Below are 115,343 nucleotides of genomic sequence, written 5' to 3'. Positions count from 1 at the left end.
GTAGAATTTAAAGGCGTTTCGAATGCTGATCTTTTCAGTATTATGGAGCATTTATTTGATGTACATATTGCAGTAGAGAATCCGGAAATTGAAAGGGGCAATTTTACTGGTAAATTATATCAAGATGATAATTTAGAGGATTTGTTAGAGATATTCTGTCAAATAAATGGATGTAGATATACCATTAAAGACAACATAATAAAAATAAAATAATTTTTAACTAACCATCATTATAAACAAATTTTACTGATATGAGAAGTAAGGTAATTTACCCAATGCTAATTTATGGGCTATTCTCACTTTTTCAAGAAGCTCATTCACAGAACAACATTCGTGTTACTGGAAAAGTGATGTCAACAGAAGGTGCGGCAATCTCTAGCGTAACAATCGAAGTCCAAAATGTGACTACCAAGAAAAAGGAAATCTTTCATTCAAATGAAGAAGGCGTTTTTAATTTAAGTAATTTAGTCGTGAATGGAGTGTACAATATTTACACGCATCATATTGGCTTTCAGGTTGATTCTGTCGTTAATTTTACACCCAAAGTCAATCAGACCAACAGTATTCTAGTTCGCTTGCGTCCGGATAATACAAGTCTTGACGAGGTTGTTGTCATCGGTTATGGTACTATTCAAAAGAAAGATTTGACAGGTGCAATTTCGACTTTGGACGGAAAAGATATTGCTTCTAGAAAGACGACACAATTATCTCAGGCTATACAAGGTGCAATTCCAGGGGTAATGGCAACAAGAAATAATAGTGCTCCAGGTGCCGCAGCTACTATAAGAGTGCGTGGTATTACGACGATAACTGACGGTGGATTAAATCCACTGATTATTTTAGATGGAGTCCCTATAAGTGGTTTAGATCAGGTCAATCCGAATGATGTAGAAAATGTAACAGTGTTAAAAGACGCTGCTTCAGCTTCAATTTATGGTTCACGAGCTGCTGCAGGAGTGATTTTAATAACATCAAAAAGAGGAAAAGAAGGAGTCCTATCATTAGACTATAACACTGACCTTGGATTTGAAACACCAACGCAACTTCCTGAATATGTAGGGGCACAAAGATATCTTCAATTGGTTAATGAGCTACGTTGGAACGACAATAACAATAATCAAAATGAGTATCCCATTTACGCAAAGGATTTAGTTGAAAATTACAATAACTTAAATTCAGAAAATCGGAATCTTTATCCAATTACAGACTGGCAAAGCATTCTATTAAAAAAGCGAGCAAGCCGCCAATCGCATCAGTTGTCTGTGGCCGGATCAGGTAAAAATCTAAGAACACGATTCTCCTTAGGTTATGATGATACAGATGCATTATATGTGCACAGGAACTATGAAAGACTTACCTCAAGACTTAATAATAATATAGACGTAACGGATTATCTTTCAGCTGTCGTCGATTTGAGTTTCAAACGGACAACGGACAATCGACCTTCAATAGATCCAATGTATAGAATGGGTATAACAGCTCCAATATATGCAGGAATGTGGGATGATGGCCGAGTGGCCGCGGGTAAGGACGGCGAGAATATTTATGGCATGCTGACCGAAGGTGGTCAAACGAAGTATCAGTATACACAGTTTGGTGGAAAAGTAGGGATGGATCTTAAGCCGCTGGATGGTTTAACTTTAACAGGTGTTATAGCGCCGATGTTTAACTTTGATCGCACAAAGGCTTTTCGAAAAAAAATACCTTATACAGCTTGGAATAATCCCGAACAAAGACTTGGTTATATAAACGGTTACGAAACCACCAAGCTTACGGAGAGCAGAGTCGAGAGTTATCAATATACGACGCAATTTCTGGCGAATTACATGAAAGGGTTTGGTAAGCATAATTTAAATTTACTTGGCGGGTATGAGTTTTTTTATTATTACAATGAGGATTTATCAGCATCCCGTGATCAATACCTGCTTAGTAGTTACCCTTATTTAGATTTAGGACCATTAGAATTTCGCGATAACTCAGGATCAGCGTATGAAAATGCTTATCGTTCTTATTTTGGACGAGCGATGTACAACTTTGCAAATAAGTATTTTATTCAAGCTAATGTCCGTTACGATGGATCATCTCGGTTTGCTAAAGAATACCGTTGGGGGATGTTTCCATCGGTATCAGCCGGATGGTCGATATCGGAAGAAAATTTCATGAAGGATATATCGTGGCTGGATTTCTTAAAAGCTCGTGCTTCCTACGGTACATTGGGCAATGAACGTATTGGCAACTATCCTTATCAATCCTTAATTGAATTTTCTAACGGAGCACTATTTTATAACGGAAATACCGCTGTGTCTGCTCAATCCGCCTCACAATGGCAGTATGCTATTCGAGACATCACGTGGGAGAAAACAGAGTCTTACGATCTAGGCTTAGATTTCACGGGATTCAGTAATCGGTTTAATGCAACATTCGATGTGTATAAAAAGATAACGAGCGATATGTTGTTGGCTTTACAGATACCAAGCTATATTGGTTTTAATAATCCCAATCAAAATACCGGAAAAATGAATACCAAAGGATGGGAATTAGCATTGGGCTGGAAGGATAAAGTCAAAAAGTTAAAATATGCAGTTTCCTTTAATATTTCCAATTTTAAATCGGTAATGGGTGATTTGGGAGGAACAGAATTTTTAGGGGATCAGGTGAAAAAGGAGGGAAGTGAGTTCAATGAATGGTACGGTTATCTTTCAGATGGATTATTTCAAACTATGGACGAGGTTACCAATTCACCTGTTTTAAATGCTAACGTTAAGCCCGGAGATATAAAATACAAAGATATCTCAGGACCAGACGGTGTTCCAGACGGTAAAATTTCCCCCGAATATGATAGAGTCTTTTTAGGAGGCTCTTTGCCACAATATTTGTATGGTGGCCAGGTAAGCTTAGGTTATGGTGGTTTAGCGTTAAATGTTGTTGTGCAAGGAGTCGGAAAACAGAAGACCCGCCAAACAGTAGACATGATCCAGCCTTATCAACAGAATTGGGGAAATTTTCTTTCGATACTTGATGGGAATACTTGGAGCAGATACAATTCGGATGAAGAAAATCAGAATGCCAAATACCCACGTTATTCCAACACCTCTTCATCGAATAACTATGCAATGTCCGATTTTTGGATGATCAATGGAAAGTACTTTCGCCTAAAGTCGGTTAATCTTTCTTATCAGATTCCAGAGGTATTTCTCGCAAAATATGCTATAAAAGGATTAGGGTTATCATTTACTGCAAATGATATATTAACTGTCAATAAATTTCCGAAGGGCTGGGATCCCGAAATGACTTCATTTACTTATCCTATTACAGCTTCGTATCTATTTGGGATTAATGTCAAATTTTAATTTAATGATCATGAAAAGTAAATTTTTATATCTATGGTTATCTATGTTTCTGTTTTCATGTCAGAAACTAGATTTAAATCCATTGTCTCAAGGTTCTAGCGAAACATGGAATTCTGATGCTGACGAAATTGTTATGTCATTAAATGATTTATATCGCGAAGCTCTCTGGAAGAAGGACGCCGATGAATGGACTGATGATTGGATCAATCGGGATGGTTTGACTGATATTACAAATGCTACAATAAACGGGCAGACTAATTTTGTCATTACAAATTGGAATGATACTTACAAGGCTATTGCTCGCGCAAATATAGTTTTAGAGAGTATGGAAAGAGCAGTTGGCAAGATGACTGAAAATCAGCTCAGCATGTATAGAGCTGAAGCGAGATTTGTTCGTGCATGTATGTATTCTTATTTGTTGAGTCATTTTAGAAATGTTGTATATACAGACAAAACACTTACCATAGAAGAAGCGCTACAAAAAAAGCAAATCAGTCCAGATGAATTGTTAGTTAAGATTTATGAAGATTTTGATTATGCCATTAGTAATTTGAGAGAATCTTTTAGTTCTAGTGAACTAAAAAGAGCAACCAAAGGAGCGGCCATGGCTATGAAAGCCCGAATAGCCCTTTATATGGGCGATCACAGTACGGCTAAGACAGCTGCCAAAGCATGCATGGATTTAGGTTTGTACAAATTGCATAGTGATTTTGAAAATTTGTTTTTATCTAGGACGAAGCAATCCCCAGAATCTGTATTCTTATTACCACGATCCATTGCCCTAGGTGTTACGGTAAGTGGTCGACAATCCTACGTGTCTAGAAATGCCGGTGGTTGGGCTCAGTTTGACCCTTCTTGGGATTTATTATTCTCTTTTTTAGGATCAGATGGACTTCCTATAGATCAGTCTCCTTTGTTTGATCCAAAGGATCCATTTGTCAATAGGGACCCGCGCTGTGCTGAAACAATTGTACCTTTCGGTACCGCGCATCTAGATTATATTTTTGATCCACATCCATTATCTCTAAAGACGAAAAAAGTGTCAACAGGTTTGGATGTGACTAATAATGATAATAGAGCCGTTGCGACATACGCTTCATTCAATGGGTTAGTTTGGAAAAAGGGCGTTGATTCAGATTGGTTGTTGAACTCTTGGCGAATCGAACCTGATAATATTATAATTCGTTTTGCAGATGTATTACTGATTTATGCAGAGGCAAAAATCGAACTTAATGAAATTGATGATTCCGTTCTGGATGCTATAAATCAGGTGAGGGCGAGAGCCTATAAGGTGGATCAATCGTCTACGGGTTATCCAAGGGTGACCACGACAGTTCAATCTGAACTTCGAAAAACACTTCGCATCGAAAGAAGAATGGAATTTGCATTCGAAGGCCTACGTTATATGGATATAATTCGGTGGAAAATAGCAGATAAAGTACTGAATAAGCCCAATTACGGATTGTTAGATCCGGTGGATTTAGTCACAAAGGTAGTTAATACGGGCAAGTGGTTCGTCCCAGCAGCTCCGACTATCGATTCCGATGGCGTAGCTGATATAGAACCTTTTTATACACAGGGGCTGGTTAAGCAGATTGCATTAAGAAAATTTGACGCCAAAAAACAATATCTATGGCCGATTCCATCAACTGAGGTTTTAACAAGTGGGCTTCAGCAAAATCCAAACTATTAAATAAGGGGGCAACGTGTCAAAATTATCTTGAGTTAAATAGTTCATTGTAATTATGCAGAAGATCTGTGTCATATGAAGTTTAATATAGGTTATGGTTAAAACAGGATTTGTCTATTTGATGCTGAGTTTAAATAGTTTCCTGCTATTTTCTCAATCTTGGGATTCATTAAAGAAAGAAAAAGATCCCCTATTTTCTTTCACTGTCAATGATACCCTTAGCTTTCCGATTTATCTTATAGATAACGTATCTGATAAGGGAAGATATTACGCAGCAAAACTGCAGACCAATGTATGTAATGATCAAATTTGTCTACCTATTGAGGTCAATTTGTTTTGGGATCTCTTAGGAAATTTTCATCATTTCAGTAGAGAGTCAGGTTTCAATTTTACCAAGTTTGATCATCAATATTTTGATGAACCTGATTATGATAAGTTGAATCAGATTCTATTGGATAGTTTATCCCCACTACGAGACTATGCTGTAGAAGATTTACTAGATAAGAATGAGGAAAAGTTTTCCGTTCAGGTCGACGCGGTTACGAGACCTACTTCCAAGCTTTTTTCTGCTGCAACAGTACCTGGTGCCCTTTACACGGTGTACACACTTTGGCATATCGTTAATGGTCCGATAAAGCTTAAGTTGAATGATTACACAAACCAAGCATACACTAATAGAAAGTGGCAGCATTATTTCGCCACCTCCCAAGTGCCCATATATCAAGAGTATTTTTTAAAAAATATCACCATTCAAGATTTAGAATATCTTAAGAAGGATGTAATTAATTTGCTTTTTGCCGAGGATGAATTCATTCCTCATTATGCTCTTGATATACTAGCGCCAAGTACATTTAATACTCCAAAGGAGTACAATACGATATTAAGTCGCTTGGAACAATTGAAAGGACACGTCGTCACAGAGATATTGAATTCAATCACCGCACTTGATAGTGAGTCTAAAGAGTTAATTACAAAGTATAAAGACAGTTCGAAAGCGTCTCCAAAGCAGAAAGAAATAATTAAAAGAATTTTAAATAATGAAGTATCCAAATAATGATTTTACGAAGTCATTAAAACCTTCCATGCATGAGAAATATCATTTACCCTAAGGTGGGAGATAGTGTATATAGTAGGCGAATGTAATGGCGTATAAGTTAATAACAGTTAATAATCAAATCTTAAAAATATGAAAAATAACAGAAGAGACTTTTTAAAGGTGATCGGTATTGGATCCGGAGCACTATTGGCCGATCCAGTTATTGCTAAAACTTTGTCGAAAAAGGATATTGAAGAAATTCAATTAAAAGGGCCAGAATCAGTTTTTGCTATCAGAAAAATGGAGACGGACTATGTTGTAGTAGGAGGGGGGATGGCTGGTTATTGTAATGCTTTGGCAGCCGCTAGGAATGGATTGAAAGTCGTGTTTATACAGAATAGGTCTCGGTTAGGAGGCAATGCGAGTTCCGAAATCCGTATGCATATTTGTGGAGCAACCCAACTTGGACAAGTGTGGCGCGAGACAGGATTACTTGAGGAAGTGATGCTTACCGAGTCTTATACCAATCCACAAAGATGTTGGGAAATGTTTGACTACGTAATGTATGATAAGATCGTGTCAAACCCCAATATCACTTTGCTTTTTGATACGATGTTATATAATGCCACTACAAAGGGGAGCAAAATAACCGAAATACAAGCTTATTGTTCTCAAACAGAAGAAATATATCATGTGAAAGCTAAGTATTTTGCAGATTGTACAGGCGATGGTACTTTGGCAGCAGTTGCTGGTGCTGAGTTTATGAGGGGTCGAGAAGCCAAATCAGAGTTCAATGAACCTTTGGGACTTGAAACTAGAGATGATATTACGATGGGCAATAGTTTGCTGTTTCAATCACAAGAGCATGATAAACCGATGCCTTTCACTGCACCAAGTTGGGCTAGAAAATATAAGTTTTCTGATTTCAAACACCGAAAAATTCATTCTTGGGAATACGGTTATTGGTGGATAGAATTAGGGGGATTAGAAAATATTGTACATGATGGTCAAAAAATAAGACATGATCTGATGGCCGTTGTCTTCGGCGTTTGGGACTATATTAAAAATTCAGGAAACCATCCAGAATCTGCGAATTGGGCTCTGTCATGGTTTGGGTCCATCCCCGGAAAGAGAGAAAGCCGTAGGATTACAGGAGATTACATTATGACACAAAATGATATTCTCAAGTTAGAAAATTTTGAAGACAGAGTAGCTTATGGCGGTTGGCCGTTAGATGATCATCTTCCGGCAGGCATGGATGATACTTCACTTAGTCCATTCAGGGCGATTGCGCTCAAGGGTCCCTATTCTATACCATTAAGAAGTCTTTATAGTAAAACGTATGAAAATCTAGTAATGGCCGGTCGAAATATATCCGTGACACACGTGGCTTTATCTACAACGCGTGTTATGGCCACTTGCGCAACTATGGGACAAGCTATCGGTACGGCAGTAGCATTATGCGTCAAAGATGGCTTGACACCACGGCAGCTAGCAAGTAATAAATCCAAGCTTAAAGCCTATCAACAGCTATTATTGCGACAGGATCAAGCTATTCTAAATATTAAGAATGAAGACCCTTTAGATTTGGCGAGACAAGCAAAAGTTTCTGCATCTGCCTTTATACAAGGATATGAAGCCCAAAAAGTAATAGATGGATATAATCGGGATGTACAGGATGGAGATAGTCATCAGTGGAGAGCCAATATAGCTAATAGCGAACAATATATTGAGTTGAGCTGGGGCAAATTACAAAAGATCAGAGATGTTGAGATTACTTTTGATTCTGGATTGAACAGGCACCTACGTCTTTCTGGAGAGTATGGAACGATGCGAAATCAAAAAAGAGGGGCTCAACCTGAGATGTTGAAAGAATATGTCGTAGAACTTTATAACGGAAACTCGTTGGTGAAAAAAGAAGAGATTACGAATAATATTCTTAGGAAAGTAGTCCATAGTTTTGAAGGGCTGAATGTCGATAGAGTTCGCTTGGTAGCGCAGAAGGCACATCAAGACGAAAATGCTCGAGTATTCGAAATCCGATGTTATGCCTAGAAATGCAATAAGAACAATCAAAAGTAATTATAATGATTGACTTAAATGGAATAAATGCACTGACATTAATATTTTCTGCGCTTCTGATTTTTGCCATTGCTTATCGGTTTTACGCTGTTTTTATTGCCAATAAGATACTAAGGCTAAATGCAAAGAATGTGACACCGGCTGTCGAATTTGCCGATGGTCAGGATTATATAAAGACAGATAAGAGAGTGCTATTTGGTCATCACTTTGCAGCTATTGCTGCCGCAGGTCCACTAGTTGGACCTGTTTTAGCAGCTCAGTTTGGATATTTGCCGGGCACTTTATGGATATTGATCGGTTGTGTTTTAGGCGGCGGCGTACACGATATGGTTGTACTTTTTGCTTCGGTAAGGCATAAAGGTGAAAGCTTAGCAACTATTGCCTCTAAAGAGGTCTCAAAACCTATAGGAGCTATTGCAGGGATCGCAGTACTTTTTATTTTGGTTTTGACCTTGGCAGGATTATCATTAGCCTGTATCTCGGCAATGCATGAGGCACCTTGGTCTTTGTTTACTATAATTTTAACGATGCCAATAGCCATTATTATGGGCTTGATAATGCGTTATAAACAAGGTGCAGTAACTTTTGCGAGTTTTCTAGGAGGAGCATTACTTATAATTGGTATTATTTCTGGACAGCACCTTATGTCCATACCTGGTGTTGCCAATCTTTTTAATTGGAGTAGTGGTACGATTTCCATTGCCATAGCGTTCTACGGCTTTTTGGCATCCGTTCTCCCAGTCTGGTTATTACTCGTCCCGAGAGACTATCTTTCAACATACCTTAAGATTGGTACCATCCTTATGCTGGCCATTGGGATCATTTTTGTAGCTCCTACTATTCAGATGCCAGCTTTGACCGATTTTGTAGATGGGGGCGGTCCAGTTATAGGCGGACCTGTACTACCATTTATATTTATCGTTATTGCTTGTGGTGCCATTTCAGGTTTTCATGCCATCATTGCCACAGGTACAACACCTAAAATGATCGGCAACGAACGAGAAATTCTATTTGTCGGTTATGGTGCCATGCTTGTAGAGGGATTTGTAGCACTTATGGCTTTGATTGCGGCCTGTACCTTGATGCCAGGAGATTATTTTGCCATCAATACCCCCACAGCTTACTATCAAGATTTCCTGGCAGAATACCCAGAGCTTCATACCGTAGATCTGCCGTATTTTATAGACAAAATAGGCTTGGATCTACATGGACGTACCGGTGGAGCAGTTTCACTTGCAGTTGGGATGGCACATATATTTGATAAAGTACCATTTATGAATGATGTATTGGCCTACTGGTATAATTTTGCTATTATGTTTGAAGCCGTATTTATACTGACTGCCATTGACGCTGGTACACGGGTAGGACGTTTCTTTTTGCAGGAAATGTTAGGGGCAGTATTACCTCAATTTAAGAATAAAAATTGGTGGCCGGGTGTTATTTTATGCAGTGCTGCGTTTACTTTCTCTTGGGGATATCTAGTGTATACTGGCAATGTAAGTAGTATCTGGCCTTTATTTGGCATTTCTAATCAACTTTTAGCCGCATGCGGATTGATCGTATGCACTACCATGCTTATCCGCATGAATAGGAAATTTTATGCTCTCTGTGCGGCGGTTCCAGGCATATTCATGGTGATTGTCACATTTTGGGCTGGTTACATCCAAGTGATTCATATGTATCTTCCCAAAGAACAGTATCTTTTGGCGGGTTTAGCTACCATTGCTATGTCATTAATGGCCATTGTCTTTACAGGTGCATTCGTAAAGTGGTTTTATTTGTTAAGATCACCAGGGACCACAATAGATGCATACGGTGATGAGGTCAAGTGTCTAGTGGATCGGTAATCCATAAAATGTTATTGTTCATGCAAGATATAAGGCCGTTTAGTTTGGTAGACTGTGTCCTCATTCTGAACTGTCGCAAAATCTGCGACAGTTCAATTTTTTTCCAACTTCCCTTCTTTGAAAACATCGCCTTATCTCCACTTTTACATTTCAGCCAAAGAAGGATTCAACATCTTTAAGCAGAGGTAGCAAATCCCATCGTTAACATGAGCTGCTGAGAACTTTCTTTACAAATTGAGTTAATTCCTCAATACCCCAAATATTTTGTGTTATAAAACATTTTTTTTAGTTTTATTTCGGGCTTTTTTGTGTAAAATAACTATAAATTGTATTTTTACGGTACTTAATGAAAAGAACTGTACACATATCATCCCAAGTTACGCCGCCTTGATCTTAGGCTAATTGTTATATTTTCCAATTTTAATTTATTGGCTTCTCTATCGTACCCGAAGGTTTTGCTTTCGTATACATGTTTTTCTATTTACGTCCTGAAAACATAATGTTTATGCAGAAAATTATCAATTTGTTTGATTTCAAGCAGAAAATTAATTACAAAAACGAAATTTTAGGGGGATTAACTGTCGCAATGACAATGATCCCCGAATCGTTATCTTTTGCTATCCTTGCGGGGCTTTCACCATTAATGGGGTTGTATGCTGCATTTTTAATGGGTTTGGTTACTGCGATTTTGGGCGGAAGACCCGGTATGGTTTCCGGTGGAGCTGGGGCGACCGTAGTTGTATTGATCGCCCTTGCGGCATCGCATGGTGTGGAGTATCTTTTTGCGACGGTAGTATTGGCCGGTATTTTACAATTGCTGGTCGGCATTCTTAAACTGGGTAAATTCGTCAGGTTGATACCGCAACCAGTAATGTATGGTTTTTTAAACGGCCTTGCCGTAATCATTTTTATGGCTCAGGTAGCACAGTTCAGAGTTTTTGAAAACGGTGTTGAAAGCTGGATGACTGGTTCGTCATTATACATTATGCTTGGACTAACCCTCCTCACAATTTCTATTGTTTTTTTACTTCCCAAGCTTACCAAAGCCATTCCTGCTTCTTTGGTGGCCATACTGATTGTATTTGGTCTGGTTTATTTTTTTAATATAGATACCAAAAAAATAATAGACATAGCATCTGTCAGCGGTACATTTCCTTCGTTCCACATTCCTCAAATTCCTTTTAGTTTAGAAACGCTGATAATTATTTTTCCTTATGCCTTAGTTATGGCGGGTGTTGGCTTAATCGAAAGCCTGCTAACCCTAAATATGGTAGACGAAATAACTAACACGAGAGGTGAGTCAAACAGGGAAGCCGCTGCACAAGGTATTGCAAATATTACCAATGGCTTTTTTGGCGGTATGGGCGGATGTGCAATGGTTGCCCAAACTTTGGTAAATATGAATGCTGGAGCAAGAGCAAGGCTATCCGCTATTATTGGAGCCTTCACAATCTTGTTAATTATTTTGGTAGGAGGTCCTATTATAGAGCAGATTCCGATGGCGGCCTTAGTTGGTGTGATGATGATGGTTGCCATTGGAACGTTTGAATGGGTTAGCTTTCGGATTATTAATAAAATGCCTCGACACGATGTATTTATTGGTGTTTTAGTAGCGGCTATAACCGTAATATTGCACAACTTAGCCTTAGCGGTTCTGGTAGGTGTGATTATTTCGGCACTTGTATTTGCCTGGGAAAGTGCTAAGCGTATACGTGCAAGAAAATATGTAGATAAGGATGGGATAAAACACTACGAAATTTTTGGTCCGCTATTCTTCGGTTCTACTACGGCATTTATGGAAAAATTTGATGTAGTAAACGACCCAAAAGAAGTTATAATAGATTTTAGGGAAAGTAAAGTAGTTGATATGTCAGCTATTGAAGCCTTAAATAAAATTACCTATAAATATCACCAAGAAGGTAAAACACTACATTTACGTTATTTAAGCCACGACTGTCGACAATTATTGAGAAATGCAGAAGCAGTTATTGAAGTGAATATTATCGAAGACCCAACCTACAAAGTAATGACAAATAAGTAATATTAACCTATAATGACTTTAGAAATAGCCAATTTTTAAAAGGTTGGTTCGTATGCGATGACAGTACTATCCCTGGTAAATATCAAGACCTGATTCAAAGAATAGGTAGATCAACCCCCAATTTGATTGGAAAGACATTAGTCGGTGCACAGACTAATGTCTTTCCAAAAGAGATCAATAGTGATGAGTCTAAGATATTACTTATATCAAAGACACGAGCAGCACCAGCTTCTTTCAATTTTAAAGCTACGAATTGCATGCTGATCCCAGAACTATATCGGGTATTCTTAAAGTTGATACCCGATCCCGAAAGAAAATGTTCTATTTGATAATTTTCTATCGGAGTCATTACTCGGTGATAGATTACTTAAACCTAAACCGTAACCTACATTGACTAATAACCCATTGTTCAACTTATAGCCACCCATAAAATTCAAACCTGCATCTATAAGGTTCATATCTCTTTCACTACCAGTGAATTTTAGGTTTTTACTACCATTGCTCACCCAATTGTCAATATTACCTGTAGCTTTTTGTTTTCCACTGACATTAAAGCCTATATAAGGACCTGCTCCCAGAAAAAAAGATCCCGATACACCAGTAGGAATATAATAAACTGCATTGACAGGGATTTCTATGGACATAGTGCTCCAAGTGACACTGCCATCCAAATTATTTTTATCAAACTTGTATTTATCACCTTTACCTTGCAAGGATATCCCAGGTTGTATAAATGTATTTTTTGCTATACCAAACTCGCTATATCCTGTAATGTAAAAAGATACGTTATTTGTCTGATAGTCTTTAAAATTAGCTTCAGAATAACTGGATTTACCCAGATTTACTCCTCCTTTAACACCATAATTTATCTGAGCTATAGCTGCAGTGCTTAGGGAACATAATACTAGGAATGTGGTTATTTTTTTTTTTTTTTCATTTCTTTTTTTTAACGAAAATAAGTTATTTTAATTGTTTTTTTATATTTTTTATTAAAAATTATGTATATCAATTTATGATCCTGATATAGTTTTATCTAAAAGAGAGAATGAGGGCTACCCGATGCAATTCATCACTGAAAGTGTATATTACACCCCGTTCGCGCAATATATTTTCCTTCCTTTCGATTTCTACTTCCAGTTCTTCCTCAGAGGAGAGGTAGGGGAGATACTTACTGGCAAATAATTGCTTGCTTTCGTTCGGTATATCGTTATTTAAGGACAGTGCGGTCTATTTCCGTACAGAGCAGCAGACCTATAGTCGGATTATCGTCTTGTTTTCTTTTTATCTCGTCAAAGATACGGACATATATATTCAATTGTCCTATATCCTGATGCAAATGTTGGAATGAATATCAAAAATATTTTTAAGAGATGGTGAGAAAAAATCAAAATTGATATCCAAGGCAAATTTTATCCCCGTATTGTCAGAATGAATAAAGAATGATGATAGAGAAGATACGCATCTACCCACGGAAGTTCAGGTATTCGTTACGGACACATACTCGCAGCTTGAAAACAAAAAGAGTTGTCTCATACAGTTACAGAAAAAAATAGTCGTCTGGCAAACAGAGCAATTGATGGAACAACGTTATGGCCATTCGCTTTGTTACTATTATCCATCTACAAATTGGTTTATAACTTCTTTGCAAAAAGACAGTATATGGACAATCCACTTTTACTCAGATGGTCTATTACTAATGTATGTTTAGCGTGTTTTTTTAAGTAGTCCTATTCAATTCATTATTTCCTATCATCCCACTTATAGCCTCAAAAACTTCATTTTGATGCTGTTTATCCGACCAACCCAACGATGATAATTCAGATCTGACTTGATGTTCATCTTTATCTTTTAAGAAATGAAAAAATGCAAAATCAATAACCTCTGTCGGAATTCTTTTTATAACGTATGAAATTAAAAATCTGGTTAAAGAGACGTATCCAAAAGCAAATGAAAATCCTAACTGTATTATCCAGCTGACAATTAAACCTATACTCCCAACATTTATGTTTTTTATGATTAGCCCTTTTTCGAGTCTGAGTTTAAGAAATTCAAAAAAGCCGATTCTCTCCAAATTATTTTCAGTTAAGGAAATATTATATTGAAAAATCTGATCTCCAATGAAAACTACACATATAGAAGCTATCAAAATGTTTTTTAATTTATTGAAATCCGTAAAATTTCCTAATTTGATTCCTGTTTTTATAGAAAAAGCTAAAGCAATACCGACAAAATATTCAAACAAAATCATTACGTAGTTCCCCGTTAATGCAATTTTAGCTATAACAAATGCCAATAATATAGAAGCTACAGATGCCGTGAGGATAGGAAAGACAATGTTCGATTTTCGTATAGGTTTTGGTGCTGGTAATCCAGTCGGGATTTGATAGTCATCCCAATTTTCTTTCGATTCTTGTTCTTTTTCAAGTTTCTTTAGTTCTTCGCGATCGTATTTCTTTTCAATATCTTGAAATACGTGTATAAAAAGCTGAACTCGTTTTGAATTTCGTCCATTATCCCAAAATTCGTTCCCTAATGATTCACTTTTCACGGTTACAGTTCCGTAATTATAAGTTGCAGTTATGGATTCTGTATATTGAGCTATTCCTAAACTTTTAACTTTTCGTTTAGCCTCAATCGAGTATTCATCAATAAAGATTACATCCCATTCTAACCTTTCAAAAGTTTGATTAGTAATTGCAAAAAAAGCACCTTTAGAAAGTTGAGTAGCAAATTCAAATTTATATTTGGGGGTAAAAGCAAACTTATGTACCTTCCTGATTTGCTTTTGTATTTCTTTAAGTTTCTGATTCATAGCTGGTTGTTGGCTTGCTAACGTTTCTTCCTCCTTAATTCCTTTCAGTATCCATCTTAAGGAATTTTGGTCAAATATAACATAGTTTGTTTAGAAAATGCGAGTTGTTTGTATTGATTACAAGGAAGATCAGTTTACTCGTCTATATGTATTCGTAGTAGATAATTGACCTGCACCAATAGGGAACAGCACAAGAATCCTACTGCCTACAGATTCATTTGGCACAACTAAGTCGCCATTTCGATCTATGGCGAAGTAAGATGTTTGTGTGCTAAGCCTATTGAATAAAAAATAATATATCCTTTAATAGCTTAGAAGTTCTGAAAGAGCTTGGTATAGCACCTGAAAGGAAATCTGTTTGATAAATAGGCTTTTTTATCATTATCTTAATCAGTTATGAATTGAACTAAGTATAACGGCTTTAAAAATCTGATTATGATTCGAGACACTTATACCTGCGTCAAAATCGTATTTCAAAACAAAAAATTAGGCATCTAGAAAGCTCACTAGATCAAGGCTGAAGACTCTGTCAAGAAGAAATGCTACAAGTTCTGGGCTTATCGTTGCGGAACTTACACACTTAGCGGGATGGTGCCAATCCCGTTTACATGAATGCACTTTGCTTCCGCATGCCTGCAAATCACGTTTACATGCATGCAATTCTGGTTTACATGCATGTATTTTGCATTTACATGAATGTAGTTCACTTCTACCTGCCTGTAAATCACGTTTACATGCCTGCAGCTCTGGTTTACATCAATGTATTTTGGGTTTACATGTATGTAGTTCACTTCTACCTGCATGTAAATCACGTTTACATGTATGCAGCTCTGGTTTACATCAATGTATTTTGGGTTTACATGTATGCAGTTCACTTCTACCTGCATGTAAATCCCGTTTACATGTATGCAGCTTTGGTTTACATCAATGTATTTTGGGTTTACATGTATGTAGTTCACTTTTACCTGCATGTAAATCCCGTTTACATGTATGCAACTCTGTTTTACATGCATGCATTTTGCATTTACATGAATGTAGTTCACTTTTACCTGCATGTAAATCACGTTTACATACATGCAATTCTATTTTACATCAATGTATTTTGGGTTTACATGGATGTAGCTCACTTCTACCTGCATGTAAATCACTTTTACATCAATGTAAGAGTTATCCCTTTTTTCTCCTATTTCGTGTTGTAAGTGACAGTTTGTTAGTATGTTGCGTTGTTTTAAAAAAAGTGAGACAAAAATATTTTCTTAATAGGGCGAATTATGTCCAATCTTTTTTCGCTTAGTGACGGCTTCTCTGTACATCTTTGTCCTTAATATATCAAGATAATATAACCCATAAAGCTCCAGCTTTCAGCTTTACTATCATCGGTTTATAGCGACTTTTCTATGTGTAGTCTTGCTTCGGGAAATAGATTAAGTCTCATCGACAGGAGCTTTTCAAGTTTAAAGCCTTTCAATTATTACTTTGAAGTTGTATCCTGTTATACTTTATAGATATATAAGAGCTATATTTAGATATTCATAAAAGGATTCGCTTCATTTAGAAGTATACCTTGGGATCTAGCCAATCTATCAAAAAGGAGCCTTCCCCATCCATCCATCGGGTAAGCTATCACTAAATACGCCAGCTAATCCTTAGAATGGTCGAGTAGGTAGGTTAAGTACTCCGCCCCGCAAAGGTAGGCGAAAGGGAGAAATTTCTAATCCATGTTGTATAAATGTATTGTCGTATTCAAAATATACAATCTGATCGCGCATAGCTAGGCGTCCAATAGGCTGTATATTCCTGTCGAAGCATAAGCTAACTTTAATTTCTCTTACTGTTTTCATTATTTCCTCCGTCCTGTTTTGCGATAAGCTGTATTGCCTTCCTTCAGAACATCGTCAATCGATGTAAAGATGGGCTTGTCAGGCTCTAGCGCCACTATAATATCCTCTGGGCCACCAACGACTAAAAGTAGTTTCAGTAACGATTCGAGTGATATTATTCCTTTCTGTTCGAATTTACGTAATGTAGCCAACGGTACACCCGAGCGCTGTGACAATCCATCTTGAGTAAGCTCCAACACAAGCCGTCTATCGCGTACATAATCAGCTATTTTCTGTTGTGGTCGGTGACAGGGATAGACCACACAATGTGTGCGCGCTAGGGATTAAAATTCACAAGAAATATTTACAAAAAAAAATTACGCTTGCATTTTATTTATTATTAATTATATTTGTAGTACATAACAACATTAAGTTATTTTGCGACGGTTGGTTATGAATCAATTATAGAGTTGTTAAGCAAGAATTGTGGACCTAAAATGGCAGTTATGCAAGCTAATTATTTACGTTACCTTACAGTTATTTTGTTTTTTGGTATGTGCTGTATGCAGTCATGCAACAAGCATTTTAATGAATATTACCATCCGAAGAGTACTTTGGGAAATAGCATACTGGGTATTTTGGAGGAAAAAGGAGAGTATGGTTTGTTCCTCTCCCTTATAGATAAAGCCGACCTGCGGAAGTCCTTAAGTGAATCCGCTATTTATACCTGTCTGGCTCCCAAGGACGATTTTGTTAAGGCTTATTTCTTTGATAAGCTGAAGTATTCGTCGTTGGAGCAGGTGCCCCTCACCGAAGTACGTGCTTATATAAATTACCATTTTATCAATGGTATGTACTATACCTATGATCTGGAGAAACGGTATACAGCGACACAGAGTGCGATCAGTAAGAGTAGAATCACTAACTATAAAACGAGGAGTGAGGGCAAAAACGTGGGTAAAAACCTCCGTATTCTCACTCCGTCTTTCTTTACCGCACAGGCCAGTGACTTTGAATATATGTACGGGGAGCACGATGGAGCAGGATATTTTGTAGAAGGGGTAAGGATCTCAAAATCTGAATATGATATCGATGCGCGGAATGGGGTGGTACATGTACTGGATGCGCCTTTGTATCCGGCCCTGCGTACGGATATGGCCCTGGCGAATGACCCTGATCTTTCTATTTTTAGCCAATGGGTAGAACGCCATGCCCAATACGTGCTGGGCGATGTCGATGAAAACGGTAATGTGGATACCACATTATATAAAAACTTTTCTTTTGGTCGGAATCTAGCCGATGAGAATATATTGTCAACTTTGTTTGCCCCGACAAATGAAGCTATAGCGGCTTACTTTGCGCCTTATATGAATCTGCTGGATAACACCCTCGATTCGGTGCCTCCGCATGTCATGTATTCGTTTATCCGGTCCAGTGTGCATGCTAATCTCTGGTATCATTCTGATCTGGTCAGAAATGATCCGCAGTGGAATGCATTGACGGGTTTTATACGCTTCGGTAATCCGGTGCTGGAATCAATCCAAGGCGTGACACCGGCGAGCAACTCGTTTATTTATAAAACGAACCGACTTATGGAATCTCCGGAGATGAGCAGTGTCCGCTCTGGAATCATGATGAAATACAAGGAATATAGCCAATGGTTCTGGATGATGACCAATAGGGGATTGGGGTCGGGCCTGGTGGATGTCTTGTTCTATCAGCATAGCCCTAAGACGCTCCTGGTACAGTCGGATGAGGTATGGGGTTCGCCTTTTGCGCAGGATATGGACGCTATCGGACTCGAAGCTAGATTAAAGGAGTGTAAAACCGGAATATTCCATTTTGATGCACATGCTGACGGTGGTTTCAAGAAACGGTTTTATCCAACTGATGAGGGATACATCCTCTATGATAATAATAAGTTTTATGATTATACGGGGCACGCTGTAAACCTGCTGACTCCTACCCCGGTATGGTCTAAGCCGACAGGAGCTATCTATGAAATTGATGGGTTCTTGCAACCGTTGGACCGGCTGGATACGGAAAATACGGTATGGAAGGAAATTCAATCCAATGCCAGTCTTTCTAGTTTTAAGTCGCTCGTGGATAAAGCGCTGATGGCGGGAGAGCTGCAGCTGACGGGTTTCTTTACGTATTCGGTTTTTGCACCGTCGAATGCCGCTATCAGTGCTGCTGGGATAAACGTGGCTACAATTAGTGCAGATGCTGCTAAAACTATTGTCAATAGGCATATCGTTACCAATAGACATTTATTTACGGATGGGGTGTTCAATGGGCAGTTGACAAATAAAAGAGGCGAATACCTCACCTTTTCGGGTGCATGGGATACATTCCGGATACAATATCAGGCCAATGTAGCTGCACCATTGTCCAATGCGAGCAATATGCAGGGAAGCAACGGTGTAGTGCATATAATCAACAAAGTATTATAACCTAAATAGCCTAGAAATATGTATAAGCATATTAATTTGAAAAGTATTATTTGCCTATTGGTACAGTTGGCTTGTCTTTCGGCTTTTGCCCAGGAGAAACAGCTGACTGGAAAAGTGTACGAACAGACCCGGTCTAACCCATTTGCACAGGTGTCGATTCTTTTTGTAAGTAGTTCTGATCTTATACTGACGGCTTACAAAAGTGAAAAAGACGGCAGTTTTCAAGTGGTTGTTCCTGCAAATGCCACTAAGGTGGTGTTTTCGACTGTGGGGTATGTCAAGCAGGAATTTCATCTCGCCACGGTGTTGGGACGGCTGGATGTCGTTATGAAGCCGGATGATAGACAGATTGAGGAAGTAGAAATCGTGGCAAAGATAAAACCAGATGCTGATCTGGGATTTGTCAATATTAATAAAAGGGAGCTTTCTAGTTCGATCGCATCGGTCGATATGAAGGGGATTGAAAACCTTCCTGTGGTATCTGTCGATCAGTTTCTGCAGGGGATGGCTCCGGGGCTGCAGGTGGTGTCGAATAGTGGAGACCCAGGAGCTGCCGCCTCCATCCGCATTCGGGGGATATCGAGTATCTCAGGGATCAATGACCCGTTGTGGATCATCGATGGTGCTGAGGTAATCGGTAATAACTATTCGGTACAGAGTATTTCGGATTTTGGATTCAGCCCTATAGGTGATCTTGACCCTTCAGATATTGCCTCCATAGATATTCTGAAAGATGCATCAGCGACTGCACTGTACGGATCGAAAGGGGCAAATGGAGTAATCGTGATACGTACAAAACGTGGCAAAAGGGGCAAGCCGGTCTTTAATTTCAACGGACGGTTTACCCTGTCGGAAGTACCGCGTACTATCCCCATGCTGAACGGGAATGAGCACCGGATATATTCGATCGAACGTTGGACAGGAGGGAGTGACAATGGGTCGGCCCTGCCAGAGCTGCGTGGCGATATGACACGTGCAGATGCCTGGAAATTTAATAATAACACCGATTGGCTGAAAGCAATAAGCCGTACCGGTATCTACCAGCAGTATAATACCTCGCTGAGCGGTGGAGGTGACCGTATTAACTATTATTGGGGACTGGGATATACGAATCAATACGGTACCACCAAAGGTACGGGGTATGATCGCTTCAACACCCGGTTTAATATGAACTATCGCGTGTCTGATAAACTGTCGATCACAGCTGATCTGACATATACCAACTCGCTGACGGATAAGCGTGGTACCCGGCATCCCTACGATATCAATGCGGGTAATGAAATGAATCCGCTGCGGCTAGCCCGGCAAATCCCGGCTTACTTTCCTATTTATTCTAAAAACGGACTGGATTATTTCGTAGATCGGAACGCGGGCGTTTCTTTTTACTCGCGTTACAACCCGCTGGCACTGATTGACTATTCGCAGTTTCTGTCCAAAGCGAACCGACTAATGGCCTCGACAAGTATCAATTATAAGATCTTATCTAATCTGGAATTCACGACGCAGGTGTCTACTGATTTTAGGGAGGCTTCGGACGATTATTTCCTGCCGAGCTATGCAACAGATGCGATCGCCGGAGAAAGTACTTACAATGCCGGAATGCAGTCCGAGGGGTATCAGCTGCTGGTCAATAACGTCAATAAGCTGATGTGGAAGCCGATTGATAAAGAAAAACACCGTCTTACCGTGACTGGTGTAGCGAACCTGAGTATCGATAAGAGCAATAATATGGAGATACGCTATTTTAACGGAGCATCTCCGCACCTGCGTGCAGCGGATGCCTCGGCGCGTATAAGTGGCATCACGGGGGGATACAGCGACCAGCGGTATATCGGGATGTTTGTACAGGGACACTATGCTTTACTGGATCGATACTTTCTGACCGCCACGGGCAAGACAGAAGGTGATTCGAGGTATGGTAATGACAATGCTTATACGATATTCCCTGCCATAGGTGCAGCATGGGATATGACACGCGAGAGAGGAATCCGGAATCTGGAATGGATATCGACCTTAAAACCGCGATTTGCTTTTGGTATAACGGGTAATCTACCTAAAATCGCAAATATATACGATATCGCGTATGCTACGAAAATTGGTTATATGGGACAGACCTATATCTACCCTGAAAAATTTGCCTATGAAAATATTAAAGAGGAAAGGACGACGGAGTATAATCTGGGACTTGATTTTGGTTTTCTAAAAGACCGGGTAACAGGGCAGTTTGATATCTATAAGCGCACGACAAACGACCTGTTGTTAAAGGAGTCGTTGTCCAGTACGCTGGGCTACGCCAATCAGTACGTCAACTTTGGTACGGTAGAGAACTCGGGGATAGAACTCGGGCTTACGGTAGATGTGCTACGGGGGGGGAAGGATAAGCCTCGGTTGAAATCTTTCTTTAATATTGCGCTTAATAGAAATAAATTGATCAAGCTTCCTGATAATTTTGATGCGGGGTCCTTTGCTGCTACCCGCAATGGCTTCGCTTCTAAACTGCAGGAGGGTGATGTGATCGGAGGATTTTATGGGTATAGGGCACTGGGAGTGTATGCCCGCGATGAAGATGCCTATCTCAGGGATGCACAGGGTGATCTTATCTATGAAGCGGATGGTCTTACACCAAAGATAATGCGGTATGGCTCAGTAACGGGGCACCAGTTCAAAGGGGGAGATATGATCTATGCCGATATTAACGGCGACGGGGTCATTAATCAGCTGGATCGTGTACAGATCGGAAATGCTAACCCTACTTTTTTCGGTGGCTGGAACAATACGTTAAGCTACAATAAGTATACACTGGCTATCAACCTCCAATATCAGTTTGGGAATGACATCATCAACGGTACGCGGATGATTATGGAGGAGATGTCGGATTCGAAGAATCAAGCGCAGTCGATCCTGTCGCGTTGGAGAAGACAAGGGGATGTAACCGATATGCCTAAAGCACAGCCGAGCAGCGATTGGAACCGTGTTGCTTCCACCAGATGGGTAGAAGACGGGTCGTATGTGCGTCTCAAGTCGGTATCCTTTACCTATGAGGCAGGAGATCTCCTGAAGCGATGGGGGCTCAAACAGTTGAGCTTTTTTGTAACTGGTTATAATCTGCTGACATGGACAAACTATCTGGGAGTGGATCCGGAGGTGCCTATCAAAGGGTCGGTGTATCTGTTCGGAATAGACGATAGCTATACAGCGCCTCCGAAACAGTATACTTTTGGTTTTAGGTTTAATTTATAGCGTTTTTAGAGATAAGAAAATGAATCGTATTACAGGATGTTTTATGGTATTGTCGGCCCTGTTTTTTATGGGATGTGATAAGTTCCTAAATGTAGAGGTCCCCGACAATCTGGTACATGAGGAGTATTGGCAGAATAGGGAACAGGTATTGGCTTCTAGAAATGGTATGTACGCTGCGCTGCATAATAATGTAAATATTTTTCAGGTGTGGGGCGATATCCGCTCGAGCCTGTATACGCCAGGACCGGGCGAGTCTTTTACGGGCGATTATAGGCAGTTCATGGTGCATGATATTTATCCCACCAACGGATTGGTGCGCTGGGCATCTGTCTATACGGGGATCACATGGATCAATTCGTTTATAAAGAATGCGCCGGCAGCATTGCAGCGAGACCATACTTTTAAGGAAAGTGAGCTGCAGATGATGATGGGCGAGGCGTATGCCCTGCGTGCGCTGAATTATTTCTACCTGGTGCGTGCATTTAAAGAAGTGCCGATTATTAAGGAACCCTACGAATCGGATGCGCAAAAATTCAATACGGCGGCAAATAGTGAGGAGGAAGTGTTGAATTTTATTGAACAGGATCTGGAACGCGCTCTCGCTACGACTGCTGCGGATTTTGAAAATGTAAACGACCGCTATGGCCGAATAACGAAGAATGGGGTGCGTGCGATATGGGCTGATGTGAAATTGTGGCGTAACCAATATCAGGCTTGTCTAGATCTGTGTGCTCAACTGGACGGGTATCGTAACCGGATGGTCGAACCGCAAGACTGGTTTACGCTATTCAATCCTGGAAACTCTAGTGAAAGTATTTTCGAGTACCAATATATGCAGACGGGTTTTTCCTCTCCGGTATACGGCTGGTTTGGACACTTTCAGGGTACTAGCACGGGGGCCAAATACTTGGCTAATCCAACTAATATAGGTATCAATGGCTTAGAGTTGTATCCGCCTACAGATCTGCTGAATTGGAGTGCAGATACCGTACGACTCAAGGATTTTTCAGCTTTTCGTCAGTCTCCTGTGAGCTATGCAGGTGGTTCTGGTTTTGAGGTTTATAAAATGGTAGGACAGACGCCTTACGTAGTGAGTTACAGACCTACTACGGGGCGCAATATGAATTACATCTTCTATCGCTATCGAGAAGTGCTATTTATGGAAGCGGAGGCGCTGGCGATGCTCAATAGATATCAGGAAGCTGAACAACGGATCAACCTGATCCGCGTAAAATGCGATATCCCAGAGCTTAGCCCAGGGACGATGGGGGCAGGTGAGGAATTTATGCGCTATCTCCTGATGGAGCGGGAATTTGAACTGGGTTTTGAGGGGAAAGAGTGGTTTGCGGCGACCCGTGTAGCGAGAAGGCAGGGAATGGAAGGCGTGCTGCTCGAAAAGTCGTCGGAGAATAATCCACTGGGTGTCCAGTATCAGGTCGTACGTGCACGCTTAATGAATCCAGAAAGCTGGTTCTTGCCCTATCATGAGACGGAACTGGAAAATAACAAGTCCTTGTTTCAGAAGGATTATTATAAAAATAAATAGACTGGAATTAAAACGAAAGGATATGGCTAAGTATAATACACTTTTTATAGGCGGATTTTTAGCATGCTTGATGTTCCTGTGCATCCAAGCCTGTAAAGAAAAGTTTTCGGATGCACGTTATGATTCGACAGACGAAATACAGATCATGGACTATCTCGATACGAGAGAGGACCTACGCTTATTCAGGGAAATGATTGATTATGTAGGGCAACGCAACTTGTTGAAGACTGCGGGATCGTATACCGTATTTGCGCCAACAAATGCTGCTTTTGAAAAGCTGTTTGAGACATTAACAGTGGAAGGTAAACCTGTTAAAAAGGTGAGCGACGCTCCCGCGGACTATTGGCAGCGTTTTTTTAGGTATCATTTATTGAATAAAAAGATCAATACCAATGTATTTATCCATGGCCCGCTGCCGTCGCCAACAGCGTATGAAGAGAAGTACCTCATCGCAGATATCAGTGGTTCTTATGAATCGATACGACTGAATAACGTAGCGACGATTAAAGAAAGCAATATTAATTTTAATAACGGTTTTGTGAATATACTGGATGCGGTATTGCCCCCTCCTACACAATCGGTGTATGAGATGATGGTCCAATCGGGCAAATACAATACGATGCTTTCAATCTTTGAAGAGACTGACCTGATCGATTATCTGAAAGATAGTGTGGTTACGGTTCTTGTGGAAAGTGATGAAGCATTGAATAGGAGCAAATTCAATAAAGATGATATCGAAAATCTGAAGGATTGGGCGTCTTATCATATTATCCCGGATTCTGGATATTATCTCAATTTGCTCACCGCACAACGTTTCTATCCGTTGTACAAAAAGGAAGCACTGTCTTTCTCTGTGGATACTTATGGGCAGTACCGGGTGAACGGGAAGTACAAATTTAATCAATCAGCAAGCTACGGTATCGACAAGATCGGTCAGAATGGTATATACCATAGTCTGGATACGGTACTGGAGATCGTCGCTGCGGTACCTTCGAAGATACGTCTCAATCTGTATCCTCCGGGGAGTAGCTATGGCGCGCAGAATGTATTTACTCAGGCTCCGGCATCTATACGGCTTAATAATGGTACGCAAAGCTACCACCAGGATAAAAAGCTAATGATCGTACAGTTTGATGCGACGCAGGCGGGGGACTATTTCTGGATGACGGTGCCTGATGTGCCCGCTGGTAAGTATAGGATACGATTGACACAGCGTCTAGCGGCCATGCGGGGGAAATTTATGACGATCTATAATGACAAGATTGTGAAAGAGCTTATTGATTTTTCTAAAAAAGACGGTGATTTTGAAGAGTATAGTTATTTCGCCTTCAATTATTGTGGTGACATCGAAGTGGAAGAGCGGTCGGATGTCAAAATAAATTTTGTATTTCTGGATTTTGGTTCAAACAAATCACCAAGCTATTGTTGCGACCTGTTGCTAGATATTCTTGAACTGATCCCTATTAACTAAAAGTCTGAGCTCTGATTTATGAATAAGATAAAAAAAATAGTATCGTCTTGTGTGGTGGCTTTGCTGGGAAGTCATACTCTGTATGCCCAGCAGATAGACCATCCTGATAGCATAAGGATATCGAATCTTAATCTCTCTACGGTGTCTGTAGCAGGCAAACTATATGGCCTATCCAAGGTCGCCGTCATGGACAATGGAAATGTAGGTGCGAGCCCGGTGCTGGTGTTGCGTGGGGTAAACAGTATAAATCTGTCGAGTAGTCCATTGGTGTATGTGGATGGAATTCCGCTACGTTATACGGGGACCAATCCTACTTTTTTGTCGACTTATGAACCTGATAGGCTTAGTTTCTTAAACCCATACGAGGTCGCTGGAATCGGTGTATTACCATCGGGTGTCTATCTGCCCAAAGTGGGGGGACGTGGTGCCAACGGTGTATTGGATATCCGCACAGAGAGAGGTGAGTTTGGGGGTACTAAGGTGGACTTTAGCGCTAACTACGGGATTAATAAGGCCGGATATAATATCCCGCGTTTGGATGCAGGTAGTATGAAAGCTTATCTGTGGTCGAGATTTAGGGAAGAAGGAGCGACGGATCAACAGCTGGACCAAAATCCGATATTCTCGCCGACAAACCTGTTGTATAACAACGAGACCGACTGGTTAGATATGATCCGTAAACAGGGGGTATTTCAGGATTATCACGTCAAGCTGAAGGGAGGGGATGGCGATGCCAATTACTTGTTTGCGGTGGGATATACAAATAAAGAGGGAACGGTTAAAAATACGGATTTTGAACGTATAGGGATCCGTTTCAATCTGGATTATCAGTTATCTACGAAGGTAAGTATTTACAATAACCTGTCATATACGAATACCAGTGGACATTATAAAGAATTTGGTGCGGATTATAGTACGCATCCGATATATGTGGCAAGTGCCAAAGCACCGTTTTTGGGAACGCATTATCTCAATGATAATGGAGAGCTAAGCCGGATATTGGCAGGCGTAGATACTCTCGGATTGAGTAATCCACTGGCATTGGTGGATAATCTGACAAATAAGAATCAGTTTAACCGGATTGACGGTGTGATGGGCGTAAACTGGAAACTTACGGAATCCTGGAATCTGAATTCTGATCTTTCGGTTTCTTACTTTAACCTGTCCGAAAAACAGTATAGACCCGCACTGGGGATTGTACCTGATTTTTACCGTGTGCGCCAGAATTCGCAGCGAAGTTCCAGTGAATTTTACCTGAACTGGAATTCTAGACTGTCTAGGAAAGGGAAGGTAGCGGATGCGGTCACCTATGAAGCGGCATTGCAGGCTGCGGTAGAAACTTATGAAGAGAAAGCTATCTATGGACGGAAAGTAAACGCCGGTACCGACGATTTTGAAACCTTGGCACAAGGGATAGTGGATAGTGCTTCTAATACCCGTTATCGTTCGAATCTGATGACCTATCTCGCGCAGGGATCTATTGTGTGGAATGACCGTATCAGAGTCAATGCGTCTGTGAATGTGCAGGGCTCCTCCAATTTTGGAGCTACGGCCCGATGGAATATTTATCCGGCAGTACAGGCTACTGCTTACATCTGGGGAAAGAAAATGCAAAACAAACTGGATCTGGCGCTGGGGTATGATCGTACGGGTAACCATGAAGTAAGGGGATTTTATCATTACAATCAATACTACCCGGTCAATTACTTTGGGTCTGGCGGTGTTTACCTTGGAAATGTCGGAAACCCGGATTTACGGCCTGAAATAACAGATACCTATGAGATTAAAGCGAATATCCGTCCTTTTGGGAATCGTGTATACATAGGTGTTGGTTATTATTACAAACAGACAAAGGATCTCATCACGCATAGGGCGATACGAAAGGAACTCGGAATGGGAGGGTTATTTGAAAATGCGGGCAAGGTGGAAAACAAGGGGCTGGAGCTCAGCATGTCTGCCCAACTTGTGCAGAATAGTGACGTGAAATGGAATATGTCGGCTACGCTGTCGACCTTAACGAACAAAGTCACTGCATTGCCTAACGGAGATATCGAACAGTATCTGGGTAATAATGTAGGCTTGGCCCGTGAAGGAGAGGCTTTGGGATCTTTTTATGGGTACAAGGTAACGGGGGTGTTTCAGCGGGAAGAGCAGGTAAACTTGAATAAATCTGACGGTACTCCTTATCATGCAGGTGACTATATCGTAGAGGATGTCAATAAGGATGGCAAAATCAATACGTTGGACAGGCAGGTAATAGGTTCGCCACTACCGCGTTTCTTTGGACATGTAGCTACAGATTTTAGTTATAAAAACTGGGGTCTCTCTGCATTGATCAATTTTGTACAGGGAGCCGATATCTATAATAGTTTTAAACAGCAGATGCATCTGATGAGCGACTATGCCAATCAGAATCCTACGGTGATGAACAGATGGCGTTCGGAAAATGAACCAGGAGACGGTTTGAGCAGAGCTGTAGTCGGAGATCGGTCTTCTAATGGGGCTGCTTCGTCACTATGGGTAGAAGATGGAAGTTATCTGAAATTGAAGAGTGTGACGCTGCATCATGAGATTGTAGCTGGTGCGGGGCAACTGTTTTTTAAACGGATACGCATCTATTTGAGTGGCGACAATTTATGGACATGGACCAAATACACAGGGTTCGATCCGGAAGTAAATGGTCTTAATAGCCCTATGCTGCGTAATATTGATTTTGGCGCGCCACCACTGGGACGCACGTATAGATTAGGGGTAAAGGCTTCGTTTTAATAGGATTTTATAGGATAATGATAATTATATACACATGGAATATAGAAAAATAATAGGACGTTTGGTGCTCTGTTTGTCACTATCGGGCTTTTTTAGTGCTTGTTCTGATTTCTTTGAGGTGGAACCTTATGAGTCTGTTGTCGAAGATGATTTCTATAAGAGTCAAAAGGATTTAAATGCTTCGGCATTAGGTATGTATACACCATTGAGTAAAGATGTTCATAAGTTTTTGCTCTGGGGCGATGCGCGCGCTGATATGGTCACAACGGGACAGAATGAGCCTGCCCCTTATGTGAATGAGTTTGTCATAAATAATGTGAGTGCTCAAAACCCATATGCTGATTATGCTGGTATTTATGAAACGATAGCCCGATGCAACCGGCAATTGGAGCGTGTGTACGATGTCATCGGTAAGGACGATAGGTTATTGCCTAAAAGTGTCAATGCTTATTATGCAGAAGCATTGCTGCTGCGCGCAATCTGTTACTATTACCTGGTACGGACTTTTGAGCGTTTTCCCATAATCCGTTCGGATTATGCAGAGGAAATTTCTTACGTGGATCAACAGGGAAAAACGGTGAGCCGTAAGACCGCTGACCTATCTGCTGGTGAAATTGAAGACTTGTTGCAGTTTCCTAAAGATAAACAGGAGGTATGGCGGATGATCTATAACGATGCTATTGCAGTATTGGGAATGCTGCCGCTGAACTTTCAATGGAATAATGAGACACTGCCTGCTGAGGAACGATATGGTCGGGTATCACAGCCTACGGCAGCCACATTTGCGGCAGAGCTGGCTATATGGCTTGGAGAGTTTCAGACGGCTTCGGCTTTTTGTAATTCGCCCATCGTTAATAACCAACATTCATTAGGTACTGCCGGTGCATGGCCTAATCAGTTTACCGGGAGCTATGCCGCGCAGCACAGTATGTTTTTACTTGGATATAGGTTTGATAATAGTTTTGAAACAAATAGGTTACAGGAGTTTACCTCCAATATCGCAGCAGAAGGGGGTAAATATTATCTGAAGCCTGCATCGCAGACCATAAACACTATTTTTTCTTACGAAAGTAGTGACGTGAGAACCAATTTTAGCTTTAAGGTGTTCGGCCAGGATACCGTCATATGGAAGTATATCGGACTGGATAATGTTTCTTCCAGACGCCCTGCATACCGCAGTATTGCAAGTTGGCAGATATATAGGTCGGCAGATGCCTGGCTTTTAAAGGCATTGGCAGATTTATATCTGAATGATTTTGCATCCGCTTTTAACTTTGTCAATATGGTCCGCGAAGCCCGTGGATTAGTAAAGTATCTGCCGACCGATATCGATTATACGGATAAGGACCTGATGCTACAGGTGATATTTACCGAACGTGCCAGAGAGTTTGCTTTTGAAGGCAAGAGATGGTATGACCTGATGTTGTGGTCTAAGCTGTCGGGACGGAATATGCTGGCGGAAAAGGTGGCATCAAAATATGATGGAACGCTGAGGAATGAAATTTTCCAAAAACTACAGGATGAAAAAAATTGGTATTTACCTGTTAATTGATACGACCATGATCAGAACGAAGCTAACGAAATTAAATATGAAGAGAGTATCACCGCAGGTGATGTATTGTTGTTTGTGGCTGCTGCTGCTGAGTGCTTGTTATAAAGAACAGCATTGGGGTTTTCCCGGTCCCTTTGAAGAGGAAGTAAAAGTGCCGGATAGTCTACCTTTTCCGTTTGACCCTAACCGGGAGGCGGGTGTCTGGTTGATGAAAGAGGGGCTGCCTTTTCACGACAAGATCCTGTTTAAAGGATTTACAGACTATTATGCCGGTGGTGATACCATCTCGTGGCTGTCGCAACCAGATGGTATGCGCCTTATCCAACATCGGAACCCTTACCCGGTGAGTAATGCTGATCATGTGGGCGGACGCGAAAATAGCTACCGAAACAACTATGTGGTTTCTAAATACTTCGTGCCTGTAGGCAAAGGAAAGCGTTTCTACATGTATTTTAAGGCTACCATCGGTACATTCAATGGCACTGCAGCCGGAATCGTACTGGGGAGCAGTTGGGAAAACGGTAAAGAGTTTATTTTTGGATTTGATGGTTTTTCAAATGTCGCACCTCAGTTCTTTCTGGATCTTTATGAAAAGACCTTTAGTGTGAATCCGGCCGCAGGATGGCCTACGGTAAATGAAGTAATAACACCGGGGATGCCGGCAGAATTTGAAACTGTAATCGTCGATAATCTGTTCTATATCAAAGTCAATGGGGTGCTTTGTTTTAAGATGCAGCTACCCGAACAGCAACTGTTTTTCTATACACCGAGTATACGTCCGTGGCGGAACTTTATGACGGTGCACGATTTCTATATCGAAGCACCGGAGTCTCATACGGTAGATTACGCTTTTCACCATAAGGAGGCTGACTATAACTTTATCCAGCGCCCTGCACTTGCAGCGGCAGATAATGGTGATGTTCTCTTATTTGCCGAAGGTAGGGGCGAGTATATGGATGCGTACCAACGTGTCGCGCAAAATACAAGAGCAATAGGCAATACCGATATCGTCTTAAGGAAATCGAGCGATGGCGGTGATACATGGAGTAAAGATATTGTGGTACTGGCCGGAGAGAATTCGACAGACAGTTATGCAAATCCTCAGGTGGTAAAAGCAAGTAACGGTACGTTGGTTCTGCAGTACAGTAAGCTGTTCTATACGAGATCGGCCAATAATTATGTGATAGATCCCGCCCGGCAGATTATATATCAGCGTAGTTCGGTAGATAATGGAGCAACCTGGTCTCCGGAAGTCGATATCACGGCGCAATTGAGAAGTACCGTTGTAGATGTGCAGCATGCTGCAGGACATGGTATTGCACTACGAAATCCTGCGCGAAAGGATAGACTGATCATGCCTCTTAATGTGGCAACGAATCAAGTCCGTGTGGTGTACTCTGATGATATGGGGGCTACCTGGCAGGTAGCAGGTGCAGTAGCTGGTACCAATCTACGTAATCCTTCTATTGTAGAGCTTAACGATGGGCGATTAATGATGCTATTGTCACACAGCAGTGTGACACCGAGGAATAAGATGGTCAGTTACAGCGCTGATGGTGGGGCTACCTGGACTGCAGCAGCGTCTTATGCGAATGGGTTGGCAACGGGAGATTTTGGACATACATTTCCTGCTGTGCTGCTGGGGGATGATCAGGGCAAATTGTACTGTGCAACGCCTTTAAGCAGGGCAACCGATTCGCGGACTTATGGTATGAGCCCTGTGTATGCCAATTCGCCTACGCTTTATCGTAGTGAGAATCAGGGGCAGTCATTTAATAGTTTAGGCGCTTTATTTAATAAAATGACATACAACACGTATCTCGTACCTGTCGGCCATATGGATGCTGTAGTGTTACCGTCCGGCAAAATACTGATCGCGACGGAAGGGGGAATAAATACCCCGTTTGAAGGAATAGTAACCTATAAAAAGTAAGATTTAAAAGCTATGAAGGATAGGTGTCTTTTGAAGAGCAGAATTGCTCCAATTATAACAGGACTGCTGGTGGTCTTGAATGTATCTTGTACAGATAAGGATACAGGAATGGTGGCTGTGAGGCATTTTGAAAAACCGGAATACCAACCCGGTGAAAATGGAAATAATACGGTTATCAAAGAAACAGTCCGGGTATTCGAGCAGGGAAGAGAAGGGTATCACTCGTATCGGATCCCAAGTATTACAACGACGCCAAACGGATCATTGATTGCAATGGCCGAGGGGCGAAAGCTCACGAGTCTGGATTATGGTGATATCGACATCGTAGCGAAGACATCTACCGATAAAGGAAAAACCTGGAGTACTTTAAGGGTGCTGGTCGATGAGGGAGCGGGGACCTGGGGAAACCCGACGGTAGTGACAGATTATATCAAGGGTCGTATTTGGGTTTTTATGTCCTGGAATTCGGATGTACATAGTCAGAATGGGGGCAGCTTTAATGGAAAAGAATATCCGCCAGTTACAGCATGGGGAGATCGTAGGGTATTTAGTATATTCAGTGATGATAATGGGGCTACCTGGTCGGAAGCTGTCGATCGTACAGAGGAATTGGTGCCAAAGGATTTTGTATGGGATGCTGTAGGGCCGGGGACTGGTATACAGATAGAAAATGGTCCCAATAAGGGGCGTCTGATCATACCTGCAGGCGAAAGGAATATCTACAGTGACGATCATGGGATGACATGGAGATACCAGCGTATTCCAAAAAATACATTTGAAGGATCTATTGTAGAGTTGAGCAGCGGTTTATTGTTGCGTAATGATAGGGCGGTAGCAGGTGCTTGGAATAGAGGACGGTATAGGTATATATCTAAAGGATCAATAGAAGGTGGATTTGGCAATTTTAGTGCGGACGCTAATCTGATTGATCCCAGATGTCAGGGGGCGATATTGCGTATGTCGTACACACCGAACCTGATTGCCTTTGTAAATCCGGCTCGAAATGAGGGGGAGACTATGTCCTATCGATGTAATATGACGTTGAGATTGAGCGCCGATGATGGAAAGTCTTGGTTTGCATCTAAAGCGCTAACTTATCCAGGGATAGCACAAGGACAACTATGTGCATTAGGCTATGGAGGGTATACGAGTATGTCGCGTATTAATAACGATGAAATAGCGCTGTTGGTGGAGCAGGTCATTGATCCATCAGCAGGAGCTGCCATAAACAGAAAGCATTCTATCGACTACCATCATGTTAATTTAAATTGGATCCGGTCTATTGATTAACTATTGTTAACTCTTTTAATACGTTAATGATTTGTTTATATTAGCTATTCGAATATCAATACTTTTATGTTATTTTGTAGAACATAAAGAAATATAAAACAAGGACCATGTCAACAAAGGATTTGATGAACGATCTAAAACCAATCGCTGTAAATACAAGGGCTGATTTGGTGGAGATACAATTGAGAGAATATCTTGATAAAAAAGGGCTAAAAGCGGGAGATGTATTGCCGACAGAGATGGATTTGTCGGAGGCTTTGGGGGTAAGCCGAAATGTACTGCGGGAAGGACTCAGTAGATTGCGGATGCTGGGACTGATAGAATCTAAGAAGAAGAGGGGAATGGTGCTGACTAGTCCTGATATACTCGGTTCTTTTGAACGGGTGCTGAATCCACAGTTAATGGATACATCGACGTTGAAGAATCTTTTTGAATTGCGGCTGGTACTGGAGTCGGGATTGGCTGACCTCTTGTTTCTTCGGAAGACTGATGCTGATATTAAAGAATTGGAAGCAATTATAAAGAAGGATAAATCTGGGGATAACGATGTGTTTCGAGTAAATAGCGAGATTGCTTTCCATGGCAAACTATATGAAATAACTGGAAATGAAACCTTGAAAAGATTTCAGATTATGCTGATGCCGGTATTTGATTATGTGCTCAAAAACGAGAATAGAAGTATTAAATCTAATGTATCACATGCGGACCTGGTGAAAATACTGAAAGAAGGTACGAAAGAAGATTTTGTACTGGCCATGCGGGAGCATTTGAGACCGCATTATGAAAATCTGAGTAAATAGAGAAAAATATAAGATATTCCTTGATATCTTATATTTTTTTGTTAATTTTATTTGTAGTACATAAGTACTATATAATTATAATACCTAAATGCTGTTTTTATGATGATTCGATTGATTGTATGGAGTTTGTTGTTTTTAAATGCTTCTATTGTTTTTGCAGAGCCTATTGATATTACCTCTAAATTATATGTGCTGCCGGTTTTGGTAGATCAATCTATTAATGTTGTAAAACGTTATAAGATAAATAGTGATGTGGCAAGAGCAGAACAGGCAATTGTGTTGGAGATGGGATTAGATGGACGCGCTTCGCAGATCGTAGAGGCGATCGAAGTGTGGTATTCGGCTGGAGATACTTCCTTATTAAAGGACAGTAATAAGTCGAAATATATGCTAGCGAAACATGTGAAGGCCAAAAAGGGGAGGAACAAACTATCGTTTAAATCAGACTTGAAGGAAGGAGATAATTACTATTGGGTCAGCTTGAGGGTAAGACCTGTAAAAAATATGTTATCACCGTTTGTACTGTCCTATAAAAACCTATCCGTTAACAAAAAAAGGCACTTGATAAATGATATCTCAAAAAGTACGCATAGACTGGCTGTTGCTGTAAGAAGACACAAACAAGAGGGGGTACATACGAGCAGGATACCCGGAATCGTAACGGCGAAAGACGGGAGTCTTGTCGCGGTCTATGATGCCCGATATGAATCGGGAAGGGATCTGCAAGGACATATGGATATCGGTGTATCGAGAAGTCTGGATAGGGGTGTCTCCTGGCTGCCTATGGAGGTCGCTATAGATATGGGGGAATATGGCGGGCTAGGACAAAAATGGAACGGGGTGTCTGATGCCAATATCCTATTGGACGACAATACAGGTGATATTTACGTGGCAGGTCTTTGGATGTATGGGGTTATCGATGAAACAGGGACTTGGTATCCGGGAGTAAAAGATGGGAAGGAAATATGGAATCATCAATGGAAAACTAAAGGATCCCAACCTGGATTCGGTATAAAAGAAACTTCTCAGTTTTTACTGGTAAAGAGTACGGACCATGGCAAATCGTGGTCAGCTCCGATAAATCTTACGCAGATGTGTAAAAAGGAAGAATGGTGGTTATGGGCGCCGGCACCCGGACATGGCCTGACCTTGAAGGACGGGACATTAGTGATGCCTACGCAGGGTCGGGACAGGACAGGCAAGGCGTTTTCTAATATCACTTATAGTAAGGACGGAGGTGAAAGCTGGACGACATCCGATGCAGCGCTGCCGAGATCGACCACAGAATGTATGGCTGTCGAACTGGAGGGTGGCCGTATCATGCTGAATATGCGCTCTAACCTGAACGCTACACGTAAGGGAGATGATAATGGACGGGCTATCGCAATAACTACAGATCTGGGAAAGACATGGGTAGAGCATCCTACTTCACATAGCGCTTTAATAGAGCCCACCTGTATGGCGAGCATACATAAACACTGTTATAAGGAAAATGGAGAAGTGAAGTCTGTTCTTATTTTCTGTAATCCGGACTCGAAGTATGAACGTATCAATATCACCCTTAAAGTCAGTAAGGATAATGGAGAAACCTGGCAAACAAAGACATTACTGGATGAAGGTAAGGGAAGGGGGTACTCCTGTATCACCTCTATCGACGAAGACACGATAGGTGTTCTATATGAGAGCAGCCAGGCCGATCTGGTATTTCAACAAGTTGCGCTTAAAGATTTAATATAGATAAACTAGTTATAAAATGAGTAAAATTAATGGATTGGTGGCAGCGACATTTGCTGCTTTTAAAGCGGATGGAGAAGTCAATTTGGATATTATACCGCAGTACGTGGAATTATTACTGGAACAGAATGTGGCAGGGGTATTTGTGTGTGGTACCAATGGAGAAGGTCCTAGTCTGAGCACTGAAGAGCGCATGGCTATCACAGAACGGTACCTGGAATGTGTCGCTGGCCGGATGTTGGTATTCGTACATGTAGGGCATAGTGCCATTGAAGAAGCCCGACGATTGGCAGCTCATGCTGAAAAGCATGGTGCAGATTATATTTCTTCGGTATCTGCGTTTTATTTTAAACCGGTTTCCGTGCAGAATCTGGTCGATTGCATGGCTCATATTGCTGCTGCCGCTCCGAAGACTCCATTTTTCTATTATCATATACCGGCGGTGACGGGAATACAGATTGACCTGGTCGAATTTTTGACGTTGGCCGAAGATCAGATCCCTAATCTTGCGGGGATAAAATATACAGCAGCAACGATACATGAATATCAGGCTTGTCTGCATTATAAAAATGGTAAGTATGATATCTTATTTGGCTATGATGAACTATTATTGCCTGCACTCGCTGTGGGGGCTAAGGGCGCAATAGGTAGTACTTACAATTATGGAGCAAAGCTCTATAATAAGGTGGTGAAACTTTTTGGAGAAGGAAACCTTGAAGAAGCAGAAGAACTTCATTTTAAGGCGGTAGAAATGGTCAGACTGTTGGTTAAATATGGGCCTATTCCCACCCAACGTGCTATCATGACACAAATAGGCTTGGATCTTGGCAATCCGCGGCTTCCTCTGGCAAGTCTTTCTGAGGCAAACCGCAGTAAGCTGTATAAAGATCTGGCTGATTCGGTTTTTTTGGAGGTCGCAGCATCCTGTTGATATGATTATTAATGTACTTAAACTTTTTATTTATATGGTGATTCCTAGCGTTGTGACGGCACAGCATCTGACCGCTAAATGGGAATGGCAATTTCTAGCTTCTATTCCGGATACTATGGGATATGCAGGGGCTTATGTGGGGACTGTTAATAATTATCTGCTGGTAGCCGGTGGAGCCAATTTTCCGGATGGAATTGCTCCGTGGGATGGAGGAAAAAAGATCTGGACCGATCGCACATTTGTGTTGAAAGAAAAAGAAGGGAAATGGCAGGAATGCAGCCCACTCCCCCGACGTATGGGCTATGGAGCAACGGTCTCTTATGAGGGCAAGATGTATGTGGCAGGAGGAAGTGATCATGAACAGCATCTGGATGTATTATACGAGATATCTTGGAATAACAGTACACAAGATTTGGGGTATAGGTTAATAGGTAAACTTCCTGTTCCCCTAGCTAACTGTGCGTCGGTACGGATAGGTCACTATTGGTATATATTGGGAGGAATCCGGAAAGCAGATGCCAAGACCGCTGAAAATAGCTGCTGGAAACTGGATCTGAGAACACCGGAAAGTGATTGGATACCTGTGGCTGTTATACCAGGCAAAGGGAGGATGTTGGCTGTGAGCGCCGATATGGATAATCAGCTGGCTGTATTTTCGGGTGTGGCACTGGAAAACGGACAAAGGGAATATTTACAGGATGCCTATCTGTTAGGATCGGATGGAAGGTGGGAGGCGTTGCCCCATGTTCCAGTAGCAGTAGCTGCCGGAACTGGACCGGCATACTATGATCGCGGATTAAGATCAGTTTTTGTTTTTGGAGGGGATGACGGTAGCTTGGCAAATTCGAATCTGAAAGACGCGCATCCGGGGTTTTCTAATCGTATCTTGCAGTTTGATTGTACACAAAGGGAATGGTTCTGCTATTCGGATATGGCTGTGCCGGGACAAGATAAAATATGGGTGCCCGTGACGACAGGGAGTGTGTATTGGAAAGGTTCTGTAGTACTGCCTACTGGTGAAGTTCGCCCTGGAATCCGTAGTCCACAGGTATTGATGGGAAATCTGATACTGGATAATTATGAAAACTGAATCTAAAGGATATGCTTGGCTACTGGTAGGTTTGCTCTGGGTAGTTGCATTTTTGAATTATTTTGATCGCATACTCATCACCTCGATGCGTGATCCGATCGTTGCTGACTTTAATCTGAGCGACGCTCAATTTGGGCTATTGACATCGGTGTTTTTGTGGTCTTATGGGGTTGTCAGCCCTTTTGGAGGTTTTCTGGCGGATCGATATTCGCGTAAAATAGTGATTATCGTATCCGTATTTATCTGGTCTGCTGTCACACTTTGGACGGGATATGTCAAGTCATTTGAGGAGATGCTTGTGACGCGCGTATTAATGGGGATCAGTGAGGCCTGTTATATACCTGCAGCGCTGGCTCTGATAACAGATTATCACACCGGTAAAACACGGTCCCTCGCGACTGGACTGCATATGTGTGGATTGTATACGGGCCTGGCACTGGGTGGCTTGGGTGGTTTTATAGCAGAATATTGGGGATGGCGCTATGGTTTTCATGTTTTTGGGCTTTTTGGGGTATTGTATGCCTTGGTACTTGTATACTTTATAAAAGATAAAAAGGTGCCAGAAGGGGGGAAAGAAGAAGTTAAAATCAGAAATGAAGAGAGATTTTCTGTACAGGAAATATTAAAGTCCCTATTCAGATTGCCTTCGTTTTATATTATTCTGGTGTATTTTGCAGTATTGGGTATGGCAAACTGGTTTGTAAACGGCTGGTTGCCTACTTTCCTCAAAGAACAGTTTCAACTGGATCTGGGAACTGCGGGAATATCGGCTACAGGATATATGCAGGTCGGTTCTTTTCTAGGTGTGATCCTCGGTGGAATTATCGCCGATCGATGGGTGCAGCGTAATCCCAAAGGACGGGTGAATGTTATGATTATTGGATTTTGTGTAGGAGCACCATTTTTATTTGTCATGGCTTCGACCGAGGTATTTGGGTTGGCTATTGTAGCGATGCTTGTCTTTGGGCTAGCAAGAGGTTTTAATGACGCTAATCTAATGCCTTTACTGCGACAGGTGGTTGATCAACGTTATATCGCGACGGCGTATGGATTTTTAAACTTTTTAAGTACGATTGTTGGCGGCTTGATGGTGTATATGGGAGGTGCTTTAAAAGATGCAGAGGTTAGTCTCTCCATTATATACCAGATTATAGCGGTAGTGCTATTGGTCGTATCGCTTTCTTTAATTGGAATCCGTCTAAAACAAAAAAGTTGATTTATGAAAAACTTGTTCTTTCTGCTGATTATAGGTATTTGTAGTTTAGGTATAGCACATGCCCAGAAGCTGAGGATGCCTTCTTTCTTCTCTGATAACATGGTGCTTCAGCAGAATGCCAATGTGAAATTCTGGGGGTGGGCTAAGGCAGGCCAAAAGGTGAATATTATTCCATCTTGGAGTAAAGATACTATTACTGCTGTAACCAGTGGGGATGCCGAATGGAAAACAACAATCGCTACACCGCATGCGGGTGGTCCATATAGCATTACAATCGAATCGCAGCAGCAGCAGGTGCTGTTAGAAAATGTATTGGTGGGCGAAGTGTGGCTTTGTTCGGGGCAGTCCAATATGCAATGGTCTGCACTGAATAACGTTAAAGAGATGAAGGCCGCTTTGCCGACGATTACTAATGTGGGGATTCGCTTTTTACAGATAAGTAATATTGCTGCTCAAAGTCCTCAGAATGACGTGTATGATCAATGGACGGAATGTAATCCACAGACAGCAGCCGGTTTTTCGGCAATAGGTTATTTTTTTGCAGAAAAGCTGCATAAAGAACTGGGGGTTCCAATCGGTATCATAAATACGAGCTGGGGAGGGACGTCGGCCGAATATTGGACTCCAAAAGAAACTATTGAAGCGGATAAAGAACTTTTGGATAATGCAGGCTTACAGAAGGTGGCGCCGCGTAAGCCCTATCAACCTGGGGTATTATGGAATAGTATGGTATATCCTTTTGTGGGCTATGAAATAGCCGGTGCATTATGGTACCAAGGGGAAGATAACACCGTGTCTTATTGGGGATATGATAAATTAATGAAAGCTTTGGTTTCTTCCTGGCGGGAAGCCTGGGGCAAAGAGTTTCCGTTTTATTTTGTACAGATAGCTCCCTTTTCTTACAAATATGAAATACCCAATGCTGCGCTGCTGAGGGAACAACAAGCGATCACAGCATTAACACTGCCTAAATCGGGGATGGTGGTTACTACTGATCTGGTAGATAATATCAAAGATATACATCCCCAACAAAAAAAGGCTGTAGCCTCTAGGCTGGCCGATATTGCACTGGTCAGGGATTATGGGAAGATAAAGTCTGATTTTTTGTCTCCGATCTATAAGGAGCATATCGTAGAGGGAAATAAAATAAGGATCAGATTTGCTCATTTGAAAGGACGCCTTCGTGTTAATGGAAAATCTATTACTGATTTACTGATTGCCGGAGAAGATAAAGTGTTTGTACCTGCCGTAGGTAAGATAGAAGGCAATGAACTGTTGGTTTTTGCCCCTGGGGTAAGTAAGCCTGTTGCAGTCAGATTTGGCTTTTCCAATACGGCTATGCCTAATCTATTTACCGAAAGTGGATTGCCAGTGTCGCCGTTTCGGACTGATCGTTGGGATAATTTTTAATTAGACGATTATAAATACTTCTAAAAATGTAGAAAAATAGCTGCGAGCTATTCGAATAAAATGCTACATTAGCTTATGTAAAACAATACAACGGTAATTACCATTGAAAAAACAAGCGATCCGCTGTTTAGTGGATCACCAAAACAATTTACATATGAAAAAAGTATTTGCATCACTATTGACTGCTTGCGCTTTATTGGGGGCACAGGCATGGGCTTGTACACGCGTGGTCTACAAAGGTCCTAACGGTAATATCATTACGGCACGCAGTATGGACTGGAAGGATGATATCGCTGCTAATCTATGGGTTTTCCCGCGCGGATTGGAGCGTAATGGCGAGGTGGGAGCGCAGTCTGTCAAATGGAAATCTAAGTATGGTTCGGTCATCGCGTCGGCATGGGATATTGCGACTACGGATGGCATGAATGAAAAAGGACTGGTGGCGAATGTGCTGTGGCTGGTGGAATCTCAATACGCGGAGTATAACCCGACGGGAAGTAAACAAGGACTGACCATTTCAGCTTGGGCGCAGTATGTATTAGATAATTACGCTACGGTACAAGAAGCAGTACTTGACCTGGGGAAAGAGTCTTTTGTCGTGGTGAGTGACTACATACCGGGCACGCAGAAATTCACGACATTGCACTTGTCGATCTCGGATGCAAGGGGCGATAATGCGATCTTGGAATATATCAATGGCAAATTGGTGATACACCACAGCCCGACCTATACGGTGATGACCAACTCGCCCATCTTTGAAGAGCAGCTGGCGTTGAACAAGTACTGGAAGGGTATCCCAGGTACGGTGATGTTGCCAGGTACCAACCGTGCGGCTGACCGCTTCGTCCGTGCTTCGTATTATATCAATGCGATCCCACAGACGGAGGATACACGTACCTCGGTAGCGAGTGTGTTTTCGGTGATACGCAACTGTTCAGTTCCTTTTGGTATCAGTTCTGAAACAGAGCCTAATATATCGTCTACACGTTGGAGATCGGTAGCGGATCAGCGCAATAAGGTGTACTATTTTGAAACGGTGCTGACGCCAAATACGTTTTGGGTGGATCTGAAGAAATTCAACCTGGCGGAAGGGTCTAAGACGATGATGTTGGATCTGAAGGAATTTTCGACGTTCAATGGATTGTCCAATGCCAATTTTAAAGCGGCAAAGCCTTTCCAATTTGTGGGTATCTAATCGGTAATCGTTTTAATCTTCAACACTATAAAATATCAGTACAGTCAGATGATAGTAAAGTCATTTTCTCGTCTGCTTCTTGTTTTTTGCTGCCTGTCCTTGGGTATGCTGCCCGCACTGTTTACGGGCTGTATCAAAAAGGCGCTGCCGAATATTGAAGCGGATATACTATCCGTGGTGTCTCGTGAGGGGGACTTTTTTGCGGATCCCGTGGTCACCAATAAGGAGGTGAAGCTTTTTGTAGATGATCAAAAGGTGGATGTCAAGGCGTATGCATTTGCCTTTACGCTGAGTCGTGGTGCCTCCAGTGTGCCGCAAAGTGGATCGGTGCAGGATTTTACCGAACCGGTGGTCTATACGGTGACTTCCGAGAATGGGGAGTTCAGCAAGAAATATACGGTGACGATGACGGATGAAAGGGTGACCTTCATGCCGCTGGAATATGATTTTGAGAATTATGTCATCCATGACAAGAATAAGTATACCGAATTCTTCAACCTGCGTGACGGTCGTCGGCAGGATACCTGGGACTCGGGCAATGCGGGTTTTGTGTTCAGTATATCGCCGATCACCAAGAAGCAGCCTGCGCTGTACCCGATGCAGTTCAGCACGACGGCACACAGCGGAGAGACTGCGGTCAAGTTGGAGACCAAGTCGACGGGTACCTTTGGTGCGGGGGCGAAGAAACCGATTGCCGCAGGAAATATCTTTATGGGCGAGTTTGATGCCGGAAATGTGATGGGGGATCCCTTGCAGTCGACGCATTTTGGACGCCCTATAGAGGGGGCTCCGCTCTCGTTCTCGGGCTTCTATCACTATACACCGGGCAAGCAGGTGATCGATCACAACAGCAGACCGATGGCCAATGCCAAGGATACCTGCTCGATCGTGGCGGTCTTGTTTGACGCAGACGAACTTAAATCACGTACCAAGGTGGATTATCTCGATGGTACCAATCTGCTCACGGACAAGAGTATTGTAGCGACTGCATTGTTGTACGATGGGGAAGCAGCGGCAGCGAAGGACTTTAAGGCTTTTGACATTCCGTTTAAGTACGTCAAAGCGCCAGAAGTGGAAGGCTTTGCAGGGGGTAAGTATAAGTTGGCTATCGTGCTCAGTGCCAGTAAAAATGGAGATATCTTTCAGGGAGCGGTAGGTAGTGTATTATTAGTGGATGATATAAAGATTACGATCAAATGATAAGGTGTTTTGTAGTATTGGTGGTTGCTTGTGCGACTACGTGGGGGGCCTATGCGCAGGTCGGTGTGGATCGTATGATCTTTCATGCCGGTGTGCATATCGGGGGCGTGACGCCTGCTTCTATTCCGCAGGAGATCCGTGAGGTGGAAAGTTATAAGCCGGTCAATCCGTTTTCCATAGGGGTAGAGGTGCCGTTTTATAAAGCCAATGATAAGCTGACGGTTTCGTCGGGGCTGAACCTGGTCAATAAGGGCATGAAGACCAGGGCTTTTGCGGAGAATTTTAAAGCGATGATCGAGTTTGAGAATCAGCCTATACCGGGATTTATCGGTTATTTTACCGGTTCGGTGGGCTCGTCGTTCAACAACTTGTACCTGGAGCTGCCGGTATCGGCGCATTATGAGCTCAACTCGAGGTGGTCGCTGCTCGGTGGATTTTCTATCGCCCGTGCGCTGCACCGCTCTTTTGAGGGCAGTGTGCATAATGCCTATGTGCGCTTGGGAGATCCGACAACACCGAAGATAGAGATCGAAAGTGCAACCTTCGACGTGTCCAAGTTGGTGAATAAAACAGATATCGGGGTGCATGTAGGGGGTGTGTATGCGCTTACACCAGTGTGGCAGATCCGGGGGGTATTCAGTTATGGGGTCAATAATGTGATTGACGCACCGACGGATCACCTGCCGATCAAATTGCACAATACGTTCTTTACGATCGGTGCGGGATATGTACTTCCCTTTCAATAGACCAAACCAAATGATTATATAATGATACGAGGGCGCCGATAGGTGCCTTCGTTGTTTTTAGGTAAAAATATGCGAAATGAAAAGTGTTAAAGCGCTTTTGTATTACCTTTGCAGCTTGATTAAAAAAAGAATTGTATAGATGGTGAATAAAGGGAAGAACAGTTTCCTGTTTTTGGTGTACCTGGCCGGATTGAGTGTGATCGGTTTTTTGGCAACGGATATGTACCTGCCGGCGTTTGATAAGATGCGTATCGACCTCGATACGAGCAAAAATAGTATCAGTGCCAGTCTGACCTTGTTTTTGGCGGGCTATGCTATCGGGCAGCTGTTGTGGGGGCCATTGGCGGATCGCATCGGAAAGCCCCGTTCGATCTTGATGGGATTGGGAATTTTTACGGCCGCATCGGTTTCTATTTATTTTACGGACAGTGTGACGGCACTGTTGGTGCTGCGCCTGATACAGGCGGTGGGGGTATGTGCCGCTGCGGTGAGCTGGCAGGCGCTGGTGATCGAACGTTATCCTGCGGAGCAGACGAATAAGGTGTTCGCTTCGATCATGCCACTGGTCGCGCTGTCTCCAGCATTGGCGCCTCTACTGGGGGTGTTTTTATTGGATCACTTCAGTTGGAGGGCTATTTTTATCGTGTTGGCACTGATTACGTTGCCCCTGATTGCTTATACATTTACCTTAAATCGGAATAAGGCGACGGTGCAGGACGGTACACCTGTGAAGGGGGAGTCTTACCTGCAATTGTTACGGTCTAGAACCTATATCGGCAATGTGATGATCTATGCGGTCTGCTCGGGTGCTTTTTTTGCCTGGCTGACGGGATCACCCTTCTTTTTGAAAGAGCTGGGTTACAGCGAAGCGCAGATCGGTTTTAGCTTTGTGCCGCAGACGATCGCTTTTATGCTGGGGGGCTATGGCTACCGAGCGCTGTCGGATCGGATTGCGGGCAAGCGTATCTTACCTTATTTGCTGGCTCTTTATTCGGTAGCGGTGATCGGGGTATTGGTGATCACGCTGGTCACGACGCCAACACTGGTGATGCTGTTGGTTCCTTTTTGTTTGATGGCATTGGCCAATGGTGCGTGCTACCCGATTGTGGTAGCAGAGGCCATGAAGCTCTTTCCCAACAGCTTGGGTAAAGCAGCCGCGATGCAGAATGCCCTGCAACTGGGGACCTGTTTCTTGGCGAGTGGGATTGTGTCTCTGTTTTCGGGTACGGCCCTGCTGACGACAGCCCTGGTGATGGTGGGGACGATTCCTTTTGTATTGATTGGATTTCGGATGTCCAAGTAGGGCGTCTGTGCTATATTGCGGTAAAAAGGCCATCTTAAAGAAAGATGGCCTTTTTTGTTAACCTAACATGCTGTTCCGTTATTTTTTCTCCGCTACCAAGGCGTATACCATGGGTATCTTGTCATCGAGATGGGCTATACGGTATTTGTTCGGTTCGAACTCGATGGTCTTGTTAAAACAATTGTAGGGCGAATAATCGAATTCGTCCAGGGACTTGAGTTCAAGACCATTGCGGAGAAGGCTGTTGACCACCTCGCTCAATCCATGATTCCAACAGACGTAGTCTTGACTGATGTCGGCGTCTTTGTCGGCATAGGTTCCGTTTTCACTTTCGATAATAGCTCCCGAGTTGAAATAGCGGTAGCCGATCTTTTCGAAATCATCATCAAACATCCATACGACGGGATGGAATTCTACAAAAACGAGCTTCCCTCCAGATTTTAGAAATCTGGCTATCACCTTGGCCCATTTGTCCAGATCGGGCAGCCAGCCTATGACGCCGTAGCTGGTGTAGACGATGTCGAAGGTCTTGTCTAGGTGTGCCGGAAGGTCGTAGACATCGCAGCAGATGAAGGTGGTGTCGGTCTGGATCTGATGTGTAATCTCACGGGCGCTGGCGATGGCTTTGTCCGAGAGGTCGACCCCGGTGACGCTGGCACCAAGCCTGCTGAGGGAGATGCTGTCCTGTCCAAAATGACATTGCAGGTGGAGGATGGACTTGCCCTGTATGTCTCCCAATAGATCAAGTTCGATCGCATTAAGGGAACTGTCTCCCTGAAGGAAACCTTCTAGGTTATAAAAATCGGACTTGAGGTGTGTTTCGGTTCGGTTGTTCCAAGATTGGCGGTTTATCGCCACATAGTCGTGTTCTGTGCTCATTTTTACCCTTTTATTGTTGTTCATTATGACCCCTATTGGCCATAACAGCACAGCAATTTACAATTTTCTGTGGAAGAAAATAAAAACTTGTTTTTAAAAGGGTGGCGCTGGGCTATGGCCTGCCGATGAATGCTTCGTCACTCAAGGTATGCAGGAAGGAGACAATGGCCTCTTTTTCGCTGGGGGTCATCGGGATTCGATTGCCGGCCTGCTGTAGAATAGGATCCAGGTTGTCGGCATGGAGCACGCCTTTGTCAAAATAGTCGAGCACTTCTTCCAGGGTCTTGAACTGCCCAAAACTGCCGTAAGGTGCGGTGTAGGCGATATTGCGCAACGAGGGGACACGGAAGCGCATATAATCTTCGCGGATACCGGTGACACGGGCACGGCCGGCTTCTTCGCTGCTGGGGTTCAGCGGGAATCCGATGTTGCGGAAGCTCTGGTCGGTAAACAGTTCGCCGCTGTGGCAACTGGCGCATTTGGCCTGAAACAGTTGGTGGCCTCGAGCCTCGATCGCACTGAAATGTACGCCTTCTTGGCGTCGCACCTTATCGTATTTGCTGTTGGCGGAGATGAGGCTGTATTCGTACTGAGCGATGCTGTTGTATATGCGCTCGGGCGTGATTTCGCTGTCGCCAAAGGCTTGTCTGAACAGCGTCTGGTACGCCTGGTCGCTCTGGAGCTTGCTCATGACCTGTACAATGGAGGAGGCCATCTCTTCGTGGGTGATGATGGGGACGAGGGGCTGTTTCTCCAGTTGGCGCTTGTTACCGTCCCAATTGTAATGCTTGATAAAGGCCAGGTTCTGGATGGGTGGGGTATTGCGCAGGCCTACACGTCCGTAGATGCCGATAGCCTGTGCCTCGCTGTCGCTAAAGGCTTTGGACTGTTGGTGGCAGCTGCCGCAGGAGATGGTATTGTTGCCGCTGAGCCTTTTTTCATGGAATAGCTTTTCGCCAAGTTCAACCCCGTATTTGGTCGGCTTGTTCTTGTAAAAAGCCTCGTTCAGTGGCGGGAATCCTTCGGGGATAGACAGAGCAAGCTCAGGATTGTCAATAGTCAGCTCTTCTTCGGCCTCCTTGCGGTTGCAGGCCAAGGCGAGTAGGATCAGGGACAGGGCGAGTATGCTGATGGATTTTTTCATCTGTGATGCGGATAAAGTAGGGGGTGCGCTGCCTGATGCAGGCACCCCCTGGCGTTAGTGTGGTTTAGTTTTTTACACCAGTGACAGAAAACATGCCCGATGGATCGGATTTGCCATTGCCACCAAGGTTGTCAACAAATTCGACCATGCCATCGGCGGTGTGAATGCTTGGTGTCGCATTGCCTTTACCTAGCTTTATGGCTTTTGTTTTACCACTCAACAATTTGTCAAAGTCGGCTCTGATATGGATGACAGGAGCCGTCTTGCCTACCAGGGCTGCTTCGGGTAGTGTCAGGCTGATGTCTCGGTACGCATCGACACCCGGTACATAGCTTGCCGGATCTTCGAGTTCGCCGTCTAACGTACTGCCGGTGTGGATCGACAGTTTCTTTTTGTCGGTGTCGTAGAATCCTTCAATCTTGGTAAAGCGGTATCCCGTTCCCCATTCCCACATCATCTCGGTATCGTTTTTACCGGCTGCAGCATAGAAATTTGGAAAACGTGGCTCGTCTAAGGTGTTGAGGTCTTGCTGTACACCCAAGCCAAACTTGAGCTGTTTGTATGTGGCGGCAGGGATATCGGACAGGACATAGCTCAAGGTCGCCGGTTTGGCATGATTGACCACTGTGGCACCTTTGTCCAGGTCATTGCTGTTGTAGGGAACTTCCTGGCCATCGGCTTTGACCAAGCGGATATTGCTGATGACATACTTGAGCTCGGCAAACTGATGTGTCTGGCCTTCAGCGGAGATATTCACACTGGCTTGGCTGGAACTGGCATCGCCGAGTACAATGGTCTTGTCCTTGAAGGTATTGTCAAATTGCAGGGTGACATTGTTGACGGCAGGACTGTCTGTGTCTTCGCCTGGCGAGTCACTTTTTTTGCAAGAGACCAGTGCTACAGCAAGGGCTGAGGCTAATAAGATGTTTGTTACGTTTTTCATTTTTATTAGTTTTTAGTGTGTTTTTAAAAATTGATTTTTAGGGAGGTAAATATATTCCGCCCCATTCTCGGGATATTGCCCCAGTCGGCGTAGGTGCTGTAATAGGCATTGAGGATATTCTCGGCACCGACCTGTAAGGTCATGTTGACCTTGCGTGCCGGTAAGGTGTAGTCTGCGGAGGCATTCCATATCTGGTAGGCCGCAGTCTTGTCTTCGCCATATTCGGGACTGTAGTCGCGCTGTGCGGCATCGCCCTGGAGCGAGGTCTGTATCCCCAGTCGCTTGTACATGTACTGGAGGCCGGTCTGGTAGCTGATCGGCCGTATAAAAGGCAGATTGCCGCCGCTTCCGTCCGTAGCACGGGCGTAGGTGAGGCTTCCTTTCCAATGCAGGTGGGTAAGGATATCGTAGTGGGCACTCAGGGCCAGGTTGAAGATATTGGCGTGGTCCAATGCGGTATAGCCTTTGACGCCTACCGACTGGTAGTTCATGGGGCTGCCCATGTTGAGTATCTTGCCGACGATATAATCCTGAATGTAGAAATAGTTGACCTTGGCCTGTATGCCCATGCGGCCGGTCTGGTAACCTACGCTGGCATTGGTCTCGTAGGATACTTCGTTGCCCAGATTGGGATTGCCGATATAGTCGTAGCGGTCAAAGCTGTTGTAGATATAGTAGCCGTACGCTTCGGATATGGAGGGGGCACGGTGTCCGTATCCCGCTCCAGCGCTGAGCGTAAAGGGGGCGATATCGATGTGGTAGCTGGCGTGCAGCCCGGGCAGTATCCTTGTTTTTTCCTGGGGCGCTCCGGGATGGAAGATCCAGTTGAACTCGGCGTACTTGGAATAGTTGTAGTTGACGCCGAGGGAGCCGCCAAGGACGACATGGCTTCGGTCAGACAGGTCCCAGGAGTTGGTGTTGGACAGGCTGGCAAAACGGGTGGTGACCCAGGGCCAGCTGTAGGCAAACATGGTGCGGTTGCTACGGTCTTGAGGATACATGCGCATCTCGGCAATAGATAGATTGTCGTAGGCATTGAGCTGGATCTCGGACCTGTAGGAGTCGCGTTGGAGCGCTATCTTGGACAGCAGTCCGTAGGTGGTGCTCCAGCCGGGCATGTCCATGTGCACGAGGTTCTCGGGACGTGTGGTGTCGTCCATATAATGCTCGATGGCATTGTAGTAGATTTTGGTGTCCCAGAGCTGTATGATGCCATCCTCAAACAGTTGTTTGTACGAGGCGGAGGTAATGAGTGCACGGGACAGCCACAGGTCCATCGGCAGGGCCGGGAAACCTACGTCTTTGGCCTTGTCATAGATGGCGTCGACACGCAGGGCGGAGCGCTCGCCGGTCTTGAAGGACAGCCCCACGGAGCTGTTGAACTTGTTGAACTGGGAGTGCTTTACTTCTTTATTATTACCGTCATAATAGTTTTCTGCCTGGCGAAAAGAGATACTGCCGTCTGCGGCAAACTTCTGACCGGAATAGGAGAGGGCGGCCAGGTTGAAGAACTGCTTGTTGTTGAACTCGAAGCCGGTCTGGTAGTTGCCGCCCACTTTTTTGTCGAGGCCAAATGCGGTGTTTTCGCGCTGCAGATCGATGCTGCCAGCGATGGTGGACCCGTGGAGGCTGCCCTCCTGTCCGGATTTGATGTCGACGGTCGAGAGGTTGTTGGTCTCTACATAGGAGGTGACGGGGTCCATCTTGTCGGTACAGGCACCGAATATATGCATGCCATCTATGGTGACTGCGGAGCGCTCGGAACTCATGTTGTTGAGCATAGGTTCCCAGGCGTAGGCGCCACGCTTGATGAAGCTGATACTCTGGGACGAGGCCAGAAATTCGTCGACGGAAACGGCGAGCTTCAGGTCTGTTTTTATTTTCTTCTTCGCCTTGGCTTTGACCTTGACTTCCTGCAGGACGGTGGTCGTGTCGCTTTGCAGGGTTCTGTCTTGGGCACGGAGGCCGTAGGACGCTATTAATACGGGGATAACAAGTGCTATTCTTCTCATGGTGCCTTAGAATAAGATGTCAATGTGTAATTCGCTCTTTACACCCACTACGCCTGGTGTAAAGTCATCCGGTACGACGGTGCCTCGGACGAGATCGCCTTGCTGGTTGTGCAGGATTAAATTGAGTGTCCAATTGCCGGTCATGGTGTAGTTGACGACACCATGGTATAGGTTGTCCGCGCCATGCAGCAGATCCTTGTTGTTGGGCGAGGAATGGTTGCCCATGGAAGGCTCAGGCATGCGTGGATCCAGCAGGATGGTATAGCCCTGCACCTCACTGTAGGAAAACTGGGCGGGATCCGGAAAAGGAGCTGTTGCGCCTGCTGTAGGCGTGTCGAATCGGTACAGACCGGCGACGAGTTCGTTTTCCGCTACTTTGGGCTTCTGTGGTGCGATGAGTGCGAGGATGTATTGTGCGCCGTCACGGTCGGTAAAGCTGGTCATGCCGAGGTTCTTGTTGTCCTGCTCCTGCACCGGTACCTGTTGTACGACACGATAAGGCTGATCAGCGGTATAGCCGATATGCAGGTCCCATTGGGATAGGGGATCGCTGGCTTCGGTAAAGACCATATAACCCTCGAAATAGCCCTGTCCGGCATTATAGGTCAACTGATAGCTGTGGGGACAGGAGTGCGCCTGTGCCGTGCCTCCATTACGGATAGGTAGTAAGGTGGCGGCGGATACAGGTGCTTGGCCTTGACCGCTGATCTTGACATGGACTTTGTTGTAGCCTTTGTATAAGTTGCCGCCCAAGGCATCGATGCGGATGGTGTAGGCGCCGCTTTGGAATTGGGTGACCTCTTTGAAGCCGCTCCGCTCGGGAACGATCGTGTCTATCTCGGCCTCGTAGTCCGTTTTTTCCTTGGTACATGAGGTCAGGGCACAGCATAGCACTGTTAGAAAAAGTATAATTTTTTCCATTAAAATAGTTTTAGTCATTTTTTCTTTTCGAAGGGGCTTATCTGACGCTGACAGCGGTCGACAGGGGGCATCTTCGAAAGATCAATACGTAATTCTGGAATGAGAAAGGTATACCGATACACATCGGGTATGGGCTGGTACAGCATAAGATATACTGCGCCATGTCGCTGCTTATCCTGCCGTACAAGGATAGGACCGAGCGTCGAAATGTGCCAAGGGAATACCTAAAAGGGTAGGAAATTAAGCGATAGGGGGTCTGAACACCGAGGTTCTGTAGCTAAAAGCGTACGTGGTCAAATAAGGGGAAAAGGAATTCTCTAGGGGTTCTTCCGCTGGAGAGTGGGATTGGAAGACGGTGTAATCTTTGTGTACATACAGGGAGCTGTATTCATACACGACGAGATTCTTTTTGGTCTCCTGTTTTTCTTTTTCTCTTATTTTTTTCATCAGCACACATTGTCCGTTACAATGCAGTTGAGGACGGTCTTTGTTGATACATTTGGCCAGGTATTCCGGCAGGTGTATCTGATACTCCATAGCCATGATACTGCGATAGAAAGATTGCAGTGTCAGCGTAGCCAGTAGAAGATATGTACAAAATAGTCTCAAAATATGCTTTGGATCCTGTGTATGTCAGTGTGCCCAAATTTAAGGAAAGTATTTTATAAAAAGGAATAAAAGAGGGGCTTTAATGCAATTTTGTTTTATTTAGAAGTGATTTACGTAAGTTTGGTTTTTGTTGATGTAAATGTACCCTGATGTATATCGAATCTTTGAACCCGGCGTATGCTTTGGAGCTGCTTACTGCGGATGCGCAGCTTCCTTATCCCTTGCTTTTGTTGGCCGACGAAACGCGTTATGCGATTGATAAATATGTTTTTGACAGTGATGTGTATGTGCTGAAGGAAGGGGCGCGTGCGCTGGCTGTATGCTGCCTGTACCGTATCGATGACAGTACCCTTGAGTTGAAGAATATCGCAGTGAGTGAGGAGCTGCAGGGCAAGGGGATCGGGTCGGTGCTGATCCGTGAGATCGTGGATATCGCCCGGAAGGCTGGGTACCGTACACTTATTGTCGGTACGGCAGACTGTGGTGTGGATCAGATCCGCTTTTACGAACGTGCCGGCTTTGTGATGTACGCTGTAAAGAAGGATTTCTTTATCCATAATTACGAGGCGCCCATCGTGGAGAACGGCGTACAGCTCCGGGATATGGTCATGCTGCGTATGGAGCTGTAGGCTGCTGAGCGGCTAGTTGCTCGATTTGGCCATACTGAGCAGGAATATCGTGGATATAATGCAGATACTGCCGATCCAGTCTACGGTGGTGAAGGGTACTTGCAGCCACAGTACGGCGATAATCGTAGCGGACAGGGGCTCGGCGGATGCCAGCAGGCTGGATTTTTGTGCGCCTATCAATTTGACTGCGGTAAGGTAGGCGTAAAACGGTATAAGGGTGCCGAATGCGATGATGAACGCGATATAGGAGAAGGTGTAGCTGTCCCAGATGCCTTCGATATCCCAAGGAGCTTTGAAGAAAGACAGTACGATGCCGCCCAGGAGCATGGCCCAACCTATAACTAAGGTGGCATGGTGCCTGTGGAGCAACTGAAGGGGGTATAAGGTGTAGAATGCCAGTGCGAGTGCGGAGGCTATCCCGAGGAACATCGCGGTATTGGAAACGGCAAGTGTGCTGGGGTCGCCATGGGTGACCAGCAGAAAGGTGCCCAGGACGGCAAGGAATATCGCCAGGTATTCGATGGGTGCGGGCAGGCGCTTGTACTTGAAGGCCAGGTATACGGCGATCAATATTGGGCCGAGGTACTGTAGTACCGTGGCGGTAGCGGCATTGGAATGCTTGACGGCTGCAAAATAGGTGTACTGTACGGCCAACATCCCGCAGATGCTGAATATCAACAGTTGCAGGCGATCTGTCTTCTGGCGCCATATCGACCATATATTGTCCTTTTTTAACAGGCTGAACAGGAGAAAGAGGACGCCGGCAGAGAGCATGCGTACGGCGATGAGCCACTCGACATTGATATGGCGCTGCTCGAAGAGAAACTGACCATAGGTGCCGGATACGCCCCATAGGGTAGCTGCTGTAACTGCCAGAACGATTCCTTTGAATGTATGTGATGTCCCCATCTATTTGTTGTATAATGGAGCATAGATGCTCTTTGTTGTTGTATGGCGTAAAAATAGATGATACCAATGGTGTTTTTTTCTTAAATTGAGGTGCTTTTGTGCAATTTTGTTTCATTTTAAAGGCTGTTATGGAAAAACTCGACAAACTGGATATCGCGATACTGAAAATACTGCAACAAGACAACTTTACGCCGCAGCGGGATATCGGACAGAAGATCGGTCTTTCTGCCGCTGCTGTGCAGCGACGGATAAAACGGATGAAGGCGGAAGGGGTGATCAAGCGCAATATCAGTGTGCTCAACCGGGAGAAGATCGGGCGGCCGATCACGCTGTTCGTGGAGGTGGTGATGGAGAGTGAAAAGGCGGAATATATCGATACGACCAAGGCGATATTCCGCAGTACGCCGGAAGTACAGCAGTGCTACTATGTAACAGGGGATGCCGATTTTATGCTGATTATCGTGGTGCCGACCATGCATGACTATGAATTGCTGACGCGACGGATATTTTTTGGCAATAATTATATTAAACATTTTAGGACGATGGTGGCCATGGACCTGGTCAAAGTCGGGCTGGATGTGCCCTTGGATGCTGTCACCTTGTAGGTCGCGAGCGTAATGGTATGTGTTTTGCTGTTGTAGGCTGTAAAAAGATACCTATATATGTTAGATCATAAACTCGCAGTCCTGATAGACGCTGATAATGTGCCTTACGCGAATGTCAAGGAGATGCTGGAAGAAATATCAAAAAGTGGCACCCCGACGGTCAAGCGCATCTACGGAGACTGGACCAAACCTCATCTCTCGGGATGGAAGAATGTATTGCTGGACAATGCTATCACCCCGATACAGCAGTATAGCTATACGACGGGTAAGAATTCGTCGGACAGTGCGCTGATCATTGATGCGATGGATATTCTGTATTCGGAAAAGGTGGATGGATTTTGTATTGTGTCGAGTGACAGTGACTTTACGCGCTTGGCCACCCGACTGCGGGAGGCTGGGATGTTGGTGATCGGGCTGGGGGAGCGAAAGACGCCGGCGCCTTTTATCGCGGCCTGTAACAAGTTTATCTACCTGGAGATCCTGAAGCCTGTGGAAAAGGAGGAAAGCACGAAAGCGGCTGTGAAGTCGGTGGCTAAGGAGGTGTCCAAACCGGGGCAAAAGGCGATCGATAAGGTGGATAAGAAGACGGTGACGATGATCGTAAACAGTGTCGATGATCTTGCGGATGAAACGGGATGGACGTTTTTGGGATCGCTGGGGAGCTTTATCTCTAAGAAGAAACCGGATTTTGACCCGCGTAACTATGGCTTCAATAAGCTCTATGACCTGATCAAGTATATCAATCGCTTTGAAATCGACGAGCGGGATTCGGGCGGGCACAAGCATGTCAAGCATATCTACCTGCGATTGAAGTAGCGGCCGGTGTGCTGACCGAAGTTAACAGGACAAAAAAAAGGATAGATTATGATAATCTATCCTTTTTAAGAAAGTATTGTTGTATTATATTATGCTAATTGCACGTTAATCGCATTGATACCTCTTTGAGTTCTTTCTGTATCGAAAGTAACAGCGTCTCCTTCTGAAACTTGGTTTTTAAGAGCAGATACATGTACGAATACGTCTGCGCTTCCATCTTCTGGAGTAATAAAACCAAATCCTTTAGTTTCATTGAAAAATTTAATCTTGCCTTTGTTCATTATTTTTATTTAATTCCTGCAAGGTAGGTAAAAAAAATGGAAATCAAACTATAACAAAAAAAATACCTTAGAATATTCTAAGGTATTTTTGTGTTTTTTTCGTACGCCCATCAGGATTCGAACCTGAGACCGACGGTTTAGAAAACCGTTGCTCTATCCAGCTGAGCTATGGGCGCCTCGCTTTCAACGCAACAAAAGTAGCCTTTTGCGCGAGAAATACAAAATTATTGTTCTTTTTTTTGATGGCCTTAGAATAACTGCTTGCACGACAGTTCTATAATTTTTTTAAAATCTTAATCTAGCTTAAGAATAGATCGATTTGCGGTATTTATCTTTGTATTGTCAAGAACAAAAAGAGGTAGAAAGACGTTATTAAAGTAATTAAAATATAAAAAAGTAGCATTATGGCAACATGGAATTTAGACAAAGCGCACAGTGAGATAGAATTTAAAGTGCGTCATATGATGATTTCTTCGGTAAAGGGACAATTCAAAAACTTTGAAGTCGCTATCGAGAGTGAGTCTGACGATATTTCAAAAGGAGTGGTCAGGGTAAAGATCGATGCGGCATCGATCGATACGAAGAATGAACAACGGGATCAGCACTTGAAGGGGGAGGATTTTTTTGATGCGGAGAAGTATGCAGAAATCACTTTTGTTTCCACTTCAGTAGTGGGCGATGTACAGGATGATTTCAAAATTCACGGCGATCTGACGATAAAGGGAATTACCAAACCTATTGTACTAAAAGCAGAGTTCGGTGGTATGGCAAAGGATCCTTGGGGAAATGACAAAGTGGGGTATACTGTAAAAGGAGCGATCAACCGTTCGGATTTTGGCCTTACTTGGAATGCTGCACTGGAGACAGGCGGGGTGATGGTGTCTGAAGAAGTTAAATTTGAAGGGGAATTGCAATTCGTAAAAAGTTAATAATCAGCGTTTATTTAATTAAAACAACGCTTTTTTGAAATAAATTTTGGAAATCAAGGTGGAATTTCTACTTTTGTGGCGGAGAGCTGGCAGAGTGGTCGAATGCGGCGGTCTTGAAAACCGTTAACTGTAACAGGTTCGGGGGTTCGAATCCCTCGCTCTCCGCGTCCTAACAAGGAAAATGTATCAAAACCCTACAAATTCAAAGATTTGTAGGGTTTTCTGTTTATAGACCAATCCCGTTTTTTTCAATACTTCTCGTTTTCAGCGAGACCCTAGCGAGACCCTAAAATTTAGTCATCTAGGGTCTCGCTAAAATGAACTTCAAGAATCAGCATCAAATAGTCAACACAAGACCAAAAGCTGAACATCTTGACCAGTTCACAACTAAGGAATAAATTGAGTATTGAAATAAAACACCACAACCATGAGCAGTCAAGTCACCGTCTACATCTATGCCCGCGCAGCAAAAGCCAATGCAGCAGGTCAGCATCCCATTTATGTACGCATCACCATACAGGGACAGCGCACCGAATTCTCTACTAAGAAATTCATCCACCCTACTAAGTGGGACCAAAAAACGATGAAAATGAAAGGCAACACCGAAGAAGCCCGTTCAATAAATAACTATCTCGACAGCATCAAAAACAAGCTCACCCAAACCCAAGTTGTGCTCGAGTACCAGTCCACCCAGATAACACTGGACAACTTCATGAACGCCTATCAAGGAAAGAGCAGCCAAAGAGAACGCACACTCATCCCAATTTTTCAGGATCACAACAAAAAACTAAAAGCCCTAATAGGCACAGACTATTCCGAAGGTACTTATGAGCGCTACGAAACATCATTAAAGCATACACAAGCCTATATCAAACACCAGTACGGAACCGATGATATCGCGCTGAACAAGATCGATCACGCCTTTGTCACCGGATACGACTTCTACTTACGTACCGAAAAGGACTGCAGCAACAATACCACTGTCAAGTACATCAAAAATTTCAAGAAAATCATTCGCATCTGTATGGCCAATGGATGGATCACCCAAGACCCAACACTCAACTACAAAGTCAAGCTTCAGGAAGTCGAGCGGAATATCCTCACACAAGAAGAACTCAAGACCATTACAGCAAAAAGCATTAGCATCGCCAGACTCGACAATGTCCGCGACATATTTCTATTTTCCTGCTTCACCGGACTAGCCTATATCGACGTCAAACAACTCACACCCGACAACCTGATCAAAGGCATCGACGGACAACTATGGATAGATACCAAACGGCAAAAAACCAATACACCATCACGGATTCCTTTACTCAGTACAGCCCTGGACATCATCCAAAAATATCAAGATCATCCAAAATGCAATAATGAAAACATCTTGCTGCCGGTAGCCAGTAATCAGAAGATGAACGCCTACCTCAAAGAGATAGCAACTATTTGCGGTATCAAAAAGGAGCTTACTTTTCACTGTGCACGGCACACATTCGCTACCACGGTCACGTTATCCAATGGCGTACCTATAGAATCCGTATCCAAGATGCTCGGGCACAAAAGCATCCGGACCACACAGCATTACGCCAAAATCACAGATAGTAAAGTCGCAAACGACATGGACAGCCTAAAAGCAATAATAGAACTGCAAAAAAATAATGCAGCGAAGAAAAGCAGTTGACAGTAGATAAGTTACAAGAAAAGTAAAGTTTCAGCCGAATTAAATTTTTAAAATAGAAGCTTACTAATCAACGCAAACAATAATGAACCAAACATTTATCAAAATCAATGAAGACATCACCACCTATGTCAAACAACTAGAAGAACAATATCAGCACGACAGTTCTCAGATTATCGAGATGGCCATACGTTTTGTATCGGCCAAACTCGAAAAAGTTAAAGAGCAATTTGAGTCCGTACCAGATATCAGCGAACAGGACGAAATATTCTATTTCAAAAACATCAAATGCCATCTCTTAGCACTCATTCAGTACTACTATATCGTACAAAACATTGAGACCAAAAAACCTGCTATCCCTATCCGAAAAATCAAGAAATATTACCTCAAACAACTCTGGAAAACAAAACAGAAAATAAGTAGTAATCGATTCTATTACAACTATTACAAAAGCAATTGCAACAAACTTGACAAACAGTTCTTCACACGATTGGATCACGATTTCTTTTTACCTTACAATGATATCATAGTCGATGTAGACAAGCGCTACACCACACCTATGGTCTATACTTTTTCCAATGTTGAAGCATTAGAGATGACCAGGCATTACCTCAAGAAAAAAGTCAAAAAAACAGACACTCCCCAGCCTTTTATACCGCAAAAGCAAGCCAAGATAAAATGGACAGCCTCCAAAGCCGACCTCATCGAATCCATATACGCCCTACATTCCACAGGAGTCTTCAACAATGGCAAAGCCGATCTAAAAGAAATAGCCGAATACTTTCAAGAGATATTTGACGTAGACCTCGGACAGTACAACCGCGTATTTTACGATATACGCTCCCGCAAAAACAGCAAGACCAAATTCCTAGATCAAGCTAAGGAAGCCTTAATAAAGAGAATTAAAGACACTGATAACGAACTGTTTCCATAAATAATTTTCACAACTTGTTAACAACTTGTGAAAAAAGAATTTAGATAATGGCCAACTTTACCAATCACCATAAATCAAAAAATTATGTCACTACAAATCTTAACCAAAGAAGACCTTCTCAATTTCAAAATCGAGCTACTCGCTGAACTCAAAACATTGATGAAAGGCCACGAGTCGAACCAAAAGAAATGGCTGCGCTCTAAAGAAGTCGAAGAATTGTTAAAAATATCTTCCGGAACATTACAGAACTACCGGATCAACGGCACCATCAAATGGTCCAAGATCGGGAGTACCTATTACTACTGCTTAGACTCTATAAACGATTCATTCAATGACAACTCAACCAATCCAGTATCATAAACAGTGAAGTATGAATTACATTAAACAGCTAACGCATTTTTTCAACAAGTCGACGTCAGACCCCAATCTGACGCCCACACACATGAGCCTGTTTATGGCCCTCTTCCAGACATGGAACCAGTCCCGATTTCCCAAATGCATACAGATCATCCGCGACGATATGATGCGTCTCAGCAAGATCAATTCCAAAGCAACATACCACAAAGCCATGGCCTATCTCCATACCCAGCGCTACATCAATTACAAGCCATCGTACAACCCACTAAAAGGAAGTCAGATCTCCTTTTTTCCAACCGAAGAACTCGTCAGCAGTACAGCGCATGAACCCGTTCAAAATTTGACCACAAGACCATTAAACGAGCCATATAATAAACTATATAGTACTAATATTATCACAGATAATATCAGTACAACCGCGCGAGAGAAAAAAGAAAACAGAAATCAAAAATTAGTCAGGTCAGAATCCTTAGCAGCTGAAGAAGCAAAAGAAAAAAGTTGCGCAAAAAAAGAAACCTCCAAGGCGGCGCTGTCTAAAGCAAAAACCGTCGAAAATGGAGGTTCCATGAGACCGATAAAGAACAAATTATTCTCGAATGAAAAGAAAATCCCACCTGCCGCCAACCTGGTCGAAGAATTCTTCCTGTCACAAAAATCCACACTCCAGGAAGCAAACCGTTTCATCAATCACTACACAGCCAATGGCTGGCTGGTCGGTGGCAAAAGTCCCATGATCGACTGGGAAGCATCAGCAAAAAATTGGATCGCAAACTCAACCAAATTCAACAACCATGCAAAATCTAATAAATCAACTCGAGCACAGCAGCTCCATACCACCGCCAGCAAAAACTATTTCGAACCGCTTTGACTACAACCGCGTGCTTCAGTTTCTTGATCAAAAAGGAAAAGAACTTTATGGCCACCATTTTCAAGTGCAGCAAGAAGACATCCCCACGATCCTGAAACTAGCAGGCTACTTTCTTCAGGACAGCGAACTCTGCAACGATCAAAACATCGACCTCCGCAAAGGCATTATGCTCACTGGACCGATCGGATGCGGCAAGACCACACTCATGACGCTCTGCAGACTACTGTGCAATCAGGAAGACCGATTTATTGTCAAAAGCGCACGCGATATCACCTTCGAGTTCATACAAGACGGCTACGAAACCATACACCGCTACAGTCGGGGTAAGATCTACGCCAGCGAGTACCGCAACTATTGTTTTGACGATCTCGGTACCGAGCAAAACATGAAGCATTTTGGCAACGAGTGCAACGTACTCGCCGAGATTCTACTCTCCAGATACGACCTCTTTATCGCCGGAAAGCTGAAGACACACATCACCACCAATCTGTCCGCTACAGAACTCGAGGAAGCCTACGGGAATAGACTCCGTTCAAGACTCCGCGAAATGGTCAATCTAATTGGCTTTGATATGAGTGTGCAAGATAAGAGGAAATAGAACAATAAGCGTGTTGTCTAGTCATCATCACGCTTATTGCTCAACAATTTATTTCGCTGATTAATCTAGTTTGCAAAACCGGTTTCTTCATGAAAATTATTTATCAGTTCATTTGCAGCATCTGTACAAAGATGGCAATTATGTGATATGGTCTGTAGATCACCCCAATTTATATCTAAACTTGTATTAAGTTTAATGTCAAACGGAGTCTCTATTAGTAATTTCCAAATACGGCGATTGTCAATTGTCTCATTTGGAAATATCTCAGCAGGAAACTTCCAAATTCCCGCGCAAATATTAAATACATTTTTCAAAGAAAGCCTTTGTGGTTTATAGTCATAAAAGAACTCTAGTAATCCAGTAAAAACCTGTTCCAATGCCAGTCCATAGACTACAGTTTTTGAAGCGTAATTATCTACCGCACCAAAAGTATTAGCACCATTAAGATAGCTATCAACCCGTTCCATCCGTTCATACCATGCGAGCTTTAGTTTATTAAGCTTTTTGCTTGGTATCAAGTTAACATCTTCATCCTTGAATGGCCATGCAATATGATTCCCTGTTTGAAAAACTAGATTTCCTTGCTTCAAGACTTTTCTAAAAAAACGATGTCCTCTTTTTAGATGAATATTAATTTCTTTTATGCTATGTCCTAGTAATTGCACTGAGTAGTGAGGATTTCCATTAAGAGTACTTTGAAGTGCAAATGATTCCTCACTAATATTTGACTCCGATACCAATAACAGTGTGTATTCAAAAAAAGAATGATTCTGCTTTTCTTCTTCAAAGCCCACCCGGCATGTCTGTCTACTTCTGGAAGAAACGAGATAAGCTTGTTTAATATCCAAAGAACTCGTGATTTTTACGAGTATTTCTGTTAAAAAAGGATGATTGGGGTAATCCTTGGGTTCTAATTCGGCTACTTCAGAAGAAAGAGTTGATTCTAAATTTTCAGAGAAACTATCTCTATCCAAAATATTTAAATACTTACAAAAAAGCTGATCAGTCAAGCTAATGAGGCTATTCATTTTGCCTTCAAGTCGACTAATGTCTATTTCTAGAACTTGAAACTCATCTTCATAACGCACGGCACAATAAACCTCATTTAAGAGTATAAGTAATCGATTGTCCTCTTCATTACCTTCGCAAAATAAACTATTTAATGAGGTCGTCACCTTCCTTAAAATTCTATGATGGACTCTAATATTGTGACTTGGTTTTTCTTTCCCTAAAAACAAAATTTCCATACATCGATAACGTAGTTCAAAAACTTGATGCATCATAAATGCTGCTAATGCAAAACTCTTTTTTTCTTTGTAAAAATAGAAACCCTCTTTAAATTCATTAATCTTTAAACTCTCTCTATCAAAGATTCGTTGTAATGCTCGTTTATCTTGCTTTGGTGAAAAATTTTGCGGATGTAGTTGATAAGAACAACTAGGGTTTTTATACAGAAGCCTGCTAGGGTGACAAGCATCAAAGAAGAAAATATCACCTTGAGATAATTTCTCTTTGACCGTTGTTGAAATAAAAGTTACATGATTAAAATTTACATAATCAACCATATCAACCTCAATTTGGGAGTTAACTTTTTGCAAATTTGCTGTCTCTTTATTAGAAAGAAGTATAATGATTTCAAAACGCACTACACCTTCATCTTGAAAGTCATCTCTCTCTCGGATAAATAGATGGTCAATTCTGTATTTAGAGATTAGTCTTAAAACAAGTTGATCTATTTTGCTCTGGTCCTTATTGAAATTTAGTGTATCCATGCCTACAGTTAACAATTAATAGGTCTATAATCTAGAAGACTGGCTACCTCAATTAGACGTAAAAGAAAATCTTGAATGTCTTTGTGTTCATCCTCATTGTGCCAATTATTATCTAATGCTGCTAGTCGCCATTTCTCGATATCATTCCTGCGATTAGATAAATCTCTTTCTTCAAATTCTTCTGCTAAAAATTTGAGCGGATTTTTCAAAGCATGATCAGGCAGGTATTTTATCTGCCTGATATTTTTTTTGGGTATTTTCCATTTTTTAGAATTTACATCGCCAAGCTCTTTTATAAATTCCCATGAAATTTCCATAACAAACTGTAGCTCTTCCATGTAATATAATACATTCGCGGGGTTCCCGTTATTCTTCCAAAAACAATGGGAACAAGATGTACTCTTCAAAAACTCAATAATAGAAAAGAATTGTGTTTTATTGAAAGCTTCAAAGATATTGTCGATACCATCGTAATAATTGAATTGAGTAACATTGCAGTTTAATCCAAACTTTGTAACAGCCTCTAGTTTGGTGTCATCTGTGTCCGATATCGTTTTGCTATATTCAGATTTATAAATATCAAATAGGGATTTAATTAACTGATTAATTCTTTTAAAGCTCGAAAGAACTGACTCTGTAAATAAATCTTCAAAATCGAATATTGTTGGTGCTAACCCCTGATACAGAGTGTTGAATAAATCAAAGCATAATTCAAAATGATTCTGCTCATTATATATATTGTTAATAGTTTTGCAGGCCTCGATCAATTCCTCTGTTGCCGCGTTACTCGTACATTCTAACCTAGGATTATAACCTTCTTTAATAGCCTTGGCTTTTATTATATACGATGGTCTTATTTTAGATACTAACCATCCAGCATCTAGCAGACGTGCCAACTTCAAAAATTTCTCATACAAAACTTTTGGAGATTCATGAGTCATCCAATAGTCTGGTCTGAAAGCTAGAGTCCATAGATCCCAGCAATCATCAATAATCGATTCTGCACTTGGCGAATCTTGATATGCATCCCTTAATACAAGAAATGGGTTCATGATTTCGTGTGTTTTCAAAAAGCAAGGGGTGTAATTGGAAAATTCTGCTCTAAACATAGTCTTATAATTTTAGTTTACCCAAAGAACCTAACAATCATTCATGTACCGAACCAAAACAACTTGTAACGCACCAATTCCATTAGTAAAAAACTAAAGCATCTTGTAAAATACCAAGACACAAGATTGTCGATAAACAAATGACAGATTATTATTAACTTTGAAGTATGAGTAAGGAAAACAAGATCGGACCAAAAATCAGCCGTCTACGTGAGTTGCGCGGCATGAAGCAAGAAGCATTAGCTACTGCATTAGGTGTAAGTCAGCAGACGGTATCCAATATGGAACGTAGCGTAGAGATCGAAGAAGACTTGTTGGACCAGGTAGCCCAAATACTCGGTGTTACTCCAGATGCAATACGTAATTTTGACGAAGAAGCAGTGTTTAATATAATCAACAATTTCAACGACAACAGTTCCAATAACGGAGCAATATATGCCAAAGAGTGTACATTCAATCCAATTGACAAAGTTGTAGAGCTCTACGAGCGCCTTCTCGAAGCTGAAAAATCAAAAGTAGAATTATTAGAGAAGCTCTTGAAATAGTAGCACCTTATTAATTGGCTTAATAAATTCTAAAACTACGTATGATTTATTTTAGGTTAAGGTGAATAGGCTCAAAATAGGATCACGAACAGCTTAAGATGATTCAAAAAACATCAGCAAACAGTATTTAAGCGGGCATTTAAAGCATGTGATAATGGGCTCACATTGGGCTCAATCTGATTTAAATTGCTTACTAGATTTGGATTAATATATTCCAAAAGGATTCATAGAGAATTTAAAATGTGTATCAATCTTCAGAATATTCCCATGTTGAAAATTCCAGATCTCTACCACTTGTAGGATCAGCATCAAAATAACTCAATGATTTTCCCATTGAATTAAACAATTTAAATATCCTGTTTTTAGCCGACTCTGGTGTTCTACTACCAAAATATATACCAGACAAACATTCTAAAGGAAAATGTCTAATTCTTGCTTCTGGCTCTTTAGGATTATCGAAATTTATTTCTATTGCTCTCCATTCCTTTTCATAAGCCCAAGGTTTAGTTTTTATGGAAAAAACAGACTGCAATTGATGTGCAAATCTATGTGTCCATGGTTTTGATAATCCAATTAAATCACAATCACTCTCGTTTTCAAAGACAGGCGAAAAATTATAAAAATTAATAAATGGCTGTTTGTCAACGTATCTCACTTTTTGAAGACCATCCCAATGAATATACTCTTCAGTATCCCATTTAGAAATCCTTTGTTTGTAATTCTCATCATTTAATTTGCGTCTACCTCTTTCTAAATATGGAAACAGTCCATCATTATCTAATGAAAACTCCATACATATACCAGAATGCTTGCTGGCATAATGCGCCCACATTAGAAAGTCATCATTGGTTTCAGAAAAACAGGTAACGGAGCTGTTAGCTAAAAATTTATCCGTAATTCTATTTAATTCACCTATAAAGCTACTTAAATCAAAATCAAAACCTATATTTTCATCGTTTACTGTATTTGAAACAACATGACAAACATCGGTTAACCATAAATGATCATTGTGTTCTTTAATAACCCTAAATTTACGAACTAAGCTTTCTCTAAAGCTCTGCTTTTTATTTTCATTGTTCATAAATGCCAATAGTTTAGAATTACGTTCTTTTACTTTATCTGAATATTTCTCAGGCCAACTAATAGTAGATTTGTACAAAAAATAAATCAAATATTCGACTTCAGACTCGTCTTCAAAAGAGAATTCAATTTTCGCTGACAAATCAAAAGGATCATTTAGTTCTTTATACGATGCAAAGTAAAGCTCTTGATAGTAAAGCTCCTTAAAAAGAAACTCTGAAAGTGGTCGATAACGATAAAGTTTTTTCAAGTTATTATTATAATTTAGGGTTCAAATGGTTGCTTAATTATTTTTGATCGTAAAAATTCACCAAGCTGGTTAACTGCTTAAATAGTTTTTGGTGTTCTTCATCGGTAGTCAAATCTACACCCTCATAAGCTTTTAGAAAAAGGGAAAAGTTCTCATGTAAATGAATAGAAATATTCCGAAATATTATTTGCGATAGTTTTTTACGCTTAATTCGATCCTTTACACTTACTAAAATTGAATTATAGATATCAAATTCTCCTATATAATAGGAGAAAATCTCATCAACTCCTTTACTTTTAAAATATTCTACTGGAGAATGGCCAAGGTGCTCGGGTTTTGCTTTATTATGAATTAGATTATAATAAAGTGGTCTATTATCACCTTCCAAAAATTGATCTTTCAATTTAAGCGTATGCTCCAGCTGCTTATACACCAAATCAATCGCTCTGTTAAAATCTGTATCCTGTTGTTGATCTTCATTCTGCCTTTTCTGCTCTCTGTAATTTACATACAGAAAAATAATAGTGATGATATTTAGAATACCACCTATATAAGCAACAGTAGCACTAATACCGTTATAACCATCTTTATCTGGAATAAATTCTGCCCAATAATTATAAATTTTCACACCAATAAAAGGCAGTGAAAATACAAATAAAATCAGGATTCCTAATAAATAAGGCTCAAGTTTTCTCCAAATTAAGCGTATCATATCCATTATTTATCTCAAAACAATCCTTTCCATTCCGGCATCATAGCGATACTTAACAATCTCCCCAGAAACAAACAAATCCACAGCCTCCTCAATCACATCAAGCGGAGCCACAAACCATTCCCTAGGTCGCGTTCTCATGCCATTCTTATCCGCTACCTCCAAATCCAAACATACCTCTGCAAAAAAAGTATGCATCAACTGTTCAAACTTATAAGCATCAAGATTATAACAAGTCACCTTCGAAATCAAATGTACATCCGCCATCAGATACGTAGCCTCATCCTTTGCATTCTTAATACGGTCCTCCACACTATGTCTGGCCACACCAATCTTATACAGATTCTTAACTCCTCGAATCACCGGATCAGCAGACTTAGACTGCAGCACATAAATAAAACCAGACTCCTGATCACTCTCACTCACTACATGAGCATTCTTCAGCAAAACCTCCGTATTCAACCTGTTAGAATGCGAAATAGCCAAACCCTCATCATAAAGCATCTTCTCTACCGAACGCAGGTACATATTAGATTCCGTACCATTCTCAAAAACACAACGCGTACGCCCGTCAAACCTAACCCGAGTGCCATCCTCCTTATAATGATCAGCCCGAGTCACCTCAATACTTTCCAACAAGAAAATAACACCCTTATGTATATAAAATGTACCCGCTTGAAGAGTACCCGCTTTAAAGTCTACATACTTACGTTCGCCAGTTCCCAGTTCCGCGTGCACCGCCTTAAACAAAGGTTCATATCGATCAAAATCCTTGCAACGCTTCCGTCGGGCAACAAAATCTGGTCGCTCCCTTTCTTTATCCACTTGGGGCAGATTCGAAGTGTCAAAGATCTGCAGCTGCTCCTCATCAACACCCCCCAGCAGATTAAACGGATCAGCATTCAGCAAGTCATCAAAAGATGTAACCTCCATCGATGCAAAATCAAACTCTTCCACACCAACATCCATTATATCTTCCGCAACAAACTCCGTGTCCAATACCTCTTGCACCGGCAGCAAACCAAAAGAATCAAAAGCACTCAGAACCGACACTTTAGACGGATCCACAATAAGACCATCCAAACGGGCAGCCAACATACGCTCTCTAAAACCATTGCTGCGTTCCGGAGATCTTCCATGTTCTTCGACAAAGTCATTAACCTCTTGAAAGGACTGAACCAAACGTTCTTCTTCAGTAATCCGCCGAGCCGTAGTTTTTACCTCTAATAAGTTAAACTCATCATCAGCAAAAATATCATCAAAACTTAAATAAACCTTTTTATCCATTTTGACTCACCGATTTCCGTTTCTTATCTCGTATATACAACAACACCTCCGCATAACGCTGCTCTTTCATATCTGCCGAATGCACGTCGGGCTCTCGACCTTGCTCTTTCACAAAAGCTAATATTGAAGGCCAGGTTAACAAAGCTTCTTCCTCCGTAATCTTAATCTTCGATGCTAGCAATACATCCTGTATAGCTTTCAATACAGGAACAGTAACCGATTTAGACATAATTTCAAAAGCACGCTGAAACGGATTAATAGTATCGATCAAGTCAATCGAAATATCCTCAATATTAATAAACTGATTCGCTAAGGTGATAAACTTCTGGTCACCCACCTCCGAGATAGTTCCTGTTTTTACCGCCGAATCCGTAACCACATATTGACGCACAGCCTCCAGTTCATCATCCGCTAGATCCGGGTAACGCATCTTAATTACTTTTGGTATCAATACTTTATTAATCACCTCAGGATCAATAGTACTTGACAAAGCCTTCGTAACATCCTTATCCTGTAATATCGCTGCCTTCAAATCATTAATATCCTCCTCAACGATATCCTTTACCCGCTTAGAAACAATACCTTTAAATCCCTTTATTTTGATAGTACCAGGTTCCTCCAATTCATTCTCATCCCGCTTCGGTTTAAAATTAAAATTCGGAGCCAACACCTGTTCCATCAAGAGTGAAGCCGTAATAGCCTTTAACATATTATTCACAGCGATCACCACATTATCATCTTGCGCATCTGGTTTAGCCAATAGATTGGTAAACTGGGCATGGCTCTTGTTCGCACTGTCACGAGTAGCCCGACCAATAATCTGCACAATCTCAGTCAGCGAACCTCTATAGCCAACCGTCAACGCATGCTCACAGTAGGGCCAGTCAAATCCTTCCTTTGCCATTCCCAAAGCTATGATCAGATCCATATCATCTTCCGAGCGGATATCGCGCAAATAACCCACGATCTTCTCACGTTGCTTCGCATCATCATTCACCAGGTCTGCTACTTTTAATAGCTTCCCATCATCGCGTCTACGTACCGTGATAATTCCCGTTTCAGGATCTACAGCTTCTACATCACCAATCATATCCAGTATACGATCCACCTCTTCATACTTGTCCTTCGTAGACTCTCCCGAGTTCACATTCGGTATATGTAGAATGGTCTTTTTATTCGTATCCAACACCTCATTTATAGCTGTATGATATTTACCTTGATAGAAATGATAGCCAATTCCCAATGACTTGAGGTGCTTATAACCATTCAGCTGTTGGTAATAATTATAGGTCACCTTGGCAAACTTCGCCTCATCTTCAGGAGCTAATACCGGTATAGAATCCCCTCTAAAGTAAGATCCCGTCATGGCCACAAGATGCACAGAAGAATTATTGATAAGATTGCGTAATACGGACCCCAAGATATTGCTTCCATCTGCAGATACATGATGAAACTCATCGATGGCTAGCAAGCAGTCATTAAAGTCAGAATCTTCCAATGCTTCATAAGCAAATCGCAATGTGGCATGGGTACAGATCAAAATCTGCTCATCACCACGCATGAAATTTACAAAAGCATCTACTTTCGATTTGCTTCCATCTAAGCCAGGAGTACATAAATTATAGATCTCATTCGGTTCCCAATTCGCAAAAAATCCATGACGCATCAAATCCGTAGGAGCAAACGAACTACCAATAGAACGTTCCGGTACCGCGACGATGACTTTCTTCACACCTTGGTTCACCAACTTATCCAGCGCGATAAACATCAGTGCGCGCGATTTTCCAGACGCTGGCGGAGCCTTAATCAACAACAATTGATTATTACGTGCCTGAAATGCCTTTTGTTGCATTTCCCGCATACCCATAGTATCGGATACCGTAGATGATCCTGTTTGTCCGTATGTTACCTGAATAATATTTTCCATTCTTTATAATTGGTTTTTTATTCACAGAGGGACATCAATGTCCCTCTGTGAATCAAGCAGAGCTAAAGCAATGCCTTAAATATCTTTAATTTCAACGATTCCGAATAATCACTTTCATAAACTATCGAATCGATTATTTCGTGCAATAAATCCCGGTCAACTTTATTATCTGCCACATGAACAGCTATATTTTCCATTTGTACCATAAACTTACCAACTTTATAATCCAATCCATTGATCTCCAAAAAATAAGCTGTTAGTGCGATACTAGCTCGCTTATTACCATCCTGAAAACAATGATTTTTATTAATAGAGTAAAACAAATGACAAGCTTTATCAATAAAGCTTTCATAGTAAAAATCATTCTGCAAATGCTCCAAAGTACTGGCTAGTAATCCTTCATTAATTATACCATGAAGGCCACCCGATTTATCAATAATATCATCGTGTACACGAATGGCATGTGCTACATCAAAATATTGCGTTCCCATCCGCTAACGATCTTTTAAACGTTTGAAAATGGCAATATTTTCATCAATCTGTTCCTGAAGGCTTTTACTCTGTTCACCCAAAAACGTTTGATAATCATTAGGTGAAATACTATCGATATAGCTTTCTAATTTTTTATGAACGACATCACGAAAACCATAATCACGCGAAGCCATCTTTACTCGGGCATCCTCCAATTGTGGTTCCCAATGGCGGCGGTTTACAAACCGATGGATCAAGGCATCTAGTTCAGTCGGCTCCAATTGTCGCCCCAGTCTATCATATTCCTCCTTCATCTCATCCGCTATACCAATCTCAAATGAGGCGATAAGCTTCAAAACCTCTGCATACATCGTCTCTCGAGCATTGTCTTTTTCATCAAGCTGCAGCAACTCTTTATACTCGCTTGCCTTTTCCTTGAAAATAGACTGATAGATTGTATCCGTATAAAGCTTGTACTTCACATTACCCATATTCAGATAACGGCTTAATGCACTCGTGAACTCCTTACGGTATTTCGGCTCCTTGACAATGGCCAGCAAATACTCATCATCCCGTTGGTTAATGTATTTAACAGATCCACCCAATTTCTGATTCACAAGATCCAACACCACATCCAGGATAGCGCTTCGAATGGATCGAGCTCGCTCACTATCCACAAGGATCATAGCTAAATTCAGAAAAGCACGAAAATTAAACAATGACAGCTTATTCACCTTGCTTAACTTTTGTTTATCAGTTAGTTCCTTTCTGATAGGGACATCGATGTCCCTATCAGAAGACAATTCGACTTCACTGTAGATCAGGTGGCCAAACAATTCTTTGAATTCCTTCAACTTCGCTCCGCGCAATACACAATAACCATTATGTTCCAATTCTTGCAAATGGTTCTCTACATAACGTTTAATCGTCCGATCAGAAACATCAAAGAACTCTGCTAACTGTGCGGTTGTAAATCGATACTGCCCATCGTAAAGCATGCCCGTGATACCCAAAAACTCCTGAATACTGTCCAGCGCCTCCGGATTGTTCAATATATTCTGCCTATCAACAGGCGATGTAGTCAAGTCTGCTGCCATATCCTATTTCTTTTTTTCTGCCGCAATCATTTTCTCATACAATTTAAACAAATGCTCCAACCTTTCCTCATCAGAATCGAAAGGCTTCGCGCGATAGCAAGACTCTACAGCAAGGTCATTCAGCCGATGCGCCTCACGCAAATCATCTGGCATCTTATCTGGATCATACAGCTGCGCTAATGTCTTCTCTGGATACCGCTCTCTGGTCTCCAAAATCTGATACGCACATTCCTCCAACTCCTTTTCTTTCTCTTTACTGATTTTTGGGAATGGGAAGGTGTTGTAGCTTAATGCAGAAGAATATCGATAATCATTTTTTAAGCGCCCTGCAGTAGTTTTCATCCAAACCATATGCATTTTGGAAGTCAAAACACCTATTAAGTATATTTTCGGATTGTAAATTGCTTGTGCAGAATCTAATATTACAGTATTGGGATCCATAATATCAATCGGAATATATTCTCGTCTTTCCGATGAAACTCTTGGTATTACAATGCTACTTTCTGGGTTAAATCGATTCTCGGTAGCCTTATGTGGCATGTTAGAGGCAATATTTGTACTAGATTTTTTGCTTTTCTTTCTAAAGTCTTCGACATTTTGAATTCTATCTCCAAAAAAAACTACTGTTTTATAATTTTCGACATTACAGTCATCGAACCAAAGACACCACCTATTAACTTTATTTATAAGTTCGTAAGAACCAACAACTTTCTTAATAACCTCCTGTGCAAAAGGGTATTTATCAAGTACAAGCTGCTTATCTAAATCGGACAATAATAGATTACCGTTATCAGAAAAACCTGTACCTCTAATTATTTGCTGTAGATTAGAAATAGGGGTGTTTCTACGTTCGACATAAATAGTACTCCCGTCAACTAAATAGGGGTTAATGTTTACAGCTAAAAAGCGTTTATCATCCTTAAATAAGTATTTTGCTTTATTTGACTTATTGCGTAACCCAACAATTATACAAATAACTGCGGCTTTACCCTTCGCGTTATTCCCCCATTTAAAAGATTGATGAGCAAAATCTATCTCCAAATCACTTTTTAATATTTTAGACCATAATGCAAAAGTCTGCTCACCCTGGCATATTGAATTTGTGCTTACAAGTGCTAGTTTCACATTCACACCAGAAATATACTGTGTACCTTTATAAAACCAACAACTAATATAATCTAGAACTTTGAAGCTTTTTGTTTTACCAAATACTAACTCCATATCGTCTTTCTGAGATTTATCTTGAAGACTATACCCCAAATAAGGTGGATTCCCCAAAATATAAATTTCATCACCTTCCTCTTTAGGACACACCTCCTCCCAATCAACACGACATGCATTCGCATGAATAATCTTCCCTGAATCTTTTAGAGGGAGGGCAGGCCTCGAGTGGCCAAACTCTTTTCGGAAAGCCTGATTCATCTGATGCTCTGCCAACCACAAGGACAATCGAGCGATCTCATGGGCAAAATCATCAATCTCAATCCCGAAGAAATTGTTTAAACTGATCAACGAATTAAAAGACACAAAATCCAAAGTACCAGACCCTTTATTACCCTTCAAAGCAGTAAGGTCATTCAATATTTGAATCTCCAATTCGCGAAGCTTCTTATAGGCAATAATCAAAAAGTTACCAGAACCACAGGCAGGGTCAAATATCTTTATGTTAGCTATGCGCTGTATCAAAGCATTCAATTGCTTCACATTTCCCTTAGCCTTTTGATACTCTTCCTCCAGCTCATCCAAAAACAAAGGATTGATAACCTTCATAATATTAGGCACCGAAGTATAATGCATTCCCAATCCACCGCGTTTATCCGTCGTCACCACGGCCTGGATCATCGATCCAAAGATATCCGGGTTAATAGCCGACCAGTCCAACTGTCCACACTCTAAGATCAGATTGCGTGATTTTACAGTAAGTACGGGTATAGGGTACACCTCACGAAAAAGACCTCCATTCACATAAGGGAACTTATGTAAGTATTGCTTCTCATTATTACGACTGCCATCATCAGTATTCAAGATTAAGAAAAGATCCTGTAGATACTCTTGTGTATCACTCGCATCCGCTTTGGTATTGCTCGTAATAGCCGCAGTAAACAGCTTATCCTCAAAAATTCCCGTATCCTCCGCAAAGTAGCAGAATAACAACCGCGACAAAAACACATTCAGTTGATGAACTTCCTCCTCCGCAGAAAACTGGTTGTCTAGGTTAATCTGATCATAAAGCTTAGCCATCTTCTCAGCAGCCTTTACATCAGCAGGATTTTCACACAGATACTGCGCTTTTTCAATACCCGCAAAAGGCAAGAAAAAGTCAAAGTGCTTATCCAGATCAGCAACCGCACAATCCAAAGTATCTTCAGTCTGCAAATCCACAGCCAGCAAACCCACCAAATCCGTCACCATCACAAAACGAGGTTGCGACTTTTTCAAGCCGACATCAGAGCGCAGCTCCTGGATCAACTCCAAAAGATTAGTCCCAACAGCCACCTGCCTATAAAGAAGCTTCTTTTTCCAAACAAGCTCACCATCAACCTCACCAAGATTTATCTTTCCCGACTGAAGACGCGCAATAGTAGCCTTTGGCGTACCAAACGCCAACAAAAAATCATATATAAAAGTATCGGAATCAATAGAAGCAAGCAGCTTCTTCATATTATCCTCAATTTGAGCAATGGTCATATGTTAGAATATATATTTCTCTACAAAAACTCCCAATAAAAATATTATTATCCCTCTAACAAGATTTAAAATCCAATTATTTGCAATAATCTCCTTTATTCCAGAAATGGATAGTCCATAAATTATTCTGTAGCTCACCTTAACCTTCAAGCAATTACTATCAGTTTTCTCTAGAATGCTTTCAATAATACTAATTTTGTTAAGGGTAGATTTATGTAGAGCAAGGTAGTTCTTATTTTCAAAAGCTTCCGCCTCCTTTTTACCACTCAAAGCATCTCTGCAAGAAATCCCATTTCTTGCACACAAACTAAGCAATTTCCCGTTATCTCCATGGTCTTCATAATCGTAAGTATATAGTTTAGACAATATTCGTGGGAGATCAAATCTATTTTCTATATCAATTTCTAAGGGTTCACCACCAAGTATTCTGAAACGATTTGAAATTGCTTCAAAACCAAAATTAGTATCATGCATATTCCAGTGAATCCATTTAAATTTAAGCCTTTCTCTAGCAAATTTGTAAAACTCATCAAGCATGTCAAATTCTAATTTATCGTAATCTTCATCAGATAAATTATTAAAATCTAATGTATTAATTTGAGCCTGTATATGAATCGAAAATGATATAGTCTGCCCTGTTTGTAAATTTCGGATTGAAATAGAGGTGATGCGTGGGCTTCTCCCATGCAAATTCACGAAAGACTCACAAGAGTAATGTATAATTAAAGTCTTTGCCTTATTCTCTAAAGACTTTTCTAAGTCTTTTAATCCTTCATTACGTTGTTTTAATCTCTTAGATTGTATAAAACTCATAGGTATACTAAATACTATTCAAAACCAACTGTAAAGACTCTTTTTTATACGACTCATTATCAACAATTCTAAGTACCTTGTCCGCCAACCACAAAGTCAACAACTCCCGATCAGAAACCTCAAAAATCGAAGCAATTTTTACCAGATCCTCTTTCCTAAACGGACGATCACCACGCTCCATCTTACTCAACAAGGCCGTATCGATATCCAACTGAGCAGCAAGCTGCCGAAGCAGTACATTATTCACTTCCCTCAGTTCTCGGATTTTCTCTCCAATCATAAATTTTTACTTTGAAATTTGACTTGACAAATATTGGCTAATATATGGTTTTTTACCTATATTGAGAAGCAATGAATAGACAACATTTTTTCAGCAGATTTGCATCCAATTGGAAAGAAACCTTCAAAAAACACGGTATAACAATTAATGCAGGAGATTTTACGCTTCCTGATGAATTATACCTATGTCCAATTTCTCTAAATTTACACTCAATTGAGAGCCTTAAAAATAAAGAACTAACAATAGAACATGTCCCTCCCAAAAGCCTTGGAGGAAAAGAATTGGTCCTCGTAGCTAAAGAAGTTAATAATACAGATGGACATACGTCAGACAAAGACGTGCTTCTATTTTTTCAAACAAAAAATTTCATCGAACATGAAAAAAGTATGAATGCAAAAATTAGTGCTGAAAGTTTAGATATGAAAGGTATTACCACAAAATTTTCTTTACAAAATCTAAAGGCCTCGAAAAGTGAAAATCCTTGTGCAAACTTTGTAACGTCTAAGAAAGGCATAGACGCATTGAAATTTAACGGTGTATTTGACAATTGGAATGGACTTCAATTCAAAGTTTCTTTAGCACTGTCTACCAATCTTAATATCAAAACAATGCTAAAATGCGCTTACTTAACCGCTTTTTCACGAGTTGGATACGATTTACTATTCGATAGAGGTGGTTTTAAAGTTACGACTTATGGATTCTTACTTAATATTTTAAATAACCGTGCAGATGAATCTAATTTCCCTTTCATATGCCAAGAAGGCCATGCTCCTTTAGAAGAAACCGATGTTGGGGTTGTAACCACGTCGAATGGTTTACAAGCTCTCGTAGTTAATTTAATCTTTAAGCTAGAGAGTCAAATGTATAAATATTATGTATTCTTACCTCACCCAAATTCTGCTGATCTTGAAAATTTAAAAAACATCAAATCATTATCTGGTAATGTAAAATTTGATATAGGGCCAATTACATCTAATATTTAACTAAATTTATGAAACTAATCAACAATAACCTCGATTTATCAGCAATTGGCCTTGCTAATCATATTGCATGTAAGTGCTTAACTTTCTTTAATCATTCTTCATCAATCAGGAAATAAGGCATTCCTCGTCCTCCTTCAGCAAAGAATGACGCCAATCCAAAGAGGCACTATATGATTCAGCTACACATTAAAAAGGCATCATATAGAGCCTCTTTGCCCTTCGGGTGCTAGCGCAGATTGTCATCATCCTTGCAGTTCAGTCCTCCTCCTCATAGGCGACTACTCTGTCTGGCACAGCGCATCACACCTGGCTCATTACATTTCGCAAGCTCCATTTCTATTCACCAGCTGCTCAGCACTGCTTCATCCACCGTCTCCTTGAGTTTGGCTCGCCTGCAGATCGCTCGGGCTGCGGTGCCATCGGTGGCCCAACGCTACCATCGTCCATTCCCTCAGCAAAAAACAGCGCCAATCCTATAGGCACTATGATTCCACTACAAAGCCCCAAAAACATAGAGCCTATCAGCCCTACGGGTGCTACGCAGATTGTCACCATTTTTGCCTTTCGGTCATTACCTCATCGCAGCCATTCCGGTTCACACGGAGCATCATCCCGGCACGCCTCCATTTCGTTACACTACATTCGGCAACCGCTTTTCCGCACCGTGATCACCTCCATAGCTGCTGGCCAATACATACCTAGGCACCTTGTGTTGACGAGCTTTCGGCTGTCACTATTTTTGAGACACCCAATTCAAACCCTTCGCACATACCCAACCCCAATAACCCCAAGCCATCAAAAATACCGCCAGTCAACCTCACCAACATATGCCGGCCCCCAGTGCTCCGCACCTCTCGGTCCAGCACCCTTCACTCAACTCGCAGACGGCGAGCTATCGCTAGCAGGCTTTTTGCAATCCGCGGCACTCATTGCAAACACCTGCTAACAGCAGTAGGTGCAATATGAATGGATTTAAAAAAAGCAATTACAGAAAAGACAAAAAAGAATGTAAAAATAATTGCTGTAAGCTAAATAGCAAGGTCAAGCCCATGTTTTCAGAGAAATCTCCATCCGCCTCCGGCCGGATAGTATTTCACTGAAAAACCTTGCCTTATTAGCCTCCAGCAATTGCAGCAATGACTTTCTTTTTTTCCTTTTTCTTTCAGAAGTAATCCAGTACATTTCAAAAAAAAATTAAAAAAACTCTAAATCATCTATAAAAAGCTACTTTTAAGTAAAAAATCACAACCTTTTCCTATCTTCGAAAAAACTGATTTATGAAATATCTACTACTATTAATCCTAATCGCAAACGTATCGTTTTCTAATGCACAGAAGCTTTACGTATGGTGTCCCGAATATGTGCAAGCTCCACCAAGAAGCGATATATCATCTTTAGACACAGTCAAGGTTGCTTTTTTTGATGCAAGAATTTTAAATGAAAAATCTAAAATTGAGTGTACCAGTGAAACATTGATTGAAAGCATATTTGAACAGATAAAACAAGTTTATCCCAACATCTATTTCGTTAAAGATAATTCATTGTATAGGTCTAAAGAATCGAAAGGTACTTTGTTAAAGATTGGTATTTCAGCATACCATGCGGGATTTGGTACTGATATATCTGCAGGTATAGGCATAGTTGGAGGAAATCTTTCTACAATGATAATACCTAAGGGGATGTGGAACGCATCAACCATATTCTACACTGAAATAATTAAAAATAGCACTTCAAATCAAGAAATGATCTCAAATATTGGCAGTCAAAGCAACATATGGGGATATAAGTCTGCACGTAAAGCTCTAAATGAATCTTATATTAAGTCTCTTCAACAGCTGCTCTTTTTTATAGATGGGAATATATAAAAGAGTTAAAACAACAAAAGCCCGGCATACGCCGAGCTTTTAAATTGAATAAAGTCACCACAACTCTATTTTTTTCTTTTGGTCAGAGACCCGAGTAGTAAAGATACACAAAAACTAACCGCTGCGCCAATAGCAGCTAACAAAATAGTTTTCAAGATATCACCCATGATCAAAGCCGGATAAACACCTAGTAACAAACCTCCAAAAGTTCCATGGCCCACCGCAGATCTATTCATCATTCACGGCCTCCGTTTCCTTCTTCAGCTGCTTATCATCAACTGTCACCTGACTAATGGCCGATATCACACCACCAGCAACGGCCAAATAACCACCAACAGTAACAATCGCAGCAGGCAAAGTTACAGGAGCAGTTAGAATAGCCCCACCAATAGTTGCTACCACAATACCAATATTCCGTAGCACCTTAAAAAACTTCGGAGTAGGGGCCTGAGCCCGTTCAACTACATTCATGATTTTCCTTTCTCAATAATTTCCAAAAACACCAATTTCCCTGCATCAATAGAAGCATAAACCATCTCCTTTAACTTGTTAAAGGCTTTTATGGACTCCAAACCTTTCCCGGCTCCAGAAAGCTGACTAACAGGAGCAATACAGCCTCGCAACTCACTCAATGCATTATTAGCTGGATGAAATAGAATCTCACTTCGCCCCACAACATCCTTAACCAAAATATGCCATTTAAACTTCTTGCTGTATCGCTTAGCCAGTGGATATCTGCCTACCGGAATACAGGAATTATTGCGGACATTATCTAACCAAGGCAGTTCAATAGCATAACTAACAAATTTACCATCGACCCAAATCTCACCATTGGTACCTTGACCATGATAAGTCCGCAATAACCGCACAACCATTATACGCCCGTGTCTACAGCTACCAGATTCAGGGCGTTAAACGCACCATTATTCAACGAATAGAACGAACCGTTCACCTGCTGAAGGAACTCGATTCCGAATACCAAGAACAACGGCTTCGTTGAGTCAGTAACTCCAAGATCGTTGCTCAATGGAATTGCTGCAGACAACGTATTGCCATACGCAATTTCAGAAGAAGCACTTTGGGCCAACTTAAACGTTTCATTCTCAAAATCCACCTCAACACCAGCCGAAATAAGTCGGAAATGCGTCGTTCCACCTGGAGCCACAATCTGACTTTCTGGAGTGAAAGCCGCTACATTCACATCCAACACACCTGACGCACGATCGATAGTAGCCGTAAACGGTGCATAAACCGTAGCAGAAAGCCCTGCATTACCATTGAAATCGAAGCTCTGCAACAAAATCAATTCCCCATCCAACACATTACGCTGCCCACGATCACTCACTGCATCCGCCTTGATTACCGTCATCATCTTCTTTACCAGGCGCGAAATCATTCGCGAGTCCTGCGTCTTGTTCAGTACCGGCCGAATTGCCGTACAAAGTATCTTGCTTGCCTTACCGGCTCGCCCGAACTCCTGGGCATTCTCCCGCGTTCGCTGGAATTTCGGATCGTTCAAAAAACGCTCCTTATCAATTCCGCCTTTCTGACGGGCCAAATACCCATCCTTACTTTTGTAAAAGGTAATATCCCCGATAGTACCCTTCAATTTGATAATACTTGATTGTCTTGCCATTTCCTTAAAAAATTAATCTATCACCGCTGCAGCAATCGTGATATCCAAACCAAATCTTCATAAAACAAGCAATAGAAAAAAGTCTACCTATACTATATGGCGTTAATAGACATAGAAACACACAATCAAACCATAAAGAATCCGTAAATTGCAACAAAGAAAAGTCACCAATACAATCACAAGTTGTTACCAACTTGGTAGCATTAAGAACTAGTCAGCTGCTGTAGGTAATCAGCATACCAACAGTAGAGATAAAGAATACATAAAGTATTGGTATGAACAGAATTTGCATTTACCCCAAGGACATCGCCAGGATCACCGGCAAGAGCTACCGGCAAAGTTTACGTATCCACAACAATATCAAAAAAAAGCATAATAAAGAGCCTCATCAGTTGATCACTCTCGATGAACTATGTCAGTATCTAGGACTAGATAATGATCAGACAAGGAAAAGTCTATAGATAAGGAGCTAACCGTACTTCTCCCGTAATTCGAGCTTTTTTATTCTCGATCTTATAGCACCAGGATTACGTTGAAACATTTTAGCCAACTCTTTGGTAGAGGTGCCATTACAAAAGAGCTTCTCCAGTCTTTCATCATCTTCAGTTGACCACGGCATGTAGGCTTGGGGATAAAGTTTCCTTTGTTCGTCGTAGAGAATATCGTTTGAACTCCGAATCCCATCTTTGGTACCAGAGGGAATATAGTTCGTGACTTTTTCTCTCTTCTCAGTTTTGATTGTCTGGTCGTCTATCGTATTTTTGCCCCTTACATTATCCAACAGGCTGGAACGAGAAACAAACTTCATAAGGTCAATTTTATCTATTTTTGCTATAGCTCTATTTAGAGCATCTCTCAAACCTCTAGCATTCTCGATAGGTATTCGGATTCTTTTATGGTCCAATCGTCCATCTAGAGGGCTGCTTTCAGCAATAATTAGATGAAAACTCTCGTCGATACTCATCACAATGTTGAACACGTATTCATTCATACCAATGCTCACGTGATCACTAAAAATATTTTTGTGTCCCATATAGAAGTGGCTATCTAGTTTATAATCAAAAACTGGTTATCTCAAATCTAATAAAATAAATACAACAAGACTAATAAACAGCCATCTACGTATGCAAATACTAGTTCAATCATGACGTATTACGCTGTTCATTTTGTATATTTGTATTAGAAAATCGAAGTAGGGAAGACGAGAAACTGATTTAGCGAGACCCTTTAGAGACCCTCAAAAATCAGTGTCTATAACCGATACAATATCAGCGTATTAGGAGTGAGGTTCGAATCCCTCGCTCTCCGCAGAAAAACCTTCATCGAAAGATGGAGGTTTTTTGCGTTTAAGAGGGATGAGAACCAGAAGGGCGGGGCTGGGTTCGATCCTGGAAGGCGCTGTCTTTTGAGGCCACTGCGGTATTTATCTTTTTTATTCGCTATTAATTTGCAATTTTTGTGATATGAAAATTAGTTTGCTGTGCATCGGAAAGACCGACGATAAATTTATTCAGGAAGGCATAGATAAGTATTTGAAAAGACTCAAGCATTATGTACCTTTTCAAATAACGGTAGTACCCGATGTAAAGAATGTAAAGAATATGTCGATGGAGCAGCAGATGGAGAAGGAGGCGGATTTCTTTTTGAAAAATCTTTCCAATACTGATTTTGTAGCGTTATTGGATGAGAAGGGGAAAGAGTTTAGATCGGTTGAGTTTGCCGCCTATCTGCAACGGAAGATGTTGGCCAGTGTGCAGCATGTGGTGTTTCTGATCGGGGGACCTTACGGATTTGCACCAAGGATAAAGGAGCGGGCGAACGCCAGTATGTCGCTGTCAAAACTGACATTTTCTCATCAAATGGTTCGTTTGTTTTTTGTGGAACAGGTTTATAGGGCTTTTTCAATTATGAAGGGAGAACCTTATCACCATGAGTAATGTATGGAATTAGATTTATTATTGCATCATAATATTAAAAGGAGGTTGTTATGAATATGGATAGGTATAAAAGAGATTATAAATTTAGGAGTGACGAGGGTGCCGACAGTGGCAAGGATCTTAAATGGTTGATTATTGGTGGTGCATTGGTGGTGATTGCTTTGGCATATTTTATTGGTTAAATATAGCAATAACCATTCTTGCTGATCACTAAGGGGTATTTGTTGATAAGCAATAAATAAGGCGATATTTGGGATATCGCCTTATAATCACACTAACTATAAAATGGAGCCTCTAGAAAAGATGCTTCCTGTTTGAGAATCAACCTTATGAATATATTTGGTTGATTTCAATGTTATAAAATTATAAATCATTTTTAGCATAATCAAGCTTTTTTGAAAATAAAAAACGACTTTAATCCAAGTTAATTATTAGGTAAGTTTCTTGTTTTTTGATACTCTCTCCAAGCTACTTGATCGGTTTTAAATGTAAGGTATTCACTAGACAGTTCTGTACATTTTATTAGTCGGAATACTTCTTCCTTCTCGATAGTATTGAGCGTATCAAAGTCCATGGGTTTATCTTTTAGCGTAATTTCCAACGGGCCTATTGCTTTGACTAGATAATAAATGGATATGATCTGACTATTATTAAAACTTGATTTTTCATAAAAGTCTGTTGTATATAGATGTTGAACAATCTCGATCTCTAGATTACACTCCTCTATAAACTCACGTTTTAGAGCATCTATTAATCCTTCTCCATACTCTAATCCCCCTCCTGGGAACTTGGTGAATGACACGCTTTGTGTACGCTCGTCGCTGACGAGTACGCGGTCCTGCGCGTCAATCAATATCCCATAAACTCTTACATTGAACAGGTACATAGTTCTTTATTGTTTGTTATGTTTAAATCGTTGAACTACTACAGCTCTTCAAAGCCATTTTCTATGGACATATCATCTATAAATAGAATCGAGTAATGTCGGGGTAGGAACCATGCTATTGTATTTCCGATCTGTTGAAAATCCTGTTCGCTAGCGAACTGTGAAGGTGTAAAGTTGAAAACCAAGTCTTGTTTAACTTGGGATTCTTCTTCGAAGTTGCGGGCGATTAGCATTGTCTTTGGTGATTTTATTCCTGAGTGTTGCAAGAATTCTCTAAGCTGTTTACGGATGTACTTCGGAAGAATACTGTCGGATGGTTGTCCTATCAATATTTTTTCATCGTTTCCGATGACAACATTTTCTTTATTGGAGGAAAAGATACTGTCATCCGTATAAAAACTGTCATTTAATTCAAAGTTAGCAATATCACCGTATGTAAAAATCCAATCGGGTTGCGCGTTTTGGGCATTTACTACTATACCAAAGCCTTGGAGTAATAGGGTGGGCAATTGTTTGCTTATTACAAAAGCCTGAAAGTTCTCGTTCGAAGTGACTGTCTCCAACTGGACATACGGAAAACCATCACTTGCTATCACTACTTCGGGCGCACCTAGTTTAAGGTTTGCATCTGCAATATTTTCTAGAAAAGTTGCTATCCATTGTTGATCGCGCTCGTTTATTGGGGTTTGAATCAAAGCATTGATGAGCACTGTCTTTTCTAAGTCGCCTAATCCATTTTCGGTGCTTACAGCACTGTCTTTTAAAGTCATTAATGTATTGTTATTACGTTAAAGTTGCGTTTAAAAGTACATAATAATAACGTATATTCTAAAACCTGTTTAAAAATTAATCAGTAAAGGGCTATTCTTTGATCGGTAAGAAAATATCTACCTCAACTAAAGCGATGTGTATAAGTCCATCGTATAACAATATGTAGCGCTAACCCGTTTATATATATAGCTAGGGCTATGCAGGTAAAGTATTAATAAAATTAATACTTATATTGTAAGAAGTAATTTTGCTACTTTTGTTGAAACAGAACATTAAATTAATGATAGACACAGATTTGAAAGTCTCCGTAGATTTATCGAATTCTAAACTAAGTTTTGATGATTTTCGTCAAATCATTAAGAAGGACTATGAATTTGCAGTACAGAGTAGGATGGTGAGTCTGTTGGGGCGAAAAGAAGTGCTGACAGGTAAAGCTAAGTTTGGTATTTTTGGAGATGGTAAAGAACTGGCTCAGATTGCTCTAGCAAAGGTTTTTGAAATAGGGGATTGGCGTTCTGGTTATTATAGAGATCAGACCTTTGCCTTTGTATCAGAAATAAGTACAATTTATCATTTTTTCTCTCAGTTGTATGCTAATCCTGATATCGAGGCCGACACATCTTCAGCTGGGCGTCAAATGGTAGCTCATTTTTCAACGAATCTACTGGATGAGCAAGGAAATTGGAAGAATCAAACATCAACAAAGAATTCATTCTCAGATATCTCAACAACAGGGGGCCAAATGGCTAGAACGATGGGGCTGGGCTTAGCATCAAAGTTGTATCGGAATAATGAAAATCTTTCTTATTTGAAATATTTCTCGGATAACGGTAACGAGGTTGTATTTTGCAACGTTGGGAATGCATCTACTTCTGAAGGTGTTTTTTGGGAAGTTATAAATGCAGTCGGTGTGCATCAAGTTCCCGCTGTTATATCAGTATGGGATGATGGCTATGGAATTTCAGTGCCCAATGAAATACAGACAACTAAAGGCGATATTTCTGAGGCATTGAAAGGCTTTCAGCGCGGAGAGAATGGGAATGGCTTAGAAATTTTTAAGGTGAAAGGATGGGATTACCCTGGTCTTTGTGAAACGTATGAGAAGGCTGTTAAAGTAGCCAGAGAGCAACATATTCCTTGTTTAGTACATGTTACTGAATTAACTCAACCACAGGGACATTCTTCATCGGGTTCGCATGAACGATATAAAACCAAAGAACGCCTACAATGGGAAAACGATTACGATTGTAATATAAAGATGCGTCAGTGGATGCTAGATGCGGGTATTGCGGGAGAAGAAGAGCTTTTTGAAATAGAAAAGAAAGCTAAGGATTATGTGAGAAGTGAACAGAGGAGGGCTTGGTCTGACTATCGTAAGTTGCTGCAAGGGGAGTTGGAAGAGGCCGTATCACTACTTTCTGAGTTTAAGGAAGATTTGGTCGAGTTGCCTTTAAAGACGTTAATCAGTACACCAGAACCCTCATTAAAGGAAGTTTACTCCACGGTAAGGGGGGTGTTGCGGGAATTGCGGTTTGAAAATTCGATTGAAAAACAAGCTTTACTTCAATGGTATAACGAGAAGAAGAAAGTGAATGCGGAACGATATAATAGTTCACTCTATGTAGAAACAGAGAAAAGTCCACTGTGTGTATCGATTGTTGAAGCGAAGTATGCTGATAATGCAGCCATTGTAGATGGAAGGGAGGTGCTGAATGCTTGTTTTGAGGCAAATTTCGAGCGAGACGACCGTATATTGGCGTTTGGGGAAGATGTAGGAAAAATAGGTGATGTAAATCAAGGTTTTGCAGGCCTTCAGGATAAGTTTGGTAATATGCGTGTATTCGATACAGGTATACGTGAATCGACAATTATTGGTAAGGGAATCGGTTTAGCAGTAAGAGGATTACGACCGATAGCAGAGATACAATATCTGGATTACTTACTGTACGCATTGCCCGTATTAAGTGATGATCTAGCCTCTTTGGGTTACCGTACGAAAGGACAGCAGAAAGCGCCTGTGATTGTACGCACACGTGGACACAGACTAGAGGGAATATGGCATTCTGGATCGCCAATGACGGTTTTGTTGGGTGCTCTTCGTGGTATACATATTTGTGTACCACGAAATATGACTCAGGCTGCTGGAATGTATAATACGCTGTTGAAGTCTGACGACCCCGCATTGGTCATCGAATGCTTAAATGGGTATAGACTTAAAGAAAAAATGCCAGCTAATATTGGAGAGTTTACTGTACCGTTAGGTATCGCGGAAGAGTTGCGAGAGGGAAGTGACGTAACGGTAGTCTCTTATGGATCAACATTGAGATTGGTGCAGGAAGCAGCGTTGGAATTGGATAAAATAGGGATATCTATAGAGATTATTGATATACAATGCCTACAGCCCTTTGATAGAGAACATTTATGTGCAACCTCTTTGCAGAAGACGAATAGAATTCTGGTAGTGGATGAAGATGTGCCTGGTGGGGCTAGTGCTTTTATATTACAACAGATTTTAGAAGAACAGGGAGGCTACTATCACTTAGATAGTAAGCCATTAACTTTAAGTGCGAAGGCACACCGGCCTCCGTATGGATCCGACGGAGACTATTTCAGCAAACCATCCGCTGATGATATTGTTGAAGCAGTCTACCGTATTATGAATGATGTGGATCCAAAGCGGTTTCCTAGATTCTTTTAAAAGAAAGACATTATTTAAACAGAGAAGCGGCGCCTATAAGCGCTGCTTTTTCTTCTTGTACCCCTACGGAGATAGCAAAATCCGTAAACCTGTGGTCGCTGTTGATGAGCGGCCATGCCTTTGAAATATTGCCTCCGATAATGTAATGTTGGCACCCTTCACGCGTGCTGAAGTATTGAAGAAAGTCGTACAAGTGGGTGCGGTACTCAGCGAGCAATATCTGTAAGCTGTCGCTCTGGCTGTGCTTGTCTATGATTTCTTTTAATCCTATTTCTTGATGTCCGGACAGTTCTTCGAAACGGCGGGTGAACCAGCGGGTAACCAGGTATTCTTCAAAAATCGCCTCTTTGTAAGGGGCATTCCATAGGTTGGCATCCTGTGCCTTGGAACCATGGTGCCATATGGCGCTGCCCAGACCGGTGCCTAAGGTGATGCCGAGAATGGTCTGTTCGTCCTGACGTCCGGTAGCAAATATTTCGCCCTGTAGAAAAGCGGCGGCATCGTTGATATAGCGTATCTGGAGCGTGTCATCGCCTAGGCTGCTCCGGAGGCCATCCGTGATATTGGTTTGATAGAGGTTGTCATACTTGTCTTGCCCTTTCATCAAAGAGATCCCTGTCTCGTAGTCGAAGGGGCCTGGCATAGCGATACCGATCTGTCTGATGGGGGCACCAAAAAGAGCCAATGATTCGTTTATTGCGCTTGTCCAAGACTGAAAAATCGATTTAGCATTTTGAGCTGAATTTACCGATTTTCGTACGATTGTTTCAGAAAGAATAGACCAGGTATCGCTAGTAACGATAGCGGAGGTAATGTGTGTACCTCCGATATCGCAAGCTAAAATATATGTAGACTTATTTTCTAACATTTAGATAGGCATTATGTTTTAACAGGTGATCGGCAATAACAAGGGCAGCCATAGCTTCTACAATAATGACGGCGCGAGGCACGACACAAGGATCGTGTCTTCCTTTTCCGGAAATCACGGTTTCTTCTCCTGCTTCGTTTAATGTAGGCTGATCACGCATAATGGTGGCCACAGGTTTGAATGCGACTCTAAAAGTCACGTCCATACCATTGGAGATCCCGCCTTGGATACCACCAGAGTAGTTGGTGCGGGTAACGGTCTTGTCGCCCTCTTTGGAGAAAATGTCATTGTGCTCGGAGCCGATATGTTTGGAGCCTTCGAATCCAGAACCGTATTCAAAGCCGTGTACGGCATTGATGCCCATCATGGCTTTGGCAAGATCCGCATGCAATTTGTCAAATACGGGTTCGCCCAGACCGACGGGAAGATTGCGGATGACCGTAGATATACGACCACCTACGGTATCTCCAGCTTTACGTATGCTGTCGATAAAACTGACCATCTCTGTGGCAGTAGCAGGATCAGCACAACGGACGATATTCGCTTCGCGAAGGTCTAAGAGATCGGATAGGTCGGTATAATCCAGGTTGGGAGACTCTATCGTACCTACACCGGAAACATGTGCAAATATTTCAATGCCGTGTTGTTTTAAGAACAGCTTGGCTATCGCTCCTGCAGCTACCCGAGCAGCAGTCTCTCGGGCAGATGAACGACCGCCTCCCCGATAATCTCTTATACCGTATTTCATTTGATAGGTATAATCGGCATGGGAGGGGCGGAACTTGTTGCTGATGTGCGAGTAGTCTTTGGAGCGCTGGTCTTCATTGGGAATGAGAATGGCTATCGGTGTCCCTGTAGATTTACCCTCAAAAACGCCTGACAATAATTGTGCGGTATCGCTTTCCTTTCGCTGGGTGGTAATCTTTGACTGACCGGGACGTCGTTTGTCCAGTTCGGATTGGATGAAGGCCTCGTCAATAACTATATTGGAAGGGCAACCATCTAAAATCACGCCTATTGCCGCTCCGTGAGATTCGCCAAATGTGGTTATTCTAAATAAATCGCCAAATGAATTTCCTGCCATAATTTAATAATTGGGGTAAATATATTAAATCGTCTATACTTTAGCTAAAAATACAGACGATATATGTTTTATGTTAATGCGAATCCTTGTTTGCGGAGATCATCCCAGAATGTAGGGTAGGATTTTTCAACAACATGCGGTTCCAGTATCTGTACCTGTTGGAAGACAAGTGCCAGTGGTGCAAAGGCCATCGCCATACGGTGGTCTTCGTAGGTTTCGATCGTCAGGGATCCTGGATCTTGAACGTGCTGACTGTGCAGGTGATAGGTTTCGCCGTCCTCTTGTAATACAGCGCCATATTTTGCAATCTCGTTTTGTAGGGCTGCAATACGGTCGGTCTCTTTGATCTTCAGCGTCTCGAGACCGGTGAAAGAAACATCCCGCTTTAATGCAGATGCCACCACGACAACGGTCTGTGCCAGATCGGGACATGACTTGAAATCAAATAACTTTTTGTCCGATGCGATTGCTGTTTTCTTCAGGTAAATAGCGTCTGCTTCGAAGGTTGTCTTGACCCCAAAGTGAGTCATGATCTCAGCAATCGCGATATCGCCCTGCAGGCTGTTCTTTTTGAGTCCAGGCAGTCGTATGGAGCCCTGCTCTGACAACGCTACCATAGCGTACCAATAGGAGGCAGCGCTCCAATCGGGCTCTATATACAACGTGCTTGGACGTGCTTGCTGGGGAGCAATGTGAATGCTATTCTCCTGCCAGCTGTGCTGTATACCGACCTCGGCCAACATATCGAGTGTCATGGTGACATAAGGTCTGGAGGTCAGCTCGCCCTCAATATCTAAGGTGAGTCCGTCTTTGAGCGCCGAGGCGATCAAAAGAAGGGAGGATATATATTGGCTGCTGATGTCGCCTTTGATATTGACCGAAGTAGCCGATTGCTGGAATGGACCGCGTATACGCAGTGGGGGGTAGCCGGATGTCTGTGTGTAATCAATGGACGCTCCCAGGCTGTTGAGCGCATCTACCAGAATCCCAATCGGACGCTGTTGCATTCGCTGTGTGCCAGTAAGTACAAAGTCTCCAGGAAGTAGATTGAGGTAAGATGTCAAAAAACGCATGGCTGTACCGGCAGGGCCGATGTCTATGGTTTTTACCTGATCGTCAATCTGAAGTGCTACGTTTAAGGCATTGGTCAACAGCACGGTGTCATCAGCATGGGAAAGGTTTTGTATCTTCACCTTTCCCGAACTGATGGCCTGTATAATAAGAGCCCGGTTGCTCTCTGATTTAGAACCAGTGAGCTGTACCGTTCCACTTATTTGTTTCGTAGGATGAGCGAGCTTGATGCTTGTTAGACTCATTTATACCTCCGCATTTACTTTTGTATTCATCACTTCGTTTTGCTTACGGATAGATTCGTTGTGCAACAGTTCGAGGTATTTTACGGTAAAGTCTTCACTAAGGTTTAAGGCTCTTGCCAGTTGTACACGTTTTTGAACGATCTCGTCCCAACGTGATACCTGAAGGATAGTGACGTGATTGTCACGTTTATACTCACCGATCTTCTCTGCTATCTTCATACGATCACCGATCTGCTTGATGATCTGGTCATCTAATTTGTCGATCTGTTGACGGAGTTCGGCCAACTTATCGTCAAAAGCAGGGTTGTTCGATGCGGCATGACGGATAGACAAGTTGTCCAATAGGTCTGCTAGTGCAGCTGGTGTCACTTGTTGTTTCGCATCTGTCCAAGCTACGGAAGGATCGATATGAGATTCGATGATGAGTCCTTGCATATCCATGTCCATAGCTTTTTGTGTGATGTAAGGAATAAGCTCACGGTTACCACAGATATGACTAGGATCGTTGATGATAGGCAGCTCTGGTGCAATCGTTTTCAACTGTATGGCGATGTCCCACATCGGCTCATTACGGAAGGCTGTCTTTTCGAAAGAAGAGAATCCGCGGTGTATCGCACCCAGTTTTTTGATGCCGGCACCATTGATACGCTCTAATGCTCCAATCCATAACGATAGGTCTGGATTTACAGGGTTTTTGACGAATACGGGTACATTTACGCCTTTCAAAGCATCTGCAATCTCTTGGACAGTAAATGGATTGGCTGTCGAACGTGCACCGACCCATAGTGTATCTATACCTGCAGCCAGCGCTTCTTCTACGTGTTTGGCGGTAGCTACTTCTGTGGCAGTAAGTAGACCAGTTTCTTCTTTCGCTCTTTTTAACCATTGTAGACCGACACTTCCAATACCTTCAAACTCGCCTGGACGTGTACGTGGTTTCCATATACCGGCGCGTAATACATTTACTTTGCCTGTATTTGCCAATAAATGAGCTGTCGAAACCACTTGCTCTTCGGTCTCTGCGCTACATGGACCTGCTATGATTAAAGGTTTGTCTCCTGTGTCTATCCAAGACTGTAATGGAAGGATGTCTAATGAATGTTTCATCTTATTTTCAATTTTTAATTTTTATCGTTGTGCTAGTTGTGTTATACTTTTTCGTTTTTGATGTATTCGCCCATGATACTGAAATTGACGGTATGCTTTAGGACTTTGCGAATTGCAGCATCATAATCGGCTTGCTTTTTCCATTCTACATCGACATAGAAATCGTATTCATTACGTCGGCCCACTACAGGCATAGATTGGATCTTGCTGAGGTTGACATTTTGTTCGGCAAAGCACTGTAGTACGGCTGCCAATGCGCCTACACCATTGCCAGTCTGAAAGGAGAGGGAGGCTTTGTTTGCTCCTTTTTGCTCGACAACCTCGTTGCTCAAAATCAAAAACCGTGTTGCATTCTTTTTATTGGTCTCGATTCGTTTTTCGAGAATCTGCAGACCGTATATCTTGGCGGCAAACTCTCCGGCAATAGCCGCTGTATTGGTAAGCTGTTCTTCTTTTATCTTTTTGGCACAGCCTGCGGTATCCAGTCCTTCTTTGATAATCCAATCGGAATGGTCGGAGAGGAACTCGTCGCACTGACGAATAGCAATCGGGTGAGACTCGACATATTGGATGTCGCTTAGTTTTACCCCAGGCAAGGCCAACAGATTTTGCTGAATGTTAAGGTGTACCTCACCTACGATATGGAATCTGTAGTCCCTTAGTAAATTGTAATTGGGTAATATGCTCCCCGCAATAGAGTTCTCGATGGCCATCACTACATAATCTGCTTTGCCTTGTTTGAGCATTTCGCAGGTTTGCTTGAAAGAGCTGCACTCTAAGGTCTCGATGTCCTGACCGAAATACTTGAATGCGGCTTCTTCATGGAATGAAGCTTTTACGCCCTGAATTGCAATTTTTGTTTTCATATTTAATATTTAACGAAAAAAGGTCCCGGAATCAATCCGGGACCTTTCATATTTTATTCATGCAGTGAATTATATACATACTAGTCCCGGCTTTTATCGCTAAAATAAAAGAAATAAAAATAGTTGTATGTGTTCATTGTATGCATTGTCTCTGTTTTGATGAATCAAAGGTATGTGATTGAAAAATAATATCCAAATTTATTTTTATTTAAATGGTTTTTTAGTTGTTTTTTTGATTCATTTTTATGTTGATTTTGGACTGTTTTTTTTAGTTTAAAAAATGTAATTTTTGATAGGTTGTTTTTTGTTATTTTGTTTGTTATTGCTGTTTAAAGCTTGTTTTGTTTGTTTTTTAGTTGTTTTTAATTAGTGTTAATGATGGTTTTTTAAGCTATTTTTATAGTGTTTTTTGTGTTATTATTTTTATTTATTTTGTTTGTTTTTGTTGTTATTTTATGTGTTTATTTTGCTCTGTTTTGGGATAGATAAGAAAATAGTGGAGTAGGAGAAGTGTTCTTTTCGACAGATTTTAGTACTATTGTAGCTCTTTTAGCGCTATTGATTATGTTATATGTTATTTTAAGTGTTGTTTGTAGTGTGATTGTTGCTGTGCTGCTAAAGATGGCGCGAGGTAGGTCCCTGAATGTGCAACAGATTGTTTTGTGGAACTATCCAGCGACCGTTGTATTAACATACACGCTGCTGGGTCCTGAACTGAAAGACGTCCCATGGTCTATACTTCCGTATCAATTGTATATACCACTTACTATACTATTGCCTACACTTTTTATTTTCATCGCTTTATCTATTAAATACAGTGGTATTGTAAAAACGGATGTTGCGCAACGTATGTCATTGTTTATTCCTCTATTGGCTTCTTTTTTAATTTTTAAGGAAACTGCTTCCTCCGGTAAGCTGATTGGTATTGCTGTCGGATTGATTGCACTGGTTTGTTCGGTCAGCTGGAATAAAGCGGGGCAGGGCCAAAAATCCAATAGCATGCTGTATCCTGCGGTGGTGTTTTTGGGGATGGGGATAATTGATGTTTTGTTCAAACAAGTGGCGCAACATAAAGAGGTGTCTTATATTGACTCGATGTTCTTCGTTTTTGTAGGGGCAATGTTGGTTGCTTTTTGTATCTTGTTGTTTCAAAAGTGGGGCCGGGGACAACGGATAGAAGCCTCCTCTATGTTGTGGGGGAGTGTATTGGGAGTGTTTAATTTTTTCAATATTTTCTTTTATATGAAGGCGCATCGCGTGATCCCGGACAATCCCTCTATTGTATTTACGACAATGAATGTCGGTGTGATCGTAGTGGGTACGCTGGTCGGCGTATGGGCTTTTAAAGAAAAATTGAGCTATATCAATAAAATCGGTCTTGTATTGGCTGTTATATCTATATTATTAATTGCGTATTTGTGAGTTTATTTGAAGATACTTATTTGACTATTGAGGAGCCTTCTGAAGGGATTTTTAGAGATAAAGGGAGTAAGTTTATAGCTTATGCCTACCCCTTTAAGAATGAAAAAGACCTGAAGGATATTATAGCGGACCTAAAGGCCTTGCATCCTAAAGCTCGACATCATTGTTGGGCCTATCGCTTAACGACGGATCGTGGCGTGTTTCGTATCAATGACGATGGCGAACCGTCAGGTACGGCAGGGAGGCCCATCCTAAATGTGCTGCTCTCTAAAGATCTGACGAATATACTGGTTGTGGTGGTTCGGTATTTTGGGGGTACTCTTTTGGGGGTGCCGGGATTGATCAACGCCTATAAGACGGCTACGTTGGAAGCATTGGACGTGGCAAAGATCGAAGAGCGGACGGTAAATGATGTGTATGATGTTCGATTCGACTATTTGCAGATGAATGATGTCATGCGCGTGATGAAAGAAGAAGGAATTCAAATGTTGGATCAACAATTTGACAACAGCTGTGTTATAACTATGGAGATTAGAAAGATGCAAGTCAATCAGGTGCTGGCAAAATTGGATAAGATCGAAAAAGTGACTCACAACTATTTGTATACGTTATGATTGCAGACACGGAGTTAATTTTAAATGCGGACGGTAGTATATATCACCTGAACCTGCGGCCTGGGGATCTGGCCGATACTATCATCTTTGTCGGGGACCAAGAACGAGTTCCATTGGTTTCGAAATATTTCGACACCATAGAGGTGAAGAAAGGTAAACGGGAATTTATCACCCATACGGGGATGTTGCGGGGGAAACGAATCTCTGTAATATCTACTGGAATAGGAACCGATAATATCAATATCGTATTAAATGAGATCGATGCTCTGATCAATGTTGATTTTGAAACCAAGACATTGAAGAAAGAAATGAGGTCTGTTGATATCATACGCATCGGGACATCGGGCCCCATACAGGGGAATCTTCCTGTGGGAACGGTGTTGGCCAGTGAATTTGCGATAGGTTTTGATACGCTGATGCAGTTTTATGTTAAATCATACGCTAAAGAGGAGATAGAGTTGGCGGCAGCGGTTACCAAGCATTTCTCGAACTTGTCTTTTCATCCTTATATCGGAACGGCCAGCCCAAGGCTTATGGCGCAGTTTTCAGGAGGACTTTCAAAGGGAATAACGATGACAGCGCCGGGCTTTTACGGGCCTCAGGGGCGATCGGTCCGTTCGCATAATATGTACCCTGATCTCATTCAAAAGGCTAACTCATTCCGAACAAAAAAAAAGCAGTGTATTACGAATTTAGAAATGGAGACTGCGGGTATCTATGCACTGGCCAATATGCTGGGGCACCATGCGCTTTCCATTAATGCGATTTTGGCTTCTCGACTTCACGAAGAATTCTGTCCGAATCCATCCGAAGTAATTGATGCCGCAATACGGCATGTGCTGGAGCGTATATAGGTGGCCTATGCCGGTGATAGTCCTTTGCGGGCGGAATCGAATTTTAACAATATAAAAAGGAGTATCGTAAAGCTCCACAAAGAAGAACCTCCATAACTGAGAAATGGCAACGGAATCCCGATGATGGGAACCAGACCTATCGTCATGCCGAGATTGATGAAAAAATGGAAAAACAAGATGGACGCTACGCAATAGGCGTATATTCTGGCGAAAGCCGTGCGTTGTCTCTCTGCAAGGTGGATAATCCGGAATAATAAGAATACGTAGATGGCCACTATGGTCACCGATCCGACAAATCCCCATTCTTCACCAATGGTACAGAATATAAAATCGGTACTTTGTTCGGGCACGAAGTTATATTTAGTCTGTGTTCCTTGGAGGTATCCTTTTCCAAACAATTGTCCTGAACCAATAGCAATCTGGGATTGATTGAGATTATAACCTTCACCCAGCGGGTCGTGGACTTTGTCGAGGAGGATGTCAATTCTGTTTCTCTGGTGCTGTTCCAAAATATTCTCCCAAGCAAAATCAACACTCAAGACATAGATCGATGAAGCTACACAGAGCAGGGCAATGTTAATAATATTCTTACGTTTGGAGCGGTAGAAATAAGCGAGCAGACTACATAGGCCAACGATAATAGCCACGAGTATCCATTCGTTTTCCAGTATTAAGGCTGCCACAAATAGTATAATCGCTAGTCCGCCAAGTAATAATAACTTGGTGTTGACATAGCCTTCTCTGTAAAAGACAAAGATCAACGAGAAAAAGACCATAGCAGAGCCTGTATCTGGCTGAAGTCTGACTAGTGCTGTTGGCAGAAGTACTATGGCTGCTGCTACTAATAGTGATTTGACGTTGGGAGCCTTGTTCGACTGCGTACCGAGGTAATAGGAGAGAAGGAGACAGGTTCCCAGTTTTCCAAATTCGGATGGTTGCAATCGAAAGAATCCCAGGTCGATCCAGGATTGATTACCTTTAATATTCTTACCAATAAACAATACCGCTATCAGCAGTAAAATGACCACAGCGTAGACGATAGGTGTGATGGATATGAAAAAACGTTGGTCAATGATAAGTATACTAAAGCCTATAATAAGTGCTGTGAATATGAATAAGCCTTGTTTTCCATAGTTTGTAGCTAAACTGAATATCTCGGGGTGCTGCGGATTGTATGCCGCGGCATAGATGTTGAACCAGCCAATCAGGCATAATATGAGCCATATCGCTACCGTAATCCAGTCTAGGCGGCCTAAAAAGCTGTTTTTAGTATTGTTCATTTCTTCCTGTGACTTGGCTATGGTGAACGAATAAAGCAGGTGCCTGTTTGTTTTGAGCAACCTGTTTTGTTGTTTTTAAACTATCCTTTTTCAAAGCAGGTGTATCTTTTTTGACTTCATTGGTCTTCGTTTTTACTTTTGGCAATAAGTTGGCATTCAAGATACGGTCTTGCAAATATTTGGGTAAGGTTATGGTATCTCTGATATGCTTTTCTACGAGCATACTGGCGATAGGGCCAGCCCATGTCCCGCCATATCCAGCATTTTCTACGAACACAGCGATGGCAATTTTTGGATTGACGCGTGGCGCGAATGCGAAGAATACAGCGTGGTTTTCACCGTGATTTTGTACCGTACCTGTTTTACCACACATTTCGATCCCATTGATCCGTACCGAGGCACCGGTTCCTCCAGCATTGACCGCACGACTCATTCCTTCAATAACGGATTCATAATGCTGTTCGTCTACACCAGCCCATATTTTTTCTGTAAATTCTTCTTTGACAATCTTCTTTTCGCCAATTCCCTTAATCAGGTGTGGACGGTAATAGAAACCGCGATTGGCGACAATAGCCATAATATTTGCCATTTGAAGTGGTGTGATCCCCAGTTCGCCCTGACCAATAGATTGAGAGATACTATAGCTGGATCCCCATTTTTCACTGCCAAAGCGTTTGGTATAGTAACTGGCGGGATAGACGTTTCCTCCTTTTTCGCCTGGTAAATCGATACCTAGGGGATGACCTAAACCAAATTGGTTAAGTCCTTCCCGCCACAATTCGTACGCTTTGGGTCCCGACATCCCTCTGGAATCAATCATACGGGCATAGACATAACCATAATAGGTATTGCAGGACCGTTGGATGGATTTGATTAGATCTGTAGGTCCGTCTACGTGGGTACACCGCATGATTCGGCCATTTCCATAACGATAGCCGCCGGGGCAATTGAAAATAGTCTGTGGCGTGATCACTCCGGCCTGTAGTGCAGTAAGTGCCGCTACAACCTTGAAGACTGAGCCTGGAGGGTAGGAGGCTTGGATTGGGCGGTTGAACATCGGCTTGTGTGGATCGTATAGCAACTTCATGTAATTGTTCCCTCGCTGTCTACCCACCATCATATTAGGATTATAACTAGGACTACTCACATAAGTTAATATTTCACCTGTAGAAGGCTCTATAGCTACGACAGAGCCTAATTTGTTTTTCATAAGTTTTTCTGCCAGTAACTGTAAATCCTTGTCTAAGGAAGAAATCAAACCATCTCCAGATACAGCTAGGGTATCGAATTTCCCTTCTCTAAAGGAGCCTTGGGCTCTACCGAGCTTATCGACCATCTGATTTCGGATACCACGTTGACCTCGTAAAAGTTCTTCATAAGACCGCTCGACTCCTGATGCGCCAATATAATCGCCACTTTTGTAAAAACCGTTCGACCGTTCAATATCTTTTTGATTTACTTCTTGGATATATCCAAGAAATTGAGCGGCGGTACTATCGGGATATTGACGTACTGTACGGGGTTGAGTCTGAAAACCTCTAAATTTATCCAGATGCTCTTGCAATACAGCAAATGTTTCTGCATTCATCATACCTTCAAAGGTAGATGCTCGAAATGGAGAAAAAGCTCGCGCTTTATTCATACGAGATATAAAACCATCCTTGTCTATTTCTAATAAACGGCATAAGAGCAGGGTATCTATATCTTTTACCTCTCTGGGGATGACTAAAAGATCATAAACGGGTTCGTTCTGAACTAATACTTTGCCATTACGGTCTAAAATAATCCCTCTAGCGGGATATACCACGCTTTTTCTCAGAACGTTGTTATTGGCAGAAAGTAAATAGGAATCATCTATGATTTGAAGATAGAACAGGCGAGCGACAATTATTAACGCTATCGCTAAAAATATACCTTGGATAATGTATTTGCGCTCGAAAAAATTGTTGTTCATATCACTCTAATTGGCTAATCTTGATTTACGATTGTAAGTAATCAGGCTGATGAGTAGAATGACCACTACAGTGAATAAACTACTGAAAAATATACTGGCTAATGTGTGTAATATATTTTGGAATGAAAATACTTCGGTTAAGAATAATACTAGATGATGGACGAGTGTACCTAAAAGTAGATAGGTACTGAACCATTTGAATCCCATATTACCCCAGCTAGGGGTTTGAAAAGCCTGTTCTTCTACATCTAGGGTGATTTTATGGAAAAATATCCGAAACCAAGCTAAGGCTACACAGGCTGCCGCATGGACTCCAATACTGTCATAAAATGCATCAACAGTAAGACCAGTGAGTAACGCCAACAAGAAAAGGAAAAAATTAGGTATTCCTGTCGGAAGTAGTAGTATGATTAGAATATAAGGAAATAAAGTGGCAATATTATAGTAACCAATATTTTTGAATACAGCGATCTGCAGTATTATAAGTATGAGAAAACGAACGATATTGAAGATGAATACTCTAGCCATTATCTTTATTGTGCTGTTCTAATTCTAATTTTTCAGTAGACATTTTATCTTTTACAATATAAACATGATTTAGATTTATAAAGTTTGTTGTTAATAAAACTCTAATGTCTTTAAAGCTCTCACCTGAAGCCAAATCCGTTTGTACAATATGTCCAACTTTGATTCCTTTCGGGAATTTGGTGGAGTATCCGGAAGTAAACACTGGAGCACCGATGTGAACTTTTACATGGTTAGGAATATCTCGTACCATAGCATAGCGAGAATCCGTATTGCTGCCCCAAACTAATGAACCAAATGCTGTAGTGGTGCTATCTAACGTTACAGAAATTTTAGTGTCCGGATGAAGAAGGGATTTGATCGTGCTAAAATGTTGCGAAACATTCAAAACAGTACCTACAATTCCATTAGATGTAATCACCCCCATATCGGGTTCTATGCCGTCACTTGTTCCCTTATCGATCGTGATGAAATTACTTTTTTGATTTATACTGTTATTTACAACCGAGGCTACTATAAAGTCATAACGCTCTTCACTAATAGAATCTGTTAGATGGATGTCAGTACTAGCTGTGGAGTCTGTCGGGAGAAAGTTTTGCAGCTTTTTCCGGAGTAGAGCATTTTCGTCAGCGAGCTGTTGGTTTATGTCTCGTAATGATAGATATTCTTTCCAAGAGTTTACATTTTCATAAAACGTTCCAACAATGACATTAGAAGAGTTTACAAAAGCCGACCGCTGGTAATTGTTGTTTTGAACAACAAGGAAAACAGAGAATACGAAAAAAAGTACAAACCAAAAGAAGGCATTATATCTTACCAAAAAGAGCCATAGGTTTTTCATATTTTTCCCGTAAAAATTTGTTTTGTTATCTAAAAAGTACGCGATATAGAAAAAGTTAAACTTTTCTATATCGCGCAGAAGTAATTGTAGTTTTGTTTCTATCTAACTTACTGCATTAAAAACTTAAAACGTCCTATGTTTTTAAGTGCTATTCCTGTTCCTCTTACCACTGCTCGTAGAGGATCTTCGGCAACGTGTATAGGTAATTTTGTTTTCGCTTGTAGCCTTTTGTCAAGACCTCTTAGTAATGCTCCTCCTCCCGTTAAATATATTCCCGTTTGGTAGATATCAGCTGATAATTCTGGAGGTGTGATTTCTAAAGCTTTTAGAATTGCTTCTTCTATTTTAGAAATAGACTTGTCTAAACAATGAGCAATCTCAGTGTAGGATACCGTAATCTGTTTAGGGATACCTGTCATTAAATCACGCCCTTGGACCGCAAAGTCTTCAGGTGGATCTGTCAGTTCAGGCAGGGCAGCTCCAACCTCGATTTTAATCTTCTCGGCGGTACGATCTCCAATCATAATATTGTGCTGGCGACGGATGTATTGTACGATATCCGAGTCAAAGTTGTCTCCACCTACACGGATGGATTGGTCACAGACAATCCCAGATAACGCGATAACAGCAATCTCCGTAGTACCACCACCGATATCGATAATCATGTTACCCACTGGCTCTTCTACATCAATTCCGATACCTACAGCAGCAGCCATTGGTTCGTGAATAAGATACACTTCTTTTGCACCAGCTATTTCCGCTGAATCACGCACGGCACGTTTTTCGACTTCGGTAATACCGGAAGGAATACATACGACCATACGTAAAGATGGAAAGAACCACGATTTGCCATTGGTGACTAATTTGACCATTCCTCGAATCAGGTGCTCTGCGGCAGTAAAATCTGCTATTACACCATCCCTAAGTGGCCTGACCGTTTTTATGTTGTCATGGGTTTTGCCTTCCATTTGCATAGCCTGTCTGCCTATGGCAATAACTTTGTTGGTCGTCCGATCAAACGCTACGATCGAAGGCTCGTCCACTACTACTTTATCATTGTGTATTATTAAGGTATTTGCCGTACCCAAGTCAATCGCAACTTCTTGCGTAAACCAATTGAATAACCCCATTTAGTAAGTCCTAATTCTGTTTTTAATATAATGCAAACCTAATGAAAAAAAATCTATTATGGTAACCGAACTCTACAAAAAATTAAATAAAATAGCGCTAATCTTTGGTCGGAATTTGTCGGTGTAATAACGTTACAAGCAGTTGAATTATTGTGCCAATGTGTTGATAAAATAGTTGTAAAGATCAATCTTTAGATTATCTTTTTGTAAATCAGGTGTCTCTCCGTATATATCGCTATTTCTCAATATTATATCGCATCATTCTATAGGATATCTGCATTTGATGTTGTGGCAAGTGCTTAGTGGTGCTTGTTGGCTAGGTGAAGAGTCTAATTTATCAATACAATATGGCCTTAGCGGTCCTGAGGTGTACAGTTCGCTTTTTGAGATTGACGGAATACCGTAGTGCAAGAGGAGAACAAGAGTATTAACGTATTACACATTTACTTCCTGATAATCCGCTGATCTAGGGATTTTCTTCAAGATATCATACCATCCAGCGGGGATGTCAGTAAGCTTTCTTTCAGCCAAGTTGAGCCACGCACCATCGACGTTTACTTCTGCTGCCTTTTCTCCATTTTCTTTATAAATAACATGTTGAAATGAGAAACGGGCATTTTTTAGATTTAACTTAGTTAGGAAAACTTCTACTTTTATATACTCATCTAAATGAATTTCTTTTTTATAGATGAGCTCTTCTCTAAAAAGAATTGGACCGATCTTTTCCTTGGCAAATATGTCAAGTGATAGTCCCATTGTTTTCAACATGTTGCTGCGCGCCTGTGCGCAAAAATCGGCGTATGCGGAGTGTCTAAGGTGACGATTAGCATCTATCTGCGACCATAAAACCTGTCCCTCGTAAAAAATGTTATTCTCCATAGTAATCGTGTATTGTGGTTTGCGCTTTTGCCTATTGTTGTCCAGTTATTAAAACGTTAGATAGGAGAAACGATCTGCATGAGTAATGCGGTAAGCCAACCGGCGTATGTGCCTATAGCGTAGCCAAAAACAGCTAAAATAACGCCCACTGAGATTAATGAGGGATGGAATGCTGCTGACGTTACAGAGGCTGAAGCAACTCCGCCGACATTGGCCATGCTCCCTACAGCATAGTAGAAAAAAGGTACTTTAAATATCTTGCCTACAATCAAAAGGAGTAAGGCATGGAAGGACATCCAGATAATACCTACAACAAATAGTCCAAGGTTGTCTGCTATGGCTGAAATATCCATCTGCATACCGATTGTGACAATAAGCATATACAGGAGTGTAGAGCCGATTTTTGAGGCGCCTGCATGCTCGAGTTCCTTCGCTGGTGTAAAAGAAAGAGTTACTCCTATTATGGTTGCAAACAGGATAATCCAGAAAAATCCACTGGTCAACGAAAACTGCTCTAACTGGGGGTAGTTGGTTGCGATGAAATTAGCAACCGGCTCAGCTAAGAATGTGGCTAATCCCGTACCTCCAAAGGCTAGCGCCAGCATAATAATAAAATCTTTTGTTTGTGGTGTCCGTGCATTTGCTTGTGTCTTTGCCTCCATTTTTTGCATGAGTTGATCGACATCTCTGGAGTCGGCTTTGAAGAACTTGTCAAATTGTTTTGCCTTACTGGCTCCATATAATAGGAAGGCCATCCAGAGGTAGGCTACAAAGGCGTCTACTGCTATTATAGAAGAAAATAGTCTTGGTGATGGTTGTAATATTTCTTTTAAAGCGACTTGATTAGCACTGCCACCGATCCAAGATCCTGCCAGTGAACCAAGGCCTCGCCACACTTCGTCGGGACCGACTCCGCCGACCACTTGAGGTGCAAATAAGGAGACGATCCAAACCGCTAATGGTCCGCCCAATACTATCCCTACTGTACCGGTGATAAACATTAAACCTGCACGTTTTCTCAATGCCCACATTTCTTTGAGGTCCAGGCTGATTACAAATAGTATTAAACAGGCTGGTAGCAGGTAACGACTGCCTACGCTGGTCAAAGGCGAATTAGCGCCATCAAATACATGAAGGGAATTAAGGACGCCTGGAAGAAAGTAGCACAGTAGCAATGGTGGGATTACGTTGTAGAAGCCCTTGATATACTTGTTTGATAAGGAAGACGTATAGAATACGATACCCAGAATGGCCATGAGAATACCTGCTATAACGGCAGTATCAGTGATTAAAGGTTGTACAAGCGCTGTTTGGTTGTCCATTTTTTGTAATTAGTTGTTTTTTGACAGTGGCTACGGATCTCGTTATAGAAAACCACTGTTCTGGTATTTGAATATATGTATTTGTAAAAAAACTTGTGGTCGCTGATCGGATTGTTAGTGACCATTATTTTTTAATTTTTTGTGAATTTATAGATTAATTTTGATAAAAGTGGTAACGAATTCTTTACTATTGTGCATTTGCGTTGGTAATAACTGGATATTATTATAACTTTAATTTCGCATTCAATTAAAACTATGAATTTTTCTAGACGACATTTTTTAAAAAGTAGTGGTATAGTGTTGGGTAGTATGCCCTTTATTTCACTGGCAAATCAATTTAATATATCCAAAACCATTAAGGTTGGATTAGTGGGATGTGGTGGAAGGGGAACCGGGGCTGTTGTACAAGCGTTGGCAGCCGATTCAGGTGTAGTGATTACAGCACTAGCGGATGCTTTTCAGGATCAGATAGATCAAGCACTCCTTATTCTGAATAAAAAGGATTCACAACGTATAGATGTGCCAGAAGAGAGGCAGTTTGTTGGTTTTGAGGGGTATAAAGGTTTGGTGGATTCCGGTATAGATGTTGTATTGCTGTGTAGTCCGCCAAATTTTAGACCAGATCATTTGGCGTACGCCGTTAATGCAGGTAAGCACATATTTTGTGAAAAACCTGTTGCCGTAGATATACCTGGATTGAAACGTGTCATGGAAAGTGTACGTATAGCCAAAGAGAGAAAATTGAATCTGGTTTCGGGATTCTGTTTCCGTTATTCTGCCCCGAACCGTGAGATTATGAAACGAATACAAAATGGAGATATTGGAGATGTTAAATCAGTAACAACTTTTCGTTATGGGGGGGAGTTGACATTGAAGGAACGTAAAAATACTTGGACAGATTTTGAGTATCAATTACGTAATTGGTATTATTTTCAGCGTTATGCTTCTGACCTTATCGTAGAGCAATCTATTCATAGTGTCGATTATATGAATTGGATTATGGGGAATAAGTTACCAAAAGTGGTCAGCGCAACAGGCGGGAGACAGAGTAGGTCGTGGGAAGCAATAGGTAACACTTTTGATCATTTTGCTGTAGAATATGATTATGGAGACGGAGTTAAAGGAATGCATTTTTCAAGACAACAAAACGGTACGGAATCCCGTAACTCCGTAGAAGTCAATGGGACAGCTGGATTTGTTGATGTGAATATTATGAAAAATTATAATATACATGGAGCTAAAGATTTTGCGTATGATGGCAAAATAAATAATATGTACCAAACACAACATGATGAGCTTATGGCTGCTATTGTTAAAGGAGAATCGGTCAATGACGGAGATTTTATGGTGAATTCTACATTGTTAGCTATTTGGGGTAAAATAGCAGCTTATACCGGTAAGCGGATTTCATATGAGGAAATTATGAACTCGAAAGAAGAATTAGGACCTCATTCTCATAATTATAATTGGTCTATGTCTCCAGATGCAACGCCGATCGCTCAACCCGGATTTAAACCTTTTGTATAGATCATGGTAAAGAATAGCATTCGTATATTGGTGGTTGGTTGTGGTAACATGGGGACCTCCCATGCAAAGGCTTATCATAACAATCCTGATTTTGAAATAGTAGGTTTGGTATCAAGAGGAGAAAGTAAGGAACGACTGAATCTGGAACTAGGAGGAGACTATGCTTGTTTTGATGATTATCAAGCCGCACTCGGTGCAACCAGACCTGATGCGGTATGTATTTCTACCTATCCCGATACCCACGAGGACTATGCAATCCTTGCGTTCGACCATGGCGCACATGTTTTTATTGAAAAACCTTTAGCAGATACTGTACTCGGGGCTAAGCGCGTTGTTGATGCTGCAAATATAGCAAATAAAAAGCTCGTAGTCGGCTACATTTTGAGGCATCATCCTTCTTGGCTTCGTTTTATAGAAGAAGGAAGGAAGATGGGAAGTCCACTTGTGTTTCGAATGAACCTTAATCAGCAAAGCCAAGGTTATATGTGGAATGTGCATCGTAACCTTATGCAGAGCTTAAGTCCTATAGTTGATTGTGGAGTACATTATATTGATGTGATGTGTCAGATGACCGATGCAAAGCCTATTGCTGTCTCTGCAATAGGGGCTAGGCTTACAGAAGATATTCCAAGCAGCAATTATAACTATGGGCAGCTCCAGATAAAATTTGAAGATGGAAGCGTAGGCTGGTACGAAGCGGGATGGGGGCCTATGATGAGTCAAACAGCCTTTTTTGTTAAGGATGTTATTGGCCCAAAAGGATCGGTTTCTATTTTAGCAAAAGAGGCATCAAAGGATGGCAATTCGGATTCTGTTGAATCGCATACGAAGACAGAATCTATACGTATCCATTATGCCAATTTGGACCTCGAGAATAAGTTTACGAAAACGGATGAGTGGATTGATTTAGAAGACGAACCTAATCACCAAGAGTTATGCGACCGTGAGCAGATCTTTTTTCGGGATGCCATAGCTAATGATTTAGATTTAACAAAGTCGATGGCAGACGCTGTCAATAGTTTGCAAATAGCATTAGCATGCGATGAATCTGTTCGTACAGGAGACGTTGTCAAGCTCTAACGTAGTATGACTTCGGTACGACGGTTACGTTGCTTCCCGTCCATTGTCGCATTATCACCAATTGGTTTAGTATCCCCGTAGCCCGTACTTATTACTCGGCTTGCGGGGATTCCTTTTGAACGGAGAAAGTTTGCTATCGAACTTGCTCTATTCTCGGATAGCCTTTGATTGTGCGCTTTGTTACCTGTGTTATCTGTATGACCTGCTATTTCAATAGTTACCGCAGAATTTAGCTGAAGGAACTTTAAAAGGAGTAGAAGTTCCGCTTCCGATTTCTTTAGCGGAGTAGCACTATCGGTGTCAAAATAGATATTGTTCAATTGTGCGGTGTTGCCCCTCCGGATAGGTTGCAAAAATACACTGCCTTCAAACACCTCATTTTTTAATTCTGTATTCGAGATGTCGTATTGCTTAGAATCAAACATATATCCTTCTTTTTGGACATGTACAGCATAGTTTGCACCTACAGGTAGGGTGGCTATAAATTGACCATCTTCATAGTCAGAATCGTTGAGATATACAATATCTCCGTTTTGTGTGTTTGTTACTGAAATAATAGCCGATAGTGGCTTTTTGTTTTCTGCATCGTATATAGTTCCCTGTATGTAGACTACAGGAATAGGTTGCATTGGTTTAGGCATATTCAGACTATAGATATCTAACTGTCCAGTTGAGTCTACCGATGCCATATAGCCGAGTGTTCCATTCATAGTTACATGTATTCCTGTCTGGTCGTAGTTGTTATTTATAGGTCTTCCTAGATTGGTAGGTGTGCTCCATTGGCCTGTGCTATCAAGTTGAGTTCTGAATAGGTCAAACTGCCCAAAACCAGGCCATCCTTCAGATGCGAAGTAGAGTGTTTTATTATCAGCATGTATGTAAGGCGCCCTTTCGTCAAATGCCGTGTTTACTTTGTCGCCGAGATTTTGTGGTGTCTGCCATTTTCCATCGGCTGATAATTCGCTCTTCCATATATCGCTGCCTCCCATCCCTCCAGGCCTATTGCTTACAAAATATAAGGTACGTCCGTCTGAAGATATCGCAGGCTGTGCTTCCCATCCCTTTGTGTTTATAGGTGCTCCTAGATTATGTGGTGTGCTCCAAGTTCCTCTTTCAAGCTTGGAAACATAGATGTCACAGCTTCCCATGCCGTTGGGTCGGTTGCATCCTGTGAAAAATAGATATTTGCCATCAGGAGATATTGTGTGTGCTCCTTCATTGAAAAAGTCGGAGTTTATAGAACCGGAAATTTTTTCGGCAGTAGACCAACCTTCCTGACTAAAGTTACTTTCAAAAAAGTTTTCCTGGTTATTGCTCTTGCGTGTGAAGATTATTCTTTTCCCATCTGCAGTTAGCTTAGGGAAATATTCGTCATCAAGCGTGTTGATAGCTGGGGGTAGTTTAGTAACCTGTGTATCCTCTTTACTGTTGTAGCGGATTGCAAATTCACAGTTCTGTATATATTTTTCTACCTTTTCCCTGCTTTTTAGAGGCAGGTTATCTGTTTTGTAGTTAGTCAGATTAATCAAGGCCTCTTGGTATTGACCTTCTGCCAGTTGAGATTCGCCTAAGCCAAACAAGGTCAGCTTAGTTAGGTCGGGGTTTATTTGCAGAACTTTCTTGTAGAGTGGGATTGCTTCCTTATATCTTTTTTCTGAGCGGTAAATGTCAGCGAGCTGTTGATAGGCTGTGGCAAATGCTGGGTCAAGGAGTATGGCCTTTTTGAGTTCTTCTTTAGCTTGGGATTTGTTTTGCAGAGCAAGTTGCTTTGCTGCATTTTCATAAGCTGACTGTGCCTTTTTATTTATGGAGGAAGTCTGGCCAAAGGTAAATAAAGACCAATATGTCAATACAAAAAAACAAGATATTTTGAAGAATGAATTCATTACTGTTATTGCTATGGTATCCGATATAGCTTTTGTCTTTATCGGATATTAAAAGTAGAGAACTTTCTTCGAAATAACGAATTAAGGAATATTCAAGAATTTATGAGTCTGTAGGGAGATATCCCAATGTGGGTTGTCTTTAACATATTCAATGATCAAAGGAGTTATCTCATTCGCTTTAGACCATTCTGGCTGAAGGTACAATTTGCAGTTCGGCCCCACCTTACTAGCATGCTCTTCGGCCCATTTAAAGTCGCTTTTATTGAAAACAATAACTTTTAATTCACCTGCAGCTTCTAGAACATCGATTTTTGGACTTTTGAATTTTTTAGGAGACAAACAGATCCAATCCCAAACGCCACTTAGAGGATAGGCTCCAGAGGTTTCTATAAAAGTTTTAATGCCCTCTTCTTTAAGCCGTGTTGTAAGGTAATCAAGGTTATATATCAAAGGTTCTCCACCAGTAATGACAACGGTCTTTGCAGGGTGCTTTTTTGCATTTTCGACAATCGTCTCTGCGTCAGTAAGTGGGTGTAGATCAGCGTCCCAGCTTTCCTTTACATCACACCAATGACAACCTACATCACAGCCTCCAAGGCGGATGAAATAAGCAGCTTTACCAGTGTGGAATCCTTCTCCTTGAATCGTATAAAATTCTTCCATTAATGGAAGCTTTGTGCCGTTTTCGGGAACTTGATGTGACATTATCTTGAATTTTACAGGCTGCAAAGGTAAGATAAATAAACTAACGATTTGGGATTTAGTGGCTTTAAATTTTACTGTTGCAATTTTATTACGGAAATATTATATTTGATACAGTCCACTTGGACACATCTATCTACGTTGCTATGAATATGAAATGGAACATGCTCCTATTATTGGGTTTGTTGTTTTGGATGAATAGCGTTCTTGGGGAGGGGTCAAAAAATTTTTACCCCGACAAAGTTGAAGGTAATCGAGCTTTTTTGGTCTCGTTACCTATTGGAAGGAATGCTTTTGCCAATCAAGCTGCACATTATGTCTACGCTGTAGAGGGAGAGACTATTGCTGTTGCCTCGAGTGCCCAAAATGTTGGGCAAGGACGTGTTAAGCTAAAAGCGCCGGATGGTAAAATATATCAAACACGATCAGATAATATTGGACGTATTTTAGAGTTCGAAGGCTCTAGTAGAAAAGCCGAACTGGCCGGTCCCCGTGTTGGATACACGCCTTTTGAGATACCCGTAGGGATAGGGCAGTCGGGAATATGGTGTGTCGAGTTTATTTCTCCCGATCAAGATCCTATTAACGCCGCCACAGTGGAAGTGCCTAATGTTAAGGCAGATGCTGATTGGATACAAAACACCCAAGGAAGCCTTATTTCTGCTTGGGATGTATCCGTTCGAAATGTTGATAATACAGCTTGGGTGGTAGGACGGGTATTTGTTTCTATACTACAGTTGCATATCTCTACAGAAAGTTTAGCTGAGCGGGACGGGGCTTTCTACGGTAGAAATTATGTACTGACAAATGATGGGTATATCTATCATGTGAACGGAAATGGAAGTCACGGTATTGATTTTGCATATTTTGTTAATAGCTCTGGTGTTCTGAACGAAAAAGGACTGCCTAGTTACAAAAGTGCGGATCAGGAGATGAATGCTCTGTTTCATAACCCTAATAAAGAGGATGAACAATTGCTTATCACTCATAAAATGTTTTATGGTCTTCCCGATACTACTATGCCAAAACAAAGCCATGGTGCTTTTCCCGGGGGAAGAAGTTGGCTTTTTAGCCCTCGGGAAATTATAGATGTTCAAGATCTTAAAATAGTTTGGGAGGAAGGGAAAACTAATCAGCTTGAAAAAGAAGGCGTGTTTTTGAGCTTTAAAACCAATTATAGTGGACGATATAAGGTCGTTATAAGTCCAACCTCGGACAAGTTTTTCTTTAGAAGCCTTCAAATCAATGTAGAAGCGAAAGAAGGCGTGAATCGTTTTTTCTGGGATGGATTAGACGGTGATAATAATTTTATGCCTCAGGGTGTTGATTACGAGGTGAGGGTGTCTGTATCATTAGTTCAAGGTGAAATTCATTTTCCATATTTTGATATGGAGATTAATCCTAATGGTATATTAGTGGACCGCATTAATATTGACGGCAGTATACATAGTGATGCTATAATGTATTGGGATGATTCAGATATTACAGGGGGGCAACCTGGAGAAGTGTCGAATCCTAGAGTCAATAAAACCGGTACTGCTAGTAGGTTAGACGGACATCGGTGGGGTTCTTATACAGCGACTAAGCATGTGTCTGGCTCTTTAAATAACGGTTATGGCGCATATAGTTATGGTAATAAACGAGTAATGGATACATGGACATATACGGCACATTTGCAGGCTGAGATAACAGAAAGGATAAGTGTCGGACCTAGGCAGCCTGTTAAAGAAGACAATCCTTTGTCCTCAATTAAAGAGTTGCACATTACAGTTTATCAAGGACGAGAGGTGTTGTTTGACCTGTTGGATACAGAGGCATTCGCTAGCATTCTTGAGCGTGGTGAGAGAATAGAGATTGTAGACTTTTCTATTTATGGAGATATCGCGTTGACAGATAATACAGCTACTTATAGTGTAAAAGATGGGGCTTATACAGGGGGTGATGAGTTTACTTACCGTATAGTTGATGAAAATGGGACTACAGTTATCATAAACAAGGTATATATACAAATACTAAAAACCATACCTATTGCAAAAGACGATTTTTTTGATGTTGTATTTAATTCTATTCAAATATTAGACGTTCTTAATAATGATTTCGTTGAGCATAGCTATTTGAATAAGGAAAGTCTTCGTATCGTGGATTATCCGAACAATGGACAGCTGTATAAAGATGCTGAAGGGAAATGGATATATCAGGCTAATGATCAGTATATTGGAGTTGATAAATTTGCGTATCAAATCATGGATGGTAATGGCAATTGGTCAAATATCGCTACAGTAACACTTACTATTAAAGGGTTATTTATTCCGAATACCATTACTCCGAATGGAGATTCTAAAAATGATACATTTCAAATTATTGGATTATCTAATTTTGATCAGGTAGAGGTCAGTGTGCTGGATCGTTCTGGGCGGATTATGTTTAGTTCTAATAACTATAAGAATGATTGGGTAGTCCCTGTTACTGTGACTAATGGAGTTTACTTTTACCTTTTTAAAGGGAGTAAATATGGGCAAAAACCCATTATTAATAAAGGAGCGCTTATGATATTAACTTCGAGTACAAGCTTCGTGAATTAGATTCTTGTATCAATGCCATTCTTCACGGCCTAGTGTTTTTTTGTTTTTAGTTTCTATTGGCGAGGGATAGTCCGTTTCTTTAACCTTTACATTAGACAGTTTCGGTTGTCCGGCATCTATCCAAGCCGAGTACCAAAAAGAAGCTACTTGGAGTATTGATGCTCTTAATCGCCTTTCTACCATTCCGTTGAGAGCCTTGTGGTATTGTGTTGCGTAGGCGTCAGAGTAGGTGTATATCAGTTGGTTGTTTCGTTCAATATAAGCCTTTCTTTCAGATTCTTTGAATAATTGCGAGAGTGTTTTTTCAATTTGGAGAACAGAGTCCACAAGAGCGTTGCTTTCTCGGACTATTTTCCAGGATAGGGCAAGTGGATCTTCTATATATTCAGCCTTTTTGATAAAGTAATTATAATCATTGGAAAACATTTCAGGCAGTCTTGTCTCCCAGAAGGCATGTATTCCGATTTGATTGCTATACTGACCATTATAATTGCTACTTGTGTGCAAAGGGACGTGAGCGTCAGCTATATAATGGCCTAAGTCAGCACTGTATTGAATGATCTTCTTTTCATTGTTCTCTTTAAAAGCTCTGATAAGATTATTGTAAGTTTTCGAAATCTGCCAAGGCACAACCCCTTGGACCAATAATTTACGTTCAGTAAACTTTTCTACAGCTTTGCTCCAGTGTATAGGAATAGAATCTATGTTCTCATAGCGATCTACATCAATATAATGTCTAGGGCCTTCTATGGTGTCGACGTAGCAACGTTTATCTGCATCGACAGCTTTTTCTGTAATGAGTTTTATGTTTTTCTTAAAGAAAGCAGCCATTTCTGTCGGTAGCAGAAACACGGCGGTTTCATTGATTTTTTTATGGGCATAAAATCCCCATGAGGAAAGGAAAATAGACAATGTCAGAGATGAAATTAATAGTGCTATCTGTTTCATAATACATTGGTTATAAGGTTAAAGGTAATAAAACAAATGAGTTAACTATAATTTAATAATTGAAAGCGGATCAAATGAAAAAAAAACAGTATTTTCGATTTACTTTAGATAAACGATGAAAATATTATACGCCATACAAGGAACCGGAAATGGTCATCTTTGTCGAGCCATGGATGTAATTCCTTGTTTGCAACAATTTGGTGAAGTAGACGTATTGATTAGTGGTATTCAGGCTGATATCCCATTACCTTTTGAAATTAAGTACCGGTTACACGGCCTTAGCTTTATTTTTGGCAAGAGCGGAGGCGTGGATCTATGGAAAACTTTTATGAGCTCTACAATACGGAAGTTTATTCAGGAGATAAACTCAGTTCCTGTTGAGAAGTACGATCTTGTTATTAATGACTTCGAACCCATTACCGCTTGGGCCTGCCACACTAAAGATATCCGTTGTATAGGCTTGAGCCATCAGATCGGTGCCTTACACCCCGACAGTCCCAAGCCAGACGAGGGAGATATGATGGGTAAATTTATTATGAAAAATTATGCACCTGTTTCTGATGCCTATGGATTTCATTTTAAATCTTATCATAAATCTATTTATACACCTGTAATTCGGGAGTCCATTCGTAGTTTGGATCCGACAAATGACGGGCATTATACGGTATATTTGCCTTCGTACGACGATGCACATCTTTTAAAACATTTAACCAAGTTTGAAGGGGCAAAGTGGGAGGTTTTTTCGAAGCATAACTCCAAATCATTACGTTATAAAAATGTAAGTATTAATCCGATAAATAGTGACGCATTTGTAAAAAGTATGGCCTCCTCGGAGGGAGTTTTATGTGGAGCTGGATTTGAGACGCCAGCGGAGGCTTTGTATTTAGGGAAGAAAGTTTTAGTGATCCCGATGAAGAATCAATACGAACAGCACCTGAATGCTGCAGCTTTAGAGAAAATGGGGATTCCTGTTATTAAAAGCTTGAAAAAGAAGTTTGAATATGATATAGAACTGTGGTTGAATGATAACAATCCCATAACTGTTGATTATCCAAATCATACTATGTCTATTATAGAAACGATTGTAAATAACCATAAATGAAATTTAAAGTAATATGTGCTCTCGCTATGGTTAGTGGGGCTTCTTTGTGTATTGCCAATGCGCAGACAAAATCTAAAAAACAACCTGTAAGAACACAAAGCAACAGTAAGTCTACCGGAAAGACTGCCTCAAAAGGTGCTCCAGTAACAAATACGATAGTTTTAAAGACAGAGAAGGATTCATTATCTTATGCATTGGGAACGGATATCGCCAAGTCTTTAAAAGGGAATGGCTTTAATTTGGACTTAAAAATGCTTTCAGCTGGTATATCTGCCTATTATAAAGGAACTGATGTTTTATTGACAGAGGATAAAAGTGCGGAGATAATCCAAGCTTCTGTACGTAAAATGATGGAGCAGAAGAATGCAGAGCTTCGTAAACCAGGAGAGGAGTTTCTAGCAAAAAATAAACTTAACCCGAATATTAAAGTGACCGAAGAAGGGGTTCAGTATGAGGTATTGGCCGAAGGAGAAGGCGCGCATCCAACTGTTTCAGACGAAGTCTTGGTCCATTATTTAGGGACATTGCCTAATGGAGAGAAGTTTGATAGTTCCTATGATCGAAACGAAGCGCTGAGCCTTCGCCTGACAGGAGTGATTAAAGGATGGCAAATTGGTATTCCATTAATGAAAGTTGGGAGTAAATACCGTTTTTTTATTCCTTATAATCTAGCTTACGGAGAGCGTGGCACGGGAGGTATTCCCCCGTTCAGTCCATTAATCTTCGAAGTAGAGCTTTTAGAGATAAAAAGTAAAGATGCTGCTGAATAACCTTGGTAAATCTGGGTTAGAGGTTTCTGCTCTTGGTTTTGGAGCTATGTCACTTTCTGGTAAGGATGAAGCCGCTGATATGAAATTGATCAGGACTGCTTATTCGGAAGGAGTCTGTTATTTCGATACGGCGGATTTGTATGCGAAAGGTGAGAATGAGGTGTTATTGGGAAAAGGAATAAAGGCATTTCGAAAAGAGATCATATTGGCGACAAAGGTGGGTAATGTTTGGAACGAGACAGGAGATGGTTGGGGATGGGATGTGTCCAAGGAATATATCAATCGGGCTGTAGATGCTTCATTGAAGAGATTGCAGACCGATTATCTGGACTTATATCAATTACATGGTGGCACGATTGCCGATAATTTTGATGAGGTAATCGATATCTTCGAGCGATTGAAAACGTCTGGTAAGATTCGGGCCTACGGACTCTCTTCGATTAGGCCTAATGTGTTTGGGTACTACGCTAAAGTGGCTAATATCTCATCCAATATGATGCAATATAGTATGTTGGATACGCGGCCTGAGGAATATTTAGATTTTCTTAAATCGCAAGAAGTAGGAGTGATTGCTCGAGGAGTGTTGGGGCAGGGGCTCTTAGTTAATAAGCCAGCTGTGGGGTATGTGGGGCTGGATGTGGGCGCAGCGGAGGCTATTCAACGAAAAGTTAAATCCATTGCCCTTGGGTACGGCGTGTCATCTAGTGCTGTTGCACTAACTTATGTCTTACGTAATGCTGCTGTTTGTACAGCGTTGGTAGGTGCACGTACCGTTGCGCAGTTCAATCAATTGATTCAAGCATATAAAGAAATGGAAAAACTGCAAAGCGCTGTGCTAGATGGTATGGGGGCTCAATTACGTTATGAACAACATCTGTAGTTTTGAGGCTAATGTTTTTTAGCCTCAACTTTTGAAATACTTCTGCATAATCTGCTGTAAATCCTCTGGGGTATCTATCGCATCATTCGTATGATTGGATATTGCGGTATTAATTCTGAATCCGTTATCTAACCACCGTAGCTGCTCCAGCGCTTCCATTGCTTCCAAATCAGAATAGGGTAGATTCGCAATTTCCTTTAATACATCCACGCGATAGCCATAGATACCAATGTGATTGTAGTAAGGACGCAGTTTTAACCAGTCTTCTTTTTTCGCTCCTCTTAAAAAGGGAACTGTCTGTCTAGAAAAATAAATCGCTTCTCCATTTTTACTCAATACTACTTTCGGTTTGTTTTCATTGAATAATTCTTCAGCGTTTTCGACTTTGCGAACCAATGTTGCGATTTGGGTCTGAGGATGTTCGAAGCAGGTCGTTAATAGATCGATTTGTTGTGGGTCAATAAAAGGTTCATCCCCCTGTATATTTATAACGACATCAAATCCTTGGATATTTTCGATGACCTCAGCACAGCGGTCGGTTCCGGATTGATGTGTTGCTTTTGTCATTGCGACATTTCCACCAAAACTCTTGATATGGTCATATATTCGTTGGTCATCTGTAGCAACAATGACTTCACTTAGAGATGAAGCATGTTTAGCCTGATTGTATACCCGTTGTATCATACTAAGTCCTCCAATATCTACCAAAGGTTTACCAGGAAATCTTGAAGAATCGTATCGCGCGGGAATTATGCCTATCGTTTTCATTTGTGTGTACTATTTATTGAGGAAAAATAACAATAAATCTCAAATAAACCATTTTTATATGAAATATCCATAAGTTTCACACACAAGCATCTCAAATATTGATGTAGAAAAGACTGTACACACTCTGGATGGCCTGAAGAAGCATGTACAGTATTCGCAACGAGATGACTGGACCGAAGCTAAAGTTGGGAGGGGGCTGATAAAAAAAGGCGCCTATATTATTTGAGGCGCCTTTGAGTTTAATATGATGTAGGGTTAGATACTAATGGATAAAGAGAAGTTCTCGAAGCTTCGGTAAGGGCCATTTTGAATCGTCAACTATCTTCTCCAATTTGTTCACGTGGTACCGTATCTCATCAAAATATGGCTTCACGATTTCGTCATAAGCAATTGCTTTTTCACGCATATCTTCAATGGTATTTGCTTTTTTACGAGCCTGACGCATTTCTTCTGATTTTTCTAAGATTGTATTTGCATGCTTAGAGATGCGTTCAACTAGATTTAATTGCGAGGAATAAGCTTCTTTGGCCAAACCTAGATCTTTCAGACCTCTGACATTTTGTATCAATTCGTTCTGATAAGTAAAGCAGGCAGGGGCAATTTGACTATTTACAACCTCTCCGATAACACGGGCTTCTATTTGCAGTTTTTTATAGAAGTTCTCTAATAAAATTTCATGACGTGCTTCCGATTCGCGTTTGGAATAAATTCCCAGACGTTCAAATAGGGCAACAGTTTCTTCTTTAACATAGATATCCAGCGATTTTGGTGTTGACTTGATATTTGATAAGCCTCTTAATTCAGCTTCTTGAGCCCACTCGTCACTGTATCCATTGCCCTCGAAACGAATAGCTCTAGAGTCTTTAATGTATTTCCGCAATACATTTAAAATAGCTAAGTCTTTTTTCGTTCCTTTTTTGATTTGTTTATCTACTTCAGCTTTAAATTCTATTAACTGCGCCGCAACTATTGCATTTAATACTGTCATCGGTAATGCCGAATTGGCCGAAGATCCTACCGCGCGAAATTCAAATTTATTACCTGTAAAAGCAAAAGGAGAGGTTCTGTTGCGGTCTGTGTTGTCCAATTTAAGTTCTGGTATTTTTGGGATACCGTGCCAAAGATTTGCCTCCGACTTCACTTTCTTCGCTACGCGAGCTGATTCTATCTCATCCAATAGTTCGTCAAGCTGTGATCCCAAGAAGATAGATATGATAGCAGGAGGGGCTTCATTTGCTCCTAGACGGTGATCGTTACTGTGACTTGCAATAGATGCACGTAACAAATCTGCGTACTCGTGTACTGCTTTGATTGTGTTTACAAAGAACGTTAAGAACATAAGGTTGTTCTTTGGCGTTTTTCCAGGAGATAGTAAATTGATCCCTGTGTTTGTAATCAGTGACCAGTTATTATGTTTTCCTGATCCATTGACGCCAGAGTAAGGTTTCTCATGTAATAACACTTTGAAGTTGTGACGTATAGCAACTTGCTCCATCACATTCATAAGTAATTGATTGTGGTCTATGGCAAGATTGATTTCCTCAAACATTGGAGCACATTCGAATTGTGAAGGAGCGACCTCGTTATGTCGGGTTTTTAATGGAATTCCAAGTTTAAGAGCTTCGTTTTCCAAGTCAACCATAAATGCTAGGACACGTTCAGGGATAGCTCCAAAATAGTGATCTTCGAGTTGTTGTCCTTTGGCTGACATGTGGCCAAAAAGTGTTCTACCTGTCAGTTGCAGGTCTGGACGGGCATTGTATAGTGATAAGTCAACCAAAAAGTACTCTTGCTCGATACCGAGCGATGTATTTACTTTTGTAACTGTTTTGTCGAAATATTGCGCTACATCAATAGCTGCTTTATCGATCGCATTTACGGCTTTTAATAAAGGAGCTTTGTAGTCTAAAGATTCACCCGTGTAGGAAACAAAAACTGTAGGGATACACAATGTCTTTCCTGCAGCAGATTCATAAATGAAGGCAGGGGAGGAAGGGTCCCAAGCAGTGTATCCGCGAGCTTCGAATGTATTGCGGATGCCCCCATTTGGAAAAGAAGAAGCATCTGGCTCTTGTTGTACAAGGGCGTCGGCTGTGAATTTTTCGATGGCATCACCATTTTCATCCGGCTCAAAAAAGGCATCATGTTTTTCAGCAGTACTGCCTGTCAGCGGTTGGAACCAGTGGGTGTAATGAGATACGCCATTTTGGAGCGCCCAGGTCTTCATTGCTTGTGCAATGAATTCGGCAATCTCTCGGGATATCGGTCCACTTTCTTCAATTGCTTTTGTTAGTTCCTTGAAAGTATTCTTGGGTAAGAAATCTTTCATTTTTGCACTGGTGAAAACATTTTTACCAAAAATAGTAGTTGCTCTTTTGGTTACGACCTTTTCTTCGGGTAATGCATGCCTAGAAGATGCTGCATTTACGGATTCGAATCTGATGTTTGACATTTTGTTGTGGAGTTGGTTGTGTTTTTGTGCTATTGTTGTCTTTTTCTGTTCAAAAATACAATGATAATTTTATTTTTTTCATTTTTTTTGAAAAAATAAATGAAAAAGCTCTAG

Annotated in this window: 99 protein-coding genes and 2 tRNA genes (1 of these 101 only partly in view); 50 read left to right on the top strand and 51 right to left on the bottom strand. The window is 41.5% G+C overall.

Annotated features, from left to right (window positions below):
• The 7 genes from JKG61_RS08955 to JKG61_RS08925 form a co-directional block, all read left to right on the top strand.
• On the top strand, nt 1-213 hold the 3' end of the coding sequence (locus tag JKG61_RS08955) for a FecR family protein (RefSeq protein WP_202102629.1). The gene continues 795 nt to the left of window position 1, outside the view; the window shows 213 of its 1,008 coding nt (coding positions 796-1,008); the start codon falls outside the window, past its left edge; it ends in the stop codon at nt 211-213.
• Nucleotides 214-251: 38 nt separating this feature from the next.
• Nucleotides 252-3,350, top strand: a complete 3,099-nt coding sequence (locus tag JKG61_RS08950; protein WP_202102628.1) for a SusC/RagA family TonB-linked outer membrane protein — start codon at nt 252-254, stop codon at nt 3,348-3,350.
• 10 nt (nt 3,351-3,360) lie between these two features.
• Nucleotides 3,361-5,043 (top strand): RagB/SusD family nutrient uptake outer membrane protein, encoded by a 1,683-nt coding sequence (locus tag JKG61_RS08945; protein WP_237249420.1) that lies wholly within the window; start codon nt 3,361-3,363, stop codon nt 5,041-5,043.
• A 91-nt stretch (nt 5,044-5,134) separates the two neighbouring features.
• Nucleotides 5,135-6,094: a hypothetical protein gene (locus JKG61_RS08940; RefSeq protein ID WP_202102627.1), complete on the top strand. Its 960-nt coding sequence runs from the start codon at nt 5,135-5,137 to the stop codon at nt 6,092-6,094.
• 132 nt (nt 6,095-6,226) lie between these two features.
• On the top strand, nt 6,227-8,131 hold the full coding sequence (locus tag JKG61_RS08935; RefSeq protein ID WP_202102626.1) for an FAD-dependent oxidoreductase: 1,905 nt from the start codon (nt 6,227-6,229) through the stop codon (nt 8,129-8,131).
• Nucleotides 8,132-8,163: 32 nt separating this feature from the next.
• Complete coding sequence (locus JKG61_RS08930; protein WP_202102625.1) at nt 8,164-10,005, top strand: carbon starvation CstA family protein; 1,842 nt, start codon at nt 8,164-8,166, stop codon at nt 10,003-10,005.
• Between the two features lie 505 nt (nt 10,006-10,510).
• The gene (locus JKG61_RS08925; RefSeq protein ID WP_202102624.1) at nt 10,511-12,046 is read left to right on the top strand and encodes a SulP family inorganic anion transporter; all 1,536 of its coding nucleotides are present in this window, start codon (nt 10,511-10,513) and stop codon (nt 12,044-12,046) included.
• 94 nt (nt 12,047-12,140) lie between these two features.
• On the opposite strand, the gene JKG61_RS08920 is transcribed toward JKG61_RS08925, so the two are convergent.
• The 7 genes from JKG61_RS08920 to JKG61_RS08890 form a co-directional block, all read right to left on the bottom strand.
• The gene (locus JKG61_RS08920) at nt 12,141-12,305 is read right to left on the bottom strand and encodes a hypothetical protein (protein ID WP_202102623.1); all 165 of its coding nucleotides are present in this window, start codon (nt 12,303-12,305) and stop codon (nt 12,141-12,143) included.
• Nucleotides 12,306-12,333: 28 nt separating this feature from the next.
• Nucleotides 12,334-12,966: a porin family protein gene (locus JKG61_RS08915; protein WP_202102836.1), complete on the bottom strand. Its 633-nt coding sequence runs from the start codon at nt 12,964-12,966 to the stop codon at nt 12,334-12,336.
• A 287-nt stretch (nt 12,967-13,253) separates the two neighbouring features.
• A complete protein-coding gene (locus tag JKG61_RS08910) occupies nt 13,254-13,382 on the bottom strand; it encodes a PDDEXK nuclease domain-containing protein (protein WP_202102622.1) in 129 nt (42 codons plus the stop codon).
• 381 nt (nt 13,383-13,763) lie between these two features.
• On the bottom strand, nt 13,764-14,858 hold the full coding sequence (locus tag JKG61_RS08905) for a hypothetical protein (RefSeq protein WP_202102621.1): 1,095 nt from the start codon (nt 14,856-14,858) through the stop codon (nt 13,764-13,766).
• 572 nt (nt 14,859-15,430) lie between these two features.
• Entirely contained in the window at nt 15,431-15,934 is a 504-nt protein-coding gene (locus tag JKG61_RS08900; RefSeq protein ID WP_202102620.1) for a hypothetical protein, read from the bottom strand.
• 570 nt (nt 15,935-16,504) lie between these two features.
• Complete coding sequence (locus JKG61_RS08895; protein ID WP_202102619.1) at nt 16,505-16,699, bottom strand: hypothetical protein; 195 nt, start codon at nt 16,697-16,699, stop codon at nt 16,505-16,507.
• Nucleotides 16,699-17,001 carry an XRE family transcriptional regulator gene (locus tag JKG61_RS08890; RefSeq protein ID WP_202102618.1) on the bottom strand — a complete coding sequence of 101 codons (303 nt, stop codon included), beginning with the start codon at nt 16,999-17,001 and terminating at the stop codon, nt 16,699-16,701. The genes JKG61_RS08895 and JKG61_RS08890 overlap by 1 nt, the downstream gene beginning before the upstream one ends.
• 183 nt (nt 17,002-17,184) lie before the next feature.
• Between JKG61_RS08890 and JKG61_RS08885 the strand changes: the two genes are divergently transcribed.
• The 18 genes from JKG61_RS08885 (at nt 17,185) to punC (ending at nt 44,557) form a co-directional block, all read left to right on the top strand.
• Nucleotides 17,185-19,131: a fasciclin domain-containing protein gene (locus tag JKG61_RS08885; protein ID WP_202102617.1), complete on the top strand. Its 1,947-nt coding sequence runs from the start codon at nt 17,185-17,187 to the stop codon at nt 19,129-19,131.
• Between the two features lie 18 nt (nt 19,132-19,149).
• Nucleotides 19,150-22,371 (top strand): SusC/RagA family TonB-linked outer membrane protein, encoded by a 3,222-nt coding sequence (locus tag JKG61_RS08880; RefSeq protein ID WP_202102616.1) that lies wholly within the window; start codon nt 19,150-19,152, stop codon nt 22,369-22,371.
• A gap of 19 nt (nt 22,372-22,390) precedes the next feature.
• Entirely contained in the window at nt 22,391-23,917 is a 1,527-nt protein-coding gene (locus tag JKG61_RS08875) for a RagB/SusD family nutrient uptake outer membrane protein (protein WP_202102615.1), read from the top strand.
• 22 nt (nt 23,918-23,939) lie between these two features.
• A complete protein-coding gene (locus tag JKG61_RS08870; protein WP_202102614.1) occupies nt 23,940-25,388 on the top strand; it encodes a fasciclin domain-containing protein in 1,449 nt (482 codons plus the stop codon).
• Nucleotides 25,389-25,406: 18 nt separating this feature from the next.
• Nucleotides 25,407-28,157, top strand: a complete 2,751-nt coding sequence (locus tag JKG61_RS08865; protein WP_202102613.1) for a SusC/RagA family TonB-linked outer membrane protein — start codon at nt 25,407-25,409, stop codon at nt 28,155-28,157.
• A 34-nt stretch (nt 28,158-28,191) separates the two neighbouring features.
• Nucleotides 28,192-29,709, top strand: a complete 1,518-nt coding sequence (locus JKG61_RS08860; RefSeq protein WP_202102612.1) for a RagB/SusD family nutrient uptake outer membrane protein — start codon at nt 28,192-28,194, stop codon at nt 29,707-29,709.
• A gap of 37 nt (nt 29,710-29,746) precedes the next feature.
• On the top strand, nt 29,747-31,642 hold the full coding sequence (locus JKG61_RS08855) for a sialidase family protein (RefSeq protein ID WP_202102611.1): 1,896 nt from the start codon (nt 29,747-29,749) through the stop codon (nt 31,640-31,642).
• Nucleotides 31,643-31,654: 12 nt separating this feature from the next.
• Complete coding sequence (locus tag JKG61_RS08850; protein ID WP_202102610.1) at nt 31,655-32,932, top strand: sialidase family protein; 1,278 nt, start codon at nt 31,655-31,657, stop codon at nt 32,930-32,932.
• A 107-nt stretch (nt 32,933-33,039) separates the two neighbouring features.
• Entirely contained in the window at nt 33,040-33,732 is a 693-nt protein-coding gene (locus tag JKG61_RS08845) for a FadR/GntR family transcriptional regulator (RefSeq protein ID WP_202102609.1), read from the top strand.
• A 99-nt stretch (nt 33,733-33,831) separates the two neighbouring features.
• The gene (locus tag JKG61_RS08840) at nt 33,832-35,469 is read left to right on the top strand and encodes a sialidase family protein (protein WP_202102608.1); all 1,638 of its coding nucleotides are present in this window, start codon (nt 33,832-33,834) and stop codon (nt 35,467-35,469) included.
• A gap of 16 nt (nt 35,470-35,485) precedes the next feature.
• Nucleotides 35,486-36,397 carry a dihydrodipicolinate synthase family protein gene (locus tag JKG61_RS08835; RefSeq protein WP_202102607.1) on the top strand — a complete coding sequence of 304 codons (912 nt, stop codon included), beginning with the start codon at nt 35,486-35,488 and terminating at the stop codon, nt 36,395-36,397.
• Nucleotides 36,398-36,431: 34 nt separating this feature from the next.
• Nucleotides 36,432-37,487 carry a hypothetical protein gene (locus JKG61_RS08830; RefSeq protein WP_202102606.1) on the top strand — a complete coding sequence of 352 codons (1,056 nt, stop codon included), beginning with the start codon at nt 36,432-36,434 and terminating at the stop codon, nt 37,485-37,487.
• Nucleotides 37,477-38,703, top strand: coding sequence for an MFS transporter (locus tag JKG61_RS08825; RefSeq protein WP_202102605.1), 1,227 nt, complete (start codon nt 37,477-37,479; stop codon nt 38,701-38,703). The genes JKG61_RS08830 and JKG61_RS08825 overlap by 11 nt, the downstream gene beginning before the upstream one ends.
• 3 nt (nt 38,704-38,706) lie before the next feature.
• Nucleotides 38,707-40,113 (top strand): sialate O-acetylesterase, encoded by a 1,407-nt coding sequence (locus tag JKG61_RS08820; protein ID WP_202102604.1) that lies wholly within the window; start codon nt 38,707-38,709, stop codon nt 40,111-40,113.
• Between the two features lie 154 nt (nt 40,114-40,267).
• Nucleotides 40,268-41,308, top strand: coding sequence for a linear amide C-N hydrolase (locus JKG61_RS08815; protein WP_202102603.1), 1,041 nt, complete (start codon nt 40,268-40,270; stop codon nt 41,306-41,308).
• A 48-nt stretch (nt 41,309-41,356) separates the two neighbouring features.
• On the top strand, nt 41,357-42,508 hold the full coding sequence (locus tag JKG61_RS08810; RefSeq protein WP_202102602.1) for a PCMD domain-containing protein: 1,152 nt from the start codon (nt 41,357-41,359) through the stop codon (nt 42,506-42,508).
• On the top strand, nt 42,505-43,254 hold the full coding sequence (locus tag JKG61_RS08805) for an outer membrane beta-barrel protein (RefSeq protein WP_202102601.1): 750 nt from the start codon (nt 42,505-42,507) through the stop codon (nt 43,252-43,254). Before JKG61_RS08810 ends, JKG61_RS08805 begins: the two co-directional genes overlap by 4 nt.
• Nucleotides 43,255-43,393: 139 nt before the next feature.
• Nucleotides 43,394-44,557: a purine nucleoside transporter PunC gene (gene punC, locus JKG61_RS08800; RefSeq protein WP_202102600.1), complete on the top strand. Its 1,164-nt coding sequence runs from the start codon at nt 43,394-43,396 to the stop codon at nt 44,555-44,557.
• A 78-nt stretch (nt 44,558-44,635) separates the two neighbouring features.
• On the opposite strand, the gene JKG61_RS08795 is transcribed toward punC, so the two are convergent.
• The 6 genes from JKG61_RS08795 to JKG61_RS08770 form a co-directional block, all read right to left on the bottom strand.
• Nucleotides 44,636-45,436: a class I SAM-dependent methyltransferase gene (locus JKG61_RS08795; protein ID WP_202102599.1), complete on the bottom strand. Its 801-nt coding sequence runs from the start codon at nt 45,434-45,436 to the stop codon at nt 44,636-44,638.
• A gap of 112 nt (nt 45,437-45,548) precedes the next feature.
• A complete protein-coding gene (locus tag JKG61_RS08790; protein ID WP_202102598.1) occupies nt 45,549-46,580 on the bottom strand; it encodes a cytochrome-c peroxidase in 1,032 nt (343 codons plus the stop codon).
• Between the two features lie 64 nt (nt 46,581-46,644).
• Nucleotides 46,645-47,523 carry an MbnP family protein gene (locus JKG61_RS08785; RefSeq protein ID WP_237249419.1) on the bottom strand — a complete coding sequence of 293 codons (879 nt, stop codon included), beginning with the start codon at nt 47,521-47,523 and terminating at the stop codon, nt 46,645-46,647.
• A 23-nt stretch (nt 47,524-47,546) separates the two neighbouring features.
• Entirely contained in the window at nt 47,547-49,535 is a 1,989-nt protein-coding gene (locus JKG61_RS08780) for a porin family protein (protein WP_202102597.1), read from the bottom strand.
• Nucleotides 49,536-49,541: 6 nt separating this feature from the next.
• Nucleotides 49,542-50,456 (bottom strand): hypothetical protein, encoded by a 915-nt coding sequence (locus JKG61_RS08775; protein ID WP_202102596.1) that lies wholly within the window; start codon nt 50,454-50,456, stop codon nt 49,542-49,544.
• A 240-nt stretch (nt 50,457-50,696) separates the two neighbouring features.
• Nucleotides 50,697-51,065, bottom strand: coding sequence for a hypothetical protein (locus JKG61_RS08770; RefSeq protein WP_144062690.1), 369 nt, complete (start codon nt 51,063-51,065; stop codon nt 50,697-50,699).
• 149 nt (nt 51,066-51,214) lie between these two features.
• Between JKG61_RS08770 and JKG61_RS08765 the strand changes: the two genes are divergently transcribed.
• A complete protein-coding gene (locus tag JKG61_RS08765) occupies nt 51,215-51,694 on the top strand; it encodes a GNAT family N-acetyltransferase (RefSeq protein ID WP_202102595.1) in 480 nt (159 codons plus the stop codon).
• A 12-nt stretch (nt 51,695-51,706) separates the two neighbouring features.
• On the opposite strand, the gene JKG61_RS08760 is transcribed toward JKG61_RS08765, so the two are convergent.
• Nucleotides 51,707-52,603: a DMT family transporter gene (locus JKG61_RS08760; protein ID WP_202102594.1), complete on the bottom strand. Its 897-nt coding sequence runs from the start codon at nt 52,601-52,603 to the stop codon at nt 51,707-51,709.
• A 128-nt stretch (nt 52,604-52,731) separates the two neighbouring features.
• Here JKG61_RS08760 and JKG61_RS08755 point away from each other — a divergent pair, with 128 nt between their 5' ends.
• Nucleotides 52,732-53,208: an Lrp/AsnC family transcriptional regulator gene (locus JKG61_RS08755; RefSeq protein ID WP_021069824.1), complete on the top strand. Its 477-nt coding sequence runs from the start codon at nt 52,732-52,734 to the stop codon at nt 53,206-53,208.
• A 57-nt stretch (nt 53,209-53,265) separates the two neighbouring features.
• Nucleotides 53,266-54,024: an NYN domain-containing protein gene (locus tag JKG61_RS08750; RefSeq protein ID WP_021069823.1), complete on the top strand. Its 759-nt coding sequence runs from the start codon at nt 53,266-53,268 to the stop codon at nt 54,022-54,024.
• A gap of 89 nt (nt 54,025-54,113) precedes the next feature.
• Here the strand turns inward: JKG61_RS08750 and JKG61_RS08745 are convergent, their stop codons facing one another.
• The gene (locus JKG61_RS08745) at nt 54,114-54,305 is read right to left on the bottom strand and encodes a cold-shock protein (RefSeq protein ID WP_202102593.1); all 192 of its coding nucleotides are present in this window, start codon (nt 54,303-54,305) and stop codon (nt 54,114-54,116) included.
• 102 nt (nt 54,306-54,407) lie between these two features.
• Nucleotides 54,408-54,481, bottom strand: a tRNA-Arg gene (locus tag JKG61_RS08740).
• 228 nt (nt 54,482-54,709) lie between these two features.
• Between JKG61_RS08740 and JKG61_RS08735 the strand changes: the two genes are divergently transcribed.
• The 7 genes from JKG61_RS08735 to JKG61_RS22880 all read left to right on the top strand — a co-directional run bounded on the left by JKG61_RS08735 (nt 54,710) and on the right by JKG61_RS22880 (nt 59,663).
• Nucleotides 54,710-55,234: a YceI family protein gene (locus tag JKG61_RS08735; protein ID WP_202102592.1), complete on the top strand. Its 525-nt coding sequence runs from the start codon at nt 54,710-54,712 to the stop codon at nt 55,232-55,234.
• Between the two features lie 80 nt (nt 55,235-55,314).
• A tRNA-Ser gene (locus JKG61_RS08730) sits at nt 55,315-55,399 on the top strand.
• 262 nt (nt 55,400-55,661) lie between these two features.
• Complete coding sequence (locus JKG61_RS08725) at nt 55,662-56,909, top strand: site-specific integrase (RefSeq protein WP_202102591.1); 1,248 nt, start codon at nt 55,662-55,664, stop codon at nt 56,907-56,909.
• Between the two features lie 82 nt (nt 56,910-56,991).
• Nucleotides 56,992-57,840: an RteC domain-containing protein gene (locus JKG61_RS08720; protein ID WP_202102590.1), complete on the top strand. Its 849-nt coding sequence runs from the start codon at nt 56,992-56,994 to the stop codon at nt 57,838-57,840.
• An 84-nt stretch (nt 57,841-57,924) separates the two neighbouring features.
• Nucleotides 57,925-58,200 (top strand): helix-turn-helix domain-containing protein, encoded by a 276-nt coding sequence (locus JKG61_RS08715; protein ID WP_202102589.1) that lies wholly within the window; start codon nt 57,925-57,927, stop codon nt 58,198-58,200.
• Between the two features lie 10 nt (nt 58,201-58,210).
• On the top strand, nt 58,211-59,065 hold the full coding sequence (locus tag JKG61_RS08710) for a transcriptional regulator (RefSeq protein ID WP_202102588.1): 855 nt from the start codon (nt 58,211-58,213) through the stop codon (nt 59,063-59,065).
• Nucleotides 59,066-59,270: 205 nt separating this feature from the next.
• Nucleotides 59,271-59,663 (top strand): P-loop NTPase family protein, encoded by a 393-nt coding sequence (locus tag JKG61_RS22880; RefSeq protein ID WP_237249418.1) that lies wholly within the window; start codon nt 59,271-59,273, stop codon nt 59,661-59,663.
• A 65-nt stretch (nt 59,664-59,728) separates the two neighbouring features.
• On the opposite strand, the gene JKG61_RS08700 is transcribed toward JKG61_RS22880, so the two are convergent.
• Together JKG61_RS08700 and JKG61_RS08695 are read right to left on the bottom strand one after the other, a co-directional pair.
• Entirely contained in the window at nt 59,729-61,435 is a 1,707-nt protein-coding gene (locus tag JKG61_RS08700) for a HEPN domain-containing protein (protein ID WP_202102586.1), read from the bottom strand.
• An 8-nt stretch (nt 61,436-61,443) separates the two neighbouring features.
• Complete coding sequence (locus tag JKG61_RS08695) at nt 61,444-62,544, bottom strand: hypothetical protein (RefSeq protein WP_202102585.1); 1,101 nt, start codon at nt 62,542-62,544, stop codon at nt 61,444-61,446.
• A 167-nt stretch (nt 62,545-62,711) separates the two neighbouring features.
• Between JKG61_RS08695 and JKG61_RS08690 the strand changes: the two genes are divergently transcribed.
• On the top strand, nt 62,712-63,089 hold the full coding sequence (locus tag JKG61_RS08690) for a helix-turn-helix domain-containing protein (RefSeq protein WP_202102584.1): 378 nt from the start codon (nt 62,712-62,714) through the stop codon (nt 63,087-63,089).
• Between the two features lie 247 nt (nt 63,090-63,336).
• On the opposite strand, the gene JKG61_RS08685 is transcribed toward JKG61_RS08690, so the two are convergent.
• The 9 genes from JKG61_RS08685 to JKG61_RS08645 all read right to left on the bottom strand — a co-directional run bounded on the left by JKG61_RS08685 (nt 63,337) and on the right by JKG61_RS08645 (nt 73,694).
• Nucleotides 63,337-64,419: a DUF2971 domain-containing protein gene (locus JKG61_RS08685; protein WP_202102583.1), complete on the bottom strand. Its 1,083-nt coding sequence runs from the start codon at nt 64,417-64,419 to the stop codon at nt 63,337-63,339.
• A gap of 37 nt (nt 64,420-64,456) precedes the next feature.
• Entirely contained in the window at nt 64,457-65,131 is a 675-nt protein-coding gene (locus JKG61_RS08680; protein WP_202102582.1) for a hypothetical protein, read from the bottom strand.
• Between the two features lie 9 nt (nt 65,132-65,140).
• On the bottom strand, nt 65,141-66,418 hold the full coding sequence (locus JKG61_RS08675; RefSeq protein ID WP_202102581.1) for a GIY-YIG nuclease family protein: 1,278 nt from the start codon (nt 66,416-66,418) through the stop codon (nt 65,141-65,143).
• Nucleotides 66,411-68,345 (bottom strand): DEAD/DEAH box helicase, encoded by a 1,935-nt coding sequence (locus JKG61_RS08670; RefSeq protein ID WP_202102580.1) that lies wholly within the window; start codon nt 68,343-68,345, stop codon nt 66,411-66,413. The genes JKG61_RS08675 and JKG61_RS08670 overlap by 8 nt, the downstream gene beginning before the upstream one ends.
• 62 nt (nt 68,346-68,407) lie before the next feature.
• The gene (locus JKG61_RS08665) at nt 68,408-68,836 is read right to left on the bottom strand and encodes a type II toxin-antitoxin system death-on-curing family toxin (protein ID WP_202102579.1); all 429 of its coding nucleotides are present in this window, start codon (nt 68,834-68,836) and stop codon (nt 68,408-68,410) included.
• Nucleotides 68,837-68,839: 3 nt separating this feature from the next.
• Complete coding sequence (locus tag JKG61_RS08660) at nt 68,840-69,913, bottom strand: hypothetical protein (RefSeq protein ID WP_202102578.1); 1,074 nt, start codon at nt 69,911-69,913, stop codon at nt 68,840-68,842.
• A gap of 3 nt (nt 69,914-69,916) precedes the next feature.
• Entirely contained in the window at nt 69,917-72,601 is a 2,685-nt protein-coding gene (locus tag JKG61_RS08655; protein WP_317192401.1) for a DNA methyltransferase, read from the bottom strand.
• Between the two features lie 3 nt (nt 72,602-72,604).
• The gene (locus tag JKG61_RS08650; protein ID WP_202102576.1) at nt 72,605-73,414 is read right to left on the bottom strand and encodes a hypothetical protein; all 810 of its coding nucleotides are present in this window, start codon (nt 73,412-73,414) and stop codon (nt 72,605-72,607) included.
• Between the two features lie 7 nt (nt 73,415-73,421).
• On the bottom strand, nt 73,422-73,694 hold the full coding sequence (locus JKG61_RS08645; protein ID WP_202102575.1) for a helix-turn-helix domain-containing protein: 273 nt from the start codon (nt 73,692-73,694) through the stop codon (nt 73,422-73,424).
• 71 nt (nt 73,695-73,765) lie between these two features.
• Here JKG61_RS08645 and JKG61_RS08640 point away from each other — a divergent pair, with 71 nt between their 5' ends.
• Nucleotides 73,766-74,677, top strand: a complete 912-nt coding sequence (locus JKG61_RS08640; protein ID WP_202102574.1) for a hypothetical protein — start codon at nt 73,766-73,768, stop codon at nt 74,675-74,677.
• A gap of 351 nt (nt 74,678-75,028) precedes the next feature.
• On the opposite strand, the gene JKG61_RS08635 is transcribed toward JKG61_RS08640, so the two are convergent.
• Nucleotides 75,029-75,232 (bottom strand): hypothetical protein, encoded by a 204-nt coding sequence (locus tag JKG61_RS08635; protein WP_202102573.1) that lies wholly within the window; start codon nt 75,230-75,232, stop codon nt 75,029-75,031.
• Between the two features lie 722 nt (nt 75,233-75,954).
• Between JKG61_RS08635 and JKG61_RS08630 the strand changes: the two genes are divergently transcribed.
• Nucleotides 75,955-76,542, top strand: coding sequence for a hypothetical protein (locus JKG61_RS08630; protein ID WP_202102572.1), 588 nt, complete (start codon nt 75,955-75,957; stop codon nt 76,540-76,542).
• Nucleotides 76,543-76,770: 228 nt separating this feature from the next.
• Here JKG61_RS08630 and JKG61_RS08625 read toward each other — a convergent pair whose 3' ends face one another.
• From JKG61_RS08625 to JKG61_RS08610, 4 genes are all read right to left on the bottom strand, one after another.
• Complete coding sequence (locus JKG61_RS08625; RefSeq protein WP_202102571.1) at nt 76,771-77,013, bottom strand: hypothetical protein; 243 nt, start codon at nt 77,011-77,013, stop codon at nt 76,771-76,773.
• Nucleotides 77,010-77,417, bottom strand: coding sequence for a DUF5675 family protein (locus JKG61_RS08620; RefSeq protein ID WP_202102570.1), 408 nt, complete (start codon nt 77,415-77,417; stop codon nt 77,010-77,012). Before JKG61_RS08620 ends, JKG61_RS08625 begins: the two co-directional genes overlap by 4 nt.
• Nucleotides 77,417-78,178, bottom strand: coding sequence for a hypothetical protein (locus tag JKG61_RS08615; protein WP_202102569.1), 762 nt, complete (start codon nt 78,176-78,178; stop codon nt 77,417-77,419). The genes JKG61_RS08620 and JKG61_RS08615 overlap by 1 nt, the downstream gene beginning before the upstream one ends.
• Before the next feature lie 469 nt (nt 78,179-78,647).
• Nucleotides 78,648-79,211, bottom strand: coding sequence for a hypothetical protein (locus JKG61_RS08610; protein ID WP_202102568.1), 564 nt, complete (start codon nt 79,209-79,211; stop codon nt 78,648-78,650).
• Nucleotides 79,212-79,641: 430 nt separating this feature from the next.
• On the opposite strand from JKG61_RS08610, the gene rlmH reads away from it, so the two are divergent.
• Nucleotides 79,642-80,115 carry a 23S rRNA (pseudouridine(1915)-N(3))-methyltransferase RlmH gene (gene rlmH, locus JKG61_RS08605; protein WP_202102567.1) on the top strand — a complete coding sequence of 158 codons (474 nt, stop codon included), beginning with the start codon at nt 79,642-79,644 and terminating at the stop codon, nt 80,113-80,115.
• Between the two features lie 56 nt (nt 80,116-80,171).
• Nucleotides 80,172-80,297 (top strand): hypothetical protein, encoded by a 126-nt coding sequence (locus tag JKG61_RS23080; protein ID WP_262896196.1) that lies wholly within the window; start codon nt 80,172-80,174, stop codon nt 80,295-80,297.
• 242 nt (nt 80,298-80,539) lie between these two features.
• On the opposite strand, the gene JKG61_RS08600 is transcribed toward JKG61_RS23080, so the two are convergent.
• Complete coding sequence (locus JKG61_RS08600; protein WP_202102566.1) at nt 80,540-81,001, bottom strand: NUDIX domain-containing protein; 462 nt, start codon at nt 80,999-81,001, stop codon at nt 80,540-80,542.
• 38 nt (nt 81,002-81,039) lie between these two features.
• On the bottom strand, nt 81,040-81,771 hold the full coding sequence (locus JKG61_RS08595) for a hypothetical protein (protein WP_202102565.1): 732 nt from the start codon (nt 81,769-81,771) through the stop codon (nt 81,040-81,042).
• Between the two features lie 281 nt (nt 81,772-82,052).
• On the opposite strand from JKG61_RS08595, the gene JKG61_RS08590 reads away from it, so the two are divergent.
• A complete protein-coding gene (locus JKG61_RS08590; protein ID WP_202102564.1) occupies nt 82,053-84,470 on the top strand; it encodes an alpha-ketoacid dehydrogenase subunit alpha/beta in 2,418 nt (805 codons plus the stop codon).
• A 10-nt stretch (nt 84,471-84,480) separates the two neighbouring features.
• On the opposite strand, the gene JKG61_RS08585 is transcribed toward JKG61_RS08590, so the two are convergent.
• The 5 genes from JKG61_RS08585 to JKG61_RS08565 all read right to left on the bottom strand — a co-directional run bounded on the left by JKG61_RS08585 (nt 84,481) and on the right by JKG61_RS08565 (nt 89,711).
• Entirely contained in the window at nt 84,481-85,338 is an 858-nt protein-coding gene (locus tag JKG61_RS08585) for an ROK family protein (protein WP_202102563.1), read from the bottom strand.
• A complete protein-coding gene (aroC, locus tag JKG61_RS08580; RefSeq protein ID WP_202102562.1) occupies nt 85,325-86,422 on the bottom strand; it encodes a chorismate synthase in 1,098 nt (365 codons plus the stop codon). The genes JKG61_RS08585 and aroC overlap by 14 nt, the downstream gene beginning before the upstream one ends.
• A 68-nt stretch (nt 86,423-86,490) precedes the next feature.
• Nucleotides 86,491-87,738 carry a 3-phosphoshikimate 1-carboxyvinyltransferase gene (gene aroA, locus JKG61_RS08575; protein WP_202102561.1) on the bottom strand — a complete coding sequence of 416 codons (1,248 nt, stop codon included), beginning with the start codon at nt 87,736-87,738 and terminating at the stop codon, nt 86,491-86,493.
• Nucleotides 87,739-88,845, bottom strand: a complete 1,107-nt coding sequence (locus JKG61_RS08570) for a chorismate mutase (protein WP_202102560.1) — start codon at nt 88,843-88,845, stop codon at nt 87,739-87,741.
• A 41-nt stretch (nt 88,846-88,886) separates the two neighbouring features.
• Nucleotides 88,887-89,711: a prephenate dehydratase gene (locus JKG61_RS08565; RefSeq protein WP_021069810.1), complete on the bottom strand. Its 825-nt coding sequence runs from the start codon at nt 89,709-89,711 to the stop codon at nt 88,887-88,889.
• A gap of 564 nt (nt 89,712-90,275) precedes the next feature.
• On the opposite strand from JKG61_RS08565, the gene JKG61_RS08560 reads away from it, so the two are divergent.
• The 3 genes from JKG61_RS08560 to JKG61_RS08550 are packed head-to-tail and all read left to right on the top strand — an operon-like array spanning nt 90,276 to nt 92,601.
• Nucleotides 90,276-91,133 (top strand): EamA family transporter, encoded by an 858-nt coding sequence (locus JKG61_RS08560; protein WP_202102559.1) that lies wholly within the window; start codon nt 90,276-90,278, stop codon nt 91,131-91,133.
• Nucleotides 91,130-91,747: an IMPACT family protein gene (locus tag JKG61_RS08555; protein WP_021069808.1), complete on the top strand. Its 618-nt coding sequence runs from the start codon at nt 91,130-91,132 to the stop codon at nt 91,745-91,747. The genes JKG61_RS08560 and JKG61_RS08555 overlap by 4 nt, the downstream gene beginning before the upstream one ends.
• A complete protein-coding gene (locus JKG61_RS08550) occupies nt 91,744-92,601 on the top strand; it encodes a nucleoside phosphorylase (protein WP_202102558.1) in 858 nt (285 codons plus the stop codon). The genes JKG61_RS08555 and JKG61_RS08550 overlap by 4 nt, the downstream gene beginning before the upstream one ends.
• 5 nt (nt 92,602-92,606) lie before the next feature.
• On the opposite strand, the gene rodA is transcribed toward JKG61_RS08550, so the two are convergent.
• The 7 genes from rodA to JKG61_RS08515 all read right to left on the bottom strand — a co-directional run bounded on the left by rodA (nt 92,607) and on the right by JKG61_RS08515 (nt 100,532).
• Complete coding sequence (rodA, locus tag JKG61_RS08545) at nt 92,607-93,881, bottom strand: rod shape-determining protein RodA (RefSeq protein WP_202102557.1); 1,275 nt, start codon at nt 93,879-93,881, stop codon at nt 92,607-92,609.
• Nucleotides 93,868-95,835: a penicillin-binding protein 2 gene (gene mrdA / locus JKG61_RS08540; RefSeq protein WP_202102556.1), complete on the bottom strand. Its 1,968-nt coding sequence runs from the start codon at nt 95,833-95,835 to the stop codon at nt 93,868-93,870. The genes rodA and mrdA overlap by 14 nt, the downstream gene beginning before the upstream one ends.
• Nucleotides 95,836-95,841: 6 nt before the next feature.
• Nucleotides 95,842-96,363: a rod shape-determining protein MreD gene (locus JKG61_RS08535; protein WP_202102555.1), complete on the bottom strand. Its 522-nt coding sequence runs from the start codon at nt 96,361-96,363 to the stop codon at nt 95,842-95,844.
• Complete coding sequence (mreC, locus tag JKG61_RS08530) at nt 96,356-97,201, bottom strand: rod shape-determining protein MreC (RefSeq protein ID WP_202102554.1); 846 nt, start codon at nt 97,199-97,201, stop codon at nt 96,356-96,358. Before mreC ends, JKG61_RS08535 begins: the two co-directional genes overlap by 8 nt.
• 107 nt (nt 97,202-97,308) lie before the next feature.
• Complete coding sequence (locus JKG61_RS08525; RefSeq protein WP_079642435.1) at nt 97,309-98,331, bottom strand: rod shape-determining protein; 1,023 nt, start codon at nt 98,329-98,331, stop codon at nt 97,309-97,311.
• Nucleotides 98,332-98,766: 435 nt separating this feature from the next.
• Complete coding sequence (locus JKG61_RS08520; RefSeq protein WP_202102553.1) at nt 98,767-99,210, bottom strand: acyl-CoA thioesterase; 444 nt, start codon at nt 99,208-99,210, stop codon at nt 98,767-98,769.
• Nucleotides 99,211-99,266: 56 nt separating this feature from the next.
• Nucleotides 99,267-100,532: a DUF819 family protein gene (locus JKG61_RS08515; protein ID WP_202102552.1), complete on the bottom strand. Its 1,266-nt coding sequence runs from the start codon at nt 100,530-100,532 to the stop codon at nt 99,267-99,269.
• 255 nt (nt 100,533-100,787) lie between these two features.
• Between JKG61_RS08515 and JKG61_RS08510 the strand changes: the two genes are divergently transcribed.
• A complete protein-coding gene (locus JKG61_RS08510; protein ID WP_237249417.1) occupies nt 100,788-102,059 on the top strand; it encodes a Gfo/Idh/MocA family protein in 1,272 nt (423 codons plus the stop codon).
• Nucleotides 102,060-102,062: 3 nt separating this feature from the next.
• Nucleotides 102,063-103,139, top strand: a complete 1,077-nt coding sequence (locus JKG61_RS08505; protein WP_202102551.1) for a Gfo/Idh/MocA family protein — start codon at nt 102,063-102,065, stop codon at nt 103,137-103,139.
• Here JKG61_RS08505 and JKG61_RS08500 read toward each other — a convergent pair.
• Nucleotides 103,136-105,025: an OmpA family protein gene (locus tag JKG61_RS08500; RefSeq protein WP_202102550.1), complete on the bottom strand. Its 1,890-nt coding sequence runs from the start codon at nt 105,023-105,025 to the stop codon at nt 103,136-103,138. The genes JKG61_RS08505 and JKG61_RS08500 overlap by 4 nt on opposite strands.
• An 81-nt stretch (nt 105,026-105,106) precedes the next feature.
• A complete protein-coding gene (locus JKG61_RS08495) occupies nt 105,107-105,730 on the bottom strand; it encodes a 7-carboxy-7-deazaguanine synthase QueE (protein ID WP_202102549.1) in 624 nt (207 codons plus the stop codon).
• A gap of 143 nt (nt 105,731-105,873) precedes the next feature.
• Here JKG61_RS08495 and JKG61_RS08490 point away from each other — a divergent pair, with 143 nt between their 5' ends.
• The gene (locus tag JKG61_RS08490) at nt 105,874-108,309 is read left to right on the top strand and encodes a T9SS type B sorting domain-containing protein (RefSeq protein WP_202102548.1); all 2,436 of its coding nucleotides are present in this window, start codon (nt 105,874-105,876) and stop codon (nt 108,307-108,309) included.
• Nucleotides 108,310-108,318: 9 nt separating this feature from the next.
• Here the strand turns inward: JKG61_RS08490 and JKG61_RS08485 are convergent, their stop codons facing one another.
• A complete protein-coding gene (locus JKG61_RS08485) occupies nt 108,319-109,257 on the bottom strand; it encodes a zinc dependent phospholipase C family protein (protein ID WP_202102547.1) in 939 nt (312 codons plus the stop codon).
• A gap of 115 nt (nt 109,258-109,372) precedes the next feature.
• Here JKG61_RS08485 and JKG61_RS08480 point away from each other — a divergent pair, with 115 nt between their 5' ends.
• The 3 genes from JKG61_RS08480 to JKG61_RS08470 are packed head-to-tail and all read left to right on the top strand — an operon-like array spanning nt 109,373 to nt 112,009.
• Nucleotides 109,373-110,359 (top strand): glycosyltransferase family protein, encoded by a 987-nt coding sequence (locus tag JKG61_RS08480; protein WP_202102546.1) that lies wholly within the window; start codon nt 109,373-109,375, stop codon nt 110,357-110,359.
• Nucleotides 110,356-111,129, top strand: a complete 774-nt coding sequence (locus JKG61_RS08475; protein WP_237249416.1) for an FKBP-type peptidyl-prolyl cis-trans isomerase — start codon at nt 110,356-110,358, stop codon at nt 111,127-111,129. The genes JKG61_RS08480 and JKG61_RS08475 overlap by 4 nt, the downstream gene beginning before the upstream one ends.
• The gene (locus JKG61_RS08470) at nt 111,116-112,009 is read left to right on the top strand and encodes an aldo/keto reductase (protein WP_202102545.1); all 894 of its coding nucleotides are present in this window, start codon (nt 111,116-111,118) and stop codon (nt 112,007-112,009) included. Before JKG61_RS08475 ends, JKG61_RS08470 begins: the two co-directional genes overlap by 14 nt.
• Nucleotides 112,010-112,033: 24 nt before the next feature.
• Here the strand turns inward: JKG61_RS08470 and kdsB are convergent, their stop codons facing one another.
• Complete coding sequence (gene kdsB / locus JKG61_RS08465) at nt 112,034-112,777, bottom strand: 3-deoxy-manno-octulosonate cytidylyltransferase (protein WP_202102544.1); 744 nt, start codon at nt 112,775-112,777, stop codon at nt 112,034-112,036.
• 262 nt (nt 112,778-113,039) lie between these two features.
• Nucleotides 113,040-115,229 (bottom strand): glutamine synthetase III family protein, encoded by a 2,190-nt coding sequence (locus JKG61_RS08460; protein WP_202102543.1) that lies wholly within the window; start codon nt 115,227-115,229, stop codon nt 113,040-113,042.
• Between the last annotated feature and the right edge of the window lie 114 nt (nt 115,230-115,343).

This window comes from Sphingobacterium faecale (assembly GCF_016746095.1).
Classification (GTDB): Bacteria; Bacteroidota; Bacteroidia; order Sphingobacteriales; family Sphingobacteriaceae; genus Sphingobacterium; species Sphingobacterium faecale.
This window is presented reverse-complemented; position numbering and strand designations above follow the sequence as displayed.

Coding starts and splice junctions, on each gene's coding strand:
- JKG61_RS23080 (WP_262896196.1), top strand. CDS start 80,172: ATGGATAGGTATAAAAGAGATTATAAATTTAGGAGTGACGAGGGTGCC.
- JKG61_RS08860 (WP_202102612.1), top strand. CDS start 28,192: ATGGAATATAGAAAAATAATAGGACGTTTGGTGCTCTGTTTGTCACTA.
- aroC (WP_202102562.1), bottom strand. CDS start 86,422: ATGGCAGGAAATTCATTTGGCGATTTATTTAGAATAACCACATTTGGC.
- JKG61_RS08805 (WP_202102601.1), top strand. CDS start 42,505: ATGATAAGGTGTTTTGTAGTATTGGTGGTTGCTTGTGCGACTACGTGG.
- JKG61_RS08535 (WP_202102555.1), bottom strand. CDS start 96,363: ATGGCTAGAGTATTCATCTTCAATATCGTTCGTTTTCTCATACTTATA.
- JKG61_RS08560 (WP_202102559.1), top strand. CDS start 90,276: ATGTTATATGTTATTTTAAGTGTTGTTTGTAGTGTGATTGTTGCTGTG.
- JKG61_RS08750 (WP_021069823.1), top strand. CDS start 53,266: ATGTTAGATCATAAACTCGCAGTCCTGATAGACGCTGATAATGTGCCT.
- JKG61_RS08840 (WP_202102608.1), top strand. CDS start 33,832: ATGATGATTCGATTGATTGTATGGAGTTTGTTGTTTTTAAATGCTTCT.
- JKG61_RS08520 (WP_202102553.1), bottom strand. CDS start 99,210: ATGGAGAATAACATTTTTTACGAGGGACAGGTTTTATGGTCGCAGATA.
- JKG61_RS08925 (WP_202102624.1), top strand. CDS start 10,511: ATGCAGAAAATTATCAATTTGTTTGATTTCAAGCAGAAAATTAATTAC.
- JKG61_RS08780 (WP_202102597.1), bottom strand. CDS start 49,535: ATGAGAAGAATAGCACTTGTTATCCCCGTATTAATAGCGTCCTACGGC.
- JKG61_RS08655 (WP_317192401.1), bottom strand. CDS start 72,601: ATGACCATTGCTCAAATTGAGGATAATATGAAGAAGCTGCTTGCTTCT.
- JKG61_RS08625 (WP_202102571.1), bottom strand. CDS start 77,013: ATGAATGTAGTTGAACGGGCTCAGGCCCCTACTCCGAAGTTTTTTAAG.
- JKG61_RS08640 (WP_202102574.1), top strand. CDS start 73,766: ATGAATAGACAACATTTTTTCAGCAGATTTGCATCCAATTGGAAAGAA.
- JKG61_RS08850 (WP_202102610.1), top strand. CDS start 31,655: ATGAAGGATAGGTGTCTTTTGAAGAGCAGAATTGCTCCAATTATAACA.
- JKG61_RS08760 (WP_202102594.1), bottom strand. CDS start 52,603: ATGGGGACATCACATACATTCAAAGGAATCGTTCTGGCAGTTACAGCA.
- JKG61_RS08715 (WP_202102589.1), top strand. CDS start 57,925: ATGTCACTACAAATCTTAACCAAAGAAGACCTTCTCAATTTCAAAATC.
- JKG61_RS08950 (WP_202102628.1), top strand. CDS start 252: ATGAGAAGTAAGGTAATTTACCCAATGCTAATTTATGGGCTATTCTCA.
- JKG61_RS08710 (WP_202102588.1), top strand. CDS start 58,211: ATGAATTACATTAAACAGCTAACGCATTTTTTCAACAAGTCGACGTCA.
- JKG61_RS08570 (WP_202102560.1), bottom strand. CDS start 88,845: ATGAAACATTCATTAGACATCCTTCCATTACAGTCTTGGATAGACACA.
- JKG61_RS08885 (WP_202102617.1), top strand. CDS start 17,185: ATGCAAGCTAATTATTTACGTTACCTTACAGTTATTTTGTTTTTTGGT.
- JKG61_RS08645 (WP_202102575.1), bottom strand. CDS start 73,694: ATGATTGGAGAGAAAATCCGAGAACTGAGGGAAGTGAATAATGTACTG.
- JKG61_RS08905 (WP_202102621.1), bottom strand. CDS start 14,858: ATGAATCAGAAACTTAAAGAAATACAAAAGCAAATCAGGAAGGTACAT.
- rodA (WP_202102557.1), bottom strand. CDS start 93,881: ATGAACAATACTAAAAACAGCTTTTTAGGCCGCCTAGACTGGATTACG.
- JKG61_RS08745 (WP_202102593.1), bottom strand. CDS start 54,305: ATGAACAAAGGCAAGATTAAATTTTTCAATGAAACTAAAGGATTTGGT.
- JKG61_RS08855 (WP_202102611.1), top strand. CDS start 29,747: ATGAAGAGAGTATCACCGCAGGTGATGTATTGTTGTTTGTGGCTGCTG.
- JKG61_RS08785 (WP_237249419.1), bottom strand. CDS start 47,523: ATGAAAAACGTAACAAACATCTTATTAGCCTCAGCCCTTGCTGTAGCA.
- JKG61_RS08815 (WP_202102603.1), top strand. CDS start 40,268: ATGAAAAAAGTATTTGCATCACTATTGACTGCTTGCGCTTTATTGGGG.
- JKG61_RS08755 (WP_021069824.1), top strand. CDS start 52,732: ATGGAAAAACTCGACAAACTGGATATCGCGATACTGAAAATACTGCAA.
- JKG61_RS08595 (WP_202102565.1), bottom strand. CDS start 81,771: ATGACTTTAAAAGACAGTGCTGTAAGCACCGAAAATGGATTAGGCGAC.
- JKG61_RS08505 (WP_202102551.1), top strand. CDS start 102,063: ATGGTAAAGAATAGCATTCGTATATTGGTGGTTGGTTGTGGTAACATG.
- JKG61_RS08630 (WP_202102572.1), top strand. CDS start 75,955: ATGAAATATCTACTACTATTAATCCTAATCGCAAACGTATCGTTTTCT.
- JKG61_RS08725 (WP_202102591.1), top strand. CDS start 55,662: ATGAGCAGTCAAGTCACCGTCTACATCTATGCCCGCGCAGCAAAAGCC.
- JKG61_RS08650 (WP_202102576.1), bottom strand. CDS start 73,414: ATGAGTTTTATACAATCTAAGAGATTAAAACAACGTAATGAAGGATTA.
- JKG61_RS08600 (WP_202102566.1), bottom strand. CDS start 81,001: ATGTACCTGTTCAATGTAAGAGTTTATGGGATATTGATTGACGCGCAG.
- JKG61_RS08775 (WP_202102596.1), bottom strand. CDS start 50,456: ATGGAAAAAATTATACTTTTTCTAACAGTGCTATGCTGTGCCCTGACC.
- JKG61_RS08525 (WP_079642435.1), bottom strand. CDS start 98,331: ATGGGGTTATTCAATTGGTTTACGCAAGAAGTTGCGATTGACTTGGGT.
- JKG61_RS08690 (WP_202102584.1), top strand. CDS start 62,712: ATGAGTAAGGAAAACAAGATCGGACCAAAAATCAGCCGTCTACGTGAG.
- JKG61_RS08550 (WP_202102558.1), top strand. CDS start 91,744: ATGATTGCAGACACGGAGTTAATTTTAAATGCGGACGGTAGTATATAT.
- rlmH (WP_202102567.1), top strand. CDS start 79,642: ATGAAAATTAGTTTGCTGTGCATCGGAAAGACCGACGATAAATTTATT.
- JKG61_RS08480 (WP_202102546.1), top strand. CDS start 109,373: ATGAAAATATTATACGCCATACAAGGAACCGGAAATGGTCATCTTTGT.
- aroA (WP_202102561.1), bottom strand. CDS start 87,738: ATGAGTCTAACAAGCATCAAGCTCGCTCATCCTACGAAACAAATAAGT.
- JKG61_RS08635 (WP_202102573.1), bottom strand. CDS start 75,232: ATGGTGACAATCTGCGTAGCACCCGTAGGGCTGATAGGCTCTATGTTT.
- JKG61_RS08865 (WP_202102613.1), top strand. CDS start 25,407: ATGAATAAGATAAAAAAAATAGTATCGTCTTGTGTGGTGGCTTTGCTG.
- JKG61_RS08940 (WP_202102627.1), top strand. CDS start 5,135: ATGGTTAAAACAGGATTTGTCTATTTGATGCTGAGTTTAAATAGTTTC.
- JKG61_RS08460 (WP_202102543.1), bottom strand. CDS start 115,229: ATGTCAAACATCAGATTCGAATCCGTAAATGCAGCATCTTCTAGGCAT.
- JKG61_RS08680 (WP_202102582.1), bottom strand. CDS start 65,131: ATGATACGCTTAATTTGGAGAAAACTTGAGCCTTATTTATTAGGAATC.
- JKG61_RS08875 (WP_202102615.1), top strand. CDS start 22,391: ATGAATCGTATTACAGGATGTTTTATGGTATTGTCGGCCCTGTTTTTT.
- JKG61_RS08920 (WP_202102623.1), bottom strand. CDS start 12,305: ATGCAATTCGTAGCTTTAAAATTGAAAGAAGCTGGTGCTGCTCGTGTC.
- JKG61_RS08830 (WP_202102606.1), top strand. CDS start 36,432: ATGGTGATTCCTAGCGTTGTGACGGCACAGCATCTGACCGCTAAATGG.
- JKG61_RS08470 (WP_202102545.1), top strand. CDS start 111,116: ATGCTGCTGAATAACCTTGGTAAATCTGGGTTAGAGGTTTCTGCTCTT.
- JKG61_RS08475 (WP_237249416.1), top strand. CDS start 110,356: ATGAAATTTAAAGTAATATGTGCTCTCGCTATGGTTAGTGGGGCTTCT.
- mrdA (WP_202102556.1), bottom strand. CDS start 95,835: ATGAACAACAATTTTTTCGAGCGCAAATACATTATCCAAGGTATATTT.
- JKG61_RS08700 (WP_202102586.1), bottom strand. CDS start 61,435: ATGGATACACTAAATTTCAATAAGGACCAGAGCAAAATAGATCAACTT.
- JKG61_RS08895 (WP_202102619.1), bottom strand. CDS start 16,699: ATGAAAACAGTAAGAGAAATTAAAGTTAGCTTATGCTTCGACAGGAAT.
- JKG61_RS08490 (WP_202102548.1), top strand. CDS start 105,874: ATGAATATGAAATGGAACATGCTCCTATTATTGGGTTTGTTGTTTTGG.
- JKG61_RS08880 (WP_202102616.1), top strand. CDS start 19,150: ATGTATAAGCATATTAATTTGAAAAGTATTATTTGCCTATTGGTACAG.
- JKG61_RS08565 (WP_021069810.1), bottom strand. CDS start 89,711: ATGAAAACAAAAATTGCAATTCAGGGCGTAAAAGCTTCATTCCATGAA.
- JKG61_RS08510 (WP_237249417.1), top strand. CDS start 100,788: ATGAATTTTTCTAGACGACATTTTTTAAAAAGTAGTGGTATAGTGTTG.
- JKG61_RS08665 (WP_202102579.1), bottom strand. CDS start 68,836: ATGGGAACGCAATATTTTGATGTAGCACATGCCATTCGTGTACACGAT.
- JKG61_RS08720 (WP_202102590.1), top strand. CDS start 56,992: ATGAACCAAACATTTATCAAAATCAATGAAGACATCACCACCTATGTC.
- JKG61_RS08495 (WP_202102549.1), bottom strand. CDS start 105,730: ATGTCACATCAAGTTCCCGAAAACGGCACAAAGCTTCCATTAATGGAA.
- JKG61_RS08790 (WP_202102598.1), bottom strand. CDS start 46,580: ATGAAAAAATCCATCAGCATACTCGCCCTGTCCCTGATCCTACTCGCC.
- JKG61_RS08825 (WP_202102605.1), top strand. CDS start 37,477: ATGAAAACTGAATCTAAAGGATATGCTTGGCTACTGGTAGGTTTGCTC.
- mreC (WP_202102554.1), bottom strand. CDS start 97,201: ATGAAAAACCTATGGCTCTTTTTGGTAAGATATAATGCCTTCTTTTGG.
- JKG61_RS08670 (WP_202102580.1), bottom strand. CDS start 68,345: ATGGAAAATATTATTCAGGTAACATACGGACAAACAGGATCATCTACG.
- JKG61_RS08660 (WP_202102578.1), bottom strand. CDS start 69,913: ATGGCAGCAGACTTGACTACATCGCCTGTTGATAGGCAGAATATATTG.
- JKG61_RS08820 (WP_202102604.1), top strand. CDS start 38,707: ATGAAAAACTTGTTCTTTCTGCTGATTATAGGTATTTGTAGTTTAGGT.
- JKG61_RS08500 (WP_202102550.1), bottom strand. CDS start 105,025: ATGAATTCATTCTTCAAAATATCTTGTTTTTTTGTATTGACATATTGG.
- JKG61_RS08765 (WP_202102595.1), top strand. CDS start 51,215: ATGTATATCGAATCTTTGAACCCGGCGTATGCTTTGGAGCTGCTTACT.
- JKG61_RS08620 (WP_202102570.1), bottom strand. CDS start 77,417: ATGGTTGTGCGGTTATTGCGGACTTATCATGGTCAAGGTACCAATGGT.
- JKG61_RS08585 (WP_202102563.1), bottom strand. CDS start 85,338: ATGTTAGAAAATAAGTCTACATATATTTTAGCTTGCGATATCGGAGGT.
- punC (WP_202102600.1), top strand. CDS start 43,394: ATGGTGAATAAAGGGAAGAACAGTTTCCTGTTTTTGGTGTACCTGGCC.
- JKG61_RS08695 (WP_202102585.1), bottom strand. CDS start 62,544: ATGTTTAGAGCAGAATTTTCCAATTACACCCCTTGCTTTTTGAAAACA.
- JKG61_RS08935 (WP_202102626.1), top strand. CDS start 6,227: ATGAAAAATAACAGAAGAGACTTTTTAAAGGTGATCGGTATTGGATCC.
- JKG61_RS08945 (WP_237249420.1), top strand. CDS start 3,361: ATGAAAAGTAAATTTTTATATCTATGGTTATCTATGTTTCTGTTTTCA.
- JKG61_RS08795 (WP_202102599.1), bottom strand. CDS start 45,436: ATGAGCACAGAACACGACTATGTGGCGATAAACCGCCAATCTTGGAAC.
- JKG61_RS08810 (WP_202102602.1), top strand. CDS start 41,357: ATGATAGTAAAGTCATTTTCTCGTCTGCTTCTTGTTTTTTGCTGCCTG.
- kdsB (WP_202102544.1), bottom strand. CDS start 112,777: ATGAAAACGATAGGCATAATTCCCGCGCGATACGATTCTTCAAGATTT.
- JKG61_RS08835 (WP_202102607.1), top strand. CDS start 35,486: ATGAGTAAAATTAATGGATTGGTGGCAGCGACATTTGCTGCTTTTAAA.
- JKG61_RS08900 (WP_202102620.1), bottom strand. CDS start 15,934: ATGTATGTAAACGTGATTTACATGCAGGTAAAAGTGAACTACATTCAT.
- JKG61_RS08735 (WP_202102592.1), top strand. CDS start 54,710: ATGGCAACATGGAATTTAGACAAAGCGCACAGTGAGATAGAATTTAAA.
- JKG61_RS08485 (WP_202102547.1), bottom strand. CDS start 109,257: ATGAAACAGATAGCACTATTAATTTCATCTCTGACATTGTCTATTTTC.
- JKG61_RS08845 (WP_202102609.1), top strand. CDS start 33,040: ATGTCAACAAAGGATTTGATGAACGATCTAAAACCAATCGCTGTAAAT.
- JKG61_RS08590 (WP_202102564.1), top strand. CDS start 82,053: ATGATAGACACAGATTTGAAAGTCTCCGTAGATTTATCGAATTCTAAA.
- JKG61_RS08930 (WP_202102625.1), top strand. CDS start 8,164: ATGATTGACTTAAATGGAATAAATGCACTGACATTAATATTTTCTGCG.
- JKG61_RS08610 (WP_202102568.1), bottom strand. CDS start 79,211: ATGGGACACAAAAATATTTTTAGTGATCACGTGAGCATTGGTATGAAT.
- JKG61_RS08615 (WP_202102569.1), bottom strand. CDS start 78,178: ATGGCAAGACAATCAAGTATTATCAAATTGAAGGGTACTATCGGGGAT.
- JKG61_RS22880 (WP_237249418.1), top strand. CDS start 59,271: ATGACGCTCTGCAGACTACTGTGCAATCAGGAAGACCGATTTATTGTC.
- JKG61_RS08870 (WP_202102614.1), top strand. CDS start 23,940: ATGGCTAAGTATAATACACTTTTTATAGGCGGATTTTTAGCATGCTTG.
- JKG61_RS08675 (WP_202102581.1), bottom strand. CDS start 66,418: ATGGATAAAAAGGTTTATTTAAGTTTTGATGATATTTTTGCTGATGAT.
- JKG61_RS08515 (WP_202102552.1), bottom strand. CDS start 100,532: ATGGACAACCAAACAGCGCTTGTACAACCTTTAATCACTGATACTGCC.